The sequence below is a fragment of the Sphingosinicella sp. genome (assembly GCF_041916975.1).
Taxonomy (GTDB): domain Bacteria; phylum Pseudomonadota; class Alphaproteobacteria; order Sphingomonadales; family Sphingomonadaceae; genus Sphingosinicella.
Genome location: NZ_JAYRYK010000001.1, coordinates 1016953 through 1128150 on the forward strand (window position 1 = coordinate 1016953; position 111198 = coordinate 1128150).

The 111198-nt window shown below is 66.1% G+C and carries 111 protein-coding genes and 1 pseudogene (2 of these 112 cut by a window edge); 36 read left to right on the plus strand and 76 right to left on the minus strand.

Translation table 11 applies throughout. The features are described 5' to 3' along the window. The 12 genes from ACE3TJ_RS04730 to ACE3TJ_RS04785 all read right to left on the minus strand — a co-directional run. On the minus strand, positions 1 to 336 hold the 5' portion of the coding sequence (locus ACE3TJ_RS04730; protein WP_374594360.1) for a sodium-translocating pyrophosphatase. 1752 nt of this gene lie to the left of the window's left edge; only the first 336 of its 2088 coding nucleotides appear in the window; the start codon lies at positions 334 to 336; the stop codon falls past the left edge of the window. A 122-nt stretch (positions 337 to 458) separates the two neighbouring features. After that, positions 459 to 893 (minus strand): hypothetical protein, encoded by a 435-nt coding sequence (locus ACE3TJ_RS04735; protein ID WP_374594362.1) that lies wholly within the window; start codon positions 891 to 893, stop codon positions 459 to 461. After that, positions 883 to 1839: a thiamine-phosphate kinase gene (gene thiL, locus ACE3TJ_RS04740; RefSeq protein WP_374594364.1), complete on the minus strand. Its 957-nt coding sequence runs from the start codon at positions 1837 to 1839 to the stop codon at positions 883 to 885. Before thiL ends, ACE3TJ_RS04735 begins: the two co-directional genes overlap by 11 nt. 23 nt (positions 1840 to 1862) lie before the next feature. After that, positions 1863 to 2336 (minus strand): transcription antitermination factor NusB, encoded by a 474-nt coding sequence (nusB, locus tag ACE3TJ_RS04745; protein WP_374594366.1) that lies wholly within the window; start codon positions 2334 to 2336, stop codon positions 1863 to 1865. Between the two features lie 50 nt (positions 2337 to 2386). Then, positions 2387 to 2806 (minus strand): 6,7-dimethyl-8-ribityllumazine synthase, encoded by a 420-nt coding sequence (ribH, locus tag ACE3TJ_RS04750; protein ID WP_374594368.1) that lies wholly within the window; start codon positions 2804 to 2806, stop codon positions 2387 to 2389. Between the two features lie 19 nt (positions 2807 to 2825). Then, positions 2826 to 4097, minus strand: a complete 1272-nt coding sequence (gene ribB, locus ACE3TJ_RS04755; RefSeq protein WP_374594370.1) for a 3,4-dihydroxy-2-butanone-4-phosphate synthase — start codon at positions 4095 to 4097, stop codon at positions 2826 to 2828. 60 nt (positions 4098 to 4157) lie between these two features. Continuing rightward, complete coding sequence (locus ACE3TJ_RS04760; protein WP_374594372.1) at positions 4158 to 4760, minus strand: riboflavin synthase; 603 nt, start codon at positions 4758 to 4760, stop codon at positions 4158 to 4160. A gap of 10 nt (positions 4761 to 4770) precedes the next feature. Continuing rightward, on the minus strand, positions 4771 to 5763 hold the full coding sequence (gene ribD / locus ACE3TJ_RS04765) for a bifunctional diaminohydroxyphosphoribosylaminopyrimidine deaminase/5-amino-6-(5-phosphoribosylamino)uracil reductase RibD (protein ID WP_374594374.1): 993 nt from the start codon (positions 5761 to 5763) through the stop codon (positions 4771 to 4773). Then, positions 5760 to 6122 carry a hypothetical protein gene (locus ACE3TJ_RS04770; protein WP_374594376.1) on the minus strand — a complete coding sequence of 121 codons (363 nt, stop codon included), beginning with the start codon at positions 6120 to 6122 and terminating at the stop codon, positions 5760 to 5762. The genes ribD and ACE3TJ_RS04770 overlap by 4 nt, the downstream gene beginning before the upstream one ends. A gap of 55 nt (positions 6123 to 6177) precedes the next feature. After that, entirely contained in the window at positions 6178 to 6819 is a 642-nt protein-coding gene (locus ACE3TJ_RS04775; RefSeq protein ID WP_374594378.1) for a TonB family protein, read from the minus strand. Positions 6820 to 6954: 135 nt separating this feature from the next. Next, complete coding sequence (gene gltX, locus ACE3TJ_RS04780; RefSeq protein WP_374594380.1) at positions 6955 to 8283, minus strand: glutamate--tRNA ligase; 1329 nt, start codon at positions 8281 to 8283, stop codon at positions 6955 to 6957. Beyond that, positions 8280 to 9932, minus strand: coding sequence for an NAD+ synthase (locus ACE3TJ_RS04785; RefSeq protein WP_374594382.1), 1653 nt, complete (start codon positions 9930 to 9932; stop codon positions 8280 to 8282). Before ACE3TJ_RS04785 ends, gltX begins: the two co-directional genes overlap by 4 nt. A 101-nt stretch (positions 9933 to 10033) precedes the next feature. Between ACE3TJ_RS04785 and plsY the strand changes: the two genes are divergently transcribed. Genes plsY through aat form a run of 3 tightly spaced genes read left to right on the plus strand, consistent with a single transcriptional unit; the run spans position 10034 to position 12457 of the window. After that, positions 10034 to 10660, plus strand: a complete 627-nt coding sequence (gene plsY, locus ACE3TJ_RS04790; protein ID WP_374594384.1) for a glycerol-3-phosphate 1-O-acyltransferase PlsY — start codon at positions 10034 to 10036, stop codon at positions 10658 to 10660. Next, complete coding sequence (gene dprA, locus ACE3TJ_RS04795; protein ID WP_374594386.1) at positions 10653 to 11750, plus strand: DNA-processing protein DprA; 1098 nt, start codon at positions 10653 to 10655, stop codon at positions 11748 to 11750. Before plsY ends, dprA begins: the two co-directional genes overlap by 8 nt. Continuing rightward, positions 11747 to 12457: a leucyl/phenylalanyl-tRNA--protein transferase gene (gene aat / locus ACE3TJ_RS04800; RefSeq protein ID WP_374594388.1), complete on the plus strand. Its 711-nt coding sequence runs from the start codon at positions 11747 to 11749 to the stop codon at positions 12455 to 12457. The genes dprA and aat overlap by 4 nt, the downstream gene beginning before the upstream one ends. A gap of 35 nt (positions 12458 to 12492) precedes the next feature. On the opposite strand, the pseudogene ACE3TJ_RS04805 reads toward aat, so the two are convergent. The 5 genes and pseudogenes from ACE3TJ_RS04805 to ACE3TJ_RS04825 form a co-directional block, all read right to left on the minus strand. After that, a pseudogene (locus tag ACE3TJ_RS04805) lies at positions 12493 to 12840 on the minus strand (DUF2155 domain-containing protein); the annotation flags it as partial. Between the two features lie 29 nt (positions 12841 to 12869). Then, positions 12870 to 13376 carry an outer membrane lipid asymmetry maintenance protein MlaD gene (mlaD, locus tag ACE3TJ_RS04810; RefSeq protein ID WP_374594390.1) on the minus strand — a complete coding sequence of 169 codons (507 nt, stop codon included), beginning with the start codon at positions 13374 to 13376 and terminating at the stop codon, positions 12870 to 12872. After that, a complete protein-coding gene (locus tag ACE3TJ_RS04815) occupies positions 13373 to 13765 on the minus strand; it encodes an NADH:ubiquinone oxidoreductase subunit NDUFA12 (protein WP_374594392.1) in 393 nt (130 codons plus the stop codon). The genes mlaD and ACE3TJ_RS04815 overlap by 4 nt, the downstream gene beginning before the upstream one ends. A gap of 37 nt (positions 13766 to 13802) precedes the next feature. Next, on the minus strand, positions 13803 to 14336 hold the full coding sequence (locus ACE3TJ_RS04820; protein WP_374594394.1) for a DUF192 domain-containing protein: 534 nt from the start codon (positions 14334 to 14336) through the stop codon (positions 13803 to 13805). Positions 14337 to 14346: 10 nt separating this feature from the next. After that, positions 14347 to 14922, minus strand: a complete 576-nt coding sequence (locus tag ACE3TJ_RS04825) for a cold-shock protein (RefSeq protein WP_374594396.1) — start codon at positions 14920 to 14922, stop codon at positions 14347 to 14349. Positions 14923 to 15032: 110 nt separating this feature from the next. Between ACE3TJ_RS04825 and ACE3TJ_RS04830 the strand changes: the two genes are divergently transcribed. Genes ACE3TJ_RS04830 through ACE3TJ_RS04840 form a run of 3 tightly spaced genes read left to right on the plus strand, consistent with a single transcriptional unit; the run spans position 15033 to position 18108 of the window. Continuing rightward, positions 15033 to 15617 carry a CoxG family protein gene (locus ACE3TJ_RS04830; RefSeq protein WP_374594398.1) on the plus strand — a complete coding sequence of 195 codons (585 nt, stop codon included), beginning with the start codon at positions 15033 to 15035 and terminating at the stop codon, positions 15615 to 15617. After that, a complete protein-coding gene (locus tag ACE3TJ_RS04835) occupies positions 15614 to 16534 on the plus strand; it encodes an XdhC family protein (protein WP_374594400.1) in 921 nt (306 codons plus the stop codon). The genes ACE3TJ_RS04830 and ACE3TJ_RS04835 overlap by 4 nt, the downstream gene beginning before the upstream one ends. Beyond that, the gene (locus tag ACE3TJ_RS04840; protein ID WP_374594402.1) at positions 16531 to 18108 is read left to right on the plus strand and encodes an NTP transferase domain-containing protein; all 1578 of its coding nucleotides are present in this window, start codon (positions 16531 to 16533) and stop codon (positions 18106 to 18108) included. The genes ACE3TJ_RS04835 and ACE3TJ_RS04840 overlap by 4 nt, the downstream gene beginning before the upstream one ends. On the opposite strand, the gene ACE3TJ_RS04845 is transcribed toward ACE3TJ_RS04840, so the two are convergent. Beyond that, a complete protein-coding gene (locus ACE3TJ_RS04845) occupies positions 18099 to 18620 on the minus strand; it encodes a regulatory protein RecX (protein ID WP_374594404.1) in 522 nt (173 codons plus the stop codon). The two genes, ACE3TJ_RS04840 and ACE3TJ_RS04845, sit on opposite strands and share 10 nt — an antisense overlap. 164 nt (positions 18621 to 18784) lie before the next feature. Here ACE3TJ_RS04845 and ACE3TJ_RS04850 point away from each other — a divergent pair, with 164 nt between their 5' ends. The 4 genes from ACE3TJ_RS04850 to ACE3TJ_RS04865 all read left to right on the plus strand — a co-directional run bounded on the left by ACE3TJ_RS04850 (position 18785) and on the right by ACE3TJ_RS04865 (position 23027). Next, on the plus strand, positions 18785 to 20569 hold the full coding sequence (locus tag ACE3TJ_RS04850; protein WP_374594406.1) for a fatty acyl-AMP ligase: 1785 nt from the start codon (positions 18785 to 18787) through the stop codon (positions 20567 to 20569). A gap of 13 nt (positions 20570 to 20582) precedes the next feature. Next, a complete protein-coding gene (locus tag ACE3TJ_RS04855; protein ID WP_374594408.1) occupies positions 20583 to 21491 on the plus strand; it encodes an NAD-dependent epimerase/dehydratase family protein in 909 nt (302 codons plus the stop codon). A 70-nt stretch (positions 21492 to 21561) separates the two neighbouring features. Beyond that, positions 21562 to 21810, plus strand: a complete 249-nt coding sequence (locus ACE3TJ_RS04860) for an acyl carrier protein (RefSeq protein ID WP_374594410.1) — start codon at positions 21562 to 21564, stop codon at positions 21808 to 21810. Between the two features lie 8 nt (positions 21811 to 21818). Next, positions 21819 to 23027 (plus strand): aminotransferase class I/II-fold pyridoxal phosphate-dependent enzyme, encoded by a 1209-nt coding sequence (locus ACE3TJ_RS04865; protein WP_374594412.1) that lies wholly within the window; start codon positions 21819 to 21821, stop codon positions 23025 to 23027. Between the two features lies 1 nt (position 23028). Here the strand turns inward: ACE3TJ_RS04865 and ACE3TJ_RS04870 are convergent, their stop codons facing one another. Genes ACE3TJ_RS04870 through ACE3TJ_RS04880 form a run of 3 tightly spaced genes read right to left on the minus strand, consistent with a single transcriptional unit; the run spans position 23029 to position 25461 of the window. Further along, the gene (locus ACE3TJ_RS04870; RefSeq protein WP_374594414.1) at positions 23029 to 23946 is read right to left on the minus strand and encodes a hypothetical protein; all 918 of its coding nucleotides are present in this window, start codon (positions 23944 to 23946) and stop codon (positions 23029 to 23031) included. Next, positions 23943 to 24914: a diacylglycerol kinase family protein gene (locus tag ACE3TJ_RS04875; RefSeq protein WP_374594416.1), complete on the minus strand. Its 972-nt coding sequence runs from the start codon at positions 24912 to 24914 to the stop codon at positions 23943 to 23945. Before ACE3TJ_RS04875 ends, ACE3TJ_RS04870 begins: the two co-directional genes overlap by 4 nt. Position 24915: 1 nt before the next feature. Further along, positions 24916 to 25461 carry a DUF2141 domain-containing protein gene (locus tag ACE3TJ_RS04880; protein ID WP_374594418.1) on the minus strand — a complete coding sequence of 182 codons (546 nt, stop codon included), beginning with the start codon at positions 25459 to 25461 and terminating at the stop codon, positions 24916 to 24918. Between the two features lie 120 nt (positions 25462 to 25581). On the opposite strand from ACE3TJ_RS04880, the gene ACE3TJ_RS04885 reads away from it, so the two are divergent. The 6 genes from ACE3TJ_RS04885 to ACE3TJ_RS04910 all read left to right on the plus strand — a co-directional run bounded on the left by ACE3TJ_RS04885 (position 25582) and on the right by ACE3TJ_RS04910 (position 32614). Further along, complete coding sequence (locus tag ACE3TJ_RS04885; protein ID WP_374594420.1) at positions 25582 to 26805, plus strand: LptF/LptG family permease; 1224 nt, start codon at positions 25582 to 25584, stop codon at positions 26803 to 26805. Then, positions 26802 to 27905, plus strand: a complete 1104-nt coding sequence (gene lptG, locus ACE3TJ_RS04890) for an LPS export ABC transporter permease LptG (protein ID WP_374594422.1) — start codon at positions 26802 to 26804, stop codon at positions 27903 to 27905. The genes ACE3TJ_RS04885 and lptG overlap by 4 nt, the downstream gene beginning before the upstream one ends. Positions 27906 to 27952: 47 nt before the next feature. Beyond that, positions 27953 to 29440, plus strand: coding sequence for a lipopolysaccharide biosynthesis protein (locus tag ACE3TJ_RS04895; RefSeq protein ID WP_374594424.1), 1488 nt, complete (start codon positions 27953 to 27955; stop codon positions 29438 to 29440). Between the two features lie 12 nt (positions 29441 to 29452). After that, a complete protein-coding gene (locus ACE3TJ_RS04900; protein WP_374594426.1) occupies positions 29453 to 30574 on the plus strand; it encodes a hypothetical protein in 1122 nt (373 codons plus the stop codon). 112 nt (positions 30575 to 30686) lie between these two features. After that, positions 30687 to 31460 (plus strand): sterol desaturase family protein, encoded by a 774-nt coding sequence (locus ACE3TJ_RS04905; protein ID WP_374594428.1) that lies wholly within the window; start codon positions 30687 to 30689, stop codon positions 31458 to 31460. Positions 31461 to 31468: 8 nt separating this feature from the next. Next, on the plus strand, positions 31469 to 32614 hold the full coding sequence (locus ACE3TJ_RS04910) for an N-acetyltransferase (protein ID WP_374594430.1): 1146 nt from the start codon (positions 31469 to 31471) through the stop codon (positions 32612 to 32614). Here ACE3TJ_RS04910 and xth read toward each other — a convergent pair. The 9 genes from xth to ACE3TJ_RS04955 all read right to left on the minus strand — a co-directional run bounded on the left by xth (position 32611) and on the right by ACE3TJ_RS04955 (position 40875). Then, the gene (gene xth / locus ACE3TJ_RS04915) at positions 32611 to 33381 is read right to left on the minus strand and encodes an exodeoxyribonuclease III (RefSeq protein WP_374594432.1); all 771 of its coding nucleotides are present in this window, start codon (positions 33379 to 33381) and stop codon (positions 32611 to 32613) included. The genes ACE3TJ_RS04910 and xth overlap by 4 nt on opposite strands. Before the next feature lie 31 nt (positions 33382 to 33412). Beyond that, positions 33413 to 33742 carry an iron-sulfur cluster insertion protein ErpA gene (erpA, locus tag ACE3TJ_RS04920; protein WP_374599315.1) on the minus strand — a complete coding sequence of 110 codons (330 nt, stop codon included), beginning with the start codon at positions 33740 to 33742 and terminating at the stop codon, positions 33413 to 33415. Positions 33743 to 33805: 63 nt separating this feature from the next. Further along, complete coding sequence (locus ACE3TJ_RS04925) at positions 33806 to 34948, minus strand: M23 family metallopeptidase (RefSeq protein WP_374594434.1); 1143 nt, start codon at positions 34946 to 34948, stop codon at positions 33806 to 33808. Between the two features lie 109 nt (positions 34949 to 35057). Further along, positions 35058 to 35855, minus strand: coding sequence for a ferritin-like domain-containing protein (locus ACE3TJ_RS04930; protein WP_374594436.1), 798 nt, complete (start codon positions 35853 to 35855; stop codon positions 35058 to 35060). Then, entirely contained in the window at positions 35848 to 36309 is a 462-nt protein-coding gene (locus ACE3TJ_RS04935) for a peroxiredoxin (protein ID WP_374599316.1), read from the minus strand. Before ACE3TJ_RS04935 ends, ACE3TJ_RS04930 begins: the two co-directional genes overlap by 8 nt. Next, the gene (locus ACE3TJ_RS04940) at positions 36309 to 39086 is read right to left on the minus strand and encodes a bifunctional [glutamine synthetase] adenylyltransferase/[glutamine synthetase]-adenylyl-L-tyrosine phosphorylase (protein WP_374594439.1); all 2778 of its coding nucleotides are present in this window, start codon (positions 39084 to 39086) and stop codon (positions 36309 to 36311) included. The genes ACE3TJ_RS04935 and ACE3TJ_RS04940 overlap by 1 nt, the downstream gene beginning before the upstream one ends. 14 nt (positions 39087 to 39100) lie before the next feature. Further along, complete coding sequence (locus tag ACE3TJ_RS04945; protein ID WP_374594441.1) at positions 39101 to 39847, minus strand: NepR family anti-sigma factor; 747 nt, start codon at positions 39845 to 39847, stop codon at positions 39101 to 39103. 23 nt (positions 39848 to 39870) lie between these two features. Next, positions 39871 to 40011: a hypothetical protein gene (locus ACE3TJ_RS04950; RefSeq protein WP_374594443.1), complete on the minus strand. Its 141-nt coding sequence runs from the start codon at positions 40009 to 40011 to the stop codon at positions 39871 to 39873. A gap of 69 nt (positions 40012 to 40080) precedes the next feature. Then, on the minus strand, positions 40081 to 40875 hold the full coding sequence (locus ACE3TJ_RS04955) for a response regulator (RefSeq protein ID WP_374594445.1): 795 nt from the start codon (positions 40873 to 40875) through the stop codon (positions 40081 to 40083). Between the two features lie 129 nt (positions 40876 to 41004). Here ACE3TJ_RS04955 and ACE3TJ_RS04960 point away from each other — a divergent pair, with 129 nt between their 5' ends. Next, positions 41005 to 42678, plus strand: a complete 1674-nt coding sequence (locus ACE3TJ_RS04960) for a sensor histidine kinase (RefSeq protein WP_374594447.1) — start codon at positions 41005 to 41007, stop codon at positions 42676 to 42678. Between the two features lie 254 nt (positions 42679 to 42932). Further along, the gene (locus tag ACE3TJ_RS04965) at positions 42933 to 43028 is read left to right on the plus strand and encodes an entericidin A/B family lipoprotein (RefSeq protein WP_243445665.1); all 96 of its coding nucleotides are present in this window, start codon (positions 42933 to 42935) and stop codon (positions 43026 to 43028) included. Between the two features lie 27 nt (positions 43029 to 43055). Here the strand turns inward: ACE3TJ_RS04965 and tatC are convergent, their stop codons facing one another. The 8 genes from tatC to argS all read right to left on the minus strand — a co-directional run bounded on the left by tatC (position 43056) and on the right by argS (position 49540). After that, complete coding sequence (tatC, locus tag ACE3TJ_RS04970; RefSeq protein WP_374594450.1) at positions 43056 to 43832, minus strand: twin-arginine translocase subunit TatC; 777 nt, start codon at positions 43830 to 43832, stop codon at positions 43056 to 43058. Continuing rightward, on the minus strand, positions 43829 to 44140 hold the full coding sequence (gene tatB, locus ACE3TJ_RS04975) for a Sec-independent protein translocase protein TatB (protein WP_374594452.1): 312 nt from the start codon (positions 44138 to 44140) through the stop codon (positions 43829 to 43831). Before tatB ends, tatC begins: the two co-directional genes overlap by 4 nt. A gap of 23 nt (positions 44141 to 44163) precedes the next feature. Beyond that, positions 44164 to 44391, minus strand: coding sequence for a twin-arginine translocase TatA/TatE family subunit (locus ACE3TJ_RS04980; RefSeq protein ID WP_374594454.1), 228 nt, complete (start codon positions 44389 to 44391; stop codon positions 44164 to 44166). Positions 44392 to 44473: 82 nt separating this feature from the next. Then, positions 44474 to 45112: an SMC-Scp complex subunit ScpB gene (gene scpB / locus ACE3TJ_RS04985; RefSeq protein WP_374594456.1), complete on the minus strand. Its 639-nt coding sequence runs from the start codon at positions 45110 to 45112 to the stop codon at positions 44474 to 44476. Then, the gene (locus tag ACE3TJ_RS04990) at positions 45109 to 45870 is read right to left on the minus strand and encodes a ScpA family protein (RefSeq protein ID WP_374594458.1); all 762 of its coding nucleotides are present in this window, start codon (positions 45868 to 45870) and stop codon (positions 45109 to 45111) included. Before ACE3TJ_RS04990 ends, scpB begins: the two co-directional genes overlap by 4 nt. Continuing rightward, the gene (nagZ, locus tag ACE3TJ_RS04995) at positions 45867 to 46874 is read right to left on the minus strand and encodes a beta-N-acetylhexosaminidase (RefSeq protein ID WP_374594460.1); all 1008 of its coding nucleotides are present in this window, start codon (positions 46872 to 46874) and stop codon (positions 45867 to 45869) included. The genes ACE3TJ_RS04990 and nagZ overlap by 4 nt, the downstream gene beginning before the upstream one ends. Positions 46875 to 46881: 7 nt before the next feature. Beyond that, a complete protein-coding gene (locus ACE3TJ_RS05000; protein ID WP_374594462.1) occupies positions 46882 to 47802 on the minus strand; it encodes an SPOR domain-containing protein in 921 nt (306 codons plus the stop codon). A 1-nt stretch (position 47803) separates the two neighbouring features. Then, positions 47804 to 49540 (minus strand): arginine--tRNA ligase, encoded by a 1737-nt coding sequence (gene argS, locus ACE3TJ_RS05005; RefSeq protein WP_374594464.1) that lies wholly within the window; start codon positions 49538 to 49540, stop codon positions 47804 to 47806. A 210-nt stretch (positions 49541 to 49750) separates the two neighbouring features. Here argS and ACE3TJ_RS05010 point away from each other — a divergent pair, with 210 nt between their 5' ends. Beyond that, the gene (locus ACE3TJ_RS05010) at positions 49751 to 51412 is read left to right on the plus strand and encodes a diguanylate cyclase domain-containing protein (protein ID WP_374594466.1); all 1662 of its coding nucleotides are present in this window, start codon (positions 49751 to 49753) and stop codon (positions 51410 to 51412) included. Here ACE3TJ_RS05010 and ACE3TJ_RS05015 read toward each other — a convergent pair whose 3' ends face one another. From ACE3TJ_RS05015 to ACE3TJ_RS05110, 20 genes are all read right to left on the minus strand, one after another. After that, complete coding sequence (locus tag ACE3TJ_RS05015) at positions 51413 to 52573, minus strand: deoxyguanosinetriphosphate triphosphohydrolase (protein ID WP_374594468.1); 1161 nt, start codon at positions 52571 to 52573, stop codon at positions 51413 to 51415. Next, complete coding sequence (locus ACE3TJ_RS05020) at positions 52573 to 53886, minus strand: SPOR domain-containing protein (protein WP_374594470.1); 1314 nt, start codon at positions 53884 to 53886, stop codon at positions 52573 to 52575. Before ACE3TJ_RS05020 ends, ACE3TJ_RS05015 begins: the two co-directional genes overlap by 1 nt. Next, positions 53883 to 55010, minus strand: a complete 1128-nt coding sequence (locus tag ACE3TJ_RS05025; protein WP_374594472.1) for a CaiB/BaiF CoA transferase family protein — start codon at positions 55008 to 55010, stop codon at positions 53883 to 53885. The genes ACE3TJ_RS05020 and ACE3TJ_RS05025 overlap by 4 nt, the downstream gene beginning before the upstream one ends. A gap of 130 nt (positions 55011 to 55140) precedes the next feature. Next, entirely contained in the window at positions 55141 to 56634 is a 1494-nt protein-coding gene (ftsZ, locus tag ACE3TJ_RS05030; protein ID WP_374594474.1) for a cell division protein FtsZ, read from the minus strand. Between the two features lie 114 nt (positions 56635 to 56748). Continuing rightward, the gene (gene ftsA / locus ACE3TJ_RS05035) at positions 56749 to 58014 is read right to left on the minus strand and encodes a cell division protein FtsA (protein ID WP_374594476.1); all 1266 of its coding nucleotides are present in this window, start codon (positions 58012 to 58014) and stop codon (positions 56749 to 56751) included. Positions 58015 to 58016: 2 nt separating this feature from the next. Continuing rightward, positions 58017 to 58898, minus strand: coding sequence for a cell division protein FtsQ/DivIB (locus tag ACE3TJ_RS05040; protein WP_374594478.1), 882 nt, complete (start codon positions 58896 to 58898; stop codon positions 58017 to 58019). Then, positions 58895 to 59803 (minus strand): D-alanine--D-alanine ligase, encoded by a 909-nt coding sequence (locus ACE3TJ_RS05045; RefSeq protein WP_374594480.1) that lies wholly within the window; start codon positions 59801 to 59803, stop codon positions 58895 to 58897. Before ACE3TJ_RS05045 ends, ACE3TJ_RS05040 begins: the two co-directional genes overlap by 4 nt. Then, positions 59800 to 60708 (minus strand): UDP-N-acetylmuramate dehydrogenase, encoded by a 909-nt coding sequence (murB, locus tag ACE3TJ_RS05050; protein ID WP_374594482.1) that lies wholly within the window; start codon positions 60706 to 60708, stop codon positions 59800 to 59802. Before murB ends, ACE3TJ_RS05045 begins: the two co-directional genes overlap by 4 nt. Beyond that, complete coding sequence (murC, locus tag ACE3TJ_RS05055; protein WP_374594484.1) at positions 60705 to 62117, minus strand: UDP-N-acetylmuramate--L-alanine ligase; 1413 nt, start codon at positions 62115 to 62117, stop codon at positions 60705 to 60707. The genes murB and murC overlap by 4 nt, the downstream gene beginning before the upstream one ends. Further along, positions 62114 to 63247 carry an undecaprenyldiphospho-muramoylpentapeptide beta-N-acetylglucosaminyltransferase gene (gene murG / locus ACE3TJ_RS05060; RefSeq protein WP_374594486.1) on the minus strand — a complete coding sequence of 378 codons (1134 nt, stop codon included), beginning with the start codon at positions 63245 to 63247 and terminating at the stop codon, positions 62114 to 62116. The genes murC and murG overlap by 4 nt, the downstream gene beginning before the upstream one ends. Continuing rightward, positions 63244 to 64407, minus strand: coding sequence for an FtsW/RodA/SpoVE family cell cycle protein (locus ACE3TJ_RS05065; RefSeq protein WP_374594488.1), 1164 nt, complete (start codon positions 64405 to 64407; stop codon positions 63244 to 63246). Before ACE3TJ_RS05065 ends, murG begins: the two co-directional genes overlap by 4 nt. Continuing rightward, positions 64404 to 65735, minus strand: a complete 1332-nt coding sequence (murD, locus tag ACE3TJ_RS05070; protein WP_374594490.1) for a UDP-N-acetylmuramoyl-L-alanine--D-glutamate ligase — start codon at positions 65733 to 65735, stop codon at positions 64404 to 64406. The genes ACE3TJ_RS05065 and murD overlap by 4 nt, the downstream gene beginning before the upstream one ends. Beyond that, positions 65732 to 66802, minus strand: a complete 1071-nt coding sequence (mraY, locus tag ACE3TJ_RS05075) for a phospho-N-acetylmuramoyl-pentapeptide-transferase (protein WP_374594492.1) — start codon at positions 66800 to 66802, stop codon at positions 65732 to 65734. Before mraY ends, murD begins: the two co-directional genes overlap by 4 nt. A 1-nt stretch (position 66803) precedes the next feature. Further along, positions 66804 to 68171, minus strand: a complete 1368-nt coding sequence (gene murF, locus ACE3TJ_RS05080) for a UDP-N-acetylmuramoyl-tripeptide--D-alanyl-D-alanine ligase (protein WP_374594494.1) — start codon at positions 68169 to 68171, stop codon at positions 66804 to 66806. Further along, complete coding sequence (locus ACE3TJ_RS05085; protein WP_374594496.1) at positions 68168 to 69583, minus strand: UDP-N-acetylmuramoyl-L-alanyl-D-glutamate--2,6-diaminopimelate ligase; 1416 nt, start codon at positions 69581 to 69583, stop codon at positions 68168 to 68170. Before ACE3TJ_RS05085 ends, murF begins: the two co-directional genes overlap by 4 nt. Before the next feature lie 3 nt (positions 69584 to 69586). Next, a complete protein-coding gene (locus tag ACE3TJ_RS05090) occupies positions 69587 to 71200 on the minus strand; it encodes a peptidoglycan D,D-transpeptidase FtsI family protein (protein ID WP_374594498.1) in 1614 nt (537 codons plus the stop codon). Between the two features lie 80 nt (positions 71201 to 71280). Next, positions 71281 to 71796, minus strand: coding sequence for a hypothetical protein (locus ACE3TJ_RS05095; protein WP_374594500.1), 516 nt, complete (start codon positions 71794 to 71796; stop codon positions 71281 to 71283). After that, positions 71793 to 72737 (minus strand): 16S rRNA (cytosine(1402)-N(4))-methyltransferase RsmH, encoded by a 945-nt coding sequence (rsmH, locus tag ACE3TJ_RS05100; RefSeq protein WP_374594502.1) that lies wholly within the window; start codon positions 72735 to 72737, stop codon positions 71793 to 71795. Before rsmH ends, ACE3TJ_RS05095 begins: the two co-directional genes overlap by 4 nt. Further along, positions 72734 to 73207, minus strand: coding sequence for a division/cell wall cluster transcriptional repressor MraZ (locus ACE3TJ_RS05105; protein WP_374594504.1), 474 nt, complete (start codon positions 73205 to 73207; stop codon positions 72734 to 72736). Before ACE3TJ_RS05105 ends, rsmH begins: the two co-directional genes overlap by 4 nt. A 285-nt stretch (positions 73208 to 73492) precedes the next feature. Beyond that, positions 73493 to 73756: a hypothetical protein gene (locus ACE3TJ_RS05110; protein ID WP_374594506.1), complete on the minus strand. Its 264-nt coding sequence runs from the start codon at positions 73754 to 73756 to the stop codon at positions 73493 to 73495. 196 nt (positions 73757 to 73952) lie between these two features. On the opposite strand from ACE3TJ_RS05110, the gene ACE3TJ_RS05115 reads away from it, so the two are divergent. Next, positions 73953 to 75236, plus strand: a complete 1284-nt coding sequence (locus ACE3TJ_RS05115) for an acyl-CoA dehydrogenase family protein (RefSeq protein WP_374594508.1) — start codon at positions 73953 to 73955, stop codon at positions 75234 to 75236. After that, positions 75236 to 76747, plus strand: a complete 1512-nt coding sequence (locus ACE3TJ_RS05120) for an acetyl-CoA acetyltransferase (protein WP_374594510.1) — start codon at positions 75236 to 75238, stop codon at positions 76745 to 76747. The genes ACE3TJ_RS05115 and ACE3TJ_RS05120 overlap by 1 nt, the downstream gene beginning before the upstream one ends. A 73-nt stretch (positions 76748 to 76820) precedes the next feature. Here the strand turns inward: ACE3TJ_RS05120 and ACE3TJ_RS05125 are convergent, their stop codons facing one another. Beyond that, positions 76821 to 77654 carry a THxN family PEP-CTERM protein gene (locus ACE3TJ_RS05125; RefSeq protein ID WP_374594512.1) on the minus strand — a complete coding sequence of 278 codons (834 nt, stop codon included), beginning with the start codon at positions 77652 to 77654 and terminating at the stop codon, positions 76821 to 76823. A 359-nt stretch (positions 77655 to 78013) separates the two neighbouring features. On the opposite strand from ACE3TJ_RS05125, the gene ACE3TJ_RS05130 reads away from it, so the two are divergent. Next, entirely contained in the window at positions 78014 to 79108 is a 1095-nt protein-coding gene (locus ACE3TJ_RS05130; protein WP_374594514.1) for a 6-phosphofructokinase, read from the plus strand. Positions 79109 to 79170: 62 nt separating this feature from the next. Beyond that, on the plus strand, positions 79171 to 79863 hold the full coding sequence (locus ACE3TJ_RS05135) for a head GIN domain-containing protein (protein WP_374594516.1): 693 nt from the start codon (positions 79171 to 79173) through the stop codon (positions 79861 to 79863). Positions 79864 to 79870: 7 nt separating this feature from the next. On the opposite strand, the gene ACE3TJ_RS05140 is transcribed toward ACE3TJ_RS05135, so the two are convergent. The 4 genes from ACE3TJ_RS05140 to ACE3TJ_RS05155 all read right to left on the minus strand — a co-directional run bounded on the left by ACE3TJ_RS05140 (position 79871) and on the right by ACE3TJ_RS05155 (position 83134). Further along, the gene (locus ACE3TJ_RS05140) at positions 79871 to 80635 is read right to left on the minus strand and encodes a response regulator (protein WP_374594518.1); all 765 of its coding nucleotides are present in this window, start codon (positions 80633 to 80635) and stop codon (positions 79871 to 79873) included. Positions 80636 to 80639: 4 nt separating this feature from the next. Beyond that, positions 80640 to 82049, minus strand: a complete 1410-nt coding sequence (gene mgtE / locus ACE3TJ_RS05145) for a magnesium transporter (protein WP_374594520.1) — start codon at positions 82047 to 82049, stop codon at positions 80640 to 80642. Positions 82050 to 82137: 88 nt separating this feature from the next. Next, positions 82138 to 82317, minus strand: a complete 180-nt coding sequence (locus ACE3TJ_RS05150) for a DUF2061 domain-containing protein (protein WP_374594522.1) — start codon at positions 82315 to 82317, stop codon at positions 82138 to 82140. A 67-nt stretch (positions 82318 to 82384) separates the two neighbouring features. Then, a complete protein-coding gene (locus tag ACE3TJ_RS05155) occupies positions 82385 to 83134 on the minus strand; it encodes a GGDEF domain-containing protein (protein ID WP_374594524.1) in 750 nt (249 codons plus the stop codon). A 133-nt stretch (positions 83135 to 83267) separates the two neighbouring features. On the opposite strand from ACE3TJ_RS05155, the gene purE reads away from it, so the two are divergent. After that, positions 83268 to 83756 carry a 5-(carboxyamino)imidazole ribonucleotide mutase gene (gene purE / locus ACE3TJ_RS05160; RefSeq protein WP_374594526.1) on the plus strand — a complete coding sequence of 163 codons (489 nt, stop codon included), beginning with the start codon at positions 83268 to 83270 and terminating at the stop codon, positions 83754 to 83756. Further along, on the plus strand, positions 83753 to 84817 hold the full coding sequence (locus ACE3TJ_RS05165; protein ID WP_374594528.1) for a 5-(carboxyamino)imidazole ribonucleotide synthase: 1065 nt from the start codon (positions 83753 to 83755) through the stop codon (positions 84815 to 84817). The genes purE and ACE3TJ_RS05165 overlap by 4 nt, the downstream gene beginning before the upstream one ends. Before the next feature lie 200 nt (positions 84818 to 85017). Here the strand turns inward: ACE3TJ_RS05165 and ACE3TJ_RS05170 are convergent, their stop codons facing one another. The 8 genes from ACE3TJ_RS05170 to ACE3TJ_RS05205 form a co-directional block, all read right to left on the minus strand. Beyond that, positions 85018 to 85251, minus strand: coding sequence for a ribbon-helix-helix domain-containing protein (locus ACE3TJ_RS05170; RefSeq protein ID WP_374594530.1), 234 nt, complete (start codon positions 85249 to 85251; stop codon positions 85018 to 85020). Between the two features lie 3 nt (positions 85252 to 85254). Then, complete coding sequence (phbB, locus tag ACE3TJ_RS05175) at positions 85255 to 85977, minus strand: acetoacetyl-CoA reductase (protein ID WP_374594532.1); 723 nt, start codon at positions 85975 to 85977, stop codon at positions 85255 to 85257. 61 nt (positions 85978 to 86038) lie between these two features. Then, positions 86039 to 87058 (minus strand): ferrochelatase, encoded by a 1020-nt coding sequence (gene hemH, locus ACE3TJ_RS05180; RefSeq protein WP_374594534.1) that lies wholly within the window; start codon positions 87056 to 87058, stop codon positions 86039 to 86041. Then, a complete protein-coding gene (locus tag ACE3TJ_RS05185; RefSeq protein WP_374594536.1) occupies positions 87058 to 89322 on the minus strand; it encodes a molybdopterin cofactor-binding domain-containing protein in 2265 nt (754 codons plus the stop codon). Before ACE3TJ_RS05185 ends, hemH begins: the two co-directional genes overlap by 1 nt. A gap of 44 nt (positions 89323 to 89366) precedes the next feature. Beyond that, complete coding sequence (locus ACE3TJ_RS05190; protein WP_374594538.1) at positions 89367 to 89939, minus strand: HD domain-containing protein; 573 nt, start codon at positions 89937 to 89939, stop codon at positions 89367 to 89369. Between the two features lie 13 nt (positions 89940 to 89952). Then, complete coding sequence (locus tag ACE3TJ_RS05195; RefSeq protein WP_374594540.1) at positions 89953 to 91674, minus strand: class I adenylate-forming enzyme family protein; 1722 nt, start codon at positions 91672 to 91674, stop codon at positions 89953 to 89955. Position 91675: 1 nt separating this feature from the next. After that, positions 91676 to 92812 (minus strand): acyl-CoA dehydrogenase family protein, encoded by a 1137-nt coding sequence (locus ACE3TJ_RS05200; protein ID WP_374594542.1) that lies wholly within the window; start codon positions 92810 to 92812, stop codon positions 91676 to 91678. Between the two features lie 9 nt (positions 92813 to 92821). Further along, positions 92822 to 94009 (minus strand): acyl-CoA dehydrogenase family protein, encoded by a 1188-nt coding sequence (locus ACE3TJ_RS05205; protein WP_374594545.1) that lies wholly within the window; start codon positions 94007 to 94009, stop codon positions 92822 to 92824. 103 nt (positions 94010 to 94112) lie between these two features. On the opposite strand from ACE3TJ_RS05205, the gene lgt reads away from it, so the two are divergent. From lgt to ACE3TJ_RS05250, 9 genes are all read left to right on the plus strand, one after another. After that, positions 94113 to 94952 (plus strand): prolipoprotein diacylglyceryl transferase, encoded by an 840-nt coding sequence (gene lgt / locus ACE3TJ_RS05210; RefSeq protein WP_121052038.1) that lies wholly within the window; start codon positions 94113 to 94115, stop codon positions 94950 to 94952. Then, a complete protein-coding gene (locus tag ACE3TJ_RS05215) occupies positions 94949 to 95959 on the plus strand; it encodes a class I SAM-dependent methyltransferase (protein WP_374594548.1) in 1011 nt (336 codons plus the stop codon). Before lgt ends, ACE3TJ_RS05215 begins: the two co-directional genes overlap by 4 nt. Beyond that, a complete protein-coding gene (locus ACE3TJ_RS05220) occupies positions 95956 to 96480 on the plus strand; it encodes an N-acetyltransferase family protein (RefSeq protein ID WP_374594550.1) in 525 nt (174 codons plus the stop codon). Before ACE3TJ_RS05215 ends, ACE3TJ_RS05220 begins: the two co-directional genes overlap by 4 nt. After that, a complete protein-coding gene (gene pgeF, locus ACE3TJ_RS05225; protein WP_374594552.1) occupies positions 96477 to 97241 on the plus strand; it encodes a peptidoglycan editing factor PgeF in 765 nt (254 codons plus the stop codon). Before ACE3TJ_RS05220 ends, pgeF begins: the two co-directional genes overlap by 4 nt. A gap of 101 nt (positions 97242 to 97342) precedes the next feature. Further along, positions 97343 to 98275 (plus strand): ribose-phosphate pyrophosphokinase, encoded by a 933-nt coding sequence (locus tag ACE3TJ_RS05230; protein WP_121052045.1) that lies wholly within the window; start codon positions 97343 to 97345, stop codon positions 98273 to 98275. A gap of 1 nt (position 98276) precedes the next feature. After that, positions 98277 to 98843 carry a DNA-3-methyladenine glycosylase I gene (locus ACE3TJ_RS05235; protein ID WP_374594555.1) on the plus strand — a complete coding sequence of 189 codons (567 nt, stop codon included), beginning with the start codon at positions 98277 to 98279 and terminating at the stop codon, positions 98841 to 98843. Positions 98844 to 98860: 17 nt separating this feature from the next. Then, complete coding sequence (locus ACE3TJ_RS05240; protein WP_374594558.1) at positions 98861 to 100651, plus strand: ABC transporter ATP-binding protein/permease; 1791 nt, start codon at positions 98861 to 98863, stop codon at positions 100649 to 100651. Between the two features lie 18 nt (positions 100652 to 100669). Next, complete coding sequence (locus ACE3TJ_RS05245) at positions 100670 to 101215, plus strand: pyridoxamine 5'-phosphate oxidase family protein (protein WP_374594560.1); 546 nt, start codon at positions 100670 to 100672, stop codon at positions 101213 to 101215. Between the two features lie 69 nt (positions 101216 to 101284). Further along, the gene (locus tag ACE3TJ_RS05250; RefSeq protein ID WP_374594562.1) at positions 101285 to 102067 is read left to right on the plus strand and encodes a hypothetical protein; all 783 of its coding nucleotides are present in this window, start codon (positions 101285 to 101287) and stop codon (positions 102065 to 102067) included. Between the two features lie 4 nt (positions 102068 to 102071). On the opposite strand, the gene ACE3TJ_RS05255 is transcribed toward ACE3TJ_RS05250, so the two are convergent. After that, complete coding sequence (locus tag ACE3TJ_RS05255) at positions 102072 to 103556, minus strand: replicative DNA helicase (RefSeq protein WP_374594564.1); 1485 nt, start codon at positions 103554 to 103556, stop codon at positions 102072 to 102074. A gap of 181 nt (positions 103557 to 103737) precedes the next feature. Then, on the minus strand, positions 103738 to 106059 hold the full coding sequence (locus tag ACE3TJ_RS05260) for a patatin-like protein (protein ID WP_374594566.1): 2322 nt from the start codon (positions 106057 to 106059) through the stop codon (positions 103738 to 103740). A gap of 105 nt (positions 106060 to 106164) precedes the next feature. Between ACE3TJ_RS05260 and ACE3TJ_RS05265 the strand changes: the two genes are divergently transcribed. After that, complete coding sequence (locus ACE3TJ_RS05265) at positions 106165 to 106596, plus strand: MAPEG family protein (RefSeq protein ID WP_374594568.1); 432 nt, start codon at positions 106165 to 106167, stop codon at positions 106594 to 106596. A 9-nt stretch (positions 106597 to 106605) separates the two neighbouring features. On the opposite strand, the gene cysS is transcribed toward ACE3TJ_RS05265, so the two are convergent. From cysS to radA, 3 genes are read right to left on the minus strand one after another with little or no spacing between them, the layout of a single operon-like run. Continuing rightward, positions 106606 to 108027, minus strand: a complete 1422-nt coding sequence (cysS, locus tag ACE3TJ_RS05270; protein ID WP_374594570.1) for a cysteine--tRNA ligase — start codon at positions 108025 to 108027, stop codon at positions 106606 to 106608. A gap of 41 nt (positions 108028 to 108068) precedes the next feature. Then, a complete protein-coding gene (locus tag ACE3TJ_RS05275) occupies positions 108069 to 108704 on the minus strand; it encodes a CvpA family protein (RefSeq protein ID WP_374594572.1) in 636 nt (211 codons plus the stop codon). 17 nt (positions 108705 to 108721) lie between these two features. After that, complete coding sequence (radA, locus tag ACE3TJ_RS05280; protein WP_374594574.1) at positions 108722 to 110107, minus strand: DNA repair protein RadA; 1386 nt, start codon at positions 110105 to 110107, stop codon at positions 108722 to 108724. 159 nt (positions 110108 to 110266) lie between these two features. Between radA and alr the strand changes: the two genes are divergently transcribed. After that, positions 110267 to 111198 carry the 5' portion of an alanine racemase gene (gene alr, locus ACE3TJ_RS05285; RefSeq protein WP_374594576.1) on the plus strand. 91 nt of this gene lie beyond the right edge of the window, so 932 of the gene's 1023 nt are visible here — the first part of the coding sequence; the start codon lies at positions 110267 to 110269; the stop codon falls past the right edge of the window.

The following is a 111198-nucleotide window of genomic DNA, read 5'->3' on the forward strand; positions in this document are numbered from 1 at the left end:
CCCCGCACGCGCAGCTTCCGCCGTACGCACATTGGCGCGAACGGAAATGTTCATGCCGATGAACCCGGTGAGGCCCGAAAGCACGGCGCCCAGCACGAAGCCGATGGCCGACGTGACCCCCAGAAAATAGCCGACGAGCGCCGCAACGACGACACCGACGATGGCGATGGTACGATACTGGCGGCCGAGATAGGCGGCTGCACCTTCCTGAATAGCGCCCGCGATTTCCTGCATCTTGGCATTGCCCGGCGAGGCGCTTGTTACGCTCTTCGTGGTGACAATGCCGTAGAGCACGGCCGCGAGGCCGCACACTATGGCGACAACAACAACGTCCATGAACGAACCCCTGCTGCTCGCCTTACCCGCCCTTGCCAGGCAGGCAGGCGCGTTTCCCCAAGTTTGACTTTATGTCGGGGCGGAGCATTGCAAATGGAATCGCAACAGGCAAGCCGCGGATTTCAGACAGGAACCGCCGTTAGAATGCGGACCTGCCGGACGTTTGACGCGCCGAGCGCGGAGCGTGCCGCAACGAGCAGCGCCGCACGCATCGCTTCGATGTCGAGCCGGTCGGCGTTTTCGGCAACGAGACTGGACTGCCACGCCGCTGTGTTCACCGCATGGCGCACCTCCGGCACCCGGTCGCGAACCCAGGCGCGGCGGGTGCGCGGCACCTCCAGCGTGAACGCGACGACGACATAGCCTTGCGGGCCGGACGCACCCATTATCGGCAGCGTCATGCGCTCTAGAGGGACATAGGCGATATCCGACGCCTCCGCCGTTTGCCGACGGACGTTTTCGCCGCCGAGCACGCTCGCGGTGACAAGCACGCCGAGCAGCGCGCCGGCGAAACCCACAAGCAGCGTGCGCCTTCCCTGCCGCGCTTCATGCCCCATGTTCATACCCCAGACGCGGCACCGACACGGGCGCACCGCCCTCGCCGATCACCGAAAACCCCTCGCCAGCCTCCACACGGCCGACGCGCGTGAGCCTAAGGCGCGTGGCTTCTGAAAGCGTTAAGAGCGCGGCGCGGCTTTCCGGCGGCGCGGCGATCAACAATTCGTAGTCGTCTCCCGCAGTCGCCGCGGCGAGCCTGCCCGTATCGCCCGGCGCGAGGCGCGCGGCGGCGGCTTCCGAGAGCGGGACATCGGCTAGCGCGATCTCGATACGCACGCCCGAGGCCTTCGCCATGCGCGAGGCATCGATGAGGAGGCCGTCCGACACGTCCATCGCCGCGTGTGCGCCCGCGCCTGCAAGCCCCTGCCCCATCGCAAGACGCGGGACGGGCAAGCGGTAGCGGCGGAGTAGCGCCGGATCGGCGGGCGCTTCGCCGCGCGCGATGGCAAGGCCGAGTCCAGCGTCGCCGATCGTGCCCGTGACATAAAGATCGTCACCCGGCTTCGCGCCCATGCGCGACAGCGATTGTCCGCGCGGCACGTGGCCGATGGCTGTGCAGCCGAGAACGGCGGATGCGGCGCCGGTCGCCGTGTCGCCGCCGAAGAGGGCGGTGCCGTGTTCGGCGAGCACGCGGGCGAGGCCCGATGCAAAGCGTTCGAGCCACGCGTCATCCGGTCGCGCGAGGCCGAGACCGATAAGCACGCCTGCAGGCTCGGCGCCCTTGGCGGCGAGATCGGAGAGGTTCACGGCGACGAGCTTCCACGCGATGTCGGAAGGATCATCCGTGCCGAGATAGTGGACGCCCTCGGCGATCACGTCGTGGGTAAGCACGAGTTCGCGACCCATCGGCGGCGACCACACCGCCGCATCGTCGGCAAGGCCGCGTGCTGCGGGGTGCGTCGCGATCGGACGCAGCAGCCGTTCGATGATTTCGCCTTCGCGCATTCCGCCTTGGTAGCGCGGGCGCGCTATTCGCGCACGTCCTTCGCGATGCGATCGAGCAGGCCGTTCACGAAACCGGCTTCGCGTGCCTCGTAAAACGCCTTCGCGACATCGACATATTCGCTGATCGCGGCTGCGCGCGGCACGTCGAGACGGGCGACGAGTTCATAGACGCCGCATCGCAAAATCTGGCGCATCGGCCGGTCGAGCCGGTCGAGTGTCCAGCCTTCGGCGAGCGCGCCCGCGATGCGCTCGTCGATCTCCGCCTCTCGCGCGGCAACGCCGGAGACGAGATCATCGAAGAAGTCCGCGTCGGCGGGAGCGAAGGCCGCATCCTCGATGGTGCGGCCGAGGCGGTGTTCATGGAATTCGCGCAGCAGCTTGGGGATCGTGTCGCCCGACATCTCGCGCTGATACAGCGCCTGAACGGCGGCGAGACGCGCCGTCGCGCGGGACGGTCTTTGCGGTTTCGTCTTGGGGGAGGAGGTCTTGGAGGACATGGCGCGCTATGTAGAGCCGCAGCCTTCGAAACCCAAGCACCAAAGACGTGTCACCCAAAACGGCTCTTGAGTTCGAGGAGCGTGAGCGCCGCCTTCGCCGCCTCGCCGCCCTTGTCCTTCTGCTTCGGATCGGCGCGGACGAGTGCCTGCGCCTCGTTCTCGACGGTGAGGATGCCATTGCCCACGGCGAGACCATCCATCGTCAGCGCCATCAGGCCGCGCGCGCTTTCGCCCGCCACGATCTCGAAGTGATACGTCTCGCCGCGAATGACGACGCCGATGCCGACGAACGCGTCATAGCGACCGGATTCGGCCGCGAGCGCGATGGCACCCGGGATTTCGAGCGCACCGGGAACGGTGATCGTTTCGTGGCTGTGGCCCGCATCCTCGATCGCGGCGCGCGTACCGGCGAGCAGCATGTCGTTGAGGTGCGCATAGAAACGGGCTTCGACGATGAGGACGCGTGCCATGGCCGGCCTTTCCGTAATCTCAGTTGGTGGGAATGGGCCGTTCGCCGACGACGTTGATACCATAGCCTTCGATCGCGACGATGTTGCGATGGGAATTGGTGAGCAGGATCATATCGTGGATGCCAAGATCGGCAAGGATCTGTGCACCGATACCGTAGGAGCGCAAATCCATGTCGTCGCCGCGTTCGCCGGCGATCTCGCGCGTCAGGCTGCTCGATTCCGGCGCGATCAGGAGCACGATGACGCCTGAACCCGCGCGCCCGATCTCCTCCATCGAACGCTGCAGGATGCGCTTGCGGGGGCCGGGCTGGCCGAGCACGTCCGAGAAGATGGAAAGGCCGTGCATACGCACGAGCGTCGGCTCGTCGGCGCTGACCTTGCCCTTCTGGAGCACGACGTTGACCGAACCGTCGATCCTGTTGCGATAGGAAAGCACCCGCCAGTCCCCGCCGTAGTCCGACGTGAACGGCGACTGCGCGACGCATTCGACGAGGTGATCGTGGCGGCGGCGATAGGCGATGAGATCGCGGATCGTGCCCATCTTGAGGCCGTGCAGACGCGCAAAGGGGACGAGATCGTCCATGCGTGCCATCGTGCCGTCGTCTTTCATGATCTCGCAGATCACGCCCGACGGGTTGAGCCCGGCGAGCCGTGCGACGTCCACCGCGGCTTCGGTATGGCCGGTGCGCACGAGCACGCCGCCATCGCGCGCGACGAGGGGGAAGACGTGGCCGGGCGTCACGATGTCGTCGGAGCCGCGCGCGGAATCGATCGCGACGGCAACCGTGCGCGCCCTGTCCGCCGCCGAAATGCCGGTGGTGACACCCTGCTTCGCTTCGATCGAGACGGTGAACGCGGTTTCGTGACGTGTGCCGTTCTGGCGGCTCATGAGACCGAGGCCGAGCTGGTCGACACGCGCTTTCGTCATCGCAAGGCAGATGAGACCGCGACCGTGCGTCGCCATGAAGTTGATCGCGTCGGGCGTCGCCATCTGCGCGGGGATGATGAGGTCGCCCTCGTTCTCACGATCCTCGTCGTCGACGAGGATGAACATGCGGCCGTTGCGCGCCTCCTCGATGATCTCCTCGATGGGGACGAGCGCCGGGCGGTCGCTGTTCGACGCCATGTACAGCTCCAGCTTGCGGAGCGTTTCGGCGGTGGGGTTCCACTCGGGCGAATCGATGTCGCGGAGCGTGTTGGCGTGAAGCCCCGCCGCACGGGCGAGACCGGAACGCGACACATCGCCCTTGGAGACGATGCCGCGAATCGTTTCGATCAGGATCTGGCTCATGGCGGAACTGCGTATCACATTAAAATGTGATCGCAATACCCATTTGTCACAGGCCTGTGTTCAGGCGGCGACGTCACGCATTCGGCCGATGTAGCGGGCGAGCACATCAATCTCGATGTTCACCGCGTCCCCGGCGTCGGCACCGCCGAACGTGGTGTGCGCCGCGCTGTGCGGGATCAGATTGAACGAGAGGACAATGCCTTCCGCCGTGTCCTCCACCGTGTTCACGGTGAGCGAGACGCCGTCGAGCGCGACCGAACCCTTGGGCGCGATGAACGCGGCGACGCTCTTCGGAGCGGCGATGCGGAACGTTTGGCTGTCGCCGACTGCCGCAATCGATTCGACACGGCCGACGGCATCCACATGGCCGGTGACGATATGGCCGCCGAGTTCGTCGCCGACCTTCAGCGCGCGTTCCAGGTTGAGCCGTGCGCCCTGCTGCCAGCGCGATGCGGCGGTTTTCGAGAGGGTTTCGGCGGACACGTCAACGGCGAACCAATCTGCGCCCTTGTCCACCACGGTGAGGCAGACGCCCGAACAGGCAATGGAGGCACCCATGTCGACGCCCGCCATGTCGTAGCCGCAGGCGATGGTGAGCCGCGTGTCGCCGCGCGCTTCAACGCGGGTGACGGTGCCGATGTCGGTGATGATGCCGGTGAACATGGCGCCCCCTCTAGCGCGTCCGCGCGTAGACTTCGAGTCGGTCGTTGCCGAACGTGCGCGTTTCGACGAGCCGCCAGCGGCCGTGCGCATCGGACAGGCGTTCGAGGCCGATGCGGCCCGCGCCGGGCGCACCGTCGCCGATCACGATGGGCGCGCGGTAGACGAGCATCCGGTCGACGAGATCGGCGGCAAGCAGCGTGCTCGCCGTTGCCGGGCCGCCCTCCACGAATACATCGTTCACCGCGAGGCCGCACAGATCATCGACCGAGGCCAGCAGCAGCGGATCGCGCGCAGCGAGCTTCGCTGACGCCGGAATCGCATCGAGTGTCGCGCTGAGCACGGCGGGCCGCGGGCTGCGATCCTGAAGCCCCGGCAGGCGCACATCGAGCGAGGGATCATCGGCTTCGAGCGTGCCGCGCCCGACGAGGATCACGTCTGCAAGTGCGCGCTGGAGATGAACGTGGGCGCGCGCCTCGGGGCCTGTGATCCACTGGCTCTCGCCGCCGGGCATCGACACGCGGCCATCAATGGACATGGCGAGCTTGAGCGTGATGCAAGGCCGTCCGCGCTCCATGCGCGAGAAGAATCCCGCCATCGCAGCGCGCGCCATCGCTTCGCCAGTCCCGACCGTGACGGCGATACCCGCATCCCTGAGCCGGGCCGTGCCCTGCCCCGCCGTGCGCGGATCGGGATCGAGCACGGCGATGTGAACGGCGGAAACGCCATACGCGGCGATGAGATCAGCACAGGCCGGGCCGCGCGCGCTGACATGCGCGCAGGGTTCGAGACTGACGTAAAGCTCCGCGCCCCGCGCCGCTTCGCCCGCGATCTCCAGCGCGACCGCCTCGGCATGGGGGCGTCCGCCCGGCTGGGTCCAGCCGCGCGCAATCACCGTGCCATCCTTCACGATGAGGCAGCCGACATTGGGATTGGGCGCAGTGCGGCCGAGACCGCGGTGCGAGAGGCGAACGGCGGCCTCCATCAGCCGCGCCGCCTCGCTCATTCGCTTGCCGGCTCTTTGGCGCTTGCCGGCTCTTTGGTTTCAGGCGGGGCTGCAGCCGCAGGTGCCGCTTTCTCCGCATTGATATCGAGCTGTGCGGCGATCGCGTCCGCCTGTTCCTGCATCAGCCGCTCTTCCTCTTCCTGCTCCGCGAGCGCATCGGCGCGCGAGCGGCCGTCCTCCCAGTTCTTGAAGTAGGCGATGATCGGATCGGGCGGCAGGTAGCCGAAGCGGTTCTCGATCAGGAACGTGAACATGATGATGAAGGTCATCAGCACCGAAAGGCTGCCGATGACCCACTGCCGCCGTTCGACAGCGGCGATACGTGCGCGGATGCGTCCGAAAATGGTGGCGTTGCTCATGCGGGGCCACAGATAGGGTTTCGAACGCACCCGCGCCAGTGCCTGCGTTATGCCTTTACGGGTTCAGCACGAATGTCACCGTGATCTGGTGACGGCTCTGGACCGCGACACCATCGCGCGTGGCGGGCCGGAAGCGCCAAGCCGACAGCGCCTGCCGGACCGCCGCGCTATCGAGCCGCTCATAACCGCTCGATCGCATCACTTCGGCATCGGCGACGCGACCATCGGTGCCGACGAGCACGCTGACGACGACGCTCCCCGCCTCGCCCGCGCGGCGCGCGGCCGATGGATACGCGGGCTGGAAACGGTCCCGGTAGCGCGGATCGATGCTTGCCGCGACGAGCACCGGATCTGCGGCCTGCGTCTGCCCGGCCAGTCCGACAACATCCGGAACACGCGGCAGAATGGGCGTTGGATCATCGCGCACGATCGGCGCCTGCGGCGCATCCACGACGAGGACCGGTTCGACGACGGTGATGTCCACGCTGTCTTTGATTGCGGGCAACGGCGGCGTTTCAGGCTTTGCAGGCTCGACTTTCTCGATCCAGATCGGCGCCTCTGGGCGAATGATGTTCGGAACCTTGACGATACCCGTGGCGGTGAGCGCCACATAACCGAGGACGAGATGAACGGCTGCGGTGACGAGAATGCCGCTGCTGTCTCGCAGGGCTCGGCGGGTCGGGAACGCTGACTTCATCGAACGGCTCCATCCCAAGGGAGGGCGCCCCATGCGTTGCCGAACGGCAGCGCCGCTCCACCACCGGCAACATGCCGGCCAGCGTGTTATACTATAACAACCCCGCCTCTGCCGAGCAGATCATTCGCGCCGCGCTCAGTTGGTACGGGCGCGTAACCGTTCGAGGGCGCGGTCACGACCGATCAGGAGCAGCAGCCCCGCCATCTCGGGGCCGTGATCGCGGCCCGTGAGCGCGCGGCGGAGCGGCAGGAACAGATCTTTGCCCTTGCGGGCGGTCGCCGCCTTGAGCGCGCCGGTGAGCGCGGACCAGATACCGGGCTCCCACGGGAGCGATTCGAGCGTTTCGGCGGCAAGGGCGAGGTAGTCATCCTCACCAGCGAGCGGCTCCACCGGGCCTTCGATCACCTGCCACCAGTCGGCGGCATCTGCGACGGTTTCGAGATTGGGACGCAACACCGCCCACGCCGCGGCATCCATGCCCGGCGGCAGGCGATCTGCGACAGCATCGTAATCGAGCTGATGCAGGATGCGCGCGTTGAGCTGGCGCAGCTCCGCCTCGTCGAAACGCGCGGCGGAGCGGCCGAAGTGCGCGAAATCGAAATATTCGACGAGCGGATCGAGACTCGTGACCGGCTCGACGGAATCGGACGTGCCGAGGCGGGCGAGCAGCGCGGCGATGGCGACGGGTTCGATGCCCGCCTCCCGGAAATGCGCCATGCCTGCCGAGCCGAGACGCTTCGAGAGCGCACCCTCGGTGCCGGTGATCAGCGCCTCGTGCGCGAAAGCCGGCGGCTGTGCGCCGAGCGCTTCGAACATCTGAATCTGCACGCCCGAATTGGTGACGTGATCCTCGCCGCGGATGACGTGGGTGACGCCCATGTCGATATCGTCGATCACGGAAGGCAGCATGTAGAGATAGGAGCCGTCGGCGCGGCGCACGACGGGATCGCTGAGCGAGGCGGGATCGATGTGCGAGTCGCCGCGGATGAGATCCTGCCAATGGACGTGCGCGCCCGTATCGAGGCGGAAGCGCCAGTGCGGCCGTTCGCCTGTTGTGCGCTTCGCCGCGATCTCATCGGGTGTGAGATTCAGCGCAGCGCGATCGTAAACGGGCGGCAAGCCGCGCGAGAGCTGGATCTTGCGACGAACCTCAAGCTCCTCGGCGGTCTCAAAGCAGGGATAGATGCGCTCGGCCGCGACGAGCGTTTCGAATTGTTCGTTGTAACGCGCGAGCCGGTCTGACTGGCGGTATTCGGCATCGGGCACGAGGCCGAGCCATGCGAGATCGGCGCGGATGGCGTCTGCATATTCAGCACGCGACCGCTCCGTATCCGTATCGTCGAGACGCAGGAGGAAACGCCCGCCGTGCTTCTTCGCGAACAGCCAGTTGTGGAGCGCGGTGCGGACGTTGCCGACATGGAGATAGCCCGTCGGAGACGGGGCGAAACGGGTGGTGAGGGTCATGAGGTCCGGAAGGCGTTGGTGATCGGATAGCGGCGGTCTCGCCCAAAGTTGCGGACGCCGATCTTGACGCCGGGGGGCGACTGGCGGCGCTTGTATTCGGCGACGTAGAGCAGGCGCTCGATGCGGATGACGGTGTCGCGATCGAAGCCGCGCGCGACGATGTCGGCGACCGAAAGCTCCTCCTCGACGAGGCCGTGCAGGATCGGATCGAGGATTTCGTAAGGCGGCAGCGAATCCTGATCCTTCTGGTTCTCGCGCAGCTCGGCCGTGGGCGGCTTGGTGATGACACGCTCCGGCATCACCGGGCCATTCGGTCCCAGCGCCAGTTTCGGGCGGTTCGCATTCCGCCACCGCGAGAGCGCGAACACCGTGGTCTTGTAGGCATCCTTCAGCACCGAATAGCCGCCCGCCATATCGCCGTAGATCGTGGCATAGCCCACCGACATCTCCGACTTGTTGCCGGTGGTGAGCAGCATGTGGCCGAACTTGTTGGAAAGCGCCATCAGCGTAACGCCCCGGATGCGCGACTGGATATTTTCCTCTGTAATGTCGCGCGCCTTGCCTTCGAACACCGGCGCGAGCATCGCGTCGAACGCCTCCATGGCAGGCGTGATCGCGATGGTATCGAGGCGGCAACCGAGCATCCGCGCGCACTCCGCCGCATCTTCGAGACTGTCCTGCGACGTGAAGCGCGAGGGCATCATCACGCACCACACGCGGTCCGCACCGAGCGCATCCACCGCTACCGCCGCCGAGAGCGCCGAATCGATACCGCCCGAAAGCCCGAGCACGACGCCCGGGAAGCGGTTGCGGTTCACATAATCGGCGAGGCCGATCTGCATCGCGTGGTAGATGTCCTCCGGATACGGATCGAGGCGGTGTTTGTGCCCTTCCTCGCATACCCAGCCCTTCGCGGTGCGGAACCAGGTGGTGAGCGTGACGCGCTCTTCCCAGTCCGGGAACTGCACGGCGATGCGGCGGTCCGCGTTCATCACGAAGCTGGCGCCGTCGAACACGATCTCGTCCTGCCCGCCGACGCGGTTGAGGTACGCGAGCGGCAGGCCGGTTTCGGCGACGCGCATCGCGGCAAGCGAAAGCCGTTTATCGTCCTTGTCGAGCTCATAGGGACTGCCGTTCGGAACGAGCAGGATTTCCGCGCCCGTCTCGGCGAGGCATTCGCACACGTCCGGGAACCAGATGTCCTCGCAGATAGGCACGCCGAAGCGCACGCCGCGGAACGCCAGCGGCCCCGGCAGCGGGCCGGGCACGAACACGCGCTTCTCGTCGAACACGCCGTAGTTCGGCAGTTCGTGCTTGCGTGTCCACGCCGCGATTTTGCCGCCGTCGAGCAGCGCCATCGCGTTATAGAGCTTGCCGTCTTCCAGAAGCACGCTGCCGACGAGCATCGCCGGGCCGCCGTCCGCCGTGGCTTCCGCCATGCGCTGCAATTCCGCTTCCGCTGCGCGCACCAGCGACGGCTTCAGCACGAGGTCTTCGGGCGGATAGCCGATGAGCGAAAGTTCGCAGGTGACGATGAGGTCCGCTTCGGGCTGACGCGCCCGCGCGGCGAGCATCGCGTCGGCGTTGCCGCGAAGGTCGCCCATGGTCTGGTTGAGCTGCGCGAAAGCGATCTGAAGGCGTTCAGTCATGCGGCGTCTTCTAGGCTGTCGAAACGGCTTTGGCGATGCCTTCACGCCACCGCGCGAAGGGGGCTTTCGAACGCCGCGGCTTCCGTTTAGGTTCCGCGCCGATGTTCACCGACACGCCCCTTCTGGCCAACCCTTGGACCTGGTTCGTCGTCGGCTATCTGCTGGGCGCGATTCCCTTCGGCCTCATCGTCACGCGCCTCGCGGGGATGGGCGATATCCGCCGCATGGGATCGGGCAATATCGGCACGACCAACGTGCTGCGCACCGGCGGCAAGAGCCTCGCGGCGCTGACCCTGCTGCTCGATGCGGGCAAGGGCGCGCTTGCCGTTTGGCTCGGCCAAACCTTCGCATATGGCGGCGACATCCTTGGCGGCATGGGCGCGTTCATCGGCCATCTGTTTCCGGTGTGGCTGCTGTTCCGCGGCGGCAAGGGTGTCGCCACGATGCTCGGCATCGCGCTCGCCATCCATCCGCCCGCGGGGCTCGTCTTCGCGGCTGTCTGGCTGCTCGTCGCGGGTGTAACGCGCTACTCCTCGCTCGCCGGGCTGATGGCGGTAACGCTGACCCCGCTCGCGCCCGCGCTCGCCGGACGCTGGGATGCCGCGCTGCTGTTCGCGGGCATGGCCGTGCTGGTGATCGCGAAGCACGACGAGAACATCGCGAAGCTGCGCGCGGGCACCGAGAGCAAGATCGGCGGGCGCGGCGGCGCGCCCGATCCGAATGGCTGACCGGCCGGGCAGCGACATCGAACGCATCGCAAAGCTGCGGCTGATTCGCAGCGAAAACGTGGGGCCGGTGAGCTACCGGCACCTCACCGCGCGTTACGGAAGTGCATCGGCGGCGCTTGAAGTCCTTCCCGACCTCGCACGGCGTGGTGGCCGTCGTGACTTCCGGATTGCAAACCTCGCCGCCGTTCAGCGCGAAATGGAAGCCGTGGACGCGGCCGGGGCACGCTTCGTGTTCCTCGGAGAGGCCAATTATCCGCCGCTGCTCGCCGAGATCGAGGACGCACCGCCCGCGCTTGCCGTGCGCGGCGATATCAAGCACGCGCACCGCCGCACGATCGGCATCGTCGGTGCGCGCAATGCGTCGGCCGCAGCGATCCGGTTCGCGCGCGGACTTGCCGCCGATCTTGCCGCCGCCGACATCGTCGTCGTCTCGGGGCTCGCACGCGGTATCGACGCCGCGGCGCACGCGGGTGCGCTTTCGGGCGGTACGATCGGCGTGATCGCGGGCGGCATCGACAACATCTACCCACCCGAGAACGCAGAGCTTTATGCCGCGCTTTACGAACGCGGCCTCGTGATCGCAGAGCAGCCCTTCGGCACCGAGCCGCAGGCGCGGCACTTCCCGCGCCGCAACCGTCTGATCTCGGGGCTTTCGGCGGGAATTGTCGTCGTTGAAGCCGCACCGCGCTCGGGCTCGCTCATCACGGCGCGCTTCGCGGGCGAACAAGGCCGCGAGGTGATGGCGGTGCCCGGCTTCCCGCTCGATCCGCGCGCACAGGGGTGCAACCAGCTGATCCGCGACGGTGCGACGCTCGTGCAATCCGCCGCCGACATCGCAGAGACGATTGCGCCTTTCGGGGCCACGCGACTCGCCGCAGGCGGCAGCCGCTTCTCGGCCCCGCCCCCCACAGACGCCGACGACAGCGCGCGCACCGCCGTGACTGCGTTGCTCAGCCTCACGCCCGTCGCCGTCGATGAACTCGTCCGCCTGTCGGGCGAACCGCCCGCCGTCGTGCAGACCGTGCTTCTCGAACTCGAACTCGCCGGGCGCCTCGTGCGCCATGCCGGCGCACGCGTGGCGCTCGCATGAGCTCGCGGCAGAAGCGCGGCGCGGCGCTCGACCCGGAGCTGCTGCTCCGCGCCTATTCGATCGGCATCTTCCCGATGGCGGAAAGCCGCGATGCCGAGGACGTGTTCTGGGTGGAACCGCGCGAGCGCGCGATCCTGCCACTCGAAGGCTTCCATCTCTCGCGCAGCCTCGCCAAGACACTGAAGCAGGAGCGTTTCGCGCACAGCGTCGATCGCGCCTTCAATGCCGTGATCGACGCCTGCGCCGAGCCTGCACCCGATCGTGCGGACACATGGATCAACCGGCAGATCCGCGAAGCCTACACCTTCCTCCATCGCATCGGCCACGCGCACAGCGTCGAATGCTGGGAGGGAGACGCGCTCGTCGGCGGCCTTTACGGCGTCAGGATCGGCGGCGCGTTTTTCGGCGAAAGCATGTTCAGCCGCCGCACCGACGCTTCGAAAGCCGCGCTCGCGCATCTCGTCGCGCGGCTGCGCGTCGGCGGTTTTCGGCTGCTCGATTGCCAGTTCATGACCGGACACCTCGCCAGCCTCGGCGCGGTGGAGATCAACCGCGAAACCTATCTTCAGTTGCTGGGCGGTGCGACGGGCGTTTCGGATGCGGATTTCGGCGCGCTCGACGCGCTGCCAGACGACTTGCCGACCACGATCGTGCGCGGGCCGGTTTCCGGGAAGCGCATCGCGCAGCTTCTGACCCAGACGTCGTAGCGTTCATTGTCGAAGCTGTTCAGCGACGGGCTTTCGGCGAAGAGCCAACCCGAAAACAGGCGCTTCATGCTGTTGTCGCGCGTGGGCCCGTCGATCTGAAGGAAGGCGCCGGTGTGCGGACGCTGCCACGGCGGCGATGCCTCGCAGGTGCGCGCCGCGATGCGGAGCTTGCCGAAACGAACGGTCTCGCCCGGCTTCAAGGTGAGGTCGCGCGTCTCGCTGCTCACCTTGTCGAGCACGCCGATCACAAGCACGCGCTCTGCATTCGGTGTCGGAAGTTTCACCGGTGCGGCCTTGGGCGCCGAAGGAGCAGACGCTGGAGTCGGTGCAGGTTCGGTTGCAGGCGCGGGCTGCGCGGCAGCCGGCGCGGCGAGCAGCACCATGCCGAGCGCGGCGCGGGCCGCTGGACGGATCACGGCGCGGCGGGCTCCGCAGGTGCGGACTCACCGGCCTTGTCTTCGGACTTGCCGGTCTGGTTGATGAAGCCGCCGATCAGCGTCATCAGGTCGACCGAGCCCTGCGTGTCGAGAATCTCGTCGCCCTCGCGCATCATCTCGCTGTCGCCGCCCGGCGTCAGAGAAATGTAGCTGCCGCCGAGGATGCCTTCGGAGGTGATCGCGGCGCTGCTGTCGAGCGGCAGCTTGATTCGCTGGTCGATCGAAAGGCCGAGCCGCGCCTGGAACGTGTCCGGATCGAGCGACTGGTCGACGACCGAACCCACCTTGATGCCGGAGACGCGCACGTCCGTGCCCACCGCAACGCCCGTGGCGTTCGGGAATAGCGCCGAGACGCGATAGCGATCCGCGCCGACATTGCCCGACGTGCGCTGATACGAGAACAGCACGAACACGACTGCGATACCGACGACAAGCGCGCCGACGATCGCCTCGATCAGGTTCTGCCGGAACAGCGCGGTCATGCCTCTTCGGGGCTCCACGCCTCATAGTCGCCCGTCGCGCGGGCGCGCGGCGCCTCGCTGGCGAGCGTCCCCGGCCGGTGCCACGCGGCGACGGTCCCGGTGGGGTTCGCATGATGCGGCTTTTCCCACACCTTGCGGGGCAGCGTCGAGTCGCCCGGCAGCACGTCCGTGGATTTGTGCAGCCAGCCGTGCCACTCAGGCGGCACGCGGCTCGCCTCGTTGAGGCCGTTGTAGATCACCCAGCGGTGCTCCGCACGCTTGCCGGGCTTGCGGAAATAGCGGTTGCCCTCCGCATCCTGGCCGACCTCCTCGCCGTGGAAACGCGTCATGTAGCGCGTTCCCCACGTCGGGCCGTCCCACCAGGTGAAAATCGACTTGAACAGACCCATTGCCGGCTCCGCTGACTTCAGTTGGCGCCTTAGAGCCTTATTCCGCGCCGCCTTGCAAGTCCCGAAGGTCGTATTCGACGAGATCGCCGGGCGTCACGCCGATCCGCGCCGCCTCTCCGGCATTGAGTTCGAGCACGGCGGCGACAGGGCCGAGCGAGCTGCGCTGCGCTTCATTGAGCGGCGGAACGTCGGCGAGGATGCTTTCGATGCGTCCGTCAGCGAGGAGGAACACCATGTCGAGCGGGATATATGTGTTGCGCATCCAGAACGTCGCCGGGCGCGGCGCAGGGAACGGGAAGATCATGCCCGCATCCTTCGGCATCGTGCGGCGGTACATGAGGCCCTGCGCCTGCTCGTCCGACGTGCGCGCGACCTCAACCGTGTAGCCGTGCCGCTTGCCGCCCGACGTGACGATGGTGAGCGGAATCTTGCGAAGCGGCTGGACCGCGGGCTCTCCTGCGGCTTCAGCTGCAGGTTCCTGCGTGGCGGCGGAGGGCGTACTGCCGCAGCCCGATACGGCAGCCACGAGCAGGAGGGCCGCAAGAAACGGCCGATGACGAACGGAAATCATGAAAAGGGCTCTATGCCTCTCCAACCGTGATGGCAACGGCCAGCGGCCCCTTGTCGCCGTCCGCGATGCGCGCCATCACATATTGGCCCGGCGTGAGTTCGATGAGACCCGCGCGGCGCACGGTTTCCATGTGCACGAAGATGTCGTGCGAACCTTCGCCGCGCGTGAGAAAACCATAGCCTTTCAGGCGGTTGAACCACTTGACCTCAAGCCGCTCGTAATCGCCCGCATCGTCGATGAGCTGCATCGGATCGACGCGCGACGCGGCGCGCTGCACGACGAGTTCGGGATCGGGCCCGATCGCCGTCGTCAAATCCAGCTCAATGATGCGTCGCGCCTGCCGGCCCCGTTCCCGCGCAACCGCCATGCAGACGACTGTCGCGCCTTCAGGCAGCGTGCGGCGACCAACCTCGCGCAACGTGGAAAAGTGTACCAACACATCGCCGCTCCCATCACTGGGAACGATGAAGCCATATCCCCGTACCGCATCGAACCACTTTACTGTGCCCTCGACGCGGCATTCCTCGGCGACTTCGGCAAGGTCGGACACGTGCTCACCCTCTGGCAGCAACGCGTGCTCGGCCATTACCCCCTCCGACGCACATTTAATTTTCCGAGAAAGAACGCTACCACAAAACCCCGTAATCACGAACTATATAGTTAATTTTCAAAGCGACAAGACAAAGGATTGCGCCGATGGAACTGAACGGTGAGACCCTGATCGCGGCGCCGCGCGAACGGGTCTGGGCGGCGCTCAACAATCCCGACGTGCTCGCCGCCTGCATCGAGGGCGTGGAACGGCTTGAGCGCGCAGGGGAAAACCGCTTCGAAGGCACGATGAACGCCAAGGTCGGCCCGGTGCGCGCGAAGTTCACGGGCGCGGTAGAGCTGTCGGAAATCGATGCGCCGAACGCCTATGTGATCTCTGGTGAAGGCAAGGGCGGCGTCGCCGGTTTCGCGAAGGGCAAGGCCTCGGTGAGGCTAGAAGACGCGCCCGGCGGCACGCGACTCGCCTGGCAGGCGAGCTCCACCGTTGGCGGCAAGCTCGCGCAACTCGGGGCACGGCTGATTGAAGGCACTGCAAAGGCTTATGCGGAATCTTTCTTCGCCGCCTTCAAGGCACGGGTGGAAGGCGATGGCGCGGCAGAGCAAGAACCCGTGGTTCTTCCTGAAACCGATCTTTCCGAAGGCACTGATGAGACGCCCGGACTTTCCCCCGCCGTGTGGGGCGGCATCGTGATCGCGCTCGTCGCTGCGCTGGTGCTCTGGCTGGTGCTGTGAACGGAGACGACACCGCCGCGCTGATCGCCACGCTTCGCGGCTGGATTGCCGCCGGGCACAAGGCGGCGATCGCCACGGTGATCGAGACTTGGGGCTCCGCGCCGCGCCGCACGGGCGCGCATCTCCTGATTCGCGACGACGGGCTGTTCGAAGGCTCTGTGAGCGGCGGCTGCGTGGAGGGCGACGTGATCGCCGCGGCTGCGGACGTGATTGCGGTCAATGCACCGAAGCGCCTCGAATACGGCGTCGCCGATGCCCGCGCCTGGGAGGTCGGCCTTGCCTGCGGCGGCCGGATCGCGGTTCTGGTGCAGCCGGCGTCCGAAGCGGGCTTCGCGCCTGCCCTCGCCGAACGCCTCGGCAAGGCGCTCGCGGGCGGCGAGAGTGTGCGCGTCACCACCGATGCGGACGGCGTTTCCCGCGAGGGTGAAGGCGAAGGTTTCTCGCGCCTTTATGAACCCGCGGGGCGGCTGATGATCGTCGGTGCGGTCCACATCGCGCAGGCACTCGTGCCGATGGCGGAACTGCTCGGTTACGTGCCGCTCGTCGTCGATCCGCGCGGCAGTTTCGCTGCGGCTGAACGCTTCTCGCACATCACCGTCGATCCGCGCTGGCCCGACGAGGCGCTCGCCGACTGGAAGCCGGACGGCGCGAGCGCAGTCGTGGCGCTGACCCACGATTCCAAGCTCGACGACCCGGCGCTGATCGCGGCACTGAATTCGCCTGCTTTCTATATTGCCGCGCTGGGATCGCGGAAGAACCAGGCAATTCGCCGCGAACGCCTCGCCGCCGCCGGGTTCGACGAGGCGGCGCTTGCCCGGGTCCAAGGCCCCGCCGGGCTTGCCATCGGCGCGGCGAACCCCGCCGAGATCGCGCTGTCGATCGCCGCACAGATGATCGCGGTACGGCGCGGCGCGTGAAGTTCGGCCCCGTCCCCCTCGATCGCGCAGAGGGCGCATACCTCGCCCACGCGGTCCAAACAGGCGCGCGGCGGATCGCCAAGGGTAAGCGCCTCGATGCGGCGGACATCGCCGATGCCCGCGCGGCGGGCCTTGCCGAAATCGTCGTGGCGGCGCTCGAAAGCGATGATCTGCACGAGGACGCCGCCGCCGCCCTGCTCGCGTCCGCCGCTGCGGGCCCCGGCCTCACCGCCCAGCCGCCCGCGCACGGCCGCGCCAACATCGTTGCTGACGCCCCCGGGCTGCTGCTCGTGGAAACCACGGCGATCGATACCGTAAACGCGCATGACGAAGCAGTGACGCTGGGAACGCTTGCTCCGTTCACCCCCGCCACGAAGGACGAGATCGTCGCAACGGTGAAGATCATTCCCTTTGCCGTGCCGGAAACCCTCACCAGACGCGCGGCGGACAGCGCAAGAGGCGTGCTGCGGCTGGCACCGTTCGGCAGGCGCCGCGTCGCCTTCATCCAGACGACCCTGCCCGGCACATCCGCCAAGCTGCTTGCGAAGACCGCCGAGGTGACCGAGGCACGCTGCGCCGCGCTGGGTCTTGTCGCGTGGCGCGAGATGCGCTGCGCGCACACGGAAGAGGCCCTTATGGCCGTGCTCGCGGACGTCGCGGATGCCGACATCGTCCTCATCAGTGGCGCCTCTGCGATCAGCGACCGGCGCGACGTGATTCCCACCGCGATCGAACAGGCGGGCGGTGCGGTGCTGCGGCTCGGGATGCCGGTCGATCCCGGCAATCTCCTGTGCCTCGCGCGCATCGGCACGCGGCCGGTAATCGGCCTTCCGGGCTGTGCGCGGAGCCCGCGACGCAATGGCTTCGACTGGGTTCTGGAACGGCTCTGGGCAGGTCTCGACGTGACCGGCGCGGATGTCGCCCGCATGGGTGCAGGCGGACTTCTCGCCGACGTCCCTCGCCCCGAACCGCGCCCGAAACCGGCAGCGGCCGGGCACGTCGGTGCCGTGGTGCTCGCGGCCGGGCGATCGGTGCGCATGGGCGCGAACAAGCTGCTCGCGGACCTCGGCGGCAAGCCGGTGCTCGCGCATGTGCTGGAAGCGGTGCGCGAAGCGGGGCTTCCCGCGATCGTCGTCACCGGCAACGCAGAAGCCGAGATCGCCGCGATGGCACGTGCCTTCGGCTTTCCGAGCGCCCATGCCGCGCGCTACGCAGACGGGCTCAGCCAGTCGGTCGCGGCGGGAATCGCCGCCGCGCACGATGACTGGTCGGCAGCGCTGGTGCTGCTCGGCGACATGCCGGGGATAAGCGCCGAGCATATCGCAAGCCTCGCCACCGCGGCGGACGCGAACCGCATCGCGGTGCCCGTGCACAACGGCAAGCGCGGGAACCCCGTCGCATGGGGCCGGCGCTATTTCGCGCGGCTGCGCGGTCTTGAGGGCGATGTCGGCGGCAAGGCCCTGCTCGCCGAATTCGCGGACGACATCGTGGAGGTGCCGGTGGAAAGCGACGCGATCTTCATGGATGTGGATACGCCCGAAGCCCTTGCGGCAGTGCGGGCGCGCTACGCGTAATCGGGTTCCACGTCCCGCATGTCGAGGATTTCAGCGGCTATGCGCGCATCATGCCCTGCGCGCAGCATCGCGGCGAACTGCTTCTGCCGCACCGCCCGGTCCGGCGCTTCCCGCGCGAACGGGCCGAAGCGCTTGCGGCGCGCATAGGCCATGGCCGCGCCGCGCGCGTCGATGGCATCTGTGATCTCGCCGCGCAAATCCTCGGCAAGGCCTGCGGCCCGCAGATCCTGCCCGATGCGCCGCGCGCCGAAGCCGCGCCGTTCGAGTCCTCGTGCCCTCGCTTCCCCGAACGTGCGGTCATCGACGTAGCGCAACGCCGCGAAATGCTGGACGATCGCTTCGATATCGGCTGCCCGCTCCCCGGCCCAGCCGCGTTCGCGCACCTTGCGCGAAAGATAGGCCGCGAGCCGGCCTTCCGAGGTCGCGAAACGCTCGACATAGCGCAGCGCAAGCGCACGAAGCGCTTCCTGATCGAGCGGTCGCGGCGGTTTTCGGCTTTTTTCGGTGCGCACGCCATGTTCCTGCCATAGTCGGACCCAATTTTGAACGTCACATTCCGGCAAAGGCTGACGCTGGCCTGTTTTGCAAGTGGCCAAGGAGTCGTGTATTTGGCGAGGTTTATGAGCGGCGGGAAATGCCGCCGCCGCGCCGGGAAGAGCTGAGGAGGTTCGGGGACTTGCTGAATCGCACTTCGGATTCGAGCGCGCTTGCGCTGTCCGGCGCCGATGAAACGGCGCTGGCGCCAACGCCGACGCTCGACGATTTGCCGCGCCGTCTGGCGGATTTCAACACGCTTGGCGAAGCGCTGGACTATGCGGCGCAGGGCAAGCGCGGCCTCAACTTCTTCGATGCGCGGGCACGCCTCGCGCGGGTTCTCACCTTCGCCGACCTCAAGGCCGATGCGACCGCGAACGCCTATCGGCTGATCGCCGCGGGTATCAAGCCGGGCGACCGCGTGGCGCTGATCGCCGAGACGAGCGCGGATTTCGTCAGCCTGTTCTTCGGCGCCATATACGCTGGCGCCCTCCCCGTGCCGCTGCCGCTGCCGACCTCGTTCGGTGGACGCGAAGGCTATGTGGAGCAGATTCGCAGCCAGCTGATGTCGTGCGACCCCGAGATCGCGCTTGCGCCTTCCGGCCTTGCCGCGATCGTTGCGGAAGCTGCGCACGGCCTGCGCTGCCGCACCGCGCACGACTGGCTCGATTTCATGGCGCGCGACGCAAAGCCCGCCGCGCTGCCGTCCGCCCGCAAGAGCGACATCGCCTATCTCCAGTATTCGAGCGGCTCGACGCGCTTCCCGCACGGCGTGGAGATCACACATGAAGCGCTGCTCGCCAACCTCAACGGCCATGCCGTTGGCGTGAAACTGCAGCGCGACGACCGCGTCATTTCGTGGCTGCCTTATTATCACGACATGGGCCTCGTCGGCTGCCTGATGGCGCCGATCGCGAACCAGGTTTCCGCCGACTACCTCGCCACCGAGGATTTCGCGCGCCGTCCGCTCTCGTGGCTCGCACTCATCACGCGCAACGAGGGCCACAGCCTCTCTTATTCGCCGACGTTCGGCTACGATATCTGCGCGCGGCGCGTTTCGAGCCAGACCGATGTTGCCGAGCGCTTCGACCTGTCGCGCTGGCGCGTGGCAGGCAACGGCGCCGACATGATCCGCCCGGACGTGATGAGCGCCTTCGTCGAGGCCTTCGCGCCTGCCGGCTTTTCTGGCGGGGCGTTCCTGCCGAGCTACGGGCTTGCCGAAGCGACGCTCGCCGTCACCATCTCGCCGCCGGGCACCGGCATCGTCACCGATCTCGTCGACGAACGCCTACTCTCGGGCGAGCGTGAAGACACGGGCACCGGCACGGGCCGGATGCGCGCGATTGTGAACTGCGGCGTTGCGCTGCCGGGCATGGAAATCGAAATCCGGGACGAATCGGGCCGCCGCCTCGGCGACCGCCAGATCGGCAAGGTGTTCGTGGCCGGCCCCAGCATCATGACCGGCTATTTCCGCGACGAGATTTCGACCCGCGCCGCGCTTCAGGGCCAATGGCTCGATACCGGCGACATGGGCTACATGCTGGAGAGCGCGCTCTACATCGTCGGCCGCGCCAAGGACATGATCATCATCAACGGCAAGAACCACTGGCCGCAGGACATCGAGTGGGCGATCGAGCAGCTTCCAGGCTTCAAGGCGGGCGACATCGCCGCCTTCTCGATCACCACGGAGGGCGGCGAAGAGTCGCCCGCCGTGCTCGTCCAGTGCCGCACCAGCGATGCTGCCGAGAGGGCTGACCTCCGCGAGACGATCAAGGCCAAGGTACGCACCATCACGGGCATGAACTGCATCGTCGAACTGGTCCCGCCGCGCACGCTGCCGCGCACCAGCTCGGGCAAGCTCAGCCGCTCCAAGGCCCGGGCACTCTACCTCTCCGGCCAGATTCAACCGTTCGACATCGCGGCCTAGCCGCCTCCCGTCGATGACCCGCATCGCGATCACCGGCGGAACCGGCTTCGTCGGCACGAAGCTGATCGACCTTGCACTTGAAAAGGGCCACGCGGTCCGTGCGCTCGCCCGCCGCACGCAGCCCGCGCGCGCCGGTCTCGAATGGATTGCGGGCGATCTTGCGAACGGCGATGCGCTTGCTCGCCTTACCGAAAACGCGGACGCCGTGATCCATGTCGCGGGCGTTATCAACGCCCGCACGCCGCTGGAGTTCGCTGCCGGAAACATCGAGGGCACGCGCGCGATGCTGGAGGCGAGCCATGACGTGCCGCGCTTCGTGCATGTCTCCTCGCTCGCGGCGCGCGAACCCGCGCTCTCGATCTACGGCAACACCAAGGCGGCAGCCGACGCGCTCGTCGAAACCGCGCGGCCGGACGCGGCGATCGTACGTCCCCCTGCCGTCTACGGCCCCGGCGATCGCGAGACGGCGAACGTCTACAAGCTCGTCGCGCGCGGCTGGGCGCTGCTGCCGGGTAGCGGACGCTTTTCGATCGTGGAGGTTTCAGACCTCGCGCGCGCGCTGTTGGCCCTTGCCGAAAACCCGGCGCCGAGCGGCATTTTCGAGATCGACGACGGAACGCCCGGCGGGCTCAGCCACCGCGAGATGGCCGCGTACATCGCCGCCGCGCTCGGCAAGACGCCGACCTACGTTCCTCTGCCGCCCGCTGCACTAAAGCTCGGCGCCGCGATCGATACGCTCGGCGCGAAGCTCGCCGGGCGCCTGCCCGCGCTCAGCTTCGACCGCGCGCGTTACCTCGCGCACCCGGACTGGGTGGCGGACAGCGCACCCCTGCGCGCGCTCGGCATCTGGGCGCCTGAAGTGCCCGCCGCCGAAGGCATCGCGCGCACGGCGGAATGGTACAGAAACGCGGGCTGGATTTAGGCCGCGCGCCTGCCTATCCCCTGCCACAATCTGTTGGCATCGAACCGCAACGACATTTCAGGACACACGCATGGCGCACACCCGCGACACCATCCTTCCGAAGCTGATGGAACTGATCGAGCCGCTGAACCGCAAGGCGATCACGCTGGCCGAGAATACGAGCTTTTCGAGTGACCTCGAGCTGGACTCGCTGACCGTGATGGATCTCGTCGCCAACATCGAGGATGAGTACGACATCATCCTGCCGATGAACCTGCTCCCCGAGCTGGAAACGATCGGTCAGCTCGCCGACGCCGTCACCAAGATCGTGAACGGCTGAGGCGGACGATGGGCGACCTTTTCGACAAATTCGATCCCGTCATCGCCGAGAAGGCGGCGCTGCTGGCGACGGGCGTGAACGACCCGTTCAACCTCGTGATGGAGAAGGTCCACTCGCCGACCGAAGCGACGGTGAACGGGCGCGAGACGATCCTCGTCGGCACATACAACTACATGGGCATGACCTTCGACCCCGACGTGATCGCGGCGGGCAAGGAGGCACTCGACCAATACGGTGCGGGGACGACCGGCAGCCGGGTGCTGAACGGAACATATCAGGGCCACCGCGAGGTCGAGGAGGCGCTGAAGGATTTCTACGGCACCAGCCACGCCATGGTGTTTTCAACGGGTTACCAGGCGAACCTCGGCCTGATGGCGACGATGGCGGCGCGCGGGGAATACATCATCCTCGATGCCGACAGCCACGCCTCGATCTATGACGGCTGCGCGATGGGCAACGCGGACATCGTGCGCTTCCGCCACAACAGCGTGGAAGACCTTGACAAGCGTCTCGGTCGGTTGCCGGCGGAGGCGGGCAAGCTTGTCGTTCTTGAAGGCGTCTATTCGATGCTGGGCGACATCGCGCCGCTGAAAGAGATGGTCGCGGTCGCCAAGAAACATGGCGCAATGGTCGTGGTCGATGAAGCGCACGGCATGGGCTTCTTCGGCCCGAACGGACGCGGCGTCTATGAGGCCGCAGGCGTCGAGGCGGACGTCGACTTCGTCGTCGGCACCTTCTCGAAATCGGTGGGCACGGTCGGCGGCTTCGTCGTCTCCAACCACCCGAAGTTCGAGGTGCTGCGCCTCGTCTGCCGGCCTTACGTGTTCACCGCCTCGCTGCCGCCGAGCGTCGTTGCCACGGCGGCGACCTCGATCCGCAAGCTGAAGCACGCGCACAACAAGCGCCAGCATCTGTGGGAAAACAGCCGCAAGCTGCATTCCGGCCTCAAGGCCAAAGGCTTCAAGATCGCGACCGAGACCGCGGAAAGCGCGATCATCGCGGTGCTGATGCCGGGCCAGGAAGCGTGCGCCCGCATGTGGAGCGCGCTCATCGAGCTTGGCGTCTACGTCAACATGGCGCGCCCGCCCGCGACACCGGCCGGCATGTTCCTGCTGCGCTGCTCGCTTTGCGCCGAACACCGCGCGGAGCAGGTCGACATCATCATCGACCGTTTCGTGAAGGCCGCTGAAATCGCCGGGATTCCGCTCGAAGCCTGAGCTAGCGCACCGCGCCCTTGCGGATCAGCTTCGGCAGCAACACCAGCCCGGCAAGGATCGGGAAGCGCCGGTGCCACGGCTTCACGACGATACCCGCGCCCGCGTGGCGGTTCACCTTCCACGCGATGTAATCGACGCCGCCCTTGAAGGTGAAACTCGCCTTCGCCAGCCGCAGCACGGAGAGCACCTTGCCCCGGCGGCGTAGCTTGGCCCAGACGCGCTCGCCCGCGTGGCGATCAGCGTCGGCGCGGAAATGGACGACACCGCCGCGCACTTCCGCCGCGAGATCGCTGTCCGCGATGGCGGGCGCTGTGAACGCAGTGTAGCGCGCGGGATCGGTTTCGAAGATCGACTGGCCGCGCCCCGCACGCTCCGACCTGAGTTCGGAAGCGTAGGTGAGTGCGAAAGCGCCGGTCCACAGCGCCTCGACACTGAGATCATCGTCGAGCATCGGCCGCGCGGTCTTGAGCAGCGTCGGCGCTGCCGTCGCGACCGCGCGGATCACGCGGGCGCGGGCCGCATCGCCGCGCACCCACACGAGCCGCGAGGGCTGCGCGAAGCGCGCCCACACCGAAACGTTGTCGCAATCGGGCGAGCAGGCGTGCGCGAAGTCTTCAACCGTCATCACCGCGAACTTGGCGCGCAGCCCTTCGTGCTCCGCATAATAGACATTCGGCGGGATCAGGCGGTTGGCCGTCGCCATCCAGCGGCGCGTGTAGGCGCGTTCGTAGGAATCGACGAGCAGATAGAAATCGAGCAGCGAATCGCCGAGATCTTCGCTTCTGAGGCACGAGCCGTAGAACAGCACCGCCTGCGCGGCGCCGCCGCAGCGCCCGGCGATCGCTTTGGCGAAATCGGCGACTTCGGGAGCGGCGGGCGTTTCCAGCTCGGCCGCAACGAGCGGCACGAGCGCCGTCATGCTGCGAGGCTGAGGAAGGACACCGGCGCGGTGGGCGTCAGCACGATCGAACGCCCCTCGCCCGCTTCGTAAAGCTCGCCATCAAGGATCACGCTGGCGCGCTTGCCCTCGATACGGATTTCGTCGCCGCGCCGGAGGTGTAGCCCACTGAAGCGCGCGCTGCCAAGCCGCCCGGCGAGCGCGGACACCAGCGCCTTCAGCACCGTCGTGCGACGCTGCTCGATTGCCATCAGCTTCAGGGGACCGGCGCGGTCGCTGAACGGCGTGGCGAAATTGAGCAGCAAACGCTCGAGCGTCGTGACCATCAGCACGAGGAAACTGCCTTCGACCGGCACGCCATCGCGCTGCAGCGAGACACGCATCGGGCTTGGCCGCACCGGATTCCATCGCGCACCCGCGCCGACGAGCACGCTCGCGATGACCACGATCGTGGCGATCAGGTGGCTGACCCAGTTCGGCAGGCCGAGCGGGTAGATCTTGTTGCGGCAGAACAGGATCGCCTCGGCAAGGCCCGCGCCGCCAAGGAACATGCCGAACACCGGGCGCGCCGCGATACCGTCGCTGAGCGCGATGAGCTGCCGCGCGACGACATGCGGATCAACGCCCGTCTCGACGATCTTGAGGATGTTCCCCAGCGCCTCGACCGGATTGGCACCCGCGCCGAGATCGAGCGCGATGAGGTTGGTCTTGCCGTTCGGCAGCACCGCAAGCGGCGGAACCGCGCCCTTGAAGTGATGGCCGTTGTAGATTTCGGTGAGCGCCGCCTGCACGGTGCCGTCGCCGCCGTTAATGACGAGCACGGCAGGCTTCACGCGCGCGATCATGGCAAGCGCGTCGGGCACTTCGGAGATATCCCCCACTTCGTAGTGGAAGATGTTCGGATGCTGCGCCACGAACTCCCGAATGCGCGGCAACGCGGCCTTGTTGCCGGTCGAGCGCGGATTGGAAAGGAGTGCGACGCAGGCCATGTCAGTCGCGCCTTGCCACAAGGGGCTTCACGGTGAGCAGCCCCTGCCTGTAGTTCAGGATCACATCGACAACCGTGACGCCATCGCGCGCGACGAACATCGCGTCTTCATAATCGGGCTTCGACAGGCCGAGCTTCGGATTGCCCGAAAAGCCGACGCCATCCTTCGAAACCGAGAGCTTGCCGTTCATGTCGCGATCGTGAAGCACGGCCATCGAGAACTCGCCGAAGCGCGGCAGCACCATGCAGATATTCATGTCGCCGGACGCTGTCGTCGGGATTTCGATGCGCTTCAGCTTCTTGCCGGAAGCGAGAAATTCGTCGGGATTGTCGCTGTAGAGCTGAACCCGGAGATTGCCGCCGCGGTCCTTGAAGCCATAAATGCGCACAAGCGCGGCCGGGCCGCGCGCACCGGGCGCGCAGGCAGCAGCTTCGGGGCCGATGATCGTCTGGGCGGCGGCGGGCGCTGAAAACGCGCCGAGAACCACCGTCGTCGCGATCAGCGAACGGACAAGCCCCCGGAAAGACGCATTGGAACGCTTCAGCACCATGAACCTCCTCGACCTTCCCCCTTCTCGAATCACCAAATAGTTGATGCATCGCTGCTCTCCCGTGGTATCGGGTCCGCTTGCGGCCAAAATTTGACCAAGGATCGACAAAACCAAGAGATGCTGGCCCGGTTCGACAGGTACATGGCGCGGCTGATCGCGGTGCCGCTGTTCGCGACACTGATGATCGCGGCCATGCTGCTATTGCTGGAGAAGATGCTGAAATTGTTCGACTTCGTGGTGAACGAAGGCGGGCCCGCATCGGTCGTCTGGCGTATGCTCGGCAACCTTATTCCGCAGTATCTTGGGCTTGGAATCCCCGTTGGCCTTCTTCTTGGCATATTGCTCGCTTTCCGGAATCTGGCGCTTTCGAGCGAACTCGATGCGCTGCGCGCCGTGGGAATCAGCTACATGCGGATGCTGCGCGTACCCTACATGTATGCGCTGCTGCTCGGTCTCCTGACGCTGCTCATCGTCGGTTTCATCCAACCGATCAGCCGCTATGCCTATGAAGGCCTGGAGTTCGAGCTGCGCTCTGGCGCGCTCGGCGCCACCATCGATGTGGGCGAGTTCGTGCAGGTGGCGCGCAATACCACGCTCCGCGTCGAGGAAAGCCGCAATCATGGCCGCGACCTGCGCGGCATCTTCGTCAGCGGCCAGAGCGCCGACGGCAAGACCGTTTCCGTCACCGCCGCGCGGGGTACGTTCCTCGCCACCGATGACCCGGACGTGATCCTGCTGCGGCTCACCGACGGCACGCTCGTGCACGACGCGCCCGGCTACAAGCAGCCGCGCGTGCTCACCTTCCGTATGCACGACCTGCCGATCGACCTGCCGCAAATCGAGCTGTTCCGCATTCGCGGCGCCGAAGCCGACGACAACGAGCTGACGCTGCCCGAGCTCTACCGTGTCGGCTATCTCGGCCAGGGCACCACGACCGAGGAGAACCGGCACGCCGTGCGCGCGAACCTGCACCGGCGGCTGGTGCAGGTGTTCGCGGTGATGGTGATCCCGCTGCTCGCGGTGGCGCTCGCGGTGCCGCCGAAGCGATCAACCTCTGCGGTCGGCGTGTTCGCCGCGCTCACCATCCTCATCGTCTACAACGAGATTTCAGAGGCCGCCGAGCGATCCGGCGCGGCAGGGAAAGCCGATATCGTGCTCAGCCAGTGGGGCAGTTTCATCGCGTTCAGCCTGCTCTGCGCGTGGTTCTTCCATGTGCTCGCGAACGTACCGGGCGGCCAGCCGATCGCGATGATCGAACGTGGCGCGGGCATCGTCACCAAGTGGATCGTCAGCCTGTGGCGCCTGATCCGCCGCCGCTTCGGAAAAGCGCAGACCGCATGAGCAGCGCGCTCTCGCTCTGGCCCTCGCCGACCATCGCGACCTACACGGCGCGCCTGTTCATGATGCGCACGCTTGCGTTCGCGATCGGCCTCGTCGCCATATTGCAGACGCTCGACCTGCTCACCGAATCGAACAAGATCCTGGCCATCGACGGCAACGGCAACGCCGAGCTGCTGCGCTACGTGCAGCTTCGCATTCCGCAGCTGATCTCGCAGTTTCTGCCCTTTTCCGTGCTGCTCGGCGCGCTGGTGACGATGGCGACGCTGAGCCAGAACAGCGAAGTGACGATCTTCCGCGCCGCCGGGCTTTCCGCGCACCAGATCCTCTACCCGATGATGGCCGCGGCGCTCGGCGTTTCGCTGTTTCACTTCGCGTTCAACGAGATGGTGCTGGTGCGGACGAATGCCGAACTCATCGCGTGGGAGAAGGCCGAATACCGGCGCGATGCGGAAATCGACACGAATCCGCTCACCGACGTGTGGGTGCGCGAGGGGCGCGAGATCATCCATGCCGACAGCGTGACCGGAAACGGCGCGGCGACGGTGCTGCACGGCGTGCGCGTCGACCGCCGCGACGGCAGCCGCCTGCGCCAGATCATCAACGCGCAAAGCGGTCGCCCGGACGGCAACGCCTGGCTGCTGAACGACGTCCGCATCTTCACGGTGCGCACCGGCGCGCTCTCCCGCGTACCGGAAATCCGGCTCGGCACGGGTATCGAGCCCGACCGCTTCACGATGCGCGCGCCCGATCCGGACCGGACGAACATCGCCGATCTCTGGAAGCAGACACGGCTTCTGGAATCGGTGGGGCGCGGCACGGATTCGCTGCGCGTCGCGCTCTATCACAAGGTTTCGCTGCCGCTTTCGGCCGTGCTGATGCCGTTGCTCGGCGCGGTGACGGCGTTCGGCCTTGCCCGATCGGGCAAGCTCTTCGCGCGCGCCGTCGTCGGCATGGCGCTCGGCTTTGCGTATTTCGTCGCCGACAATTTCATGGTGGCGATGGGCGAGTTCGGCTCCGTACCGCCGTGGGCGGCGGGCTGGGCGCCGTTCCTTCTGTTCTTCCTCGTCGGCGAAGCCGTGTTGTTCAGGACTGAAGAATGACAGGCGTCGATGCTTCGGGGCCAAAGGGAATCAGCAAAAAAACAGTCGTGAAAAGTGCGGGCGTCGTGGCAATGGCCCGGCTCGGCGCACTGATCGAAGCGGTTGCGCAGCCGGCGTACATATGGATGTTCGGCCTCGCCACTTACGGCATCTACATGGCGCTGTGGGCGGCAGTGAACATGGTGTCGAACATCGCGGACCTTGCGATGACCAGCGCAATGCAGCGCGCCATTCCACAGGCCCGAAGCGAAGAACGTGCGCACAGCGCCCTCAAGACCGCGCTCGTACTCGGCATGGTGCCGAGCATCGTCATCGCGCTCATCGTCAGCCTCTTCACGGCACCCGTCGCCGCGATGTTCAACGCCGCTCCGAAGGACAGGGCATCGCTTGAACTGGCTGTCGCCATATTTGCCTGGGCACTGCCGCTGTGGACCTTCGTCGAACTTGCAACCTCGGCGTCACGGGCGCGCAAGGCCTTCGGACCGGAAGTCCGCCTCAGAATCTTCTGGGAGCAGATCGTTCGCCTGCTGATGGCAGGTGTCGCATGGCTTGCAGGGTGGATGACGATGGGCCTGATCGTGGCCCATCTCGCGTCGCTCGCCATCACCGCCGCGCTCGGCTGGCGGCTGCTTAGCCGCTACTATGACGTGCGCCTGCTGATCCGCGCCCCGTTCGACGCGGAGGTCCTGCGCGATCTCCTCGGCACCGGGATCGGCATTCTGCCGGCCAATATCGCGGCGCGTGCCTTTTCGGACTTACCTCCGCTCGCCCTCAACATGATGCTGCCGGGTGCGGCGGGTGCCAGTGCGGCGGGTCTCTTCGGTATCGCACGGAAGATCGCGTCGATCCCGCTCATCGTGCGACACAGCCTGCACTACGTCATTCAGCCGCTGGCCGCCGAACAGGCGATGCACGACAAGCAGCGGATCAACCCCGTCTACGGCTTCGCCTCGCGCCTTTCGATGATTCTGCTGCTGCCGATGTCTCTCCTTCTGGCGCTTCTGGCGGAGCCGATCCTGCTGCTTTTCCCGCGCGAGGCGGCTGCCGCAGCGCCTCTCGTGGTGGTGCTGACGCTTGCGCGCGGCATCAATTCGATTGCGGGGCCGGCAAACGGTATCCTGCAAATGATCCGGCCCCGATACCTGCCTACGGCGAACGCTGCACTCGGCATTGCAGTGTGGGTTCTCGTCACGTGGCGGCTTCCCACCGACAATGTCGCACTTGCCATGGCCTGGGGGGTGGCTTGCGGCGTCTTCGTGATGGAGTGGCTGGCGCTCGCCGAGCTTTGGCACACCGACCGCATCCATCCGTTCGGAACCCCGTTCGGGCGTGGTCTCGCGATCCTCGGGGGTGCTTCCCTGCTCATCTGGGCGGCGCTGGGCAGCCACAGGCCTTTCCCCTTGTGGCTCGACATCGCCTTGCCTATCGCTTCGGCAGTGCTTTTGGTCTGGCTAGGCCTCCGCTTCGCTCTCACGGCGCGGGAGCGGCAAAGCCTTGGCCCGATCGGGAAGCGACTGGGGTTATCGGGGGCCTAGACAGAATATCGCATGAGCCGCAAACGTGTCGCGTTCCTGTTCGTCGGCGGCGCCCATCAGGTGCTCCACAGCGCATCCGTCGCAGCGGAACTGGGGTGCAACCCGCGCTTCGACGTGACCTGCTTCGTTGCCCAAGCCGATGAACGAGAGATGCTGCAACAGGTCGCGCGGGCGTGGCCGGAGTCCAGTCTTACCATCGCCGATCTCTCCGTGCCTTTGTGGTCCTCGCTCATCGGACGGCTGTGGCCGAAGTTCCGCGCCCTGAAACTTCCGCGCCTGTTGGCGAACCGGAAGCGCTTTTCCACCTTCGACGCCCTCGTCCTCACCGAGCGGACCTCGACGATCCTGAAGATGCTGCCCGGCTGCCCTCCGCTGATCCACATCCCGCACGGCGCCGGAGACCGGGCGCGCGGTTTCGAACCGAGGCTGCGGCGGTTCGACCTCGTAATCGTCTCCGGCGAAAAGGACGCGCACCGGATGACGTCGGAAGGGCTTGTCGAGACGTCGCGTATAGCGGTTTCCGGGTCGACGAAGCTCGATGCGCTCGATCGGCTCAGCGTGGGTCGCCCCCGCCTGTTCGGCAATGACAGGCCCGTGGTGCTCTACAATCCCCATTTCGAAGCCGCCCTCAGCTCATGGCCGCGCTGGGGCAAGCAGATCATCGACGCCTTCGCGGCGCAATCGGATTTCAACCTGATTGTCGCGCCGCATATCCGCCTCTTCGAAGGCGCCTCTGCGGCCCAGCGTGAAGCCTTCGAGGCGTGTGCCGTACAGGATCGTATCATCGTCGATGCCGGTTCGGTCCGCTCGTGCGACATGACTTACACCAACGCCGCCGACATCTACCTCGGCGATGTCAGCAGCCAGGTTTACGAGTTCCTCGCCCGTCCGCGACCTTGCGTGTTCCTCGACAGCACAGGGGCGGACTGGAAGGACAACCCGAACTATGCCTTCTGGCATTTCGGCGAGGTTATAACGGACGTATCCGAGGTTCTGCCCGCCACCCACCGCGCACCTGCCGCGCATCCGGCCTTCCTCGAAACGCAGGAGGCGGCGGTCTCCGCCGCCGTCGGCGGAGAGTGGCGCGGCGCATCGCAAAGGGCGGCGGCAGCGATCGCGAACTTTCTCGGGTAAGTCGGTCGCGGCGCGCTGGCAACGATCACAATACTGTCCTAAATATGCCGCATTGCCGCGAAATAGAGGCATCCTGGATGCGGCTGGACCGCACGATTTGCAGGATCAGAATATGCAGCTTCTGAAGGGCTATCGGCTTGGGATGTGGAGCAAGAGCCACAACCTGTCGAAGATGACGTTCCGCGAACTCGTCGTCGCCTATTTCCAGTATTACGCGATTCAGGCGTATCTGCTGCTGACGGTGGCATCGCTCTATGTGGCGTGGGCCCACCCGACGACGCTTCTGCGCGGCGCGGCGGCAGCGGCGATTGCCATCGCGGCCTATCCGCTGGCGTGGTTCCTGCTGCACCGCTACGTGCTCCACAGCCGCTGGATGTTCAAATCGCCGCTGACGGCGCGGACTTGGAAGCGCATCCACTACGATCACCACCAGGATCCGAACCACCTCGAGGTGCTGTTCGGCGCGCTCTACACGACGCTGCCAACCATCGCGATCGTCACCATCCCCGTCGGTTACGCGATCGGCGGCATCGGCGGCGCGGCGTGGGGTTTCGGCGCGGGACTGCTCACCACCTGCTTCTATGAGTTCTGCCACTGCATCCAGCATCTCTCCTACAAGCCGCGCTCGCCGTGGCTCGTGGAAATGAAGACGCGCCACATGGAACACCACTTCCATGATGAAGACGGCAACTTCGGCATCACCAACTTCGTGTGGGACAAGCTGTTCGGCACCTACTACCAGCGCGGCGAGCGCCCGGAGAAGAGCGAGACGGTGTTCAACCTCGGCTACACGACCGAGGCTGCCGAGAAATGGCCATGGGTCGCGAAAATGTCCGGCGGCGTCGCCGAAGGGCATCCGCGCCAGCGCATGAAAAAAGCGGCCTAATTCTCGACATGGGGGGCAGCATCGACATCCGGCCGGTCGTGAGCACGGCCGACCGCAAGACGTTCATCGACCTGCTGTGGACACTCTACGCGAACGACCCCAACTGGGTGCCGCCGCTGAAATCAGAAGTTGCCGGGCTTATCGGCGGTGCAAAGAGCAATCCGTGGTTCGAGCACGCCGAAGCCGCGTTCTGGCTCGCCTACAAGGACGGTAAGCCGGTCGGGCGCATATCCGCGCAGGTCGACCAGCTCGTTCTCCAGCACATGGGCGCGGGCACCGGGCAATTCGGCATGTTCGAGTGCATCGACGATGCCGATGTCGCGAACGCGCTTCTGGACACGGCGGAAGCCTGGCTGAAAGCAAAGGGCATGACACGGTCGCTTGGACCGATCAGCCTGTCGATCTGGGACGAGCCCGGCCTCCTCGTCAGTGGCTTCGAACTGCCACCAACAGTGATGATGGGGCACCACCTGCCCTATTACGAAGCGCTGATCGAAGGCCGCGGCTACGCCGGCGTGAAGGATCTGCACACCTACGAACTGCCGATCGCGACCGGCTTCCCGCCTGCGTTCAATCGGATCGTTGCAGCCGCCGAGAAATCCAGCCGCATCCGTATGCGCAATGTCGACAAGTCGCGTTTCGATGCCGAGGCCGCGCTGATTCTCGACATCCTGAACGATGCCTGGTCCGACAACTGGGGCTTCATCCCGCTTACCCCTTCGGAAGTGGCGTATGTCGGCAAGAAGCTGAAGCCGATCGTCTTCGAAGACCTGATTCGCATCTGCGAGGTGGACGGCGAACCGGTGGCCTTCATGATCACGCTACCGGACGTCAACGAGATGACCGCCGATCTCGACGGCAAGCTGCTACCGTTCGGCTGGGCGAAGCTGCTGTGGCGTCTGCGCGCGCCGAAGGTGCGCCGGATGCGCGTGCCGCTGATGGGCGTGCGCAAATCGATGCAGGGCAGCCGCCTCGCCAGCTTCATGGCGCTGATGATGGTGGAGCACATCCGCCGCGCCGCCGTGAGCGTCTACGGCGCGACGCAGGGCGAACTGGGCTGGGTGCTGGACGACAACGGCCCGATGAAATCGATCGCCGAGATCATCGAATCGAAGATCACCAAGACGTACCGGGTCTACGAAAAGGCTCTCTAAGCGATCTCAATCCAGACCGGGGCGTGATCGGAAGCCTTCTCGGCGCCGCGCGCATCGCGGTCCACGGTCGCGTTCGACAGCCGGTCCGCGACGCGCGGGCAGAGCAGGAAGTGGTCGATCCTGAGCCCCGCGTTTCGCGGCCAGCAACCCGCCTGATAGTCCCAGAACGTATAGAGATGATCGTCCGCCGGATGCACGGCGCGCAGCGCCTCCGTCCAGCCCTGATGCACGATCCGGCGTAGCGCGGCGCGGGATTCCGGCTGCACGAGCGCGTCGTTCGCCATCACCTGCATACTGAACACGTCGCGGTCTTCTGGCGCCACATTGTAGTCCCCGGCAAGCACGGTGGGCGTTTCGGATGCAAGCAGAAACGCCGCGCGCGCTTCGAGCCGTTTCATCCACGCGAGCTTGTAATCGAACTTCGGCCCCGGCTGCGGATTGCCGTTCGGCAGATAGATGGACGCGATGCGAACACCGTTCACATCGGCTTCGAGGTAGCGCGCCTGCTCATCCGCTTCGTCACCGGGAAGCCCGCGCTGCACTTCCGTCGCCGGTTCGCGGCTGAGGATGGCGACACCGTTGAAGCTTTTCTGGCCGTGGACGAGGACGTGATAGCCGAGCGCCTCGATGTCCGCGGCCGGGAAGCGCTCGTCGACGCACTTCACCTCCTGCAGGCAGGCGACGTCCGGCTTTCGGCTTTCGAGCCATTCGAGAAGGCGCGGCAGGCGCGCGGCGATTCCGTTGACGTTGAAGGTGGCGATGCGCATGGCGCAGGGCTAACGCGCTGCGGACGTGCGGTCAAACCGAGAAGGACGTGCCGCAGCCGCAGCCCGACGCTGCGTTCGGGTTGCGCACCTGAAAGGACGCGCCGCCGAGGCTTTCGACGAAATCGACTTCCGAGCCTTCCAGAAGATCGAGGCTGACCGGATCGACAACGAGCTTCACGCCCGAAGTTTCGGTGGTGAGGTCATCCGCCGCGATCGCGGTTTCGAGGCCGAAGCGATACTGGAACCCCGCGCAGCCGCCGCCTTCCACGGAAAGCCGCAGGATCGCGGGCACGCCGCCCTGCCGGGTGGCGATGGCGGCAACGCGCGCCGCGGCGGCTTCGGTGAGATGAAGTGCGCTCATGCAGCAGAGATAGGGGTTTGCGGTGAGCGGTTCAATGACGCGCACCGCAGATGTCAGGAACGATCAGTTTCCGGTCGGCTCCACAGGACCGCCGACCGCGATCGTACCGGCGCTCTGCTGCGCGGCGAGCACGCGGTCGCCGGCTTCGAGGAACGGCATCGGGTTCACCTGGCGGCCATCGATCAGCACCTCGTAGTGGAGGTGGCTGCCCGTGGAACGACCCGTGGAGCCCATGCCGCCAATCTGCTCGCCGCGGGCGATGCGATCGCCCTTCTTCACGTCGATGCGCGACATGTGGCCATAGCGCGTGACGATGCCGGCGCCGTGGTCGATCTCGACATATTTGCCGTAACCACCCGGATGATAGCGCGCGTCGACAACAACGCCGTCCGCCGCCGCATGGATCGGCTCGCCGACCGGGCCTGCGAGATCGACGCCCTTGTGCATCGCGGTGTCGCCCGTGAACGGGTCGTAACGAACGCCGTAGCCCGAGGTGTAGGTGTAGGCCTTCACCGGCTTCAGCGAGGGAATCGCGCTCATGCCCTTTTCGAGCAGATCAAGCTTCTGCCAGCTGACGAACAACGCCTTGAACTGCGGCTCGGCGCCCGCGAGCGGCGAATCCGCCTTCTCTTCAGGGCCTCCCATGCCGAACGTCGACTGTTTTAGAAAACGCGCAGGCTGAAGGCCGAGACGGCGAATGAGCGCGCTCGATTTCTCGAAGCGGGCCTCGGCAGCCGTGCGGGCGTGATCAGCAAGCGCAAGCTGTGCGCGGTCAAGCTCGGCGAGCGGCTTCAGGACCGCGGACGCACCCGCAGCGGCAGGCGCCGCAAGCGCGGGCATCAACGCCCCGAGCTGCGACGGGTCCGCTTTGCCGGAAACGAGCTGGGCAAGGAATTGCTGGCGCTGTTCGACGCGCGCCGTCGTCTTGGCGACACCCTGGCGCAGCGCGGCGAGTTCGGCGCGCATCGCGGTGACTTCATTCTCCGCCGACGCTTCGACCGTGCTGCTGCCGATCATCGCGCTCGTCGCCACCGCCGTGTAGGTGAGCAGCGCGGCAAGGCCGGTGAGGCCGATGACCTGCGCACGCGTCGTCAGGCGGTAGACCTGCATACCGACATCGCGCTTGTAATGAAGGAATTCGCGCTCGGGCAGCCGCTTTGCGACCTTGTCCCGGAGCCCGGATGCGACCGTGTTTATATCCAGCACCAAATAAGACCCCCGCACTGCGCAAACGCGATATTCGCGCAATTGATTCGTCTAACTCGTGTTTTGGACCCCATGCCCTCCGAGCCCGGAGCGTTAAGTGACAAGCGGCCTAAGCGCTTGCAAGTGAATCATAAAATGCCGGCGTCAGACCGGCCTCGATTCGCGCCGAGTCGTTGAAGGGGCGTTTCAACGCACCTTTGAATCGGGAACCTACAAGCGCCTGGAACGTTTGGGCCGGTTCGATTCGCAGCTCGTCGCACAGGTGACGGAACCAGCGATTCCCCACCGAAACATGAACAATTTCATCGTGGTAGATCAGGTTCAGAATGTCGGCACCAAGGTCGTCTCCCGCTGCACGCAGGCGGGATTCGGTCGCTGGCGTCACATCGAGCCCGCGCGCTTCGAGCACCTGCGGGACCACGGCGAGCCGAGCGAGCAGGTCGTCGGCGGTCGCCATCGCGGCCTCCCACAGGCCGTCGTGGGCGGGGAGATCGCCATAGGCCGCACCGAGGTCGGAGAGCCGATCGGCGAGCAATCCGAAATGCCGCGCCTCATCGTCCGCCACCGCCACCCAGTCGTCGGTGAAGGCGCGCGGCATCGCTCCGCCGAAGCGGCCCGCGGCGTCCCACGCGAGATCGATGGCGTTGAACTCGATGTGCGCGAGCGCGTGGAGCAGCGCGATCCGGCTGCGCTCAGACCCCGCCCGGCCCCGCTTCGGCATCCGCGAGGGCGGCAGCAGTTCGGGGCGCGGCGGACGCGCAGGGCGATCCGGCATCGGCACGTCGTAAACGGCGGCGAGTTCGCCCGCACGCCAGCGCGCCGCATGGTGCCGCGAGAGCCGGGCCTTTTCTGCCGGGTCGGCCGTCAGCAGAACGGCCGCGGCCGCCGCGCCAATCGTGTCAGCCAAGCGTCTGCGCCGCCTTCAGCACGGCTTCGGCATGGCCGGGCACCTTCACGTTGTGCCAAACCTCGGCGATTTTGCCGTCGCGGCCGATGAGGAAGGTGGCGCGCTCGATGCCCATGTATTTGCGGCCGTAGAGCGTCTTTTCGACCCAGACGCCGTAAGCCTCGATGGTCTTCGCATCGGGATCCGAGCCGAGCTTCACGCCGAGCTCGTGCTTCGCGCGGAACTTCCCGTGCTTCGCGACCGTGTCCTTCGAAACGCCGAGCACGACGGTATCCGCCTTTGCGAACGCCGGGAGGAGCCCGGTGAAGTCAATGGCCTCTCGCGTACAGCCGGACGTGTCATCCTTGGGATAGAAATAGAGCACGAGCTTCTTGCCCGCGAAATCCTTCAGAGAGAGCGGCCCCTCCTCGCTGTCGAGCGTGAAGGCGGGGGCTTTCGAACCGGGCTTCGTCATCATCGTGCCTTTCGTTTGACCGCGAACACCGCCTCCCAGGCGGCAAGGACGGCCCTTTTGGCCTCCTCCAGCGCGGCTTTCAATGCGTCGAAATCGGCCAGGCCTGTCGCCGCTGCCATCATCGCCTTTGCCGCAACCGGCTGTTTCGGCGGATCCTCGCCCTCGATCAGCCGGAGTACGACGAGAAGCCGCGTCATCAGATCGTGGGCGCCGAGCACATCTTCGGGCAGCGCCCCCGCCTTCACGAAATGCGCCGTCGCCGCGCCGAGATCGGGATCGAAGCCCTCGCGGCGCGAAAGCTGAAGGAAATGCACCATGAATTCGAGATCGATGAGCCCGCCCGGGGCGTGCTTCACATCCCACAGGCCGCCGTCGCGGTGGGCCTTCACCATGTCGCCGCGCATCTCCAGCACCTCGGCCTTGAAGCGCTCGGGATCGCGGGGTTTCATCAGCGCGGCGGCGATGCCCGCCGAGACGGCCTCTCGGTCCTCCTCCACGCCGTAAACGACGCGCGCGCGGGTGAGCGCCATGTGCTCCCAGCTCCAGGCTTCCTCAAGCTGGTAGCGCGCGAACGTGTCGATGTTGACCGCGAGCAGCCCCTGCTGGCCGGAGGGGCGGAGGCGCGTGTCCACCTCGAACAGCGGCCCCGCCGCCGTGCTGACGGTGAGCGCGCCCGTGAGGCGCTGGCCGAGCCGGTTGAACCATGTCGTCGCTGGCAGTGCCTTCGCGCCGTCCGACATCGCCTCGTGGTGGCCGCTGAACAGGAATACGAGATCGAGATCGGATTTTTCGGTGAGAATGGCGCCGCCGTAGCGGCCGAAGCCCAGCACCAGCAGGCGCCCGCCGGAGACGCGCCCGTGCGTTTCGGCGAACTCGGCCTGCACCGCGTCGGCGAGCACGGCGATCGCGGCGTCGGCAAGCTTGGCGTGATCGCGCCCAACGCGGATCGGGTCCGCGCCACCCTCGATGATCTGCACGCCGAGCTGGAAGCGGCGCTCCGCCACAAAGCGGCGCACCTCGTCGAGCTTCAGTTCGAGCGCGTCGTGGCGGCGCAGGCGCGCGCGCAGCATATCGGTGAGGTCTTCCGTACACGGCAGCGGCGCGAACGCCTCGTTCGACAACATGATGTCGACGATCTCCGGCCGCCGCGCGAGCTTGCCCGCGAGCACCGGGGCCAGTTCCAGCACGCGCGCGAGCAGAAGCGCGACGCGGGGGTTTGCCTCGATGAGCGCGAAGAACTGGATCGACGAGGGCAGCGCGCCGAGGAAATCGTCGAAGCGCAGCAGCGCCTCGCGGCCCGTTCCCGCTTCCGCGAAGGCTTTGACGAGACCGGGGAGTGCGCTTTCAAGCTCGCGCTGGGCCGCATCGCTGCGCAGCGCGCGATAGCTGCGGTCGCGCCAGCGGGCGATGAGGTCGGCAAGGTCGGCGTGCGGGCCGATCCCGGCTTTCTTGAGCGCGGCCTTGAGCTGCGCAGGCTGGCGCGGCAACCGGTCCACCTCCGCCTCGGCGATGAGCGCGTCGTAGATGCGGCCGACGGCGGTCGCGTGGCGCTTGATCTCGCGCTCCATCGCCGCCCAGTCGCGGTAGCCCGCAAGTGCCGCCAGATCCTTGCGTTCGGGCGCGCGCGTCGGGATCTGGTGCGTCTGCGCGTCTTCCAGCATCTGGAGGCGATGTTCCGCAGTACGCAGGGCACGGTAGGCGTTGGCGAGCGTTTCGGCCTCATCGGGCTTGATGCGCTCCGCCGCGACCAGCGCCGCGAGCGCGTCCAGCGTCGCGGGCTGGCGCAGCGTCCAATCGCGCCCGCCAAAGATCAGCTGGTGGATCTGCGCGAAGAACTCGACCTCGCGGATGCCCCCGCGCCCGCGCTTCAGGCAATAGCCGGGGCCGACCTCCTGCCGCTCGTCGTAATGATCACGGATCATCAACGACATGTCCTGAATGTCGCGCACCGCCGTGTAGTCGAGCGAGCGGCGCCAGACGAACGGTTCGATTGCGGCGAGGAAATCGTCGCCCATCTTCACGTCGCCACCCACGGCGCGCGCGCGGATGAACGCCGCGCGCTCCCACGCCAGCGCTTCGGACTGGTAATAGGTCTCAGCCCCCCGGATCGGCATGGCGATCGGCGTCACCTCGGAAGCCGGACGCAGACGGAGATCGACGCGAAACACGTAGCCACCCGAATCGCGCGTCTGCATCAGCTCGACCATGCGGCGGGCGATGCGGACGGCAGTATTGTCCGGGTCGTCACCCTCGCGCACGACGAGCCGATCGCGGTCGTAGAGCAGGATCAGGTCGACATCGCTCGAATAGTTGAGCTCGCGGCTGCCGAGCTTGCCGAGCGCGATGGCGGTAAAGCCATCCGGCTCCGCGCCGGGAATGCGCTCGTCTACGGCGATGCGGATCGCGCGGTCGATGGCGCGGTCAGCAAGGTCCGAAAGCGCCGCTGTTACCTTTTCGAGCGGCCAGCGGCCGGAAATGTCGGCGAGCGCGATGGCAATAGCCGCGATCCGCTTCGCCTCGCGCATCGCGGCACCATCTGCATCCGGGGCGGCGAGCAGTGCCAGCGCCGTTTCCATCAGCGGTTCGGGGCCTTCCGCAAGGTAACGCAGGAGGACTTCGTCCTCGCGGCGCATCAGCGAGCGCAGGTACGGAGAGTGCGCCCATGCGCGGGCACAGGCGTCCACGTCCTCAGGCACATCCTCAGGCGTGCCGGTAACGCCGGCTTCGGCAAGGATACGTTGAAGTTCGGCCGGCAGCGCTGGCGTCGTCTCCGCCAAGGAGAACCCTTTCGTTATTCGCGCGCCAGCTGATCCACCTGTCCCATGATCTCGTCAAGCGCGGTCGTGCCCGATGCGGTCGAACCGCGCCGCGAGGGCAGCTTCCCTTCCGCGATGACCAGCTCGAGCGCAGCGCGGCCTCGCGCGACGCGGCTCTTGATGGTGCCGACCGCACAATCGCATATGGTCGCCGCCTCCTCATAGGCAAAGCCGCCCGCGCCGACGAGGATCAGCGCCTCGCGCTGCGCCGACGGCAGTTCGAGGAGCGCGCGCTGCAGATCGGCAAGCTCGATCTGCTTGTCCTGCCCGGCAGGGGCGGAGAGCAGGCGATCGGCGACGAGTTCGTCCCATTCCCCCTTGAAGCGCGAGCGCCGCATCTGGCTGAGGAAGAGGTTGCGAAGGATGATGAAGGTCCAAGCGCGAATGTTCGTCCCTGCCTGAAAGCGATCTCGTGCCGCCCACGCCTTCAGCAGCGTTTCCTGCACGAGGTCGTCCGCCATGTCGCGATTGCCCGAAAGCGAACGCCCAAAGGCGCGCAGCTGCGGGATGATCGCCGAAAGCTCGTCTTTGAACGCCTTGTCGGAAAGCTGGCCCTTCTTCGGCTCTTCGGGGCTCGATTCGAGCCTCGCGAGCAGGTCGAGAAACGCCTGCGGCAGGGGCTGCGTCGCCGCATCGGCATAGGCCGAGCGCAGGAAGCCCCCGATCACGTCCGGACTCACGGGACTGGTGCCGTCCTGACGGCCGATCCTTTGTTCGATCATAAATTTCCCCTCGGACTCTGGCTTCAGCGCGACCAGAAAAACAGCAGCGCCGCGAAGATCACAACGACCATCGTGACCGAAAACAGCAGGATGTAGCGGACGATATGAGGGGTTTCCCCTGCCCTCGCCTGGTTCGTCCTCAGTGTTTCGTGGTCCTGTTCCATGGCCGTTGGCTCCTGGTTGTGAAGGCTATGCCCCTGCCCGCCCACGCACAAGGCGGCGAAGGCGGACCGTCATCGCATCGCCGCGGTGCTGTTGAAGAAAAGCGCCTGCGCAATCGCCGCCGAGACGGTCGAACGCTGGAACGGCTTTGTGATGAGGAAGGTCGGCTCCGGACGCTCGCCGGTGAGCAAGCGTTCCGGAAAGGCCGTGATGAAGATCACGGGCACCGAGAAGCGGCCAAGGATATCCTTCACCGCATCGATGCCGGAGCTGTCGTCGGCAAGCTGGATGTCCGCGAGCACGAGCCCCGGCTCGGCGTCGATCGCCAGCGCCACCGCCTCATCGCGCGTTACCGCGATGCCGGTCACGTCGTGGCCGAGATCGCGCACGATGCTGTCGAGGTCCATGCCGATGATCGGCTCGTCCTCGATGATCAGTACCCGCGTGCGCGTCTGCCGACTGATTTCGTCCATCGCTTCCTTGACGAGGCCCGAGACACTGTCCGGGTCCAGATCGATGAGATAGCCGACGTCTTCGTGCGAAAATCCCTCCATCGCGGTCAGCAGCAGCGCCTGCCGTGACAGCGGCGTGATCGCCGCGAGACGTTCGTGGGCGGCGCGTTCGAAATCGGATGCCGCCGGTTCCTCCGAATCCACATCGATGTTCGAAGACGCCCAAATGGCGTGGAAGACGCGGTAGAGCGCCAGCCGTTCATCCACATCGCTCGGGAAATCCTGCGGCGCGCTAACGATCGCTTCCAGTGCCGCGCGCACATAGGTGTCTCCGTCACGCTGAGTTCCCGTCAGCGCCCGCGCATATCGGCGGAGCAACGGAAGATGCGGCGCGAGCTTCGCTGCCAATGTCATGTGTTCGTCTGCCTCCTCGAAACCCGGACCACCCCCGAATGGTGGCCGCCCCACGCGAAAGTGGCGGCAAGCATTGGAACGGTCGAGGCTTTCTTTTGTTTCGCCCCATATCTAAGTTCGTTGAGGACAATGGCTGAAAAACCAGAAATCCACGGTTCGCGCCAAGATTCAGGCCAAAGTTCGGGCCAGAGTTCACGCGCGCGGCGCTCGCTGTCGTTTCAGCTTGCGGTCGCGCTTACGCTGGCTCTGCTGCCGATCGGCATTCTCGCCGCCGTGTTGGCTGCCGACGGCATCCGCAGCGCGCGCGAGGCTGAACTGGTGCGCGCCGAAAACCAGTTCCGCGCCACTGCCCGCGTCGTCGACGATCTGCTCAGCGTCGATTTCCTTGTCCTGCGTGCACTGCTTCGCAACGAGAGCGGCCTTCACGAGGGCCGAACGTGCAACGCAGAGGCGGCAAACGCGCTCGACGATGCGGAAACCTTCGATGCGATCGTCTGGGCCGACGGTCTTGGCCGACCGATCTGCGAAAGCCGCGGCGGCATCAAACCATCCGCTGCCGAGCTCACCCGCCTTGCAGCGGAGAGCGAGCGCGAACACCTGATCTGGCCGGGAGGCGATCACGTGTTCTTCGCGGTGCGCGAGGAACCGGAAACCGGAAAGCCCGGGCTTGTCGTTGCAACGGCATCGGTTTCGCGCCTGAAAGCGCGCCTGCGCGAGATCGCGGCGATGGAAGGCGCGGCCACCGTATGGCTGGGCGACAAGCCCATCCTCGGCAATCCGCCGGATGACGCCGCGGCGCCCGGCGGACTCCTTACCGTGCGGCGCCTCGCGGAGTCCGGCGGGCGCGATCAGGTGGTCGCGGCGGGACCGCTTTCGATCGCGCCGTTCGCGCTCACCACGGTCGTTCCCGCAACCCGTCTTGCGGTTGCAGACGTGTTGGCGATCGCAGCGCCTTCGCTGATGTGGATCGCCGCGCTGCTCATCGGCTGGATGGTCGTGCGGCGCTTCGTCGTGCGCCCGCTGCAAAACATGGCAAGCGGCGTACGCGCATATGGTGCGGGAGATAATCTTGTGCGCCTTTCCGGGCGCGCCGGGCGAACAGACGAGATGCAGGCCTTCGCCGAAACCTTCGACACGATGGCTCAGGACATGGCGGAGGCGCGGCATGAGGTGGATGCCGCGCTCAGCGAACAGCGCCGTCTGACGCGCGAAGTCCATCACCGCGTGAAGAATAACCTGCAGATCATCGCCAGCCTGATCAGCATCCAGGCGCGCGAGGCAGACGGTGCCGATGTCGCGCGGGCTTATGCCAGCATCCAGATGCGCGTCGGCGCGCTGTCGATCGTGCACCGCTGGCTCTATGAGGAAAGCGAAGCGCAGGGTGTCGATTTCACGGCGCTCACCCACGACCTCTGCGCCAGCCTCCAGCAGATCATTCCGAGCGCGAAGCTCGTTGAGCCCCGTATCAACACGCACCTCGAGCGCCTGCACATCAGCCAGGACGCCGCCGTGCCGCTCGCGTTCCTCATCACCGAGGTGATCGCGTTCGCCGCCCGTCTTGCCGCGGCGGAGGGCCGTGAAAAGATGGTGATCGACATTCATGTCCGCCGCACCGAAACCGGCGGCGAATTGCAAATCTGCTCGGATGCGTTCGGAGAGGACGATCCGCTGGCACCGACAGAGACACGTGCCGCCGCGCGCATCGTGAACGGCATGGTCCGCCAGCTCCGCGGGCACCTCAACTTCGATGCCGACGTACCCTGCTATACCGTAGGCTTCCCCCTCAAACCGCGGGTGGGATAAATTTCTTTCAGGCGATGGAACCATGCCGGTGATTCGCCGTTTATGCGGCACGGACAGCGAACTTTGCCCCCCGCTCTCGCTGCCCCACCAGAGCCCGGTTGCCTGCTCCCCCCGCCGGCATCGGGCTCTTTTCTTTTTTGTGCTGCTCCCGGAACGGTCCGATGAAACCTATTGAGGCCACGACCGTTTTTCATGGGCAGTTTATCTGGAGAATGAACATGCGCACGAAAACGGGTACCAAACTCGCAGTCATCATGGCCTTGCTGGCCATCACCGCCTGCAACACGGTCGAAGGCGTCGGCAAGGACGTGCAATCGGCCGGTGAAACGGTCGAGGACGCGGCCAACTAAGGGTGAAAAATGGAGACGGGGACGCGGCTACTCGGCGGCGTCCCCAGCTTCCTCTGGCGGCGCAAGCCGTGCGGCGCGGCGATCGGTAAGAACGATGCCGATAATGCCCGCCTCGTAAAGAACCATGAGCGGGATCGCGAGCAGGAGCTGGGAGATGACGTCTGGCGGCGTCAGTACCGCGGCGACCACGAAAGCTCCGACGATCGCATAACGGCGGAACGCGCGAAGCTGCGCGACGTTCACGATCCCTGCACGCGCCAGCAGCATCAGCAGCACCGGCAGCAGGAAGCAGAAGCCGAACGCGAAGATCAGCCCCATCACGAACGACAGGTAATCGTCCATCGCGGGCAGCGCCTGCTGAGGAATGCCCGCCTCCGTCGTCTGGAAGCCCAGCAGGAAGGTGAAGACCGTGGGCATCACCACGTAATAGGCTAGCGCCGCACCCATGGTGAAAAGGATCGGCGTGGCGATCAGGAAGGGCAGAAACGCCCGCTTCTCGGACCTGTAGAGCCCCGGCGCGATGAACAACCAGATCTGGTTCGCGATGATCGGAAACGCAATCAGGAACGCCGCGAACAGCGCCACCTTGATCTCCACGAAAAACGCTTCGTAGAGCTTCGTGTAGATGAGCTGCGAGGCCTTTGCCTTCACCAGCGGCTGCACGAGGAAGGCGAAAATGTCGTCCGCGAAGGTGAAGCAGACGCCGAACGCAAGCATAAGCGCGATGACGCAGTAAAGCAGGCGCTGGCGCAGTTCGATCAGGTGATCGAGCAGCGGGGCCTTGCTGTCGTCGATGTCTCTCATGCCTGCGGCTTGCCGGTATCGGGCGCCGGTTCAGCGGGTGGCGCTTCATCGCTGGCCGGCGGTTCCGGCGTCGCAGGGTGCGCCTTCATGATCGCGGCGTTCTGCGCTTCCCACTGCTTCTGCATTTCTTCCATCTCCGCCTCGCGGATCATGGCGTCGACACCGGTGCGAAAGTGCCGCGCGGTCGCGCGCGCCTTGCCGATCCAGTTGCCGACGGTGCGCAGCAGGCGCGGCAAATCCTTCGGCCCCACGACGAGGAGCGCGACGATCGCGATCAGCAGGAGTTCGGGCGCGCCGACGTCGAACATTTATCCGTCCGGATGGAGGACCGTCAGCTACGCGGCGTTTCCTGGGGCGTTTCGGTGCGGATCGTCTGATCGGCCTGAGACTGACCGATCTGGCGGGGCTGGGCGGGCGTTTCGTCCTCGGCGAGCCCCTTCTTGAAGCTCTTGATGCCCTTGGCGAGGTCTCCCATCACGTCCGAGATTCGACCCTTGCCGAACAGCAGGATGACGACGATGCCGACGATCAGCCAATGCCAGATGCTGAAACCACCCATGGTCCGTACTCCGTTTCCGCCGTCCGCGATATCGGCAGCGAGTCCGCCTCTGTCTAGTCCCACATTCGCAAAAATGCGAATCCTAGAGAGCCTCGTCGTCCATTTCTTCCTCGGCGTCGGTCTCGTCGACATCCGGGGTTTCGGGCGGCTTTTCGAACTGAAGCTGGTTCATCGCAGCGTCGATCGGTTCAAGGAGGCCCGCGGCCTTCAGCTCGGCGAGGCCCGGCAGATCGCGGCGCGTGGAGAGCCCGAAATGGACAAGGAAGCCCTGCGTCGTCGCATAGAGCAGCGGCCGCCCCGGCACCTCGCGGCGACCCGCCGGGCGCACCCAGCCCGCCTCCATCAGCACGTCGATCGTGCCCTTCGAAATCGAAACGCCGCGGATTTCCTCGATCTGCGCGCGCGTCACGGGTTCATGGTAGGCGATGATCGCCAGCGTTTCGAGCGCCGCGCGAGAGAGCTTGCGCGTCTGATCCTCGTCGCGCCGCAGGATATCGCCGAGGTCCGCCGCCGTCTGGAAATGCCACTTGCCGCCGCGCTGCACGAGGTTGATGCCGCGCGGCGCATAGCTTTCCGCAAGCGCATCGAGCAGCGGCTGCACGGGCGTGCCTTCGGGCAGGAATTCGGCGATCTGCTCGCGCGTCAGCGGCTTGTCGGCAGCGAACAGCGTCGCCTCGATGATGCGCTGGAACCGGAGATCGTCGTCAATCGCGTCGCTCATTGGCGCTTTCTGAGAAAGAGGGGGGCGAAGCTGTCCGCCTGCGACAGCTCAGTCTTGCCGAGCCGCGTGAGTTCGAGCGCGGCAACGAAGCTGCTCGCCACGCTGGAGCGGCGGAAGTCGTCGTCGGTGATGCCGTCCGGCAGGAAGCTCGACAGCACGGTCCAGTCGAGCGCGGTGCCGAGCATCGATTCGAGGCGATCCAGCGCCTCTTCGAGCGAGAACACGGGGCGGCGGCGCACGGCATACTCGCGCGGCACCTGCCGGCCCTTTATTGCGCCGTAGGCCTTCAAGAGGTCGTAAAGTTCGCAGTCCCACGAGGCGTTCTTCACTACACGCACGCCCTCGGGCGCGCCGCGCATGAGAACGTCACGCCCGATCTGGTCGCGCGCCATCAGCCGCGCGCCCGCCTCGCGCATCGCATCGAGGCGTTGCAGGCGGAGTTGCAGGCGCAGCGCCAGTTCCTCGGCGCTCGGTTCTTCCTGTTCCTCCTTCGGCAGCAGGAGGCACGACTTCAGGTAGGCGAGCCATGCCGCCATCACGAGATAGTCGGCGGCAAGCTCCAGCCGCAGCTTCTTCGCGTCGGCGATGAAGACGAGGTACTGTTCGACGAGTTCGAGGATCGAGATTCGTGCGAGGTCCACCTTCTGCGCGCGCGCGAGGTGCAGCAGCACGTCGAGCGGCCCTTCCCATCCCTCGATATCGAGGTTCAGGCGCTCACTTTCGTTGCCATTGAAGTCGATCGAAACGATCTCGGTCATGCAGCGGAGACTAACAGCGCGTCCCGCCTCGCGACAAGCGCCGCGACATCGGTTTCGCCCTCGGCCTGCGCCCACGCCATCGCGCGTGCCAGCCGGTCGAGCGCCTGCGGCGCCATCGGCGGCGCGGTTTCGCAAAGTATGGCGTTCTCCGCGAAGTCGCCGCTGCAGTGGAGCGCGAGGTCGCAGCCCGCCGCGAGCACGCCCGCGAGCCGCTCCGGGAGCGTACCGCCAAGTGCGCTCATGCCGAGGTCGTCCGCCATCAGCAGCCCGTCGAAGCCGATCGTGCCGCGAATCGTCTGTTCGACGACGATCTTCGACTGCGAAGCACAGGCATCCGGATCGAGCGCCTGGTAGAGCACATGCGCGGTCATCGCCATCGGCGCGGATGCGAGCGCGCGGAACGGCGCGAAATCGGCTTCGAGTGCGGCGCGGTCGGCCGAGACCACAGGCAGTTCGAGGTGGCTGTCCGCCGCTGCGCGCCCGTGCCCCGGGATGTGTTTGACGACGCCGACGACACCGCCCGCGCGAAGCCCGCGCAGCGTCGCGTCGCCGAGCGAGGCGACTGCACCCGGTTCCAGCGCATAGGCGCGGTCGCCGATGATGTCGTGCGCGCCCGGCACCGGCACGTCGAGCACCGGCAGGCAATCGACGCTGATGCCGAGTTCGGCGAGCGTGAGGGCGATCGCCTTGGCATTCAGACGCGCGGCCTCGATGGCCGTGACCGGCGCTATGCCGAACACCTCGCCGAAACGCCGCGCGGGCGGAAACAGCGGCCAGTGTGGCGGCCCGAGCCGCGCGACGCGCCCGCCTTCCTGATCGATGAGGATCGGCAGATCATCGCGCCCCGAAAGCGCACGGAGGTCGGCCGTCAGCGCCCGCACCTGCTCAGGCGTGTCGATGTTGCGTGCAAACAGGATGTAGCCCGCCGGGTCCGCCGCCTTGAACAGCGCGCGTTCGTCGGCTGTGATCGTCAGGCCCGAAAGGCCGAGCAGCAGCGGCGTCACGCGCGGCTCAGCGCACGATCACGCACTGTTCGCCCGCCGCCTGCACGGCCGCGCAGACACTGCCCGCCTGCGCTTCGGAGGCGATACCGCCCGCGCGCAGACGGTAAAGCGTCTTGCCGCCGCTTTCGACCGGCTGCACCGACTTGCGAAGGCTGCCGAGCGCGCCGACGCGTCCCGACAGCTTCGACCAGACCTGATCGGCGCTCGCCGTGCTGTTGAACGCGCCGAGCTGCACGGTGACGCTGCCCGACGCCTTGGCAGGCTCGGGTTTCGCGGCCGTAACCTTCACCGGCGCAGGCTTGGCCGGCTCCGGCTTCGGCGCCTCCTTCTTCGGTGCGGGCTTCGGCGTCTCCACCTTCTGCACCGGCTTCGGCGCTTCCTTGACCGAGGCCTTGGCGATCGGCTTTTCCACCGGCTTCGGCAGGGCCTTCTCGGCCACCTTCGGCTGCACCTTCTCGGCAGGAAGCACCTTCTGCGCGGGCGGCGGTACCGTTACGCGCGCCGCCGTGCCGGGCTCAGGCACCGGCGCACTCTGCACGGGCGCTGCCGGAATGACAGGCACGGGCTCTTCGGGGATCACGTCGAGCGCGAGTTCCCCACCCGGGTCCTGCCCCTCGGCAACCGAGTGCGTCAGGCTGTCAGCATCCACATCGAGCCCGCCGGGATCGTCGGGGCGGACCTTGTAGGCTCCCTCCGGCGCCTGAATGAGCGGCACTTCATCCACGGCGGCGATGTTGTCGGTCGTGCGTCCGCCGCCAATCCAGTCGGCAACAAACCAGAGCACGGCAACGAGCGCCACGATCGCGGCGCCCACGATGATCAGGCCGCGGTAAGGAAATCCGCCGCTTTCCTCTTCATCTTCGGGTTCTGCGGGTTCGAGCCACGGCAGCGCTTCGTCTTCCTCGTCGTCCCGGTAGCCGCGCGCCATCTCAGTGCATCTCCTCGACCGGCGTTACACCCATGACATGCAGGCCGTTCGCGATAACCTGCCCCAGCCCGCGCGCCAGCGCCAGCCTCGCGTTGGTGATGCCGGCATCGTCCGCGATCAGATAGCGCTTCGAAGGATCATCGTTGCCCCGGTTCCAGTTGGCGTGGAACGCAGCGGCGAGATCGCCGAGGTAGAAGGCGATGCGGTGCGGTTCGTGTGCGTTCGCCGCAGCCTCGACGATGCGCGGCCACTGCGCGGCAAACCGCACGAGATCGAGTTCGGTCTCATCGAGCCGGGCGAGATCAGCCGCAGACGGCACGCCGATGGTAAAGCCCGCCTCCGCCGCGCGCCGCGCCAGCGAATGGATGCGGGCGTGCGCGTACTGCACGTAGAAAACCGGATTGTCCTTCGATTGCTCGACAACCTTGGCGAAATCGAAGTCGAGCGGTGCATCGGCGCGGCGCGTCAGCATCATGAAGCGCACGACGTCCTTGCCCACTTCGCGCACCACGTCCGCCAGCGTGACGAACGAACCCGAGCGCTTCGACATCTTCACCGGCTCGCCAGCGCGGAACAGGCGCACCATCTGCACGAGCTTCACGTCGAACGGCTTGCCGTCGGTAAGCGCCGCGACCGCCGCCTGAATCCGCTTCACCGTACCCGCGTGATCGGCGCCCCAGATGTCGATGAGCTGGTCGGCGCGCTCGGCCTTGCGCTTGTGATACGCCATGTCTGCGCCGAAGTACGTCCACGAACCGTCCGACTTCTTCAGCGGCCGGTCCACATCGTCGCCGAATGCCGTCGAGCGGAACAGCGTCAGTTCCACGGGCTCCCAGTCATCGGGAAGCTCGCCCTTCGGCGGCTCCAGAACGCCTTCGTAGACATAGCCCTTGGCCCGCAGTTCAGCCTCTGCGCGGTCCGCTTCACCCGCCGCCTGCACCTCGGCTTCCGACGAGAACAGATCGTGGTGGATGCCGAGCAGTGCAAGGTCCGCCTTGATGAGCGCCAGCATGGCGTCGACGGCGCGGGTGCGGAACAGCGCCAGCCATTCCCCCTCAGGCTGGCCCACGTAAGCATCGCCGAATTCGGCCGCGAGCGCCGCGCCCGCCGGCTTCAGATAGTCGCCCGGATAGAGGCCTTCGGGGATCTCGCCGATATCCTCGCCCAGCGCCTCGCGGTAGCGCAGGTGCGCCGAGCGTGCGAGCACGTCCACCTGCCCGCCTGCATCGTTCACATAATATTCGCGCGTAACCTCGTGGCCCGCGAATTCGAGCAGCGCGGCGAGTGCGTCGCCGACCACCGCGCCCCGGCAGTGGCCCATGTGCATCGGCCCCGTGGGGTTCGCCGACACGTACTCGACGTTGACGTGAACGCCTTTGCCAAGCCCCGTGCGGCCATAGTCGCCGCCCGCAGCGAGGATGGCGTTCAACTCGCCGATCCAGACCGCGGGATCGAGGCGGATGTTGATGAAGCCCGGCCCTGCCACGTCCACCGATGCGACACCCGCCGCCTTGGCGAGCTCTCCAGCCAGCGGCTCGGCGATGGCGCGCGGGGCCTTGCCCGCGGGTTTCGCGAGCACCATCGCGGCGTTGGTGGCGAGGTCGCCGTGCGACGGATCGCGCGGCGGCTCCAGCGCCACCGCCTTGCGGTCGAGCCCGGCCGGGATCGTCCCCGCCGCTTCCAGCGCATCGAGCGCGGCGTGGACCGCCGCCGTATAGGTTTCAAAAACAGTGCTCACGACCAGGCCTGCTATCTGCAAAGATGAGATTTGCCCGGGGCCTTACACCGCTTTCACCGCGCGCGCCAAGCATCCGTCGCCGTTTCCGGGCCGGAGCGCGCCGCAGGCGCCCGGCGCATTTCGAAATTCATCCGTAACGGTTTCTTATCGCCCTCAGCGCATGGTGGGCTGACAAGAGCCCACTTCCAAGAGTATGCGTGCGCCGTCCCTATGTACCGCGTAATTGCCTTTGCATTTCTATTGCTTATCGCCGCCGCAGCGGGCGGTGCAGCGCGCGCGGATGCTCGCTTTTGCCATGCGGTAACGGACCTTTCGGTTGCGAGCCCGGACGCGTTCGAGTGTTCAGCGGAGCCCGCGGACTACCGGCAGCGTAGCCTGTGGCTGAAGATCGATGCGCCCGCCGATTCGCGGATCGTCTATGTTCATCAAACGCGCTTCGAGCGGCTGACGGCGGTTTTCCTGTACGCAGACGGCCGAAGCGCTTCCCAAACCGTGCGCCGCGGCAACTACGGAACACACTGGCGGATCGGCGGGCAGATCGCGTTCGAGCCGCCGATGCTCGCCGCGCCGGTCAAGACCGTGCTTCTACGTTTCGACGGGCTTGCGAGCCACGAACTGCTCAGAATCCGTCTGCCCGACCCTGATGAAGCCAACGCGCAGGCGGCCGTGTTGCCGGTGGTCGTCGGCAGTGCGATCACGCTGCTCGCGCTCGGCGCGCTTTACACGCTTTCGGTCGGGGTGGCGCTGCGCCGCATATATCTGCTGTGGCATGGGCTCTGGGCGGTCACGATGGTCGCGTGGGGCCTGCTCTGGTCGCAGCTCGCGCTGATCGTGGCGCCGAGCCTCGCGGGGTGGTCGTCGCAGATCTGCACCTTCCTCGCCTGCCTTGCCGTTACGCTCGCCACCGTCAGCGGCGTGATGGCCCTGGGCAAGGACATGGGGCCGCGCGCGCTCCGCATCGGTACGCTCGCGCTGGGTCTCTTCATCATGCCTTTCGGCATTCTCGTTTCGCTGGAAACGGGGCCGGCGCTTGGCTGGCAGGTCGGCGTTCTCGGCGCCCTTACACTTTCAGTGCTCGCGCTTGTGACGCTCAGTCTCGTCAACGCCTGTCGTGCCGGAAACGCCGACGCGAAGGCGCTTGCCTGGGCTTGGGCGCTGCCGATGGCAACGCTCGCGCTGGTTCAGGTCGTCAATGTGAACGACTGGCTCTATGGCGGCGGCTCGCAGGTGGTGATGCTCGTCGCCGCGGCATTGCAGACCGTGTGGCTATCGATCGCCGTCACGCTGCGGATCGCGCACCTCCGCGAAGAGCGCGACAGGGCGCGCGCGGCCGAAGCGCGGATGAGCGAGCTTGCGAGCCGCGATGCACTCACGGGCCTGCTCAACCGGCGCGGTTTTGTGGACCGCGCCGAGTTCATGATCGAAGGCCGCGCCGCGCCGGGCGAGCACTTCGGCCTGCTTCTGATCGACGTCGACCATTTCAAGCGCGTCAACGACAGCTATGGACACGAAGCCGGCGACGCCGTGCTGTGCCGGATCGCGCGCCGCCTCGAACGCTGGGAAGGGCCGCTGTGTGTCGCAGGACGCATCGGCGGCGAGGAATTCGTGCTCGGCGTCACTGGACTTACGCCCATCGGCATCCGCCAGTTCGCCGAAAGCGTGCGGCGCGGCATCGCCGATCTGCAGCACCCCGAGCTTCGCACTGGCCATGCCGTCACGGTCAGCATCGGGGTCGCATCGGCGGACCATGCGCTCAGCTTCCAGCGCCTCTACGGCTGGGCCGATGAGGAGCTCTACCGGGCTAAGGCGAACGGTCGGAACCGCGTGATCTTCCGGGGAAGCGACCGCAACGCGCAGGCGGTCGCGCTCTGATCAGATGATCGCGCCCGGCGGGAAGGCGATTTGTCCGCCCAGCGCCTCGAAGCTCTTCAGCGCATAGCGATCGGTCATGCCCGCGATGAAATCGGCGATGTGGCGCGCGCGCGCCGGTTCAGCTTCGGGCAGGCGCGCCAACCAATCTGCGGGCAGCTTCGAAGGGTCGTCGTGAAGCGTGTCGAACAGTTCGCCCGTCACCGCGGCGGCAGGCTCGCGCATCGCGAGATTGCGCGCGTGGAAATACATGTTCGCGTAGAGGAAACGCTTGAGGTCACGCTCGGCCGCCTGCATCGCCTCGGAGAAGCTCACAACCGGCGCACCGGCACCGCGGATGGCATCCACATCGTTGGGCGCAAGCGCAGCGAGACGCCGGGCGGTTTCGTCGATCAGGTCGTCGGCCATGCGCCCGATCTGGAACCGCACGAGTTCTGCGGCGAGCCTGTCGTCCGGCGCACCGGGATGCCGGGCGCGCACTGCGTCCAGACATTCGGCGACGAGCGGCACTGCCGCCGCGACCTCGCCGAGTGTGAACAGCCCCGCGCGGAGGCCGTCGTCGAGATCGTGATTGTCGTAGGCGATATCGTCCGCGAGCGCTGCAAGCTGCGCCTCCGGTCCAGCGTGCGTCCCAAGATCGAGATCGTGGAGCGCGTTATAGTCGCCGAGCGCCCAGCCGGGCGATGCGACCGGGCCGTTGTGCTTTGCGAGCCCCTCCAGCGTTTCCCACGACAGGTTGAGCCCGTCGAAATCGGCGTAGCGGACCTCGAGCGTGGTCAACATGCGGATCGTGTGCCCGTTGTGGTCAAACCCGCCCCACGGCGCCATGCGCGCCGCAAGCACATCCTCGCCGACATGGCCGAACGGCGGATGCCCAAGGTCGTGCGCAAGGCAGAGCGCTTCGGTCAGGTCTTCATTAAGCTGCAGCGTACGCGCGATGGCGCGGCCGATCTGCGCGACTTCCAGGCTGTGTGTCAGCCGCGTGCGGAAGTGGTCCCCGTCCGGCGAGACGAACACCTGCGTCTTGTGCTTGAGACGGCGGAAGGCGGTTGAATGGATGATACGGTCGCGGTCGCGCTGAAACGCATCGCGGCGCGTACTCGGGCTTTCGAAATGAAGCCGCCCCCGCGAGACGGCGGGGTTCGAGGCGTACGGCGCCAGCATCAGAGCGGCGCGATGGCGGAGCCGGCCGGTGCGCGGTTGATATAGGACTCCACACCCGCAGCCTTCAGCCGCCGCGACACTTTCTGCGCGTCTTCGCCCGATCGGAACGGGCCGATCAGCAGGCGGTGCGTGCCGGCGACACTTTGCACGTAGGCGTTGTAGTTGCCGATCGCGCTCGCCTTGCGCTTGAAGCGTGCAAGGTCGCCCGAAACGAGCGCGCGGTCCGGGCTGCTCGAAAGCTGCAGCCACACATGCGCGGCCTTCAACTCCGCCGCCGAGAGTTTCGGCAGCCCGGCAGGCAGCGGTTCCGGCTTCGGCGCCGGTTTGGCTACAGCAGGCTTGGCAGGCGCCGGCTTTTCGAGTGCAGGCTCAGGCGCGCGGGCGGGCGGATTTTCGATCTGCGGACTTTCGGTCTGCGGACTTTCGCTCACGGGTGCCTCGGCTACAGGCTCCGGCGGCGGTGATGCTGGGACCTGAGCGACGACCGGTGCCTGCGCAGGCCGTCCCGCATCAGGCAGGATGCCAAGGTGCACGGCAGCCGCCTTCGCGGCCGGAGTCGGCAGGTTGGCAATGCGTTCGAGCACGTCACCCGCCGCGGCCGCCGCCTGCGGACTGAGGTTGGCGGTCGCGATGCGCCGCGCGAGATCGCGCCGTCCGCCCAGCGCATGGACCAGCACCAGCGTCCGCTCGAAGCTCGGCTGGCCGGACGCCTTTTCGGCCTCGGGCTGCAAAAGCTGCATCGCGGCTTCATTGTCGCCGCCGATCGCGAGACTGAGCGCCAGATGCTCGATGATCGAGCGGTCGCCCGGCACGCGCTGCATCGCGTCCGCATAGGCAATCTGCGCGTTGCGACTCTGCCCGAGCAGATCGAAGGCGAGGCCGCGTTGCATGGCGATCGCCGCTGGCGGTCCGCCCGCTGCTTCTGCGAGCGCGAACGACTTCTGCGCCTCGGTCGGCCGGTTCTGCTGGACGAGCGCGGCGCCCACCGCGAGGTGCGCGAGTCCGTCCTTCGGCGTCGCCCGCACCCAGCGCTCCGCATACGACAGCGCCTGCGGCATCCGCATGGCGAGGGCCACTTCAGTCGACGCCCTCAGCGACGGCACGAAGCCGGGATCGATACCAAGCGCACGCTCATAGAAGCTCAGCGCCAGCATGAAATCGCCGGAATTGCGGGCATGATCGCCTATGGTGACGAGCCGCGCCGGATTGTTCAGCGCCGCGACCGCCCCGTCATCCTTCTGCTTGCGCGACTGCGCGAGCGACGGGTCCGCCGTCGCCGCGAGAAGAAGCAGGGCAGCGGCGGCGCGGATCATGCAGCGATCGCCTTCGTGTCCGCCAATGCTGCGATTTCGGCTTCCGAATAGCCGAGTTCGCCAAGGATCGCCGTGGTGTCAGCTCCCGCGCGCGGCGCTGGAGTCGGCGTGTCGGTGCGTGTGTCCGAATAGCGCGGCGCGGGCGCGGGATGCGTCATGCCGCCCACGTTGATGAACGTGCCGCGTGCCGCGTTGTGCGGGTGCGACGGCGCCTCGGTGAGTGACAGCACCGGCGCGAAGCACACGTCCGTGCCTTCCATCAGCGTGCACCATTCGTCACGCGTTTTCGTCAGGAACAGCGCCGTCAGCTTAGCCTTGAGCGGCGCCCAGCGCGACGGGTCCATCTGCCCGTCGAATTCCGGATCATTCTCGAGCCCCGCGATGCGGCGGAGCGCGGCATAGAACTGGGGCTCGATCGATCCGATCGAAATATGGCCGCCGTCCCTGCATTCGTAAGTGTCGTAAAAGTGCGTGCCCGTGTCGAGCATGTTGACGCCGCGCTCATCCTTCCACGCGCCCTGCCCGAAGAACCCCCAGATCATGCTCATCAGCACGGCGGAGCCATCGGTCATCGCTACGTCGAGCACCTGCCCTTTCCCGGTTTTCTGGGCCGAAAGCAGCGCCGCGGCCATGCCGAACGCGAGCATCATGCCGCCCCCGCCGAAATCGCCGACCATATTGATCGGCGGCGTCGGCTTCTCGCCCGCGCGGCCAAAGGCATGAAGCGCGCCCGAGAGCGCAATATAGTTGATGTCGTGGCCAACGGCTTGGGCGAGCGGACCCGTTTGTCCCCAACCCGTCATGCGGCCATAGACGAGCCGCGGGTTATCACCGAGCAGCACATCGGGGCCGAGCCCGAGCCGCTCCATCACACCGGGCCGCAGCCCTTCGATGAGGCCGTCGGCGGTCTTCACCAGCTTGCGCACGACCGCGATGCCTTCGGGCGATTTCAGGTCCACGACGATCGAGCGCCGCGAGCGGCCAAGCACCGTTTCCGGCGCTCCGCCGGGACGATCGATACGGATCACCTCCGCACCGTGATCGGCAAGCATCATGCCCGCGAAAGGCGCCGGCCCCAATCCCGCCATCTCGATGATACGAACGCCCGAAAGCGGTCCCGCCATGCTTCTCCCTTTCCTGCCATCGATTTGCGACGCAGCGTCGATGCGGTCAAGCGGTGCGCGTCCGCAAGGTCACGAAACAGTGAGGGCCGGGTCTGCCGCCCGGCCCTCCTTGTTCTGCCCGCTCCTGGGATCAGTCGTTGACCTGACGGCGGAAGAACCGCGGGATTTCCAGCGGATCCTGCCCGGCCGGCTCCTCGGCAATGGGCTGCGGCTCCTCGGCGCGCGCCTTGTCGGCACCCCGGCTGAGGTTCATCATACGCTCGAACAGCGTCGGACCCGGACGCGGTTCCTCGCGCGCGGCGCGCGGCGCCACATAGGGGCGCTCGACCGGCTCGTTGATCGGTGCGGGCGCCGCCTCGGCGGCCACCGGCTCCGGCGCGGCTTCGCGCACCGGCTCCGGCATACGCAGCGGCATCACATTGTCCGAAAAGCCCGGCTGGGCTTCCTCGGCGGGCTCGGCCTCGGCGACGAGCACCGGCTCCTCCGCCGTCACCGGCGGCTCGAGCACGATCTGCCGTTCCTCGGGCGCCAGCGGCGCGGGCGCCGGTGCAGCGGCCGCGACCGGGCGGACGATCGGCGCCGCTGGGGCAAAGCTGCCCGCGACCGAACCGAAACCGCTGACGGTCGTCGCCGGCCGCGCGGGCTCGGCAACCTTGGCGGTGGCATCGATACCGGTCGCGACGACCGACACGCGCATCTTGCCATCGAGGTTCGCGTTGAACGCCGAGCCGACGATGATGTTGGCGTCGGGGTCGACCATCTCGCGGATGTGGTTCGCGGCTTCATCGACTTCCATCAGGCGAAGGTCTTCGCCGCCGGTGATGTTGATGATGACGCCCTTGGCACCGCGCATCGAAACCTCGTCGAGCAGCGGATTGGCGATCGCCTTCTCCGCCGCTTCGATGGCGCGGTTTTCGCCCTCGGCCTCGCCGGTGCCCATCATCGCCTTGCCCATCTCGCTCATCACCGTGCGGATATCGGCGAAATCGAGGTTGATGAGGCCGGGCATGATCATCAGGTCGGTGATGCCGCGCACGCCCTGGTGCAGCACCTGGTCGGCCATCGCGAACGCGTCCTTGAAGGTCGTGTTGGCGTTGGCGATCAGGAACAGGTTCTGGTTCGGAATGATGATCAGCGTATCGACGTGCTTCTGAAGCTCGGCGATGCCCTCTTCGGCCGAACGCATCCGGCGCGCGCCTTCGAACGCGAACGGCTTGGTGACGACGCCGACCGTGAGGATGCCGCGCTCACGCGCCGCCTTGGCGACGACGGGCGCCGCGCCGGTGCCAGTGCCGCCGCCCATGCCGGCGGTGATGAAGCACATGTGGGAGCCGTCGAGCGCCGTTTCGATCTCGCCGAGCGTTTCTTCCGCCGCGGCGCGGCCGATCTCGGGACGCGAACCGGCGCCGAGTCCCTGCGTGATCTTGAGGCCGAGCTGGAGCCGGGTTTCCGCCGTTGCCGCCGAAAGCGCCTGCGCATCGGTGTTCGCCACCACGAAATCGACGCCTTCGAGGCCCGACGAGATCATGTTCGCGACTGCGTTGCCGCCCGCGCCGCCGACGCCGATCACGGTGATCCGCGGCTTCAGCTCGGTGAGTTCGGGACGTTGCAACTCAAGACTCATGATGCTCTCCTTCGGCGCCGGCGCCCCCCACAAGAGCGCATTTGTTAAACACTACGACAGGATCGATTCCGCGTGAATCCCCAAGACGAAAAAAAATCAACATCTGGTATGTCATCACAGGCTGGACCTCAGCACTTCGATCATCCGGCCCCACGGCGAGCGTGACATCCGCATCTGCCCACCGTCCCGAACGCTGCCCGCCCAGAGGTCTTCACGGTCCTCCGCGCCATAGAGCGCGAGGCCCGTGAGCGTCGAAAATGCGCTGCCGATCTGCGCCTCGGGAAGGCCCACAAGACCGCGCGGACGCCCAACGCGGCAATGCCGCCCGAGCAGGCCCTGCGCGAAGTCCGCGATGCACTTGAGTTCCGCACCGCCGCCCGTCAGCACCATCTGACGTCCGCGCGGCCCCTTGAAGCCCATTTCGTTGAGGCGTTCCCCCACGTCGGAGAACAGCATGTCGAGCCGGTCGCGAATCACGGCAACGATCTGCGCGCGCGGCACGCGCGTCGGCTCGATGTCGTCGTCTTCCGAGATGGGAAGAATCTCGATCATGTCGTGATTGTCGCGCGGGCTCGTTGTCGCCGAGCCGTACAGCGTCTTCAGCCGCTCGGCATGGATGCGCCGGGTGGAGAAGGTGGAAGCGATGTCGGCGGTGATGTCTTCGGAGCCCATCGGGATCACCGACAGGCCGACGAGCATTCCGCGCACGTGGACGGCAACATTGGTGACGCCCGCGCCGATCTCAACAAGCGCGACGCCAAGTTCGCGCTCCTCGGGGGCGAGGCAGGCGAGGCCCGCCGCGATCGGCGAGGCGACGATCGTCTGCACGCCGAGGTCCGCCGTGCGCACGCACTGGTCGAGGTTCCTGACCGGCGGCGTGTCCGCAGTAATGATGTGAATGTCGACGCCGAGGCGGTCGGCATGGAGCCCGAGCGGGTTCATCACGCGCGTCGTCTCGTCGAGCGTGTAGAGTGCAGGCTGCGCGTGCAGGATCGTCCGTCCGCCCGCGTCGAGCTGTGCCCGGCCTTCAGAAAGCACGTGATCGATGTCGCCACGCTCGATGCGCTGGCCGCCGATATCGACCTCGACCGAAACGATCTCGCTGTCGAGCCCACCCGCAGAGACGCTGACGACGACGTTCTCGACCGTGACGCCGGCATTGCGCTCGGCCTGCTCCATCGCGGCGCGGATCGCGCTTTCGGTGCGCTCAAGATCGGCAACGAGGCCCTGCCGCAGCCCGGTGCACGCGCGCTGGCCGGTGCCGATCACGCGCGGTGGGCTCTCACCGTCGCTGACGGCAATGAGCGCCGCCACCTTCGACGAGCCGATGTCGAGCGCCGCAATCGTCCGTTCGCCTCGGTTGCCGGTGCCCCGCCCCACTCTCATATTTCCGTTCCGCCTGCTGCTGGTTGCGCGGTTGGCTGTGCGACCGCGGGCTTCTTGTCGTTTTGCGAGATGCGCACGGTCAGCCGATCGGCGAGGCGCATGTCGAAACGGCTGAAGCCCTTGTCGACAAGCCCCGAATCGCGGTCGATCCGCACGAAATTTCCAAGCGCGGCGCGCGCTTCGGCGTAATCGTCGGGGAGCGCCAGCGTTTCGCCCGACTTCAGTTTCAGATCCCAGCGCCGCTCGCCGATCCACACCGCGCCCGCCACGTGCTTCGCCGCCGCCGGATAATCGTGGAGCAGCGCGATCAGGCTCGCAGCCTCTGTATTTGCGCCCTTGCCGACGACGATCGGCAGCTTGGCGTAGCGCGTGATATTGTCGGAGGGCAGCACCGCGCCTTCGGTATCCACAAGCCGGTGCTCGCCGCGATATTGCCAGATCGCGTAGGGCCTGCGTTCCGTGATGTTGATCGCGAGCGTATCGGGAAGACGGCGGCCGACGCTCGCATCCTTCACCCACGGCAGCATCAGCAGCCGTTCACGCACATCATCGAGATCGACGAGCAGCATCGAATCCGAAGCCCCATCGAGCGCCGCCGTATAGACCGGCAGGCGGCTCATCGTCTTGAGACCGGTGACCTCGACGTTCTTCACCTCGAAGCCTGCGTCGGCGACGCCCACGGCGGCGGCCATCCAAAGCTTGTCGGGAAGCTGGTAGAGCCAGGCCGCAAACAGCGCGATGCCGGCAGCGCCCAGAGACACCGCCGGCGCCATCAGCCGACCCGATTTCGGACCCTTCGCCCGCGCCCGCGGCGCGGGCGGTTTGGCCCTTTGCGGCGGCGGGCGCTTGCCCCGTTTGAGCGTGATCCGTTCGCTCACGCCGCGTCTTCCAATATGCGCCCGACGAGCGTGTCGTAATCGATGCCGCGATACTTCGCCTGCTCGGGGACGAGGCTGAGCGGTGTCATGCCCGGCTGTGTGTTGACCTCCAGCAGATAGAGGCCGGCGAGCCCACGGCTTTCATCATAGCGGAAGTCGGAGCGGCTGACGCCCTTGCAGCCAAGCACGCGGTGCGCCTTCAGCGCCATCGCCATCGCCTCGGCGGCAACCTCCTCAGGAATCTCCGCCGGGCATTGGTGCACGGTGAGACCGTCGGTGTACTTGGCATCGTAGTCGTAGAAGCCGCGCGTCGGGATCAGCTCGGTCACGGCGAGCGGTTCGTCACCCATCACGGCGACGGTGAGTTCGCGGCCCGGAATGAACGGTTCGGCGAGCAGCTTTTCGAACTGCGTCCACGGCCCCGGTGCGTCCGCGGCAATCGGCTGACCATAGTTGCTGTCGTCGGTGACGATCGCGACACCGACCGAAGAACCCTCGTTCACCGGCTTCAGCACATAGGGCCGCGGCAACGGATCGCGGTCGTGCACGCTTGCGGAATCAACAACGACACCTTCAGGCATACGGATGCCGGCGGGCACGAGGATACGCTTCGTCAGCTCCTTATCGATCGCGATGACCGACGTCGCCAGACCCGAATGCGTATATTTCACCCCCAACACGTCGAGCATTCCTTGAACCGTGCCGTCTTCCCCGGGCGTTCCATGCAGTGCATTGAACACGACGTCAGGCTTGATTTCACTCAGCTTTGCGGCAACGTCGCGTCCCATGTCAACAGCGTAAACATCGTGACCCAAACGCTTCAGCGCGTCGGCGATTCCCTTGCCGCTGGTCAGAGAGACCTCGCGCTCGTTCGACCAGCCGCCCATCAGCACCGCAACCTTCATTTCGCCACTCCCACGCGCTGGATTTCCCATTCGAGTTCAACACCCTGCGTCTCGCGCACGCGGCGGCGCACATACTCGCCGAGCGCTTCGATATCGTCGCTGGTGGCGCTGCCCGTGTTGATCAGGAAATTGCAGTGTTTCTCGCTGACCTGCGCGCCGCCGCGCATCAGCCCCCGGCAACCCGCCGCGTCGACGAGCCGCCACGCTTTGTCGCCTTCCGGGTTCTTGAAGGTCGAGCCACCGGTCTTGGTTCTGAGCGGCTGCGAAGCCTCGCGCGCCTCCGCGATGCGGTCCATCTCGGCGCTGATCGCGGCAGGATCGTTGGGATGTCCGCGAAACGTCGCGGCGATCACCACCGCGCCTTCAGGGAGCGCGCTGTGGCGGTAGGTGTAGCCGAGATCGTCGCGGCTCAGGACTTTCCGTTCGCCCGAACGCAGCACCACCTCGCAGTCCACGAGGATATCCGCCGTCTCGCGCCCATAGGCGCCACCGTTCATACGCACGAACCCGCCGACCGTGCCGGGAATCGAACGCAGGAATTCCAGCCCGCCGATACCTGCGTCGCGCGCCGTCGAAGACACCAGAATGCCGGATGCCCCACCGCCGCAGCGCAGTGTCACCTCATCGAGCCGCTCGACCGCCGCAAACGCCTTGCCGAGCCGCACGACGACACCGGGCACGCCGCCATCGCGCACGATGAGATTGGAGCCGAGCCCCAGCGCCATCACAGGCACGTCCGGCGCAAGCGTCGCAAGGAACGACGACAAATCGTCCGCATCCTTCGGTTCGAACAGCCATTCGGCGCTGCCGCCGGACTTGAACCACACGAGCGGCGCCAGCGGCGCGTCCGGAGTCAGCCGCCCCGCGGCGGCAGGGATCGTGCGAACGGCCGCGGCGGCCGTCACGCCGCTCCCCGTTCGCGGCGGATCGCATCGGCAAGTCCCGCCGCCCACTTGGTGATGTCGCCCGCGCCGAGGCAGACGACCATGTCGCCCTCGCGGATCGTGGCCGCAAGCTTCGCTGCCAGATCTTCGGCGCCTTCGACCGTGTAGGCATCGCGGTGCCCGGAGCGCTTCAAACCGGCAAGCAGATGCGCCGCGTCCACGCCATCGATCAGCGCCTCGCCCGCCGCATAAACGGGTGCGACATAGACCGTATCGGCATCGTTGAAGGCCGTCTGGAACTCGGCCATCAGGTCGCGCAGGCGCGTGAAACGGTGCGGCTGCACCACGGCGATCACCCGCCCCTTCACGCCTTCGCGCGCGGCAGCAAGCACCGCCTTGATCTCGACCGGATGGTGTCCGTAGTCGTCGATGATCGCCGCGCCGTCCACTTCGCCGACCTTGGTGAAGCGCCGCTTCACGCCGCCGAACGCGGCAAAGCCCGCCTTGATCGCCGCGTCGTCGATGCGCAGCTCAAGCGCCACGGCCACCGCCGAAAGCGCGTTCTGCACGTTGTGCCGTCCCGGCATCGGCAGTTCGAGCCCGTCGATGCGGCGCTGGTTGCCGTCGCGGTCGGTGATGAGCACGTCGAAGCGGTTGCCGCCCGGCACCGGCGTCACGTTCTCGCCGCGCACGTCGGCCTGCGCCGAGAAGCCGTAGGAGACGACGCGCCGGTCGCGCACGCGCGGCAGGATCGCCTGCACCTCCGGGTGATCGATGCACAGGATCGCCGCACCGTAGAACGGCACGTGCTCGACGAAATCGACGAACGCCTGCTTGATCTGGTCGAAGCTGCCATAGTGGTCGAGGTGCTCGGGATCGATGTTGGTGACGATCGCGAACGTCGGCGGCAGGCGCAGGAAGCTACCGTCGCTCTCGTCTGCCTCCACGACCATCCAGTCGCTGGTGCCGAGGCGCGCGTTGGAGCCGTAGCTGTTGATGATGCCGCCGTTCACCACCGTGGGATCGAGCCCGCCCGCGTCGAGCAGCGCCGCGACCATCGAGGTCGTCGTCGTCTTCCCATGCGTGCCCGCCACTGCGACCGTGGACTTGAGGCGCATCAGTTCCGCGAGCATCTCCGCGCGCCGCACCACGGGAATCCGCTTTTCGAGCGCGAGATCGACCTCAGGATTGCCGCGCCGGATCGCCGTCGATGTCACCACCACTGCGGAGTCGCCAAGGTTCTCGGCCTTGTGGCCGATATGAACGGCGATGCCCTTCTTCCGCAGCCCCTCGATCACATAGCCTTCGGCAATGTCGCTGCCCTGCACCTTGTAGCCGAGGTTGTGCATCAGCTCGGCGATGCCGGACATGCCGATGCCGCCGATGCCGACGAAGTGAATCGTTCCGATATCGCGGGCGATACCCGTCATGCGCTGGCTCCGATCTCTGGGGTTTCGAGAGCCAATGGCACACCGGCAAGCCGCAGGGCAAGGTCGGCGAGCGCCCGCGATGCGTTCGGCCGACCGACCGACAAGGCGCGCCGCGCGGCATTGGCGAGTGCGCCCGGCTGCAGTGCCATCGCCTCTATCTGCCGCGCGAGTTCGGCGGGCTTGAAGCCCTTCTGCCGCATCGTGCGCGCGCCGCCCGCCGCGACGACTTCCCGCGTATTCGCGGCCTGATGATCGTCGGTCGCGATCGGCAGCGGCACGAGGATCGCCGGGCGCCCGGCCGCGCAAAGCTCGCTCACCGTAGAAGCACCCGCGCGCGCGATCACGAGATGCGCCCACGCCATCGCAGACGGCATGTCGTCAATGAAGGTGGAAAGGTCGGCGGGGATTTCGAGCCGCCGGTATTCGCTCCGCACCTGCTCGATATCTTCGGCGCGGCACTGCTGCATCACCTGCAGGCGGTGCCGCAGACTCGCATCGAGCTGCCCCAGCCCCGGCGGCACCACCTCCCCGAAGATGCTCGCGCCAAGGCTGCCGCCTGTGACGAGCACATGGAAGATGCCGTCCGTCTCCAGCGCCGGATACGCCTCTTTGCCGATCTCCGCGATCGCATCGCGCACCGGATTGCCGACGAGCGCGACCTTGTCGGCAAGCTCCGGCTTCACGCGCTCGGTATCGGGAAACGAGGTCGCGATCACGTCCGCCTTCCGCGCGACGAGCCGGTTGACGCGCCCGAGCACGGCGTTCTGCTCGTGGATGATCGTCGGCACGCCCGCCTTCTGCGCGGCAAGCATCGCGGGCAGCACGGGATAGCCGCCGAAGCCGATCACCGCAGCGGGCGAGTCCTCGGCGATCAGCCGCAGGACCGTCTTGCGCCCAGCGCGGATCTTCAGCCACGCACCCAGCCACTTCAGCGGATTCTTGCCCAGCGTCGACGCCTCGATCACATGACGCGGGCCTTTGGTCAGGATGCCCTCCAGCCGCGCGCCGCGCTCGTCGGTGATCAGCGACACGGTGTGGCCGCGCGCGATCAGCTCTTCGGCAAGCGCGTGCGCAGGCATCATGTGCCCGCCGGTGCCGCCCGCCGCGACGTAGAAGTGCCGCCCGCTCATGCCGTGCGCCCTCGCGGCACATAGGGCGAGGATTTGAGGAAGCGATTGCGCCGCGTCAGCGCGAGCAGCAGCCCCATGCCCATCGAAAGCGCAAGGAACGACGATCCGCCGTGGCTGATGAACGGCAACGTCATACCCTTGGACGGCAGCAGGTTCAGGTTCACACCGATGTTGATCATCGCCTGCCCGCCGATCTGCGTGATGAGCCCCGCCGCGCCGAGGAACACAAACGGATCCTCCTCTTCGAGAAGCTGAAGCAGCACGCGCACGATCATGGCGAGGAACAATATGGCGATGGCAGCGCAGGCGATTGCGCCGAATTCCTCGCCGATCACGGAGAAGATGTAGTCGGTGTGCGGCTCGGGCAGGGAGAACTTGTTCTGTCCTTCGCCCGGCCCCGCCCCGAACAACCCACCCGCGCGGAAGCCATCGAGCGCCTTGTCGATCTGGTAGGTATCGCCGTCGCCGGTGAGGAAGCGGTCGATGCGGCTCGTCACGTGCGGCACGAACAGATAGGCGACGACGAGCGCCGCAACGCCCGCCGCGATCACGATGCCGAGAATGGCGAAGCTCATGCCCGCAAGCACGGCCTGCACGAGCCAGACGCCGACAAACAGCGCCGACTGGCCGATATCGGGCTGCATCACCAGCATCGCGACGACGAACACGAGCAGCCCGCATGAGACGCGGAGCGCGGGCACGTCGCCGTCATCGAAGCGCGAGGCGAGCAGCCAGGCGCTTGTCACGGCAAACAACGGTTTCAGAAATTCAGAGGGTTGGAGCTGGAATCCGCCGAGCGCCAGCCAGCGCACGGCGCCGTTCGCTTCCGCACCGAAGAACGGCACTGCGGCAAGCGCGACGATGAACACCAGCGTGCCGATCAGCGACAGCCGCTTCGCCCACGGAATCGTCAGCATCGAAACGCCGAGCATCAGCGGCACGCCGAGCAGAATCCAGAAGAGCTGCCGCTTGAAATAATACATGTCGTCGAGCTTCACGCTGCCGCCCGAATAGCGATGCGCCGCCGCAGGAGACGCGGCCGCGACAGCAATGAGCCCGATGCCGATCAGCACGAGCACGAGCGCGAGCAGCGGCCGGTCGATGGTCCAGAACCAGCGGCCGAGAAGTGTCTTGTCCGCGCGGCCGAGAGGCGTGCTCATGCGCCGAGCTCCTGCACGGCCGCCTTGAAGACGTCGCCGCGCTGCTCGAAATCGCGGAACTGGTCGTATGATGCGCAGGCGGGAGACAGCAGCACGACCTCGCCCGGCTTCGCGGCGCCCGCCGCAAGCTGCGTGGCGCGCTCCACCGTGCCTGCCCGGATCACCGGCACATAGGCGCCGAGTAGATGCGCGTAGACCGCTTCGGCATCGCCGATCACATAGGCGGCGCGGACATGATCAAGATACGGCAGGCACGCATCGAGCTCGTCGGTCTTGCGCTTGCCGCCCACGATCCAGTGGATCGCGGGGTAAGCGGCAAGCGCTGGCGCGGTCGAGGTCGGGTTCGTCGCCTTGCTGTCGTTGACGTAAAGAACACCGCCGATTTCCGCGACGCGCTCCATGCGGTGCGCGAGGCCCGGATAGGTTTCAAGACCGGCCTTGATCGCAGCAGGTCCGAGGCCAAGCGCGCGCGTCGCCGCAATGGCCGCGACCGCGTTCTGCGCATTGTGCGGCCCGGCGAGCGATGGCCAGTCCGCCTGATAGCCGAGCAGTTCGCCGTCGATATACGCCGCGCCGTTCACCAGCGACACGCCCTCGGGAAGAACGTCGCCGAATGACACCGGAACGCCGCCGCGCCCCTTCGCGATGGCGGCCGTGTAATCGTCGTCCGACATGAAGATGGCGGTGGCGCCCTCATCCTGCATGTCGAACAGGCGTTCCTTCGACGCGGCATAGCCTGCCATGCCATCATAGCGGTCGAGGTGATCGGGCGTGATGTTGGTGAGGATCGCGACATCGCAGGCAAGGCTCTGCGTCAGGTCGATCTGGAACGACGAAAGCTCCAGCACATACACGCCGCCTTCCGGCAGGGCATCCTGCGAGAGGATCGGTAGGCCGATATTGCCGCCCATCGTCGCGGGAACCCCCGCGTGCGCGAGGATATGGTGGATGAGTGCAGTCGTCGTCGATTTGCCGTTGGTGCCGGTGATGCCGACGATCTTGTGCGGCGGCAGCTCGGCGCGCGCATGGGCAAAGAGTTCGATGTCGCCCAGCACGGGCACGCCTGCGGCAGCGGCGCGCGCGGCGAGCGGGTGCGTGTTAAGCGGGACGCCCGGCGACACGACGATGCCGTCGAACGCGGAAAGGTCCGCCGTGTTCAGATCGGCGACCCGCACACCATCGGGCAGCGCCGCACGCTTGCTTGCATCGTCGTCCCACGCCGTCACCGTCGCGCCCGCCGCCCGCAACGACGCGACGACGCTCTGCCCGGTACGGGCGAGGCCGAAGACGGCGTAGTGCCGGGTCGCGAAGGCGCGCGCGGTGATCATCTGAGTTTCAGCGTGGCGAGGCCGGCCAGCGCCAGCACGATGGAAACGATCCAGAAGCGGATGACCACGGTCGATTCGGGCCAGCCGAGCTGTTCGAAATGGTGGTGGATGGGAGCCATCTTGAAGACGCGTTTACCGGTGAGCTTGAAGCTCGCCACCTGCACGATCACCGAGACGGTTTCCAGCACGAAAAGACCGCCGACGAGGATCAGCACGATTTCGTGATTCGTGACGACCGCAACCGACCCCAAGGCCCCGCCGAGCGCGAGGCTGCCGGTGTCGCCCATGAACACGGCGGCGGGCGGCGCGTTGTACCAGAGGAAGGCGAGGCAGGCGCCGATCAGCGCGCCGAGGAACACGGTAAGATCGCCCGCGCCGTTCACGAACACGATGCCGAGATAATCCGAAAACCGGATATTGCCGACGAGATAGGCGATGAGCGCAAAGGTGAGCGCCGCGATGATCACCGGCATCGTCGCCAGCCCGTCGAGCCCGTCGGTCAGGTTCACCGCATTGCCGAAGCCGGTGACGATGAATGCGGCGAACAGGATGTAGAACGGCCCGAGGTTAAGTCCGAAGTTTGTGAACGGGAAGAACAGCCGCGTATCGGTCACATCTGTGATCGCCCAGCAGGCGATGCCCGCGATGATGAATTCCAGAAGCAGCCGCGTGCGCCCGGAAACGCCCTTGTGGCTACCTTTCGAAACCTTCGAATAATCGTCCGAAAAGCCGATCGCGCCGAAGCCCAGAGTCACGAACAGACACGCCCAGACGTATGGATTTTCCAGGTTCATCCAAAGCAGCGTCGAAATCGTCAGCGAAATCAGAATCATCAGCCCGCCCATCGTCGGCGTGCCGCGCTTGGTGAGCAGGTGGCTCGCCGGTCCATCCTCGCGGATCGGCTGGCCCTTGCCCTGTTTCAGCCGCAGCCAGTCGATCATGCGCGGCCCGATGATGAGGCCGATGGCGAGCGCTGTGATCACCGCCGCGCCGGACCGGAACGTGATGTAGCGGAACAGGTTCAGGATGCCGGGGAAGTCGAGCGCTTCTGCGAGAATGTAGAGCATATCAGTTGATCCCCCGCAGCGCGCCCGCGACCCGCCCGAGCCCGACACTGTTCGATGCCTTGAGCAGGATGGCGTCGCCGGCGGCGATGATGTCCGAAAGCGCCGCGCGGGCACCGGCGGCGTCACTTACGCGAACCACCGCGATTCCGCGAGGGAGGGCACCCTCCAGCGGCAATGTTTCGTCGCCGACCAGAACCGCAACGTCGACTTTCGCCGCGCTCACGTGCGGCGCGAGATCGGCGTGCAGCCGTTCGCTCGCATCGCCGAGTTCGCGCATCGGCCCCAGCACGGCAATACGGCGCGAGGCTTTTGCGGCGCCGAGCACGGCGAGCGAAGCCGCCATCGATGCGGGATTGGCGTTGTAGCTCTCGTCGATCAGCAGCGCCTCGCCGTTCTTCGCGGAAATCCGGTACTGCGCGCCGCGCCCTTCAAGGCCCTGCATCTGCGAGAGGCCGAGCGCGGCAGCCGCGAGATCGACGCCCGCCGCGTGCGCCGCGGCGAGCACGGCGAGGCTGTTCGCGATCCAGTGCGCGCCGGGCAGCGGGATTCGGTATGCGACGCGGTTTCCATCGACATCCGCGATCACGGTCGATCCGCCCGCGTCGCTCGCCGACTGAACCGCGCGGACATCCGCGCCCGCGCCGCTGCCGAAGCTGAGGACACGCGCAGCGTGCCGTTCCGCCTTCGCACGCAGGCGGGCGTGGTGCGGGCTGTCGAACGGCAGAACGGCAACCCCGCCCGGCTCAAGCCCCTCGAAGATTTCGCCCTTGGCGTCCGCAATCGCCTCCTCGTTAGCGAAGAACGCGAGGTGCGCGGAGGTGACCCACGTCACAACGGCGACGTGCGGGCGCACGAGGCGCGTGAGCGCGGCGAGTTCGCCCGTGTGGTTCATGCCCATTTCGAACACCGCAAGCCGCGTGTCCCTCGGCATCCGCGCGAGGCTCAGCGGCACGCCGGTGTGGTTGTTGTAACTCTTCACCGACCAGTGCGTGTGTTCGGGCTCGATTTCCTGAAAGGCATGACGCAGCGCTTCCTTCACGCTCGTCTTGCCCACGCTGCCGGTCACGCCGACAACGCAAGCGCCCACCCGTTCGCGTCCCGCGCCACCCAGCGCCTGCAGACCCTCGAAACTGTCGGCGACGCGCACGTGCGGGTACGCGCAATCATCGCTGACGAGGAAACCAGCCGCGCCTTTTTCATGCGCGCCTTCGATGAAACGATGCCCGTCGGTCGCCTCACCCTTCATCGCGATGAACAGTTCGCCGCCGATGATTTCGCGCGAATCGAACGTCACCCCCTCGGCAACGAAGTCGCCGCTCGGGGTTCCGCCGGTGGCGCCCGCGATTTCGGCCGCCGTCCACAAGCTCATGCGGCGCACTCGCGCGCGACCGTCACATCGTCGAACGGCAGAATGCGATCTCCCACGATCTGCCCCTGCTCGTGTCCCTTGCCCGCGATGAGCACGATGTCGCCCGCGCCCGCCGCCGCGATCGCCGCCGCAATCGCACTGCGCCGGTCGCCGATCTCGGTCGCGCCCGGCGCCGCCGCCATGATCTCGGCGCGGATCGTCGCCGGGTCTTCGGAGCGCGGATTGTCGTCGGTCACGTAAACGACGTCGGCAAGGTCGGTCGCGACCTTGCCCATCTCGGGCCGCTTGCCCTTGTCGCGGTCGCCGCCCGCACCGAACACGATGTGCAGCCGATCCTTCGCGTGCGGTCTGAGCGCCTCGATCGCGGCGCGGATCGCATCCGGCGTGTGCGCATAGTCGACATAGATCGGCGCACCAGCGCGCGTCAGCGCCGCACGCTCCAGCCGGCCGCGCACGGGCACGAGCCGCGAGAGGTGCCCAAGCGTCGTCGCAACATCGCCACCCGTCGCGATCACCAGCCCCGCAGCAACGAGCGCATTCGCCGCCTGATAAGCGCCGATCAGCGGCAGCTCGACCTTCTTCTCGGCCCCGTTCGCCGCGATCATCAGCGTCTGGCCAAGCTGGTTCGGTGTCCGCGAGACGAGCCGCAGTGCCTCGCCCTTCGTGCCCACGGTCAACACTTTCAACCCGCGCGCCTGCGCCGTCGCGATCACCTGATCGGAGACCGTATCGTCGGCCCAGATCACCGCCGTGCCATCGCCGTCCGTCACCTCGGTGAACAGCCGCAGCTTGGCCTCGAGATAGGCCTCCATCGTCTCGTGATAATCGAGATGGTCGCGGCTGAGATTGGTGAACGCACCGGCGCGCACCGGCAGCCCCTCGGTACGATACTGCGCAAGCCCATGACTCGACGCCTCGAAGCTCGCGTGCGTCACGCCCTCGCGCGCCAGCCCCGCCATGTTCGACAGGAACGTCACCACATCGGGCGTCGTGAGGCCGGTCGAGATCTGCTCGTCAGCCGTGGTCACGCCAAGCGTACCGATCGATGCGGACACATGCCCCGCCATGCGCCAAAGCTGGCGCGTCAGTTCCGCCGTGGAGGTCTTGCCGTTGGTGCCCGTCACCGCGACCGTCGTCGCCGGGAACGGCGCAAAGAATTTCGCCGCCAGCGCGGCAAAGCGCCGGCGTGGTTCGGCGTCGGCAATATGCAGCGCGCCCTCGACCTTCGCCTCGGGCCGGGCGACCACCGCCACCGCGCCGAACTTCACCGCCTCGGCAATAAAATCCTCGCCGTTGAAGCGCGTGCCGGAGAAGGCGCCGAAGATCGTGCCGGGCGCGACCTTCCGGTGATCGATCGCAAAGCCGGTGACGGTTGCTTCGTTGCCGCTGTCCACGAGATCCTTGAGGCGCATTCCCTATCCGGTCGGCTGCTTGCCCTGGACATAGGCCAGGAGGGGGTTGAGATCGACATCGCGCACATCGCTCGGCGCGACACCGAGGACGGGCGCGATACGGCTGACGACCTTTGAAACAACAGGTGCCGAATTCCAACCCGCGCCGCGGAAGCCATAGGTTTCCTTGGTGCCCTTGGGCTCGTCGAGCATGGCGATCACGACATATTTCGGATCGTCCATCGGGAACGCCCCCGCGAACGTCGTCACCATCGCGTTGCGGTTGTAGCGGCCGCCATCGGGCTTCTCGGCCGTGCCGGTCTTGCCGCCCACGCGATACCCCTGTGCTTCGGCCTGCTTGCCAGTGCCATGCGTCACCACGAGACGCAGCATTGCCCGCATTGTCCGCGACGCTTCTTCGCTGAAGACACGGCGGCCCTTCCCGACCCCTCCGCCTTGAACCTTCAGAAGCGTGGCGGGCCTCCAGACGCCGCCGTTGACGAGTGCCGCATAGGCACTGGCAAGATGGAGGGGCGTGACCGCGATGCCGTGGCCGTAGCTTACGGTCATCGTGGCGAGTTCGCCCCATTGAGCCGGATAGAGCGTGCGCCCACGCTCCTTGAGTTCGATCTCGGCGGGCGCCATGAAGCCGAGCTTCTTCAGGAATTCCTGCTGCCGCGCCGATCCGATCTGCTGCGCGATCTGCGCCGTGCCGATGTTCGACGAGTACATGAAGATCTCGGGGATCGTCAGCCAGCGCGCCTTGGGATGGTCGTCGCGAATACGGAAGCGGCCCATCTGCAGCGGATGCGTCGCGTCATACTGCTGCGACATCGAGGTGATGACGCCGCTATCAAGCGCCATGCCCATGGTCAGCGCCTTGAAGGTCGATCCGAGTTCATAAACGCCGAGGGTCGCGCGGTTGAAGATCGCGTCGGGGCTGACGGCGCCAGCCTTGTTCGGATTGAGTTCAGGCAGCGAGGCGAGCGCAAGCACCTCGCCCGTATGCACGTCCATCACGATGCCCGAAGCGCCGATGGCGCTGTGCTTCGTCATCGCCGTTTGAAGCTCGCTCTCCACTGCGTGCTGCACGCGCGCGTCGATGGCGAGTTCGAGCGGCTTGTCGCGCATCTCGGGATCGGTGAGCCGGTCCTGATAGGCGCGCTCCATGCCCGCCTGCCCGACCCCGTCGACATTGGTGTAGCCGATGACGTGCGCGGCAAGGAACTGGTTGGGGTAGATGCGTTCCTGCTCGCGCTCCAGCACCAGCCCCGGCTCACCGATCGCGTTGATCGCTTTTGCCTCAGCAGGAAGAATCCGCCGCTGGATGTAGCGGTATTTCCCGTGGTGGGTGAGTTCCTTGTAGATCGGCAGCGCGCTCGGGCGGCCGAGGATTTTCGCGAGCCGGCGCGCCAGCACTTCAGGATCGCCGACGACCTCGTGTGGGCGCACGGCGAGCGCGAAGGCATCGAATGTGGTGGCAAGGTCGGCGCCGTTGCGATCGACGATGTCGGCGCGCGGTGGCGCGAACGCGATCTGCCGCGTCGCCGCAACCGCGCTCGATCCGGTGAGGGAAAGCTCGCCAAGGCGGAGCCCGATGATGCCCACCAACGCGGTGAACAGCATGATTCCGATCATTAGCCGTTGCCGCGACCGCGCAAGCTGCGCCTGCCGCTTTCCGGCAAGCTGGATTCGAAGCTGGCGCTGTGCGGCCGGGCTCACCGCAGCGACACGCGCGTCAGCGACGCGCGCTCATCGTCCGCAGCCGCATCGATCTCGGCCACGAAGCCCGCGGAGAACAGACCCGGTTCCGCGCGTTCACGCAGTACGGGAAGCTTGGCCCGGGGCGCCGGGTCCACCGACGCGACGCGCACTTCACGCTCGGCAGGCGCCGGCAGTTCGACACTGGCAAGACGCACGTCCGCTGGCATCGCATCCGGCTGATGCGGGCGCACGAGGCTGGCGAGCTGCACTTCGCTTTCCAGAATCTGCCCCGATTTCGGCGCGCCGAGCGCCAGCGCTGACGCATTCCAGCGTTCGAGCTGCGGCAGGTTGGAGCGAACGCGGAGTTCCGCTTCCAGCGCGCGGATATCCCGGCGGTCGGTGGCGATCTGCCGTTCCAGCTTCGCGATGCCGCTGCGCTCTGCGCCCACGCTGTAGCTGACGAGATAGAGGCCGAGGCCCGCTGCCAGCGTCACGAGGGCAAGACCGGCGGAGCCAAGCGAGCGGATCATGCGTCATCCTTCCATGCGGGGGCATCGGTGCGCGTGCCGATACGAAGTGTGGCCGAGCGGGCGCGCGGGTTCGCGGCGATTTCCGCTGCATTTGGGCGAACGGCTTTCGCCGCCTCGAATGTCGGCGCGGACCCCCCGATCCGCGCCTCGGGCAGGTGCCGCGAGCCCTGCGGGTCACCCCCGCTGCGCGTGCGCAGGAAGCGCTTCACCGCCCTGTCCTCAAGACTGTGGAAACTCACCACGGCGAGCCGCCCGCCGGGGCGCAGCAGGCGTTCAGCCGCGCGGAGACCAGCATCGAGTTCACCGAGTTCGTCATTCACCGCGATCCGCAGCGCCTGGAACGTGCGTGTCGCCGGGTCCTTGGGCGCACCCGGCCGGTGGCCAAGCGCCTTGCGGACAATCGCGGCGAGTTCACCGGTGCGCGCAATCGGCCGCGCGGCGACGATGTGGCTCGCAACGCGGCGGGAACGCGGCTCCTCGCCATAGCGGTAGAGGAGATCGGCAAGCGCCGTTTCGTCCATCGTGTTCACGAGATCGGCAGCACTCGGCCCCTCGCTCGACATGCGCATGTCGAGCGGGCCGTCGGCCTGGAACGAAAAGCCGCGCGCCGCCTGATCGATCTGCATCGAGGAGACCCCGATATCGAGCATGATCGCATCCACGGTCGAAACGCCGCGCGCCTCGAGCGCGCGGTCCATCAGCGAGAAGCGCTCGTGGATCAATGTCAGCCGGTCCGGATTCGCGCCGGCCAACGCCTCGCCAGCGGCAATGGCGGTAGGATCGCGATCGAATGCATAGACGTGCCCGGCGCCCGCTGCGAGCACCGCGCGCGTGTAGCCGCCGGCACCGAACGTGCCGTCGACGACGCTTGCACCAGAGGTGGGGGAAATACCGGCGAGCACTGCTTCAAGGAGAACGGGGATATGAGGGGCCGCCGTCATATCGTCTCTCCGCGCTCTTTCAAGAGATTGCGGACATGAAAAATCGTGGCGGGGTCGGCACGGTCGGAAGCGAGCAGCGCCTTCGGGTCCCAAATCTCGAAATAGTCGGCGAACGCAAGGAAGCAGGCGAGCCGATCGATGCCGGCGGCCTCACGGGTGGCGGCGGGGAGCACGATCCGCCCGTTGGCATCGTAGGGGAGCGGTTCGACGAAGCTGAATTCGCGCTGCAGGGCGACGGCGCGTTCCGCCTCCTGCTCCGGCGTGAAACGGCGCTCGATCTGCTGGTAGATGAAGTCGTTGTAGTAGGCGTCGTAGGCACGGATGTGGTTCGGCTCGAACCGCAGGGACAGGGTGACTTCCTTCACGGCGGAGCGCGCTTCGATCGTGGAACGGTAGCCAGCAGGGATCGACAGTCGCCCTTTGGCGTCGACTGCGTTGATCGCAAATCCCTTGAACAAATCCCGTTTCACGCGCGGCTTCCAATCAGCGGGTAACGCAATCCCCGGCCGCGAAACCCGAAAGGCTAACGCGTTAGGCCAGTACCGAGGGCTGAATCCCCGCTCCCCTGTGGAAAACGGAGTATCATGGGTATTTCATGGGTTTCAATGGGAATTTATGGGATTGGATGTTTTTCGCGTGGATTTTCGCTGAATCGCGTGGGTTTACGCAGGTGAAACAATGGCAGACAGGCCCGCGCGCGGTTGCGTGCAGGCCTGTGGATAAGTCGGTGTGTGAAATGCGGCGGTGAGTCGCCGTCAGATTTCGGTCAAATCCTTGCTCTCGTCGATCACGAGAGGGTCGGTCAGCGGCTCCGGCGTATCGAGCGGGGGCGTTTGCAGCACCGAAGGCGGCTGCTCAGGTGCCGGCTCGGAATTCTTGTCGGCGCCCGGCGCCACGCCCAGCGTCGCGAGCGGATCTTCCTTCGCTTTCGGCTCGGGTTCAGCCGGCGGGCGCAGCAGGATCGCCGCCGCCATGACCAGCAAAAACACCAAAGCAAGGCCGGTGAGGCCCAGGCGCACTCGATTCATTGTATCCTTGTCTTCAGTTTGTCGGGCGACCCCTCCACGCGCGACTGTGAGCCTATTGGTAGTGCAGCCTGCCGCCCGTGTCGAGTGATCCCCATTTACGCACGCCTCGCCTATCATCCTTCGGAAGTGACAGCGGGCGCTTCGGGTTTATGGATAGACGGGAAACGACAGACGAAGGAACGGCGCCATGAACTTCGAATATTCCCCGAAAACCCGCGAGATGATCGACCGCGTCCGCGCGTTCATGGACGAACACATCTACCCCAACGAGCAGCGGTACGCCGACGAGGTCGCCTCGGGCGAGCGCTGGAAGGTGCTGCCCGTGATCGAGGAACTGAAGCCGAAGGCGCGCGCGGCGGGCCTCTGGAACATGTTCATGCCGCCCAGCCACGGCGGCAAGCCGGTCAGCGAATTCGCCTTCGAGGGCACGACGCTCACCAACCTCGAATACGCGCCGCTCGCCGAAGAGATGGGCCGCGCCCTCTGGTCGTCGGAGGTGTTCAACTGCTCCGCGCCCGACACGGGCAACATGGAAGTGCTGATGCGTTACGGCACGCGAGACCAGCAAGAAAAATGGCTGCGGCCGCTGATGAACGGCGAAATCCGCTCCGCCTTCCTGATGACCGAGCCCGCGGTCGCCTCGTCCGATGCAACGAACATCGAGACGCGCATCCGCCGCGACGGCGACCATTATGTCGTCAGCGGCCGCAAATGGTGGTCCTCCGGCGTCGGCGATCCGCGCTGCAAGGTCGCGATCGTGATGGGCAAGACCGACACGTCCGCCCCGAAGCACCTGCAGCAGTCGCAGATTCTCGTGCCGATGGACGCGCCCGGCATCAAGATCGAGCGGATGCTGAACGTGTTCGGTTACGACGACGCACCGCACGGCCACGCCGAGGTTTTTCTCGACGACGTGCGCGTACCCGCAGACAGCATCCTGCTCGGCGAGGGGCGCGGTTTCGAGATCGCGCAGGGCCGTCTCGGGCCGGGCCGCATCCACCACTGCATGCGCACGATCGGCGCCGCCGAGCGCGCGCTGGAGCGCATGGCCCGCCGCCTTTTGACACGCGAAGCCTTCGGCAAGCGCATCTCCGAGCACAGCGTCTGGGAACAGCGCGTCGCCGAAGCGCGCACCGACATCGAGATGACACGCCTTCTCTGCCTCAAGGCCGCGGACATGATGGATCGCGTCGGCAACAAGGCGGCACGGCTCGAGATCGCGATGATCAAGGTCGCCGCGCCGCGCATGGCGCTGAAGATCATCGACGATGCCATCCAGGCGCACGGCGGCGGCGGCGTCAGCCAGGATTTCGGGCTTGCGAGCTCTTACGCGGGCATCCGCACGCTGCGCCTCGCGGACGGGCCGGATGAGGTGCACAACCGCGCCATCGCCCTTCTCGAATACAAGAAATACGCGGGCAACAGCGCGGGCGGCGAGGCACCCAGCACCGAAGTGCCGGGCATACGCTGATGTCCGCCGGGCCGCGCACGCCTGTCCTCGTCGGCGTCGGCCAGTACGTCGGCCGGGAAGACGATCCGGCCCGGGGGCTATCGCCGGCGGACCTGCTTGCGGAGGCGGCGCGCAGCGCGATTGCGGACAGCGGCGCGGATGCGGCGGGCGCGATCGACACGCTCGCCGCCGTCCGGCTGTTCGCCGATTCCGGCGGCGCGTTTCCTTCCCCCTTTGGCAACTGTCGCAACCTGCCGCATGCAGTCGCCCGCCGCATCGGCGCGCATCCGCGCCAGCTCATCTACGGCCCCGTCGGCGGAAACACGCCGCAGATGTTCGTGAACATGCTCGCCGAGCGCATCGCGAACGGCGAAGGCGACGTCGCGCTCATCGTCGGCGGCGAGGCATTGCGGACGCAGGCGCACGCCGAAAAGGCCGGTCTCAAGCTGGACTGGAGCGAGGACGCACCGTCCGATCCGGCGTCTTATGGCGAGGAAACCCGCTACGCGAGCGGCCACGAAATCCGCCATGGCATCGCCCTGCCCACCAGCGTCTATCCGCTGTTCGAGAACGCGTTCGGCGGCGCGATGGGCTGGTCGCCGCTGCAGCACCGCGCCGAAATCGGCCACCTGATGGCGCCGTTCAGCGCGGTCGCTGCGGAGAACCCGTTCGCGCAGATCCGCAAGGCCTATGCGGCGGAGGCACTCGTCGAGCCCGGCGAAGACAACCGCATCATCGCTTACCCCTACACCAAGCGCCTCTGCGCCAATATGTTCGTCGATCAGGCGGCGGCGGTGCTCATGATGTCGACCGAGGCGGCAGACCGGCTCGGCATACCTGCCGCGCACCGTGTCTATCTGCACGGCTCGGCGGACACGCATGAGAAAATCCTCGTAAGCGAGCGCGTCGACTACGCCACATCGCCCGCCATCTACATCGGCGCGGCGCATGCGTTGGCGCAGGCGGGCATCACACCCGGCGACCTCAGCTACATCGATCTCTACAGTTGCTTCCCCGTGGCGGTGGAAATTGCCGCCGCGATGATCGGCCTGCCGACCGAGGACCCGGCCAGCCTGACGCTCACCGGCGGTCTCCCCTACTTCGGCGGCCCCGGCAACGCCTATTCGCTGCACGCGATTGCGGAAGTGGTGGAGCACTGCCGGGACGATGCCGGCGCATGGGGCTTCGTATTCGCCAATGGCGGCTTCCTGACGAAACACAGCTTCGGCGTCTATTCGACAACGCCGGGCTACAACGGGCGCAGCGATCCCGCGTCGTATCAGGCTGCGATCGATGCCATGGCCTCACCCCCGTTCACGGAAACGCCCGCGGGCGAGGGACGGCTGGAGACGTTCACGGTCGTGCATCACAAGGGCGCCCCGAAGTTCGCGATCATCATCGGGCGCCTCGATAGCGGCGAACGCTTCCTCGCGCAGATGCACACCGGGCTCGAACCGCTGATGGAAACGCCGGTCATCGGCCACCGGCTGCGTGTCTCTCCCGGAGAGCCCAACATCGCCGCGCTGATCTGAACGGGCGGCTGTTCTCCAAAAAAGAAAGGCGCAGATGGTCTCCCATCAGCGCCTTCCTGTTTGTGCTTTTGGTTCAGGCCTTGCGGCGGCGACGCGCCAGACCAAGACCGGCAAGGCCAAGGCCGAAGAGCGCAAGCGCGGCCGGCTCCGGCACATGGGTGATGTTGAACCCGAAGTTCACGACGTTTTCCAGTTCCTCGCGGGTCAGGAAACCGACGCAGCCCGAAGCTTGGCCGACGGCCGCGCAGGCGTCGTCGGAAAGCGTGCCGATCGCACCGCCGAGGTCGAAGAACGAGAACTTGTAGGTTTCGCCGTCGAGCTCGAAATACTGCGTCAGGCTACCGGCCGAGATCACGAAGATGTCGCGGCAGCCGGGGCCCTGCGAGTCCTCGCGCGCGCCGTCGGCGCAGATATCGGGGCCGGGGTTGTCCGGATTGTTGTTCGTCTCGAGGAAATCGATGACGAACGACAGCATGAACGGATCGACGGCACCGATCACCGGATCGACCGAGTTCAGGGCAACGTCGATCTTCAGCGAAGCGGCATCGAGACGCTGCCAGTTTTCGCCCGAACGGTCGTTGATGACGTTGTTCGAGTGGGTCAGGCTGTTCGCTGCGGCGTCGGCGCCGTTCGTGAACACGGTGCCGAGTGCAGGCGTTGCGCCGATCGTCAGCGCGCTGCGGCCACCGCCGGGCGAAACCGTGCCGGTCGGGCGACCCCACGAAATCTGGAGCGGGCCCGAGATGAAACCGCCGGGCGTTCCGAGATCGGGCGTCGCCGACGTGAACGAAGCGGAGACATCATAGCTCCATTCGTTCACCACGACGGCCTGTGCGGACGTTGCGAAAGCCGTGGCGGCGACGAGCGCGGCAGCCGGCAGGGCCTTGGTGAGAAACGCTGAATTCACTCTACTTACTCCTGACAAAATCTGTTCACCGACCCATCTGCAAGCCCTATGCCAGAACGCGAAAATCGCACCAAATCGCCGGAAAGTCGTATTTTTCCAAAACGAAAACGCTTCGACCCAAGGGGCACGGCGCGTAAATGTAAGAATGGCCAACGCTCTTCCCGCGGATATCAGGGCCTCCAACGGGGAAACAGCGCGCGCATGAAACGACGTTAACCACTAAGCTATTCGATTTTCTGGGAATTTCGGATGGTGGACGCTGTGGCGATACGGCAGTGTAAAAAATCACGACAGTACCGGCCGCACCCTCGACGCCCTCAACCACGGGCGGCATAGTCCCGGCAAAGCAGGAGAAGATGATGCGCCTCGGCATTCTGACGGGCGGCGGGGATGTCCCCGGCCTCAACCCCTGTATCCGTGCCGTCGCCCTGTCGGCAGACGACCGCGGGTGGGACGTCGTGGGCTTTCGGCGGGGCTGGCAGGGGCTGCTCGACATCGATCCCGACGATCCTGCCTCGATCGCGGCGAACACGGTCGCGCTCGATCGAGAGCGGGTACGCGGGCTTGATCGGCTCGGTGGCACCACCCTCCACACCTCGCGCTGCGATCCGCGCACAGCGAACGGCGGAGACCGGACGCCGCATGTGATCCGCGTACTCGAACGCCTCGGCATTGACGTGATGATCACGCTCGGCGGCGACGGCACGCTGCGCTTTTCCGCCCATCTCGACAGCCTCGGCGTTCCGGTCATCTCCATCCCCAAGACGATGGACAACGACGTGAACGGCACCGACTATTGCATCGGCTTCTCGACCGCCGTGACGCGCTCGGTCGCGGCGATCAATGCGCTGCGCACGACCACCGAAAGTCATGAGCGCATCGCCGTCGTCGAACTCTTCGGCCGCCGGTCGGGCGAAACGGCGCTCCTTTCGGGCTTCCTCGCGCAGGTCGATCGCACGGTGATCGCGGAAGTTCCTGCCGACCTTGATGCGCTGCTGCCGCTGCTCGCGCGCGATAAGGCGACCAATCCCGCGAACTACGCGGTTCTCGTGGTCTCGGAAGGCGCAAGCCTCGTCGGCGGGGCAGCAGCGGACATGTCCAGCTCGGCGACGGCACGCGACGATGTCGGCGTCGGCCACCGCATCGCCCGCGCCATCGAAATGGCAGGCGGCGGCGGCACCGTGCTTCAGGAGCTCGCCTATCTCATGCGCGCGGGCGAGCCCGACGCGCTCGATCGCATGGTCGGCCTCGCTTTCGGTGCGCTTGCCGTCCAGCTTATCGAACGGCGCGAAACCGGCCGCATGGTGACGCTGACCAGCGGCAACTATTGCCACGTCCCGGCGAACAGCGTGCTTCAGGGCGCGAAACATGTCGACGTCGAACGGCTTTACGACCGCGATCAGTATCGCGCGCGGCTGAAGAGCGTCGAGGGTATGCCGATGTTCCTCTATTGAGGGTCGACAGACACGTGCACCCACTGTATTGTTACAACAACACAGTTTGGAGATCGTCCCCCATGAAACGCGCTCTTCTTGTCGCTCTTCCCGTTCTCGCGCTCGCCACGCCGACCTTTGCCGCCGAGCAGAAATACACGGTTACCGGGTTTGAAGGCATTTCCGTTTCAGTGCCGCACAAGGTGATCGTCGCCACCGGCAAGGCGCCAAGCGTCCGTGCCGTCGGGGATCAGAAATCGATCGATCGCCTGGAGGTCGAGGTCGCGAGCGGCACGCTCCGCATCCGCGAGAAGAAGACAGATACCTGGTTCTCGTGGAAGGATGGCGAGGTGCTGACGATCTACGTCACCACGCATACGCTCGGAAATGCGCGCCTTGCCGGATCGGGTGACGTGGCGATCGACCGGATGAAGGGGCAGGACGTCAAGCTCTCGCTCGCGGGTTCGGGCGATCTCAACGTCGGCGTGATCGCCGCGGACCGTCTCGACGTGTCGCTCGCCGGGTCGGGCGACATGGCGATGACCGGCACATGCGGCGCAGCCGAAATCTCGATTGCCGGTTCCGGCAACATCGATGCCCCCGGCCTCAAGTGCCAGTCGCTCACCGGCAAGATCGCGGGATCGGGCGATATCACCACCGATGTCGTCAAACACGCGAAGCTCAGCATTGCAGGCTCGGGCGACATCAAGATCCTCGGCAAACCGCAGTGCGAGGTGAAGACGCTGGGCAGCGGCAAGGTCAGCTGCGGGGCGTGAACCTGCGCTAGCGGAGTCTGAGCGACTGCGCGGCGTGCCGGAAGGTGGCGTCTTGAGCGATGCTCTCGAACCGATCAATGTAGGGACGAAGGCGCCCCTGCCATGGGTCGCCGAGCCTGTCGACGACCCCCGCCATCGCTTCGAGCCGTCGTAGCTGCGCGAGCCCGTTCGAGCGGGCGAGGAGCGCGAGCACGCCGTCGATAACGCCCAGAAGCCGCAGCGCCTCGGCTGCCGAACGTCCGTATTCGCCGCCCACCGCGTCCAGAAGATCCTCCACCGTCACGGCGGCGCGTCCCGTGATGCGATCGAGCGAACCGTGCAGGTGGGAAATCGGGGTTTCCGGCGTTCCGCTCCGCGCCAGGCTCTCACGCGCCGCGACGCGGACGTGTGCGGGCAGCCCATGGAACGGCCCCTTCATCCAGTGATCGAGCCTCGCGCGAAACCGGCCGAAGCTCACGCCCTTCACGAGGAAATCGTCGATGCCCGAAGCCACGCCCGCCTTGATCAGCTCGGCGGTATCGTCGGCGCTCATCAGGATGATGGGAAAGTGCTTGAGGCCCCGCTCCATGATCCGTTCGGCAAGCGCATAGCCCGAAAGGCCGGGCATGTTGAGATCGGTGACGAGCAGTGAGGGCGCCTGCTGCGCGATATGCTTGAATGCCGATTCGGCATCGCCGAACAGCGTCGCCTGATAGCCCGCCGCTTCCACCGCGCGGCCATAGAGTTTGGCAACAAGCCGCTCGTCGTCGACGAGAATGACTTCCGCCGTCACCCGCCTAACCCGTAAGCCCTGTCGCCGCGGCGAGGCCGAGGAAGACGAAGAACCCCATCGAATCCGTGATCATCGTTACGAATACAGAAGAGCCTACGGCCGGGTCGACATCCAGCCGGTAGAGCGTGAGCGGCACGAAAACGCCCGCAAGACCCGCGATGACGATATTGGCGAGCATAGCCACGGCGATAACCCCGCCGAGCGCGGGATTGGAGAAGACGAGCGTCGCCCCGAGACCAATCAGCACGGCAACCGTTGCACCGTTCAGCAGGGCGATACGGATTTCGCGCAGAATGGCGCGCCCGGTGTTGGTTTCGGTGAGCTGGTCCGTCGCCAGCGCGCGCACCGTTACCGCCAGCGTCTGTGTGCCCGCATTGCCGCCGACACCCGCGACGATCGGCATCAGCGCCGCCAGCGTCACCATCTGCGCAATCGTCGCCTCGAACAACCCGATGATGCCCGACGCGACGAGCGCGGTTCCGAGGTTCGCGACGAGCCAGCGCACGCGGCTGCGATAGCTGTCGAAGACGCTTTCGTTGATATTGCCGTCGTCGCCGCCACCAGCGAGGCGGAAAATGTCCTCGTCGGCCTCTTCCTGGATGATATGCACGACATCGTCGACGGTGACGACACCGACGAGGCGCCCGGAGGCGTCGACAACCGCCGCCGAAATCAGCGCGTACTTCTGGAAGCGCAGCGCCACCTCTTCCTGGTCCATATCGACCGGGATCAGCGTCTGCTCTCCCTTCATCACATCTGTGACGAGCACGTTGCGCGGCGAGCGCAGCACCAGAGAGAGCCGCATCGTGCCGACAGGCTTGTGCGACGGATCGACGACGAAGATTTCCCAGAAGTCGCTGGTCACATCGTCGCCCGCCTGCCGCAGGAAATCGATGACCTGACCCACGGTCCAATATTCCGGCACCGCGATCAGATCGCGCTGCATCAGGCGTCCGGCGGACTCTTCCGGGTAGCTCAGCGCCTCTTCGATGGCGGCGCGTTCGTCGGCGGGGAGCGAGCGGAGGACCTCGGCCTGGTCCTCCTCGTCCATGTCCTCGAGAATGGCGACCGCGTCGTCGGTCTCCATCTGCGTGACGACGTCCGCAACCTGCCCGGCATCGAGCACGTCGATCAACTGTTCGCGCACGACCTCGTTCATTTCCGAGATCACGTCCGCGTCGAGCACGTCGCCGAGCGCGGCGGCGAGCGGCTGGCGCTCGCCCGGCTCCACCTGTTCGATAAGGTCGGCGATGTCGGCGGGATGCAGCGGCTCGGCGAGTTCCTGCACGCGCGCGGTATCGCCGGCGGCGAGCGCTTCCGTCACTTCATCGACGAATGCGCCCGTCAGCCGGTTGTCTTCCAACGCCTCGCGCGGCGCAGGAACCAGATCCTTATCCTGAACATCATCGGACATGCCGCCGCTTATAGCGCGCGGAGGTTACATTTCCATCGGAACGCGCCTTCCGCAGGGCGATGCGAACGCTTTTTCTTCAAGGGGTAATTCAGGCCGCGGCCGCCCACGCCTTCTCGTGGAAAAAGAAAGCGACAGCGTTCACCATCGGTTCGATGAGTGCGATGCCACCGGCGACGGCGACCGACCCGGTCAGCAGGTACGCGACCGTGAACCCGATCGTCAGGTGCAGCATCAGATAGGTGCCGGTCTTGGCAAGATCGCGAGACATCTCAGGGCTCCTTTTCACGAACCCTTTATTGCAACTCGTTCGCAATAATAAAAATGAAGACTTCCGATTAGTCTGATCGGGTTGCCCCGCCCTTGTCGGCCTTGTGCGCGTACATCGCACTGTCCGCGAACCGCAGCACGCCCTCCACGGTCTCACCCGGCGACAGCACATGAAGGCCTGCCGAGATCGTGATCGTGAAGCTTTCGCCACGCACACGCACCGGCGTCGCCGCGACGGCCGCCACGATCTGCTCCATCTTCGCCTGTGCCTGCTCGGCATCGACATGGCGCAGGATCACCGCGAACTCATCGCCGCCAAGACGGGCCACCGTATCGGATTCGCGCAGTTTCGCCTGCAGCGTCTCGCCGATATGTACAAGCGCGGCATCCCCCGCGAGGTGGCCGTAGCGGTCGTTGACGGCTTTCAGCTTATCGACGTCGATGAAGATCAGCGCCGCGCGAACCCCGTGCCGACCCACCTCCGCAAGCGTGCGGGCAAGGTCGCGGATCAGCCCGCGCCGATTGGCGACCGGGGTCAGCTCGTCGGCTTCGACCAGCCGCTCCAGCTCCTCTATGCGCCGCCGTGCGACCGCAAGCGTCCGGCGCAATTCCTCGGTTTCCGCCAGCAGCGCAACGAAAGCGTCCCGCAGATGCTCCGGCAGCGCCGCCGCCGTAACCTGGGCGATGGCGCTTGCAGGTTCAGCCTCGGGAATACCGGCCGGCACCTCGGCAACCGCCGGCACCGATGCAAGCGCAGCACGAGTCTGCACGCGCCCATAGGCACGCGCGGCGCGTCCGCCTTCATCGATCCGCGTCATCCAGTTCTCCCAGCCGGGTTTTCGGCCACGATCGGCATTCTGCGCATAAAATAATGTGCGTAAGGTGAACATAGACAGCGAGGCGAGCCGAAAGTAGGTTGCGCCGCTTTCGGGGAAGGACGCGCGGGAAGGCATGTCGGAAACACAGCCGGTGGTCGGCATCATCATGGGCAGCCAGTCCGATTGGGAAACCATGCGCCATGCGGCGGAAACGCTCGAAGCGCTTGAAATTCCACATGAAACGCGCATCGTTTCAGCACACCGGACGCCGGACCGGCTGTATGGCTACGCGCATGGCGCGGCCGCTCGGGGCCTCAAGGTGATCATCGCGGGCGCCGGCGGCGCGGCCCACCTGCCCGGTATGACCGCATCGATGACAGCGCTCCCCGTGCTCGGCGTTCCGGTCGAATCGAAGGCGCTGAAGGGCATGGACAGCCTGCTGTCCATCGTACAGATGCCCGGCGGCATCCCCGTCGGCACGCTCGCCATCGGCAAGCCCGGCGCCATAAACGCCGCGCTGCTCGCCGCCGCTATCCTCGGCACGCACGACGGCGATGTTCACGAACGGCTGGTCCAGTGGCGCGCAAAGCAGACCGAGGCGGTCGCCGAAAAGCCCGAATGATCGCACCCGGTTCCACGATAGGCGTTCTTGGCGGCGGCCAGCTTGGCCGTATGCTCGCGATGGCGGCGGCAAGCATGGGCTACCGCGTCCACATCTTCGCGCCTGAGGCCGAACTTCCCGCCGGCGACGTTTCCGCGGCCGTCACCCGCGCGGCCTACACCGATCATGCCGCGCTCGAAGCCTTCGCCGCTGCGGTCGATGTCGTGACGGTCGAGTTCGAGAATGTCGACGCCGCGAGCCTCGAATTCCTCGAATCCCGTGTGCCGACGCGCCCCGGCGCGCGCGCGCTGCGCATCGCGCAGGACCGGCTTGCCGAGAAGGACTTCTTCACCGGCCTCGGCGGCCGCGTCGCGCCGTACCGTGCCGTCTCCTCACGCTCCGAGCTTGAAACGGCCGTGCACGAGATCGGCACCCCCGGCATCCTGAAAACGCGCCGTTTCGGCTACGACGGCAAGGGCCAGGTCCGCATCCACGCCGATACGTCCCTTGATGCAGCGTGGGCCGATATCGGCGAAAACCCCTCGGTCTACGAAGGGTTCGTGAGCTTCGACGCCGAATTCTCAATCCTCCTCGCCCGCGCCGAGGATGGCAGCAGCGTCGTCTACCCGGCGCCGCGCAACACGCATGAAGACGGCATCCTCGCGCTGTCCGAAGTGCCGGCACGCGCCGTGCCCGCCGCCCACATAGAGGAAGCCGCCGCGATGGCGCGCAAGGTCGCGGACGCGCTCTCTTATGTCGGGCTCATCACGCTCGAATTCTTCGCCTGCGCGGATGGGCCGGTGTTCAACGAAATGGCCCCGCGCGTCCACAACAGCGGGCACTGGACGATCGAGGGCGCGCACACCAGCCAGTTCGAAAACCACATCCGCGCCATCTGCGGGCTACCGCTTGGCGAAATCGGCCTCAGCGCGCGCGCCGTGCGCATGAAAAATCTGATCGGCGAGGATGCGAACGACTGGGCCGCGATCCTTGCGGACCCGCGCGCGCACCTGCACCTCTACGGCAAGAGCGAGGTGAAGCCCGGCCGCAAGATGGGCCACGTCACCTGGCTTGAAGACTAGAGCCTGTCCTGATCAGTTTGAGGCGTCGTGACGGAGCGGAAAAGGGCGCATGGGTAGGAGCGAGGAGGGAGCGATGCAGAAGCATCGTGACCGACGAGCGACGCCCCCATGCGCCCTTTTCCGTCCGCCGCTTCGCGGCCCGCCTTACCGCGCCCGCCGGACGGCGTCGCGCGGCTTGCCGGACGAACACGGAAACGCAATCACGATGCCTCAAACTGATCAGGACAGGCTCTAGACCGTCTTTCGAACAGCCACACCCGGATCGCGCTTGAAAGGTTCGTGGTCCGCGCCTCGTCGATCTCGGCGACAATCGCGTTGACGGAACGCCCCTCGGCGTCCGCCGCCGCGACGAGCGCATCCCAGAACACGGGTTCGAGGCTCACCGAGGTCCGATGCCCGGCGATCGTCACCGAGCGCTTGATGAGCCCCGACATACCTCAATACATGTGCTGGCCGCCGTTGATCGACAGCGTCGATCCGGTGACGAAGCCCGCATCCTCGGCGCAGAGGAAGCCGACGCCGCGCGCGATCTCGCTCGCCTTGCCGAGCCTGCCGACAGGAATCTTGGCGACGATCTTCTCAAGCACGGCTTCCGGCACCGCCGCCACCATGTCCGTGTCGATATATCCCGGCGCAAGCGCGTTCACGGTGATGCCGAAGCGCGCGCCTTCCTGCGCCAGCGCCTTGGTGAAGCCATGGATGCCCGACTTGGCGGCAGCATAGTTCACCTGCCCGTACTGGCCGCCCTGCCCGTTGATCGATCCGATGTTGACGATGCGCCCATAGCCGCGCGACCGCATGCTGTCGAACACGGCCTTCGCCATGTTGAAGCAGCCGCCGAGGTTCACATCGATCACCTCCTGCCAGCTCTTGCGGTCCATTTTCGTAAGCGTGCCGTCGCGCGTGATGCCAGCGTTGTTGACGAGGACGTCGACCGGGCCGAGATCGGCTTCCACCTTGCGCACGCCCTCCTGGCACGCTTCGAAATCCCCGACGTCCCACTTGTATGTCGGGATGCCGGTTCGCGCGGTGAACTCGCGCGCCTTCTCGTCGTTGCCCGCATAGTTCGCGGCAACCTTCATGCCCATTTTCTGGAGTTCGAGGCTGATCGCCTCGCCGATGCCACGCGATCCGCCGGTAACGATAGCTACGCGACCCATGATGACTCTCCTCCCAAGTACAATTGGCCGGTACTGCTCACTTTTTTCAATTCTGTTGCAATCAATGACCCGATTCGCGCCAACCGGCAAGTTCGCGCGCAGCAAGTCCTCTCAGCATCTGCATTCCGGCATCACCTGCATTGAGACAGCGCAGATAGGCGAAGTGTGTGCCGCCGGCGTGAAGGAACGCCTCACGCCCCTGAATCGCGATTTCTTCCAGCGTTTCGAGGCAGTCGGCACTGAACCCCGGCGCGATCACGGCAACCTTGCGAGCGCCCTCTCCGGGCAGCGCCTCAAGAGTCTTGTCGAGATACGGCTTCAGCCACTCGGCCTTGCCGAACCGCGACTGGAACGCAGTGCGGAAACCCGTCTCGTCACGCCCCAGCGCCTCGCGGAGCAGCCGCGCCGTTTTCTGCGCCTGACAGTGATAGGGATCACCGAGTTTAAGCGTACGCTCCGGCATACCGTGGAATGACGCGACAACAACGTCGGGCGTGAAATCGAGCGCCGCGAGCGCCGTGCGCGCATCCTCTGCAAGCGCGGCGATATAGAGCGGGTCGTCGTGATAGGGCGGCAGGAAGCGCAGCGCAGGCTGCCAGCGCATCGCCTTCAGGCTTTCGCCCACCTTGTCGACGACGGTCGCCGTCGTTGCCGCCGAATATTGTGGATAGAGCGGCATCACGAGGATGCGCGTGCAGCCTGCGGCCTTCAGCGCGGCGAGCCGGTCCGGGATCGAAGGATTGCCGTAGCGCATGGCGAAATCCACGGCGACGTCGGGAAGCGCCGCCTGCAGTGCCGCAGCCTGGTCGGCCGTGATGACGCGGAGCGGCGAATCGCCCCGGTCGCGATCCCAGATCGAAGCGTAGAGCGCCGCGCTTTTCGCCGGGCGCGTGTTGAGAATGATGCCGCGCAGGATCGGCTGCCAGAGAAGCGCGGGAATCTCGACCACGCGCGAATCCGACAGGAACTCCTTCAGGTAGCGCTTCACCGCCGCCGCCTCCGGCGCGTCCGGCGAGCCGAGGTTGACAAGGAGCACGCCGACCTTCGGATCGGCGACCGGCGGATGGCCCTGCGGGTGCATCAGTAGCGGTAAAGCGGCAGATCGCGCAGGCGCTCGCCCGTCGCCGCGAAGATCGCGTTGACGAGTGCGGGGGCGAGCGGCGGCACACCGGGCTCGCCGACCCCGGTCGGCGGCGCGTCCGATTCGATGATGTGCACATCGATCTCGGGCGCCTCGTCGAGCCTCAGCAGCGGATACGTATCGAAGTTTAGCTGCTCCGCCTCGCCGTCCGTGAAGCGCACCTGCCCGTGCAGCGCTGCGGAGAGCCCGAAGATGATCGCGCTTTCCATCTGCGCCTTGATGATGTCCGGGTTCACGGCGCGCCCGCAATCGATCACACACGTCACGCGCTTCACCGTCACCTGCTCGATGCTCGGTGCCTCGACCTCGACGACCTCGGCGACGAGCGAGCCGAAACTCTTGTGGATGGCGATGCCGCGGCCGATGTGATCCTCGCTCACCGCCGAGAACGCGCCGCGCGACGCGGCGGTCTTCAGTACTTCGGCCTCGCGGGAGCCGTCTTCCATCATGCGCAGGCGGAACTCGAAGGGATCGACTGCGGCGGCGTGCGCCAGTTCGTCGACGAAGCTTTCGCAGAAGAACGCCGTGTAGCTGTGCCCCACCGAGCGCCAGTAGCCGAGCGGAACCGGCGTCGGCACGTCGACATGCGCGGCGCGGAACACCGGCACGGCATAGGGAAGCGCCAGCGCACCCTCCAGCATCGCCGCGCTGTCCCCGCCGCTCGCCAGCGCCGGGATGTTGCGCGACATGAAGCTCTCGGCGAGGTTCGGCGCGGCGATCTTGATGTCGAACGCACCGATCCGCTTGTCGGCGTTCACCGTGCCGCGCAGGCGCGCCTTGGCTGGCGGGCGGTACATGTCGCGCGCCATGTCTTCCTCGCGGTGCCAGATGAGCTGCACGGGGCGGCCCGCGTCGCGCGCGATGAGCGCCGCCTGCACAGCCGCATCCACCTCGGCCTTGCGGCCGAAGCCGCCGCCGAGCAGCGTCGGGAACACCGTCACGTCATTCTCGGCGATCCCGAGCGCGTCGGCAACGCGCCACACGACGAGCGTCGCGGACTGTGTCGGCACCCACACCTCGACCTTGCCGTTCTCGAAGCGCGCGGTCGCGGTCATCGGCTCCATGCAGGCGTGCGCAAGGAACGGAACCGAATAATCCGCCTCGATCCGCTTGCCGGCGGCGAGGCCGTCGTCGATGTCGCCGCTCGATTCGAAGATCGTGCCGTCGTCGCCGTGGAGGGCGGTGTCGAGCGCTTCCTCGATCGCGAGGCTGTCGGCCATCGTCTCGCCGGGCTCGAAATCTGGATCGACGAGGTCGAGTGCCTGCCGCGCCGCCCACCACGTGTCCCCCGTCACCGCGTACCAGCGCGGGCCGGTAACGAGCCCGATCACGCCGCCCTTGCGGGCCGTCTTCGGAAGCTGCGCCGCGGTCAGTTCCTTCGTGCCGTGCGGCACGCCGCGGATCGCCGCGTAGATCATGCCGGGCAGGCGGATATCCGCGCCGAACTGCGCGCTGCCGTCCACCTTCGCGGGCGTGTCGAGGCGTGGCATCGGCTGGCCCAGAAATGGCCCGGTGCCGTCCTTGCGCCATTCCGGCTCATCGGGAGCATCGTCGGGATCGATGTCGGCGAGCAGATCCTTGAATGCGATCTTCTTGTTCCCCGGCGCGACGACGAAGCCGTTCGCCGTGTCGCACGCCGCCACATCGACGCCGAGCCGCTTTGCGCCCGCCGCGCACAGCAGCGCGCGTGCCGCCGCGCCCGCCGTCCGCAGCGGCTCCCAATAGGCCATCACCGAGGTCGAACCGCCGGTCAGCTGCAGCGAATAGCGTTCGACCATCGTTGTCGCCGCCCAGCGCACGATGCCTTGGAGGAAGCCCGGCGCTTCCGCCGCCATGCCCTCCGCCATCGCGCGATTGGCGTAGACCGGGTGCAGCGGCGCGGGCTCCACCGAGATCGTCTTCCAGTCCGCGCCGAGTTCGTGCGCCAGAAGCTGCGGCAGCGACGTGTAGACGCCCTGCCCCATTTCCGCCTGCGGCACGGCGACGACGATACGGCCATCCGCGCCGATCTTGAGCCACGCGTTCACCAGCGTCTCGTCCTCGCGCACGGCGAGGTTCAGCGGCACGCGGCGCGGCCACACGGCATAACCGATCGCGAGCCCCGCGCCCGCGCCGATGCCGATCAGCAGCTTGCGGCGCGAAATCTGCGGCAGCTTGGGGAGTTCCCGCTTGCGGCGGGCCGGCGGCGGTGTCTTGGCGTCCATCCCTGCGGTTTATCGCGGACGAAAGAGCCTGTCGATGCGGCGTCTCAGATCAATGTGTGCGGACTTGAAAACACCTTCACCACCTCGGGCTCGAAGCTTTCGAGGCTGTCGACATCGAAGTCCGGATCGAACGCGGGTGCATCCCATTCATCCACCAGACGGCAGGCGAAATCGTACCACGGCGCATCCTTGAACTGTATCCGAAGGTCGGTCGGCCTGCCGAGGTGGTTGTAGTAATACTGCCCCTGAAAATGCTGGTGCCAGTAAACCGCGTGGTAGATCGTCTCCGAAACATACGGCTTCAGCATTTCCGCCGCGATCGGGCCGTGGTTCGGCACCGACATCACCTTCCCGATGTCATGGCAAAGCGCCGCGACAACCTCCTCGTCGCCCGCCCCCGCACGCCGCGCAAGCGTCGCGGTCATCAGCGAATGGGTCAACTGGTCCGCCGCAAACCCCAGCGTCATGTCACCAAGCCGACGCAGCGTATCGATCGTCTGCATCGGCGCAGCAGCCTTCTGGTGCACCATGTGCTCGCGCGCGATGATCATCCAGTCATCCAGCGTCCCGTCCTGCATCCGTCGGAACGTCGCCTGGCCCTGCGTCATCGTCGCCATGACCTCTCTCCCTTCAGGCCGCCTCCCCAACATGTCGTTCGCGGTAAATCTTGCGCAGGCTCACCTTGTCGATCTTCTCCGATCCCAGACGCGGCAGCGGCTCCTCGGAAATCCAGAGTCGCGCCGGCACCTTGAACGCCGCGAGGTGCTGGCGCGCGAAATCGATGATCGCCTCCGGCTCCGCCTTCTCGCCCGGCTTCAGGTATACCACGGCGCCCACGATTTCGCCGAGCCGGTCGTCGGGAAGGCCGAACACGCTCGCCGCCATCACCGCCGGATGCGCATAGATCGCTGCCTCGACCTCCTGACAGCTGATGTTCTCACCCCCTCGGATGATGATGTCCTTCTTGCGGTCCACGATGAACAGAAAGCCGTCCTCGTCGAGGTAGCCCACGTCGCCGGTGTGGAACCATCCCGCCTTGTCGAAGGCGTCCGCCGTTTCTTTGGGCCGCCGCCAGTAACCGCGCACGTTCGCCGCCGAACGAATACACACCTCGCCCACCGCCTGCGGCGCGAGCGCATTGCCGTCGTCATCAAGGATCGCGATCTCGACGACGGGCTTGGAGGCGCGCCCTGTCGAAGTGGGCCGCGCCAGATATGACTCGCGGAGAATACCGGCGCCCACGCCGTTCGTTTCGGTGAGGCCATAGCCGATCGCGGGCTTGCCCGTCGGGATCGCCTTCGCCAGCCGCTCGACGTGCTCCGCCGGGCGCGGCGCTCCGCCCGCCGCCCAGTCCGTCACCGTCGAAATGTCGTACTTGTCGCGTTCCGGATGCGACATGATCTCGTGCGTCATCGTGGGCACGCCAACGAAATAGGTGCACTTCTCCTTGTCGATCAGCCGCAGGGCCTCTCCGGCGTCCCAGCGGTGCATCATGATGAACTTGCGCCCGATCGCGATCGAAACCAGCATCAGCGGTACGAGGCCGGTGACGTGGAACAGCGGCACGGAGAGCAGCATGATCTGCTGCGGCGGCACATACGCGCCCGAGGCTTCAGAGAGCTTGAGCAGCGCAAGGCCCTGAACCAGGTAGGAGAAGGCGCCGTGCACGACGCCGCGATGCGTCGACACCGCGCCCTTCGGGAAGCCCGTGGAGCCCGACGTGTAGAGAATGCTGACATCGTCGTCGGGCCCGAGCGGCGGCAGATACCACGTATCCGTCGGGCCGCTTTCAAGAAGATCGTCGAGCAGGTCCGCCCCATGCTCGGCCGCGACACCATGGCTGGTACGAACGGCAACCACCGGCACCGACATGCCCTCGATGGCGCCGAGCCGGCGCAGCCGTTCCTCGTCTGCGATCACCAGCCGCGTGCCGCTGTCCGCAAGCCCATAGGCAAGCTCTTCCGGCTGCCACCACGCATTCATCGGCACGACCACGGCGCCCAGATGCACAAGGCCGATGTAGGCCATGATCCATTCAGGATAGTTGCGCATGGCGATCGCCACGCGATCCCCCTTGGAAATGCCGTAGCGGTGCTGCATCGCCGCGGCGATACGCAGCGCCTTCGCATAAACCTCGGCAAAGGTCAGGCGCTCCTCGCCATAGACGAGGAATTCGCGCGCGGCGTTGTGGTTGAAGAAGAACTGGAAGAATTCGCGCATCGTCGGCGGCGCGTTCTTGAAGACCTTCAGCGGCACACCCCGCACTGTCTTCTCGATCACCTCCAGCTGGGTGCCCGGCGCCGTGATCGCCGCGATAGCCTTGTCCTGCGCCTTGTCGAGTTCGGTTAGCATTTCAATACCCTAACATGCGGGCGAGACGATCGCCATGAAACGACAGGTCGCCGAAGCTGGTTTCGGCGGCGCGGGCGCGTTTCATGAAGAAGCCGATGTCGTATTCGTCGGTCATGCCGATGCCGCCATGCATCTGCACGCCCTCATTCGTCGCAAGCCGCGCCACTGCGCCCGCCTTCGCCTTGGCAAGGCTTGCGTAGAGCGGCGCATCCTTATCGCCGGCATCCAGCGCCTGCGCGGCCTTCAGCGTCGCCGATTTCGCAAGCTCGATCTCGCAGTAGAGCTGCGCGGCGCGGTGCTGGAGCGCTTGGAAGCTGCCGATCTTGCGGCCGAACTGCTCGCGTTCTTTCAGGTAGCCGACCGTCATCGAGAAGCTCTGCACCGAAACGCCCACCATCTCGGCGGCAAGGCAGGTGCGTCCGGCATCGAGCACGCGGTCGAGAATCGTCGCGCCTTCGCCGACCATGCCGATCACGTCTGCGCCGTCCACCTGTACGCCGTCGAAACGGATATCGGCCGCGTTGCGGCTATCAACCATGGTGGTGCGTTTTACTGCAACGCCCGCGGCCTTCGGATCGACGAGGAACAAGGTGATGCCATCGCGGTCCCCATCCTCACCCGACGTCCGCGCTGCGACGATCAGCCGGTCGGCGATATGCCCGTCCAGCACGAAGCTCTTGGTGCCGGTGATGCGAAAGCCGTTGCCCGCAGCCTCGGCGCGCGTGCGGACAACGTGCGGCGCATGGCGCGAAGCCTCGTCACTCGCCAGCGCCAGCAGCAGGTCGCCCGCCGCGAGCTTCGGCAGCAGCGCGGCCTGCTGGTCCTCGTTCGCACCGGCAAGCGCCGTCGCGCCGAGCACGGCGGTCGACAGGAACGGCGACAGCGACAGGTTCCGTCCCACGGCTTCCTGGATGAGGTTCGCCGCGACGAGGCCGAGCCCGCTGCCGCCATGCGCCTCGGGCACGAGCACGCCCGCGAAGCCCATCTCGGCCATCTTCTTCCACAGGTTGGCGGAAAAACCTGTCGCATCCTGCGTATCGCGCAGACGGCGGAGTTCCGATACGGGCGCTTCGGTCGCGAAGAAGCCATCGGCGGCTTCTCGGATCATCGCCTGTTCGTCAGTAAGAACAAGTGCCATCGTCACCCCTCACGCATCGGGCAGCGCGAGCACGCGCTTGGCGATGATGCCGAGCTGCACTTCCGCCGTGCCGCCCTCGATCGAATTGGCGCGCGAACGCAGCCACGCCTTCGCCATGTCCCCGTCGTGCGCGCCCTCGCCATCCCAGAGCAGACCGTCGCTGCCGAACACGCTCATCAGAAGCTCCTGTCTGGACTTATTCAGTTCCGACCCCACATGCTTCAGCATCGATGACAAATGTCCGATGTCCTGCCCGGCCTTCGCCTCGTCCTTCACGCGCTCCATGGTGAGCGCGAAGCAGAGCGTATCCATGTCATGCCGCGCGAGATCGACGCGCAGCCCTTCGTCCGCCAGCGTACCGTCGGCGCGCGTGCCGACGCGCTTCTTGGCGATTTGTGCCGCCGTGTCACGGCCTCCCGTGCCGAAATCGGCACCGATCGAGCTGCGCTCGTGGGTGAGCAAATACTTGGCGATCGACCAGCCCTTGCCACGCTCGCCGACAAGGTTTTCCTTCGGCACGCGCACGTTATCGAAAAAGGTCTGGCAGAACGGCGAATAGCCGCTGATCAGCTTGATCGGCGAGGTCGAGACACCCTCGGACGCCATGTCGAACAGGAGGAAACTGATCCCTTCATGCTTCGAGGCATCGGGCTCGGTACGGACCAGGCAGAAGATCCAGTCGGCCTGATCGGCATAGCTCGTCCAGATCTTGGAGCCGTTCACCAGCCAGTGATCGCCCTTGTCTTCAGCCTTCGTTTTCAGCGAAGCGAGATCGGAGCCTGCGCCCGGTTCCGAATAGCCCTGGCACCAGCGAATTTCGCCGCGCGCGATTTTCGGGAGATGCTCGGCTTTCTGCACCTCATTGCCGTATTTCAGCAATGCCGGCCCCAGCATCCAGATGCCGAACGAGCTGAGCGGCGGACGGGCGTGTATGCGGCGCATTTCTTCCGCAAGCACCTTGGCTTCCTCGGCGGAAAGTCCGCCGCCGCCATAGTCCTTCGGCCATTCCGGCACCGTCCAGCCGCGCGCCGCCATGCGCTCCAGCCAGAGCCGCTGCGCATCGTTCTTGAATCGGACGTTGCGCCCGCCCCAGCAGACGTCTGCTTCTTCCAGAACCCGTTCACGCATCTCGGCGGGACAGTTCGCCTCCAGCCACGCGCGTGTCTCGCCGCGAAACGCTTCCAGCGGCTCGGCCATAGGCCAAAACCCTCCCCGCATCCGATTGCCTTATGCTCTCCCGGCACTATGGTGCGCGGCGTCCACAGGGGCAATCCCGTCGTTTTTGAGGGCAGACAGCCGTATGTTCGCAATCGAGGCCGCGCTTACTTATCCCAGCATCGATCCGGTCTGGTTCCGTATTCCCCTGCCCTTCACCGAAACGAGCCTGCCGATCCGGTGGTACAGCCTCGCCTATATCGGCGGCATCATCGTCGCGTGGTGGTATCTGCTGAAGATGCTCGCGAAACCCGGTGCGCCGATGGCCCGCCGCCATGCCGACGATCTCGTCACGTGGGTGACGCTCGGCATCATCCTCGGCGGGCGCGTCGGCTATGTGCTGTTTTACGATTTCGCGCGCTTCTTTGGTCCCGAAGGCCATGTCTCCGACGTGTTCAAGCTCTGGGAAGGCGGAATGTCGTTCCACGGCGGCGCGGCGGGCGTTTCGATCGCGCTCCTCCTCTACACATGGCAGCAGAAGCTGAGCTGGCTGCGCGTCCACGATTACATCGCCTGCACCATCCCGTTCGGCCTGTTCTTCGGGCGCATCGCCAACTTCATCAACGGAGAGCTTTGGGGCCGCGCCACGGACGTGCCGTGGGCGATGAAATTCCCCACCGGCGGCGATGTGCTGCGCCACCCGAGCCAGCTTTACGAGGCGGGGCTTGAAGGCATCGTGCTGTTCGCGATCCTCTGGTATCTCTTCTGGAAAACCGATGCGCGCTACAAGCCCGGTCTCCTCGTCGGCACGTTCATGCTCGGCTACGGCGTGTTCCGCTTCGTCGTCGAATATTTCCGCGAGCCCGATGCCCAGCTCGGCACGCTCTCCTGGGGCCTCACCATGGGGCAGACGCTTTCCACCACGATGATCGTGGCCGGTGCCTACTTCGTCGCGACCGCCGGAAAGCGCGCGCTCGCGAAATGACCCCGCTGGGGAGGAAGCTCGCCGCCGAGATCGAAGCGCGCGGCCCGATCGGCGTGGACCGCTACATGGCGGAATGCGTTGCGGCCTATTACGCAGGGCGTGATCCCTTCGGGCGCGGCGGCGACTTCACCACGGCGCCGGAAATCAGCCAGATGTTCGGAGAGATCATCGGCCTCTGGATGGCGGACCTCTGGGACCGCGCCGGGCGGCCTGCCCGCGTGAACCTCGTCGAGCTCGGCCCCGGGCGCGGCACGCTGATGGCGGACCTGCTCCGCGCCGCCCGCGCGCTCCCCGCTTTCGCTGAAGCGATCCGCGTCCATTTCGTGGAAACGAGCCCCGCCCTCCGCGCCGCGCAGGCACAGCGCGTCCCGTCCGCCGCGTGGCACAACGATCTGGCGGACGTGCCGCAAGGCGCGCCGCTGCTCGTCATCGCCAACGAGTTCTTCGACGCCCTCCCCATCCGGCAAGAGGTCTACTTTGACGGCGCCTGGCAGGAACGCCGCATCGGCATCTCGGCGAACAACTTCGTCTACATCCCCGAAGGCGACCCAATCCGCGAAACCGCCCCCGCGCGCTCCGAATACGCCGCCACCCTCGCCAGCCGGATCGCAGCGGACGGCGGCGGCGCGCTCCTTGTCGACTACGGCTACGAAGGCCCCGCGGAAGGCGATTCCCTGCAGGCCCTCGCCGCCCACGCGCCGACGGATCCGCTTGCAGCGCCCGGCGAGCATGACCTCACCGCCCACGTGGATTTCACCGCCCTTGCCGAGGCGGCGCGCGCGGCAGGCGTCCATGTTTCGCCGCTTGCACTCCAGGGCCCCTTCCTGGTCGCGCTCGGCATCGAAGCGCGCGCCGAGCGTCTCTCGCGCAGCCTCGACCCGGAAGCGCGCCATGCTATAGCGGGCGCGATGCGGCGGCTCACCCTGCCGCAGACGATGGGGAGCCTGTTCAAGGTGCTTGCATTCACACACAAGGGTTGGCCCGAACCTGCGGGGTTCGGCGCATGAGCGACATCACATTCCGCACACCGACCACCGCCGACCTTCCCGCGCTCTGCGAACTCGGCCGCCAGACGTTCATCGAGACGTTCGGCCACCTTTACGCAAAGCACGATCTCGACCACTTCCTCGTCACCGTATTCGGCCCCGAGGGAATGCCAGTGGAGTTCGCGGACCCGGCCTACGCGTTTCGTATCGCCGAAGCCGACGGGAGGATGGTCGCCTATTGCAAGGTCGGGCCGCCCTACCTCCCCGTGGACGACGACGGCCGCACCAAGTGCGAACTGCGCCAGCTTTACATCCTGAAGGCGTGGCACGGGCGCGGCATCGCGCAGCCGATGATGGCCTGGGCGCTCGAATGGGCGAACATGGGCGGCTGGCAGGATATGTACCTCACCGTCTGGTCCGAAAACTACCGGGCGCAGAAGGTCTACGAGAACTACGGTTTCGAGAAGGTCGGCGACCACCGCTTCATGGTGGGCGAGCAGGCCGATCACGATTTCATCTATCGCAAGGTGCTGCGTCCATGAGCGTTCCCGTCCTTCATACCGCCGCGCTCGATGGCCTCCCCCACGGCTTCCTCGGGCGCCGGGGCGGCGTTTCCGAAGGCATCGTCGCGGGGCTCAACGTCGGGCTCGGGTCGCAGGACGACCGCACTGCCATCGCTGAAAACCGCCGCCGTGCGGTCGAGGCCGTGCTGCCGGGCGCGAAGCTCGTGACGCTGCATCAGGTGCACAGCCCGGACACCATCACTGTAACCGCGCCGTATCCGGACGATGCCCGACCGCACGCCGACGCGCTCGCAACGGCAACGCCGGGCCTGCTGCTCGGCATCCTCACAGCAGACTGCGCGCCCGTGCTGCTCGCAGACCGTGAGGCGGGCGTCGTCGGCGCGGCGCACGCCGGGTGGAAGGGCGCGCTCGGCGGCGTCACCGATTCCGTCGTCGCAGCAATGGAAAAGCTCGGCGCACGCCGCGACCGGATCGCCGCAGCCGTCGGCCCCTGTATCGCGCGCGCATCCTACGAGGTCGACGAGGGATTCTTCCGCCGCTTCTGCGAAGCGGACCCGGAAAACGAGCGTTTTTTCCTCGATGGACGCGCCGGGCACCACCAGTTCGACCTTGAAGCCTATGTGGGTGCACGGCTCGCGGCGGCGGGCATCGGGCGTGTCGAACTGCTTGGCGAGGACACATACGCGAACCCGGAGGCCTACTTCAGCTTCCGCCGCGCAACGCATCGCGGCGAGGCCGATTACGGCCGGCAAATCGCGCTGATCGGGCTTCCCGCCTGACCCCGGCTGCAACACAGATGTCATAGGCGTTGCCCGCGCCGCCTCCGGCGGCTAGTGAACCGACCGACTCGTCACCGCCACAAAACAGGGATTCGCGCGCCATGAAGCTGCTTGCGGGCAACAGCAACCTTCAGCTCGCGGGCGACATCGCCCGTTACCTCGACATGCCGCTGACGCAGGCGAGCGTCCGCCGCTTCGCGGACGAAGAGGTGTTCGTGGAAATCCACGAGAACGTGCGCGGCGAAGACGTGTTCGTGGTCCAGTCCACCGCCTTCCCGGCGAACGACAACCTGATGGAACTGCTGATCTGCATCGACGCGCTGAAGCGCGCGAGCGCCAAGCGCATCACCGCCGTCGTCCCGTATTTCGGCTATGCCCGTCAGGACCGGAAGCCCGGCCCGCGCACGCCCATCTCGGCGAAGCTCGTCGCCAACCTCATCACCGTCGCGGGCGCCAACCGCGTGCTTTCGGTCGATCTCCACGCCGGGCAGATCCAGGGCTTCTTCGACATCCCGACTGACAACCTCTACGCCGCCCCGGTGATGAGCGACGACATCCTTGCCCGCTACGGCTCCGAGAACATGATGGTCGTATCGCCCGACGTCGGCGGCGTGGTGCGCGCCCGCGCGCTTGCCAAGCGCCTCGACAACGCCCCGCTCGCCATCGTCGACAAGCGCCGTGAACGCGCCGGCGAATCCGAGGTGATGAACATCATCGGCGACGTAGAGGGCCGCTTCTGCATCCTCGTCGACGACATCGTCGATTCGGCGGGCACCCTCTGCAACGCCGCCGCCGCGCTCCGCGCCGCGGGCGCCAAGGCTGTCGTCGCTTATTGTACGCACGGCGTGCTTTCGGGTGGCGCCGTCGCCCGCGTCGAGGGGTCGGAGCTTATGGAACTCGTCATCACCGACTCGATCTCTCGCCCCGAGATCGCGAATGCGAAGAAGCTGCGCCAGCTCACGATCGCCCCGTTGCTCGGCGAGGCCGTCCGCCGCATCGCCGACGAATCCTCCGTTTCCAGCCTGTTCGACTAGGATGGACGCGCGGCCCCGCTGTTTCGGCAACAGTCCGGGCAAGGACTTCTACGCGCATTACCACGACGAAGAGTGGGGCATCCCCGTCCACGACGACCGCACGCTTTTCGAGATGCTGATCCTCGAAGGCGCGCAGGCCGGGCTGAGCTGGGAAACCGTTCTGAAAAAGCGCGAAGGCTACCGTGCCGCGTTCCACGACTTCGATCCTGTTCGCGTCGCCGCGATGACAGACGTCGAACTCGAAACAGTCCTCGCCACCGCCAACATCGTCCGCAACCGTCTGAAGGTCTGGTCCGCGCGCCGCAACGCCGCCGTGTTCCTTGAGATGCAGCGCCAGCATGGCAGCTTCGACGCGTGGCTCTGGACCTTCGTGGATGGCAAGCCCCTCGTGAACCGGCCCAAGAGCTTCAAGGACGTCCCCGCCTCCACCACGCTCAGCGACGCGATCTCGAAGGCACTCAAGAAGGCGGGCATGAACTTCGTCGGCTCGACGATCATCTACGCCTACATGCAGGCGGTCGGCCTTGTGGACGATCACGTCAGCACCTGCTGGAAGGCGCCTGCCTGAGCGCCTATCTAAAGGGCATGACCGCCACCACCGAGCAGCACCCGCTGCGCCGTTTCCTCCCCTATCTCTGGCCCGCCGACAAGCCGGGCCTCAAGGTGCGCGTCGTCGCGGCGCTCGTTCTAGTGCTCATCGCCAAGGCAACGATGCTGATCATGCCGTTTGCCTACAAGGGCGTTATCGATTCGATGGCGACACCCACGAACGAGGGCCTCCTGCTCGGTGTCGGGCTCGTGTTCGCCTATGCGGCGGCGCGTTTCGGCGGCGTGCTGTTCGACAACGTACGCAACGTCATTTTCGAACGCGTAGGCCAGGTCGCCGGCGCCGATCTTGCGTCCGAGGTCTTCGCGCGCATCCACGAACTCTCCCTGCGCTTCCACCTCGAACGCCGGACCGGCGCGCTCACGCGCATCATCGAGCGCGGCACCAAGAGCGTCGACACGATGCTCTACTTCCTGGCGTTCAACATCGCGCCGACAATCATCGAACTCATCGCGGTCTGCGTGATCTTCCAGATTAAGATGGGCTTCGAGATCGTCGCGGCGACGCTCGTGATCGTCGCGCTCTACATCTGGTTCACGCGGCGCGTGACGGAATGGCGGAGCGAACTTCGCCGCCGCATGGTCGATACCGACAACCGCACGACGCAGCGCGCGGTGGATTCGCTCCTCAACTACGAAACGGTGAAATACTACAGCGCCGAAACGCTGGAGCGGGACCGCTACCGCCAGTCGCTCACCGCCTATGCGAACGCCGCGATCAAGAGTGAGAACTCGCTCGCCGCGCTCAATATCGGCCAATCGCTGATCACCAACATCATGATGGCGGGCGCCATGGCCTACACGGTGTGGGGCTGGAACCAGGGCCGGTTCACGGTGGGCGATGTGGTGCTCGTCAACACGCTACTCATGCAGCTGTTCCGCCCGCTCGACATGCTCGGCTGGGTGTACCGCGAGATCAAGCAGGGCCTGATCGACATGGAAGCCATGTTCGGCCTGCTCGATACCGAGGCCGAGATCGCCGACAAACCAGGCGCCCCGCCGCTCTCCGTGACGGCAGGCGAGGTGCGCTTCGAGGCTGTCGATTTCGGCTACGATCCCGAGCGGCAGATCCTCCACGGCGTCAGCTTTACGATTCCCGCCGGGGACACGGTCGCAGTCGTCGGTGAATCCGGTGCGGGCAAATCGACGCTCTCCCGCATCCTCTATCGTTTCTACGACATTCAGGCGGGCCGCGTGACAATCGACGCGCAGGATATCCGCGCGGTGACGCAGACGAGCGTCCGCGCCGCAATCGGCATCGTCCCGCAGGACACGGTGCTGTTCAACGACACGATCGGCTACAACATCGGCTACGGCCGCGCGGGTGCGACGCAGGCCGAGATCGAGGCGGCCGCTCGGCAGGCGCAGATTCACGACTTCATCGTCTCGCTGCCGCAGGGCTACGAGACAGTTGTAGGCGAACGCGGCTTAAAGCTGTCGGGCGGCGAGAAGCAGCGCGTCGCGATCGCGCGCACGATCCTGAAAGATCCGCCGATCCTTATTCTGGACGAAGCAACGAGCGCACTCGACAGCCGTACTGAAGCCGCGATCCAGGAAGCGCTTTCCAATGTGTCGGCACGTCGCACGACCCTCGTCATCGCACACCGCCTCTCAACGATCGTCGACGCCGACGAGATTATCGTGATGGATAAGGGCCGCATCGCCGAGCGCGGCCGCCACGAGGGTCTGCTTGCGATCAACGGCCTCTACGCGGAAATGTGGATGCGCCAGCAGGCGGAAGCTGACGACCTGTCCAGGGCCGCCGAATAAACGAACACGATCCAGCACATGTCGGAACCGCCGGGGGCGGCAACTGTTTCCTTCCTGCACAAGGGAGAATTCGACATGACGAATGGAGCCGAAATGGAAACCCGCTTTTGGAAAGCACTGAAGTCAGACCGAACGATTATGCTTGGGCTCGACGGCGTCGAGGACGGCCACACGCGCCCCATGACGGCAATGGTGGAGGAGATAGGTCGCGGGCCGATCTGGTTCTTCACGGCTCGCGATAACGGAATTGTTCAGGCGCTGGATGATGGACAGCGTGCGATCGCGACATTCGCTGCCAAGGATCACGACCTCTTCGCCACGGTTCACGGCACGCTGTGGATGGATAACGATCAGGCCGTTATCGAGCGCCTTTGGAATCCGTTCATCGCTGCTTGGTACGAGGGCGGAAAAACCGATCCGAAGCTTGCGCTCCTGAGACTCGACGCCGAGCATGCGGAAATCTGGTTGAACGAAAACAGTCTTTTTGCCGGGGTGAAGCTTCTCCTCGGCATCGATCCGAAGAAAGACTACAAGGACAAGGTTGCCGAGGTAAACCTTCATTAGACGAGCACGATTGCTCCCCGCGAAACCGGCCGGTAAGTTCGCGCCGGAGATCGGAGCGGAGAAGGCAGTATGAACCACGCCTGCGTGATGATTGCAGCAACGCTCATGCTGGCGGCGTGCGATGCAAGGCAAGGTGAAAACACAAACGCCGTTGCCGCGGAAACGGACAGTGCGCCCCCTGTCGGCGCGACAGCGCCAATCCCGGCAACCGATCTGCTCGTGAAGCGCGAGACGGCCGAACTTGATTTCTTGTGGCGTGCGCCGCCGGAACTTGCAGAGGCGCCGGCATTGCTCGCCGCGCTTCGCGAGCAGGCGCTCGCAAGCGCTGAAGAGATGCAGGCCAGCGCGGTGGAAGACATGAAGCTGAGGCCGGATGATGCGCCGAAGATATCGCATTTCTTTGTTCAGGACTGGACCGTCGCGGCCGACACCCCTGCCCTGCTCAACGTTCGCGCCGATATTTCGATGTATACGGGCGGCGCGCACCCGAACCACGGCTTCGCGGTCAAATACTGGGACAAGATCGAACGGCGCGAAGTGAGCTTCAGTGATCTCTTCACGGATTGGACCGCCGCCCAAAAGCTGCTCTCCCCTGCCTATTGCACTGCGCTCGATGCGGAGCGTGTCTCGCGGCGCGGCGCGATCGAGAACGGCATGTTCGATGATTGCCCGCCGCTCGGCGACCAGCCGGTGGCGATCGTGTCGTGGCCGGGGCAGGATATTTCAGGTTTCCGGGTACTGCTCGCGCCCTACGTGGCGGGGCCATATGCAGAAGGCGATTTCGAAATCGATGTACCGATGACGGACGCGCTTCGCGCGCTCATCAAGCCGCAATATCTGAAAGCGAAATAGGCGCTTATTCGTAATCGCGTTCGGGGAGATGCGCATCGTCGGCCAGATCGCTGAAACGCGTGTGAATGGCTTCGAAATGCAGATCGACGATGCCGGTGGAGCCATGGCGCTGCTTGGCCACGATCACCTCGGCGCGGCCGCGGATGGTGATTCCGCGTTCCATCCATTTCTCGAACTTCTCGGTGCCGTCCTCGGGCTTCTTCTGGGCGTGGTAATACTCGTCACGGTAGACGAACAGCACGATGTCGGCGTCCTGCTCGATGGTGCCGGATTCGCGAAGATCGGCGAGCTGGGGCCTTTTGTCCTCGCGCTGCTCTACGGCGCGTGAAAGCTGCGACAGCGCGATCACCGGCACGTTCAGTTCCTTGGCCAGCGTCTTCAGGCCGCGCGTGATTTCCGAGATTTCGTTGACGCGGTTGTCGTTTGACTGCCGGCTGCTGCCTTGCAGGAGCTGGAGATAATCGACCACGATGAGGCCGACGCCCTTTTGCCGCTTCAATCGCCGCGCGCGCGAGCGCATCGCCGCGATGGTGAGACCAGGCGTGTCGTCGATGTAGAGCGGCAGATCCTGAAGCGCGGCGGACGCGCGCACCAGATCGCGGAACTGCGCCTGATTGATCTTGCCCATGCGAAGGTCTTCGGAGCTGATCCGCGCCTGCTCGGCAAGGATACGCGTCGCGAGCTGGTCGGCCGACATTTCGAGGCTGAAGAACGCGACGCCCGCACCGCTCGTCTTGTCGATCTGATCGGCGCGGTCCTTCATCAATCGCTCGGCCGCCGAGAAGGCAATGTTGGTGGCGAGCGCGGTTTTGCCCATGGCGGGGCGCCCGGCGAGGATGATGAGGTCGGAACGATGAAGTCCGCCGATTTTGGTGTTGAGTGCGTTGAGGCCCGTGGTGATGCCGGAAAGATGCCCGCCCGATTGCTTGGCGCGCTCCGCCATCTGCACGGCGAGCGTCGCGGACTGGGCGAAGCTCTTCACAGAGTTCGAGACCTCGCCTTCTTCGGCAACCTTGTAGAGCGCGAGTTCCGCCTGCTGAATCTGATCGTGCGGATTCACGTCCTGCGAGGTGTCGGCCGCGCTCACCACCATCTCGCGCCCGACGCGCACGAGTTCACGCAGCAACGCGAGATCATAGATCTGCGCCGCAAAGTCCTTCGCGGCGATCAGCGCGGCGGATTGCTCGGTAAGCTGGGCGAGGTACGCCGGGCCGCCAAGCTCGGCGAGCGCGGGGTGCTCGGCGAAGAGCGGTCGCAGCGTCACCGGGGTCGCGAGCATGGCACGGTCGACGAGCTTCAGGATTGCGGCATAGATTTCGCCGTGCAGCGGCTCGAAGAAATGCTCGGGGCGCAGCTTCAACTGCACGTCCTCGGCAAGCCGGTTGTCGATCATCATGGCGCCGAGCAGCGCCGCCTCCGCATCGAGGTTGTGCGGGAGAGTCGGCGAGTCGGCGGCCGGAGCCGGTACGGCGCGAAGCGGTGTCAGCATAGGCGCACTATACAGGAGATTGTGTGCGGCGTCGCAAGCCTATCGGCGAAATATACGTCGGGGCGGTTCTGTGGATAAGCCGCGCTGCCCATGCGCCGCGCATCCCTCGACTTCGTCCGGAATGATGACTGTTTGGGCTTAACCCCTTGTCATCCCGAATGAAGTCGAGAGACGCCGCGCCCTACCCGATCTCCTTGCGCAGTTCCTCGATCAGGTCTGGAATAGCCCCCAGCCGGGCCTCCTCGGCATCGAGGATGGCATGAAAAGCGCGCTTCTTGATGCCTGTGACGAACCCGGCGTCGAGGCGTTTGCCTTCGGGGAGTGCCGAAACGACGATGTCGACCACGCGATCGACACCGTGCAGACGGCCCCAGAGATAGTCGTTTTCACGATAGGCGCGGCTAAAGAACGCGCCGAAGCTGTTGAATTTTATGCCTTTCAGTGTCGCGAGCGCGCCGCCTTCGCGGATCGCACGCGCGTCGTCAGGCGAGATCCGATCGACCTTGATCTCGTCGAACTCGTCGAGCCCCTCGCCCTGGAGCAGCGGAAAGGTGGCGATGTCGTAGAAGGGAAAGCCGAGATAGGCCTTTAGGATTTGAGCGCGGAGGTCCGGCGCCGTGCAGTCCGTGATGATCGCGGCGAGCCGGGCGTCGCCGAGCGCATCGAAATCGGTGAGCCCCAGCGCCTCGCCATAGGCTTCGATCACCGACACTGCATCTTCGTTCGCGAAGGCAGCGGGATCGCGCACCCATGGGCCGTAAAAGGCGAGCCGGCGCCGATCGAGATAGGGCGCGAGCAGTTCATAAAGCGAGGCCTTGAGCGCCTCGACCTTCTGCAGGTCTTCCGGACCACCCGCATCGCCCCACTCGTTGACGCGCCGGACGATGAAACGCAGCCGCCGGACCCGGAAGCCGAGATCATAGCGGCGGAGGAACTGCACGAAGAGGTCGGCGTCGGCGTCCTTCGGGCGCGTCGTTTTCGTTACCCTGTCCATGCCGCTACGCCGGACGTGCCGCCAGACCTCCTTGCGGACGCGCTCCGCCACATCGCGCTCGTGCCCGCCGAGGTCGGCGAACAGTCGCGCCATCTCCTCAACAATCTGGCTGAGCTTCAGGTGCGCGTAAGAGGGATAGGTGAAGCCCGCGCGCAGAACGGCCTCGGCATTCGCCTGCGCGCGCCATTGCTGGAGCTTGGCGGGCGAAATCTTGGCGCGCAGCTGGCGGCGGCCGATCGCGTCCTCAATCGCCTCGTCCACAGTCGCGCGAATACCCTCGACCACATGGCTGAGGCGGCGCACGCGCGAGGACAGGCCGGCGAGGTGATCGAGATCGTCGCGGATCGGCTGCTCCCGCGGAATGTCGGAAAGCGAACGCAGGATCGTCGAGAAGAAGCCGGGCGGCTTTGAAGCGTCGGTACGCGTGCCGATGCTGCGGATGCCGGGCTTCGGATCGATATAGACGAAGCGCCGGTCGATCTCGCGGTGCGCCGGGCGCTGGCGGAGCGCGGCGATGGCAGGCGCGAACGGCGCGTTGTTGAGGATGCTGCCGTCGAGCAGCACCGCGTGCGACGGATCAAGGCCGCTCGTTGCGCGATGCGGGAACACGCGCGACAGGAAGGAGGTGCGCTCCGGCCAGGGCTTGCCGTCCTTCGCCAGCACCCGGTCGAGCTCGCTCGGCTGAAACGGCGGGAAGGCGCCGGGAAACGAGGCTGTCGCGCGCGCCGCGAAGGTGAGCGAGGGGATGTCGGCGAGCCTCCGCTCCGCCCCGCGTTCACTTGAGTCGCGGAAGGTGATGAGCTTTCGGTGCTCCACCTCCATCACCTCCTCCGGGCTGTGGAGGCGGAGGCGCTCCGGGTAGCCGTGATAGTCGGTGACGGTGACGAAGAGGTCGAGCGGCTGGCCGGGCGGCAGCAGCGGCGAGGCCGCCTTCGTCTCCGCCATCGCCTCGAACGCGCCCATCAGCAGCTCGGTGAAGTGCTCGCCCGAAAACGGCGGCTCGAACCAGCGCGAGCGGATGAAGCGCGAAACCTTGACGCGCAGTTCCTCGCGCGCGCCCTTCTCGACGATCTCGTCCAGGGGATCGATCTGCCCGCGCGCCATCCAGAGCAGCGGCCGCGCATAGAACTTGCTCCAGCGCGATTTCGGCACCGCTTCGGGGTCGAGAAGCTCGTCCGCGTCCGCTTTATCGAGCCAAAGGTCGGCGAGCGGCGCGAGGCTCTGCCCGGATGAAATCGCCTGCGCGAGGAAGATGCCGTTGATGCCCCCCGCCGACGCCCCCGCGACGATATCGACGAGCACGCGCAGGCGAACATGCTGGCCGATCGCATCGAGCAGTTCGTGATAGACGGGCTCGGTATCGCCGCCGGGCGGCTCCGGATCGGCATCATGCCAGCTCCGGCTCGCGCGCAGCAGCTTCCAGATCTCCTGCGTGATGCCGTGCATATAAACGGCAAGGCTGATGCCGCCGTAGCAGACGAGCGCCAGCCGAAGCTCTTTCTCACGCATGGGCGGACCATATCGGCCCGGACTCGCCCTGTCGACCGTGAGGGTTGCGCTTGGCCTTCCGAAGGCGCAGGTTCCGCGCCGGGAGCCAACAGGGGGAGGATGCCCATGACCTTGAACAGCAACGTGATCTCGATGCTGCAGACCATCGTCGCGATGGGTCTGCTCAATCTGGTGATGTTCGTCTGGATGTACGCGACGCGGATTCCCGCGATGAACCAGGCGAAGATCGATCCGCAGTCAGCGCAGCACCCGGGTTCGCTGAACACGCTGCCGAGCGAGGCCCGCCGCGTCGCCGACAACTACAACCACCTCTTCGAAGCGCCGACGCTGTTCTACGCGATGGTCATCGCCATCGTGCTCCTCGGCCACGCCGACCAGTGGCACGTGCTCTGCGCATGGGCCTACGTGATCCTGCGCGCGCTCCATTCGCTGGTGCAGGCGACGTTCAACCGCGTGATGCTCCGCTTCGCGCTGTTCGGCCTGTCGTGGGTAGCGCTCGGCATCATGATCGTCCGCGAGGTCGCGGCGCTCTACTGAGCGCCCAGCCTAAGCCCGCCGCCAGACCGTCGTCCCGTCGGGCTTGTCCTCGAGGATGATGCCCTCCGCCTTCAACTGATCGCGGATGCGGTCGGCCTCGGCCCAGTTCTTCGCTGCTTTGGCCGCAGCACGGGCGCCCTTTAACTCTTCCACCATTTCAGATGAAATCTGGATAGTGACAGACGGTGGGTATCCAGTGAAACTCTCCAGCGCAGTATCCAAGCTCGCTTTTATCGGCTTCATCAAAGACCCAAGCCCTAGCAGTTTGCCGATGGCGTGCAGTTCCGATTTAGCCGTTGAAGCCTGGGCTTCCGAACCCGCCGTCGTCAGTTCCTTTCGAACCTTCTGCATCTCGGCAAGCACGGCAGGCGTGTTGAGATCGTCCTTCAGCGCATCGAGTATCGCTGCGGGAACCTCCGCTTCCACATAGGGCGCATCAGATGACCGGATTGCATTTGCGAAGCCGTCGAGCATCGCCTTCGCCTGCTCAATCAATCGTTCATTCCAGTCGAGCGGCTGTCGGTAGTGCGCCATCAACAGCGCCAACCGCAGCGTCTCACCTTTATGCTTCTGCTCCAGAAGCTCACCCACCGTCACCACGTTGCCCAGCGACTTCGACATCTTCTCCTTGTCCATGGAGAGGAAGCCGTTGTGCATCCAGATCTTCGCGAGCGGTGCGCCGTCGTGGGCGCAGCGGCTTTGCGCGCATTCGTTTTCATGGTGTGGAAACTGGAGGTCGAGGCCCCCGCCGTGGATGTCGATCGTGGTGCCGAGGTGCGCCTCGATCATCGCGGAGCATTCGATGTGCCAGCCCGGGCGTCCACGACCCCAAGGGGAGTCCCACCACGGCTGGTCCGCAGCGCTCGGCTTCCAGAGCACGAAATCGCCCGGGCTCTTCTTGTAGGGCGCCACCTCGACGCGCGCGCCCGCGATCATCTCATCCATCGGACGGCGCGACAGTGTGCCGTAGGCTTCATCCTTGGTGATGTCGAACAGCACATGGCCATCGGCGGCATAGGCCGCACCCTTTGCGATGAGCACTTGGATCATCGCGACCATCTGTTTGACGTATTTCGTGGCGGGCGGCTCATAAGTCGGCTGCAGCACGCCTAAAGCGCCCATGTCAGCCTGATAAAACTTTGTGTATTTTTCCGTGACAGTATTGATCGGCACGCCTTCGGCTTCGGCAGCGGCCATGATCTTGTCGTCGATATCGGTGAAGTTCCGCGCGTAATGCACGGCGTTCTCGCCATAGGTATGGCGGAGCAGGCGGAACAGCACGTCGAACACCACCGCGGGCCGGGCGTTGCCAATGTGCGCGCGGTTGTAGACCGTGGGGCCGCACACATACATCGTCACCCGGTTCTTGTCGGCGGGTGTGAAGACGTCCTTCTGGCGCGTCAGCGTGTTGTAGAGGCGGATATCGGTCATGCGCGCGGCCCTACCGTGAATCGCCCGCAAAGGAAACTGCCCTAGATTTCCGTCGAACCCGCGTCGTCCAGCAGATCGTCGAGTGCGTCGCGCTCTTCGTGGGTGTAGCCCTCGCCGCCGCTCGTGTCGCTGTAGTGCTGATCCTCGGGAGCGGTGCGCGGCCTGTCGTCGCCGAGCCCGAGCCCTTCCTGCCGGTCTTCGGCATAGTCGATGATCGCGCGGCTGGTGATGTCGAGCAGCGGCTCGGTTTTCGCGGCGAGCAGCCATTCCGGCAGCTTCTCGTTCCCGCCCCAGATGAGCGCGTGGCCGCGCGTCACGACGAGGAAGACGAGGCTGACGACGATGAGCCCCTTCACCGCGCCGAAGCCGAGCCCGAGCACGCGGTCGATCGGCCCGATCACCGAGCGCTTGGTGCGGTCGCCGAGCAGCCGCCCGACGAAGCGGAACAGGAAGAAAGTCCCGAAGAAGATGACGACGAAGGCGATCGCCGCCGCTGCGACCTCGCTGCCCACCATTCCCGCCGCGATCAGCTTGCCAGCCGGGTAGAACAGCTCGAGCGCCACGACCGCCGCGACCCATGCGAGCAGCGTGAGAATTTCGGTGACAAAGCCCCGGATCGCGCCAAGCGCGGCAAGCGCGCCCACGATGAGCAGAACGACGATGTCGAACCCGGTCATGTCCATATTTCGCGGCCCTAATCGGAGCCGCAGAGGTGGTCAACAAGCCCCGACAAATGTTTGAAGCCTGTGGCTTTCATGCCATTGGGCACGCCGTCTCCCTTGGCGGTCGCGCCGCCCGGCAGGAAGGCGCGTTCGAAGCCGAGCTTCTGCGCTTCCTTGAGGCGGAGCCCGAGGTGCGGCGCGGCGCGGACCTCGCCTGAAAGCGCGATCTCGCCGAGTGCCACCGTATCGAGCCGGATCGGCCGCTCCGCCATCGCCGAGGCGAGCGCTGCGGCAACGGCAAGGTCCGCGGCCGGATCGGAAACGCGCAGGCCTCCCGCGATGTTGAGATAGACCTCGCACGTCGAGAAATTGAGCCCGCAGCGCGCCTCCAGCACCGCAAGGATCATCGCGAGCCGTCCCGAATCCCAGCCGACGACCGCGCGGCGCGGCGTCGCGCCCGAAGGCAGTCGCACGACGAGCGCCTGCACCTCCACCATCACCGGCCGCGTGCCCTCGATCGCGGGGAACACCACCGATCCCGGCACCGGCGCCTCGCGCTGCGTGAGGAACAGCGACGACGGGTTCGAGACCTCTTCGAGGCCGAGCGCGCCCATCGCGAACACACCGATCTCGTCGGTGCCGCCGAAGCGGTTCTTCACGGCGCGCAGGATGCGGTACTGGTGCGAGCGCTCGCCCTCGAAATAGAGCACGGTATCGACCATGTGCTCGAGCACGCGCGGCCCCGCGATCTGCCCGTCCTTCGTCACATGGCCGACAAGCACCACCGCCGCGCCTTCGGACTTCGCGTAGCGGATCAGTTCCTGCGCGGCGGCGCGCACCTGGCTCACCGTTCCCGGCGCGCCCTCCAGCATGTCCGAATGCATCGTCTGGATCGAATCGATGACCAGCAGATCGGGCACCGGGTTTTCGGCGAGCGTCGTCAGGATATCGCGCACCGAGGTGACGCTGGCGAGCGCCACGTCGGCCTTGCCGAGCCCGAGCCGCTGCGCGCGCAGCCGCACCTGGTCCGCCGCCTCCTCGCCCGAGAGGTAGACGATGCGCTTCCCCGCCATCGCCATCTTGCCCGCGACCTGCAGCAGCAGAGTCGATTTGCCGATGCCCGGATCGCCGCCGATCAGGATCGCGCTGCCCGGCACCACGCCGCCGCCGAGCGTGCGGTCGAGTTCGGCAATACCCGTCGGCAGCCGCGGCGGCAGCGGCGTGTCCTCATCCAGCGATTGCAGGCGGAACGCCGCACCGCCGCGCGAAAGCGACTGCTTCGCCGAGAACGGCGTCACCACCGCGCCCGCATCCTCGACGATGCTGTTCCATTCCTTGCACTCGCCGCACTGCCCCGCCCAGCGCGGGCTCACCGCGCCGCACGCCTGACAGACAAACTGGGTTTTCAGCCGCGCCATTCATCACCCAAGATCAAGAACATAAAAAGAACATAACGACCCCACCAGCCAAACACAACTCCCTCTCCCCGCCGGGGAGAGGGTTGCGGAGAGGGGATACCCGCCAACCCCCAACAGGCATTTGCGCATCAGGTGCTGCACGGCTATCCGTCCTCACACATGATCCCGCCGTCCCCTCTCCGCCTCCGCATCGACCTCGACGCCCTTGCCGCCAACTGGCGGCAGCTCCGCGCACTCGCGGGCGTGGAGACGGGCGCGGCCGTGAAGGCGAACGGCTACGGCCTCGGCGCGAAGGCCGTTGTGAACCGGCTCTATGCGGAGGGCTGCCGGACGTTTTACGTCTCCAACTGGCAAGAGGCCGCAGCCCTTGCGGGGCACCCAGCGGACCTGCGCGTGAAGGTTCTGCACGGCATCGATATCGCCGATCTCCCTGCCGTGCTCTCCATCGATGCGGACCCGGTGCTCAGCAGCCCCGAGCAGGTGGCGCTCTGGCGCGCGCACGGCCAGGGCCGGCGCTGCGACATCATGGTGGACACCGGCATGAACCGCCTCGGCTTCGATTGGCGCGGATTCTGCACCGAGATGTTCGCGGGGATGGATGTGGACACTGTTCACTCTCACCTCGCCTGCGCCGACACGCCGGAGCATCCGCTGAACGGGCTGCAGCGCGATCGCTTTGAAGCGGTGGTCGTGGCACTCGGCATCCGCGGCGCGCTCGCGAACACTGCGGGCATCTTCCTCGGCCACGACTACGCCTTCGGCCATGTGCGCCCCGGGATCGGGCTTTATGGCGGCAGCGCGGGCCTACACCAGGTTGTGTTTCCCTCAGCGCGCGTCATCCAGTGCCGCGACGTGCCCGCCGGCGACGCCGCGGGCTACGGCGCGACGTGGACGGCGCCGCGCGACAGCCGCCTCGCCGTGCTCAACATCGGCTATGCGGACGGCTATCTGCGGGGCTTTTCCAACACGGGCGCGGCCCTTGTCGGCGGCAAGCGCGCACCGGTCGTGGGGCGCGTTTCGATGGACATGATCATCATCGACATCACAGACACTCCTGCGGTGGCGCCGGGAGACTGGGTGGACATCACTTA

Bases quoted from the DNA above. Each gene is read 5' to 3' on its own strand.
- ACE3TJ_RS04735 (WP_374594362.1), bottom strand. From the start codon at position 893: ATGGGGCATGAAGCGCGGCAGGGAAGGCGCACGCTGCTTGTGGGTTTC.
- thiL (WP_374594364.1), bottom strand. From the start codon at position 1,839: ATGCGCGAAGGCGAAATCATCGAACGGCTGCTGCGTCCGATCGCGACG.
- nusB (WP_374594366.1), bottom strand. From the start codon at position 2,336: ATGTCCTCCAAGACCTCCTCCCCCAAGACGAAACCGCAAAGACCGTCC.
- ribH (WP_374594368.1), bottom strand. From the start codon at position 2,806: ATGGCACGCGTCCTCATCGTCGAAGCCCGTTTCTATGCGCACCTCAAC.
- ribB (WP_374594370.1), bottom strand. From the start codon at position 4,097: ATGAGCCAGATCCTGATCGAAACGATTCGCGGCATCGTCTCCAAGGGC.
- ACE3TJ_RS04760 (WP_374594372.1), bottom strand. From the start codon at position 4,760: ATGTTCACCGGCATCATCACCGACATCGGCACCGTCACCCGCGTTGAA.
- ribD (WP_374594374.1), bottom strand. From the start codon at position 5,763: ATGAGCGAGGCGGCGCGGCTGATGGAGGCCGCCGTTCGCCTCTCGCAC.
- ACE3TJ_RS04770 (WP_374594376.1), bottom strand. From the start codon at position 6,122: ATGAGCAACGCCACCATTTTCGGACGCATCCGCGCACGTATCGCCGCT.
- ACE3TJ_RS04775 (WP_374594378.1), bottom strand. From the start codon at position 6,819: ATGAAGTCAGCGTTCCCGACCCGCCGAGCCCTGCGAGACAGCAGCGGC.
- gltX (WP_374594380.1), bottom strand. From the start codon at position 8,283: ATGACCCTCACCACCCGTTTCGCCCCGTCTCCGACGGGCTATCTCCAT.
- ACE3TJ_RS04785 (WP_374594382.1), bottom strand. From the start codon at position 9,932: ATGACTGAACGCCTTCAGATCGCTTTCGCGCAGCTCAACCAGACCATG.
- plsY (WP_374594384.1), top strand. From the start codon at position 10,034: ATGTTCACCGACACGCCCCTTCTGGCCAACCCTTGGACCTGGTTCGTC.
- dprA (WP_374594386.1), top strand. From the start codon at position 10,653: ATGGCTGACCGGCCGGGCAGCGACATCGAACGCATCGCAAAGCTGCGG.
- aat (WP_374594388.1), top strand. From the start codon at position 11,747: ATGAGCTCGCGGCAGAAGCGCGGCGCGGCGCTCGACCCGGAGCTGCTG.
- mlaD (WP_374594390.1), bottom strand. From the start codon at position 13,376: ATGACCGCGCTGTTCCGGCAGAACCTGATCGAGGCGATCGTCGGCGCG.
- ACE3TJ_RS04815 (WP_374594392.1), bottom strand. From the start codon at position 13,765: ATGGGTCTGTTCAAGTCGATTTTCACCTGGTGGGACGGCCCGACGTGG.
- ACE3TJ_RS04820 (WP_374594394.1), bottom strand. From the start codon at position 14,336: ATGATTTCCGTTCGTCATCGGCCGTTTCTTGCGGCCCTCCTGCTCGTG.
- ACE3TJ_RS04825 (WP_374594396.1), bottom strand. From the start codon at position 14,922: ATGGCCGAGCACGCGTTGCTGCCAGAGGGTGAGCACGTGTCCGACCTT.
- ACE3TJ_RS04830 (WP_374594398.1), top strand. From the start codon at position 15,033: ATGGAACTGAACGGTGAGACCCTGATCGCGGCGCCGCGCGAACGGGTC.
- ACE3TJ_RS04855 (WP_374594408.1), top strand. From the start codon at position 20,583: ATGACCCGCATCGCGATCACCGGCGGAACCGGCTTCGTCGGCACGAAG.
- ACE3TJ_RS04860 (WP_374594410.1), top strand. From the start codon at position 21,562: ATGGCGCACACCCGCGACACCATCCTTCCGAAGCTGATGGAACTGATC.
- ACE3TJ_RS04865 (WP_374594412.1), top strand. From the start codon at position 21,819: ATGGGCGACCTTTTCGACAAATTCGATCCCGTCATCGCCGAGAAGGCG.
- ACE3TJ_RS04870 (WP_374594414.1), bottom strand. From the start codon at position 23,946: ATGACGGCGCTCGTGCCGCTCGTTGCGGCCGAGCTGGAAACGCCCGCC.
- ACE3TJ_RS04875 (WP_374594416.1), bottom strand. From the start codon at position 24,914: ATGGCCTGCGTCGCACTCCTTTCCAATCCGCGCTCGACCGGCAACAAG.
- ACE3TJ_RS04885 (WP_374594420.1), top strand. From the start codon at position 25,582: ATGCTGGCCCGGTTCGACAGGTACATGGCGCGGCTGATCGCGGTGCCG.
- lptG (WP_374594422.1), top strand. From the start codon at position 26,802: ATGAGCAGCGCGCTCTCGCTCTGGCCCTCGCCGACCATCGCGACCTAC.
- ACE3TJ_RS04900 (WP_374594426.1), top strand. From the start codon at position 29,453: ATGAGCCGCAAACGTGTCGCGTTCCTGTTCGTCGGCGGCGCCCATCAG.
- ACE3TJ_RS04905 (WP_374594428.1), top strand. From the start codon at position 30,687: ATGCAGCTTCTGAAGGGCTATCGGCTTGGGATGTGGAGCAAGAGCCAC.
- ACE3TJ_RS04910 (WP_374594430.1), top strand. From the start codon at position 31,469: ATGGGGGGCAGCATCGACATCCGGCCGGTCGTGAGCACGGCCGACCGC.
- xth (WP_374594432.1), bottom strand. From the start codon at position 33,381: ATGCGCATCGCCACCTTCAACGTCAACGGAATCGCCGCGCGCCTGCCG.
- erpA (WP_374599315.1), bottom strand. From the start codon at position 33,742: ATGAGCGCACTTCATCTCACCGAAGCCGCCGCGGCGCGCGTTGCCGCC.
- ACE3TJ_RS04935 (WP_374599316.1), bottom strand. From the start codon at position 36,309: ATGACGAAGCCCGGTTCGAAAGCCCCCGCCTTCACGCTCGACAGCGAG.
- ACE3TJ_RS04945 (WP_374594441.1), bottom strand. From the start codon at position 39,847: ATGATCGAACAAAGGATCGGCCGTCAGGACGGCACCAGTCCCGTGAGT.
- ACE3TJ_RS04950 (WP_374594443.1), bottom strand. From the start codon at position 40,011: ATGGAACAGGACCACGAAACACTGAGGACGAACCAGGCGAGGGCAGGG.
- ACE3TJ_RS04955 (WP_374594445.1), bottom strand. From the start codon at position 40,875: ATGACATTGGCAGCGAAGCTCGCGCCGCATCTTCCGTTGCTCCGCCGA.
- ACE3TJ_RS04960 (WP_374594447.1), top strand. From the start codon at position 41,005: ATGGCTGAAAAACCAGAAATCCACGGTTCGCGCCAAGATTCAGGCCAA.
- ACE3TJ_RS04965 (WP_243445665.1), top strand. From the start codon at position 42,933: ATGGCCTTGCTGGCCATCACCGCCTGCAACACGGTCGAAGGCGTCGGC.
- tatC (WP_374594450.1), bottom strand. From the start codon at position 43,832: ATGAGAGACATCGACGACAGCAAGGCCCCGCTGCTCGATCACCTGATC.
- tatB (WP_374594452.1), bottom strand. From the start codon at position 44,140: ATGTTCGACGTCGGCGCGCCCGAACTCCTGCTGATCGCGATCGTCGCG.
- ACE3TJ_RS04980 (WP_374594454.1), bottom strand. From the start codon at position 44,391: ATGGGTGGTTTCAGCATCTGGCATTGGCTGATCGTCGGCATCGTCGTC.
- scpB (WP_374594456.1), bottom strand. From the start codon at position 45,112: ATGAGCGACGCGATTGACGACGATCTCCGGTTCCAGCGCATCATCGAG.
- ACE3TJ_RS04990 (WP_374594458.1), bottom strand. From the start codon at position 45,870: ATGACCGAGATCGTTTCGATCGACTTCAATGGCAACGAAAGTGAGCGC.
- ACE3TJ_RS05000 (WP_374594462.1), bottom strand. From the start codon at position 47,802: ATGGCGCGCGGCTACCGGGACGACGAGGAAGACGAAGCGCTGCCGTGG.
- ACE3TJ_RS05010 (WP_374594466.1), top strand. From the start codon at position 49,751: ATGTACCGCGTAATTGCCTTTGCATTTCTATTGCTTATCGCCGCCGCA.
- ACE3TJ_RS05015 (WP_374594468.1), bottom strand. From the start codon at position 52,573: ATGCTGGCGCCGTACGCCTCGAACCCCGCCGTCTCGCGGGGGCGGCTT.
- ACE3TJ_RS05020 (WP_374594470.1), bottom strand. From the start codon at position 53,886: ATGATCCGCGCCGCCGCTGCCCTGCTTCTTCTCGCGGCGACGGCGGAC.
- ACE3TJ_RS05025 (WP_374594472.1), bottom strand. From the start codon at position 55,010: ATGGCGGGACCGCTTTCGGGCGTTCGTATCATCGAGATGGCGGGATTG.
- ftsZ (WP_374594474.1), bottom strand. From the start codon at position 56,634: ATGAGTCTTGAGTTGCAACGTCCCGAACTCACCGAGCTGAAGCCGCGG.
- ACE3TJ_RS05045 (WP_374594480.1), bottom strand. From the start codon at position 59,803: ATGAAGGTTGCGGTGCTGATGGGCGGCTGGTCGAACGAGCGCGAGGTC.
- murC (WP_374594484.1), bottom strand. From the start codon at position 62,117: ATGACGGGTATCGCCCGCGATATCGGAACGATTCACTTCGTCGGCATC.
- murG (WP_374594486.1), bottom strand. From the start codon at position 63,247: ATGAGCGGGCGGCACTTCTACGTCGCGGCGGGCGGCACCGGCGGGCAC.
- ACE3TJ_RS05065 (WP_374594488.1), bottom strand. From the start codon at position 64,407: ATGAGCACGCCTCTCGGCCGCGCGGACAAGACACTTCTCGGCCGCTGG.
- murD (WP_374594490.1), bottom strand. From the start codon at position 65,735: ATGATCACCGCGCGCGCCTTCGCGACCCGGCACTACGCCGTCTTCGGC.
- mraY (WP_374594492.1), bottom strand. From the start codon at position 66,802: ATGCTCTACATTCTCGCAGAAGCGCTCGACTTCCCCGGCATCCTGAAC.
- murF (WP_374594494.1), bottom strand. From the start codon at position 68,171: ATGAGCTTGTGGACGGCGGCCGAAATCGCGGGCGCCACCGGCGGAACC.
- ACE3TJ_RS05085 (WP_374594496.1), bottom strand. From the start codon at position 69,583: ATGCGCCTCAAGGATCTCGTGGACAGCGGCAACGAAGCAACCGTCACC.
- ACE3TJ_RS05090 (WP_374594498.1), bottom strand. From the start codon at position 71,200: ATGATCGGAATCATGCTGTTCACCGCGTTGGTGGGCATCATCGGGCTC.
- ACE3TJ_RS05095 (WP_374594500.1), bottom strand. From the start codon at position 71,796: ATGATCCGCTCGCTTGGCTCCGCCGGTCTTGCCCTCGTGACGCTGGCA.
- rsmH (WP_374594502.1), bottom strand. From the start codon at position 72,737: ATGACGGCGGCCCCTCATATCCCCGTTCTCCTTGAAGCAGTGCTCGCC.
- ACE3TJ_RS05115 (WP_374594508.1), top strand. From the start codon at position 73,953: ATGAACTTCGAATATTCCCCGAAAACCCGCGAGATGATCGACCGCGTC.
- ACE3TJ_RS05120 (WP_374594510.1), top strand. From the start codon at position 75,236: ATGTCCGCCGGGCCGCGCACGCCTGTCCTCGTCGGCGTCGGCCAGTAC.
- ACE3TJ_RS05130 (WP_374594514.1), top strand. From the start codon at position 78,014: ATGCGCCTCGGCATTCTGACGGGCGGCGGGGATGTCCCCGGCCTCAAC.
- ACE3TJ_RS05135 (WP_374594516.1), top strand. From the start codon at position 79,171: ATGAAACGCGCTCTTCTTGTCGCTCTTCCCGTTCTCGCGCTCGCCACG.
- mgtE (WP_374594520.1), bottom strand. From the start codon at position 82,049: ATGTCCGATGATGTTCAGGATAAGGATCTGGTTCCTGCGCCGCGCGAG.
- ACE3TJ_RS05150 (WP_374594522.1), bottom strand. From the start codon at position 82,317: ATGTCTCGCGATCTTGCCAAGACCGGCACCTATCTGATGCTGCACCTG.
- ACE3TJ_RS05155 (WP_374594524.1), bottom strand. From the start codon at position 83,134: ATGACGCGGATCGATGAAGGCGGACGCGCCGCGCGTGCCTATGGGCGC.
- purE (WP_374594526.1), top strand. From the start codon at position 83,268: ATGTCGGAAACACAGCCGGTGGTCGGCATCATCATGGGCAGCCAGTCC.
- ACE3TJ_RS05165 (WP_374594528.1), top strand. From the start codon at position 83,753: ATGATCGCACCCGGTTCCACGATAGGCGTTCTTGGCGGCGGCCAGCTT.
- ACE3TJ_RS05170 (WP_374594530.1), bottom strand. From the start codon at position 85,251: ATGTCGGGGCTCATCAAGCGCTCGGTGACGATCGCCGGGCATCGGACC.
- phbB (WP_374594532.1), bottom strand. From the start codon at position 85,977: ATGGGTCGCGTAGCTATCGTTACCGGCGGATCGCGTGGCATCGGCGAG.
- hemH (WP_374594534.1), bottom strand. From the start codon at position 87,058: ATGCACCCGCAGGGCCATCCGCCGGTCGCCGATCCGAAGGTCGGCGTG.
- ACE3TJ_RS05185 (WP_374594536.1), bottom strand. From the start codon at position 89,322: ATGGACGCCAAGACACCGCCGCCGGCCCGCCGCAAGCGGGAACTCCCC.
- ACE3TJ_RS05190 (WP_374594538.1), bottom strand. From the start codon at position 89,939: ATGGCGACGATGACGCAGGGCCAGGCGACGTTCCGACGGATGCAGGAC.
- ACE3TJ_RS05195 (WP_374594540.1), bottom strand. From the start codon at position 91,674: ATGCTAACCGAACTCGACAAGGCGCAGGACAAGGCTATCGCGGCGATC.
- ACE3TJ_RS05200 (WP_374594542.1), bottom strand. From the start codon at position 92,812: ATGGCACTTGTTCTTACTGACGAACAGGCGATGATCCGAGAAGCCGCC.
- ACE3TJ_RS05205 (WP_374594545.1), bottom strand. From the start codon at position 94,009: ATGGCCGAGCCGCTGGAAGCGTTTCGCGGCGAGACACGCGCGTGGCTG.
- lgt (WP_121052038.1), top strand. From the start codon at position 94,113: ATGTTCGCAATCGAGGCCGCGCTTACTTATCCCAGCATCGATCCGGTC.
- ACE3TJ_RS05215 (WP_374594548.1), top strand. From the start codon at position 94,949: ATGACCCCGCTGGGGAGGAAGCTCGCCGCCGAGATCGAAGCGCGCGGC.
- ACE3TJ_RS05220 (WP_374594550.1), top strand. From the start codon at position 95,956: ATGAGCGACATCACATTCCGCACACCGACCACCGCCGACCTTCCCGCG.
- pgeF (WP_374594552.1), top strand. From the start codon at position 96,477: ATGAGCGTTCCCGTCCTTCATACCGCCGCGCTCGATGGCCTCCCCCAC.
- ACE3TJ_RS05230 (WP_121052045.1), top strand. From the start codon at position 97,343: ATGAAGCTGCTTGCGGGCAACAGCAACCTTCAGCTCGCGGGCGACATC.
- ACE3TJ_RS05235 (WP_374594555.1), top strand. From the start codon at position 98,277: ATGGACGCGCGGCCCCGCTGTTTCGGCAACAGTCCGGGCAAGGACTTC.
- ACE3TJ_RS05240 (WP_374594558.1), top strand. From the start codon at position 98,861: ATGACCGCCACCACCGAGCAGCACCCGCTGCGCCGTTTCCTCCCCTAT.
- ACE3TJ_RS05245 (WP_374594560.1), top strand. From the start codon at position 100,670: ATGTCGGAACCGCCGGGGGCGGCAACTGTTTCCTTCCTGCACAAGGGA.
- ACE3TJ_RS05250 (WP_374594562.1), top strand. From the start codon at position 101,285: ATGAACCACGCCTGCGTGATGATTGCAGCAACGCTCATGCTGGCGGCG.
- ACE3TJ_RS05255 (WP_374594564.1), bottom strand. From the start codon at position 103,556: ATGCTGACACCGCTTCGCGCCGTACCGGCTCCGGCCGCCGACTCGCCG.
- ACE3TJ_RS05260 (WP_374594566.1), bottom strand. From the start codon at position 106,059: ATGCGTGAGAAAGAGCTTCGGCTGGCGCTCGTCTGCTACGGCGGCATC.
- ACE3TJ_RS05265 (WP_374594568.1), top strand. From the start codon at position 106,165: ATGACCTTGAACAGCAACGTGATCTCGATGCTGCAGACCATCGTCGCG.
- cysS (WP_374594570.1), bottom strand. From the start codon at position 108,027: ATGACCGATATCCGCCTCTACAACACGCTGACGCGCCAGAAGGACGTC.
- ACE3TJ_RS05275 (WP_374594572.1), bottom strand. From the start codon at position 108,704: ATGACCGGGTTCGACATCGTCGTTCTGCTCATCGTGGGCGCGCTTGCC.
- radA (WP_374594574.1), bottom strand. From the start codon at position 110,107: ATGGCGCGGCTGAAAACCCAGTTTGTCTGTCAGGCGTGCGGCGCGGTG.